General features: G+C 59.1%; 91 protein-coding genes. 37 read left to right on the top strand and 54 right to left on the bottom strand.

Annotation, left to right across the window (positions count from 1 at the left end; translation table 11 throughout):
• Nucleotides 1–323 (top strand): hypothetical protein (locus ACR0K1_RS19295; RefSeq protein WP_480851516.1); only part of this gene is annotated, 323 nt, incomplete at its 5' end.
• A 155-nt stretch (nucleotides 324–478) separates the two neighbouring features.
• On the opposite strand, the gene ACR0K1_RS19300 is transcribed toward ACR0K1_RS19295, so the two are convergent.
• The 3 genes from ACR0K1_RS19300 to ACR0K1_RS19310 form a co-directional block, all read right to left on the bottom strand.
• Nucleotides 479–688, bottom strand: coding sequence for a hypothetical protein (locus ACR0K1_RS19300; RefSeq protein ID WP_480851517.1), 210 nt, complete (start codon nucleotides 686–688; stop codon nucleotides 479–481).
• 274 nt (nucleotides 689–962) lie between these two features.
• Entirely contained in the window at nucleotides 963–2,456 is a 1,494-nt protein-coding gene (locus ACR0K1_RS19305) for a sulfotransferase (RefSeq protein ID WP_480851518.1), read from the bottom strand.
• On the bottom strand, nucleotides 2,453–2,716 hold the full coding sequence (locus ACR0K1_RS19310) for a hypothetical protein (protein WP_480851519.1): 264 nt from the start codon (nucleotides 2,714–2,716) through the stop codon (nucleotides 2,453–2,455). Before ACR0K1_RS19310 ends, ACR0K1_RS19305 begins: the two co-directional genes overlap by 4 nt.
• A 533-nt stretch (nucleotides 2,717–3,249) precedes the next feature.
• Between ACR0K1_RS19310 and ACR0K1_RS19315 the strand changes: the two genes are divergently transcribed.
• Together ACR0K1_RS19315 and ACR0K1_RS19320 are read left to right on the top strand one after the other, a co-directional pair.
• Nucleotides 3,250–4,518 (top strand): arylsulfotransferase family protein, encoded by a 1,269-nt coding sequence (locus ACR0K1_RS19315; protein ID WP_480851520.1) that lies wholly within the window; start codon nucleotides 3,250–3,252, stop codon nucleotides 4,516–4,518.
• A 131-nt stretch (nucleotides 4,519–4,649) separates the two neighbouring features.
• Nucleotides 4,650–5,975 carry a hypothetical protein gene (locus ACR0K1_RS19320; protein ID WP_480851521.1) on the top strand — a complete coding sequence of 442 codons (1,326 nt, stop codon included), beginning with the start codon at nucleotides 4,650–4,652 and terminating at the stop codon, nucleotides 5,973–5,975.
• A gap of 37 nt (nucleotides 5,976–6,012) precedes the next feature.
• Here ACR0K1_RS19320 and ACR0K1_RS19325 read toward each other — a convergent pair whose 3' ends face one another.
• Both ACR0K1_RS19325 and ACR0K1_RS19330 read right to left on the bottom strand, forming a co-directional pair.
• Nucleotides 6,013–7,035 (bottom strand): ParB/RepB/Spo0J family partition protein, encoded by a 1,023-nt coding sequence (locus ACR0K1_RS19325; RefSeq protein ID WP_480851522.1) that lies wholly within the window; start codon nucleotides 7,033–7,035, stop codon nucleotides 6,013–6,015.
• Between the two features lie 77 nt (nucleotides 7,036–7,112).
• A complete protein-coding gene (locus ACR0K1_RS19330; RefSeq protein ID WP_480851524.1) occupies nucleotides 7,113–8,540 on the bottom strand; it encodes an AAA family ATPase in 1,428 nt (475 codons plus the stop codon).
• Nucleotides 8,541–8,927: 387 nt separating this feature from the next.
• On the opposite strand from ACR0K1_RS19330, the gene ACR0K1_RS19335 reads away from it, so the two are divergent.
• Complete coding sequence (locus ACR0K1_RS19335; RefSeq protein WP_480851525.1) at nucleotides 8,928–9,935, top strand: replication initiator protein A; 1,008 nt, start codon at nucleotides 8,928–8,930, stop codon at nucleotides 9,933–9,935.
• Between the two features lie 4 nt (nucleotides 9,936–9,939).
• On the opposite strand, the gene ACR0K1_RS19340 is transcribed toward ACR0K1_RS19335, so the two are convergent.
• The 6 genes from ACR0K1_RS19340 to ACR0K1_RS19365 form a co-directional block, all read right to left on the bottom strand.
• Nucleotides 9,940–10,143, bottom strand: a complete 204-nt coding sequence (locus ACR0K1_RS19340; RefSeq protein ID WP_480851526.1) for a hypothetical protein — start codon at nucleotides 10,141–10,143, stop codon at nucleotides 9,940–9,942.
• Between the two features lie 314 nt (nucleotides 10,144–10,457).
• The gene (locus ACR0K1_RS19345) at nucleotides 10,458–10,814 is read right to left on the bottom strand and encodes a DMT family transporter (protein ID WP_480851528.1); all 357 of its coding nucleotides are present in this window, start codon (nucleotides 10,812–10,814) and stop codon (nucleotides 10,458–10,460) included.
• A gap of 43 nt (nucleotides 10,815–10,857) precedes the next feature.
• A complete protein-coding gene (locus tag ACR0K1_RS19350; protein ID WP_480851529.1) occupies nucleotides 10,858–12,294 on the bottom strand; it encodes a UbiA family prenyltransferase in 1,437 nt (478 codons plus the stop codon).
• Between the two features lie 104 nt (nucleotides 12,295–12,398).
• Complete coding sequence (locus ACR0K1_RS19355) at nucleotides 12,399–13,769, bottom strand: nucleotide sugar dehydrogenase (protein ID WP_480851531.1); 1,371 nt, start codon at nucleotides 13,767–13,769, stop codon at nucleotides 12,399–12,401.
• A 220-nt stretch (nucleotides 13,770–13,989) separates the two neighbouring features.
• The gene (locus ACR0K1_RS19360) at nucleotides 13,990–15,165 is read right to left on the bottom strand and encodes a glycosyltransferase family 4 protein (protein WP_480851533.1); all 1,176 of its coding nucleotides are present in this window, start codon (nucleotides 15,163–15,165) and stop codon (nucleotides 13,990–13,992) included.
• Between the two features lie 44 nt (nucleotides 15,166–15,209).
• Nucleotides 15,210–16,295 (bottom strand): NAD-dependent epimerase/dehydratase family protein, encoded by a 1,086-nt coding sequence (locus ACR0K1_RS19365; protein ID WP_480851535.1) that lies wholly within the window; start codon nucleotides 16,293–16,295, stop codon nucleotides 15,210–15,212.
• Nucleotides 16,296–16,455: 160 nt separating this feature from the next.
• Between ACR0K1_RS19365 and ACR0K1_RS19370 the strand changes: the two genes are divergently transcribed.
• Together ACR0K1_RS19370 and ACR0K1_RS19375 are read left to right on the top strand one after the other, a co-directional pair.
• The gene (locus ACR0K1_RS19370) at nucleotides 16,456–17,508 is read left to right on the top strand and encodes a Gfo/Idh/MocA family protein (protein ID WP_480851536.1); all 1,053 of its coding nucleotides are present in this window, start codon (nucleotides 16,456–16,458) and stop codon (nucleotides 17,506–17,508) included.
• A complete protein-coding gene (locus ACR0K1_RS19375) occupies nucleotides 17,508–18,428 on the top strand; it encodes a glycosyltransferase family 2 protein (RefSeq protein WP_480851538.1) in 921 nt (306 codons plus the stop codon). Before ACR0K1_RS19370 ends, ACR0K1_RS19375 begins: the two co-directional genes overlap by 1 nt.
• 7 nt (nucleotides 18,429–18,435) lie before the next feature.
• On the opposite strand, the gene ACR0K1_RS19380 is transcribed toward ACR0K1_RS19375, so the two are convergent.
• On the bottom strand, nucleotides 18,436–19,578 hold the full coding sequence (locus ACR0K1_RS19380) for a glycosyltransferase family 4 protein (RefSeq protein ID WP_480851540.1): 1,143 nt from the start codon (nucleotides 19,576–19,578) through the stop codon (nucleotides 18,436–18,438).
• A 240-nt stretch (nucleotides 19,579–19,818) separates the two neighbouring features.
• Between ACR0K1_RS19380 and ACR0K1_RS19385 the strand changes: the two genes are divergently transcribed.
• Nucleotides 19,819–21,099: a glycosyltransferase family 4 protein gene (locus tag ACR0K1_RS19385; RefSeq protein WP_480851541.1), complete on the top strand. Its 1,281-nt coding sequence runs from the start codon at nucleotides 19,819–19,821 to the stop codon at nucleotides 21,097–21,099.
• A complete protein-coding gene (locus ACR0K1_RS19390; protein WP_480851542.1) occupies nucleotides 21,096–22,193 on the top strand; it encodes a formylglycine-generating enzyme family protein in 1,098 nt (365 codons plus the stop codon). The genes ACR0K1_RS19385 and ACR0K1_RS19390 overlap by 4 nt, the downstream gene beginning before the upstream one ends.
• Here the strand turns inward: ACR0K1_RS19390 and ACR0K1_RS19395 are convergent.
• The 6 genes from ACR0K1_RS19395 to ACR0K1_RS19420 all read right to left on the bottom strand — a co-directional run bounded on the left by ACR0K1_RS19395 (nucleotide 22,190) and on the right by ACR0K1_RS19420 (nucleotide 28,861).
• The gene (locus tag ACR0K1_RS19395) at nucleotides 22,190–23,719 is read right to left on the bottom strand and encodes a GMC oxidoreductase (RefSeq protein ID WP_480851544.1); all 1,530 of its coding nucleotides are present in this window, start codon (nucleotides 23,717–23,719) and stop codon (nucleotides 22,190–22,192) included. The genes ACR0K1_RS19390 and ACR0K1_RS19395 overlap by 4 nt on opposite strands.
• 18 nt (nucleotides 23,720–23,737) lie before the next feature.
• On the bottom strand, nucleotides 23,738–24,709 hold the full coding sequence (locus ACR0K1_RS19400) for an NAD-dependent epimerase/dehydratase family protein (protein ID WP_480851546.1): 972 nt from the start codon (nucleotides 24,707–24,709) through the stop codon (nucleotides 23,738–23,740).
• 76 nt (nucleotides 24,710–24,785) lie between these two features.
• Complete coding sequence (locus ACR0K1_RS19405) at nucleotides 24,786–25,529, bottom strand: polysaccharide deacetylase family protein (RefSeq protein ID WP_480851547.1); 744 nt, start codon at nucleotides 25,527–25,529, stop codon at nucleotides 24,786–24,788.
• A gap of 2 nt (nucleotides 25,530–25,531) precedes the next feature.
• The gene (locus ACR0K1_RS19410) at nucleotides 25,532–26,971 is read right to left on the bottom strand and encodes a protoporphyrinogen/coproporphyrinogen oxidase (protein ID WP_480851548.1); all 1,440 of its coding nucleotides are present in this window, start codon (nucleotides 26,969–26,971) and stop codon (nucleotides 25,532–25,534) included.
• Nucleotides 26,968–27,930 carry a lysylphosphatidylglycerol synthase transmembrane domain-containing protein gene (locus tag ACR0K1_RS19415; protein WP_480851549.1) on the bottom strand — a complete coding sequence of 321 codons (963 nt, stop codon included), beginning with the start codon at nucleotides 27,928–27,930 and terminating at the stop codon, nucleotides 26,968–26,970. The genes ACR0K1_RS19410 and ACR0K1_RS19415 overlap by 4 nt, the downstream gene beginning before the upstream one ends.
• A 13-nt stretch (nucleotides 27,931–27,943) precedes the next feature.
• Nucleotides 27,944–28,861, bottom strand: a complete 918-nt coding sequence (locus ACR0K1_RS19420; RefSeq protein ID WP_480851550.1) for a glycosyltransferase family 2 protein — start codon at nucleotides 28,859–28,861, stop codon at nucleotides 27,944–27,946.
• 505 nt (nucleotides 28,862–29,366) lie between these two features.
• On the opposite strand from ACR0K1_RS19420, the gene ACR0K1_RS19425 reads away from it, so the two are divergent.
• Nucleotides 29,367–30,800, top strand: a complete 1,434-nt coding sequence (locus tag ACR0K1_RS19425) for a lipopolysaccharide biosynthesis protein (protein WP_480851552.1) — start codon at nucleotides 29,367–29,369, stop codon at nucleotides 30,798–30,800.
• 2 nt (nucleotides 30,801–30,802) lie between these two features.
• Here the strand turns inward: ACR0K1_RS19425 and ACR0K1_RS19430 are convergent, their stop codons facing one another.
• Entirely contained in the window at nucleotides 30,803–32,308 is a 1,506-nt protein-coding gene (locus ACR0K1_RS19430; protein WP_480851553.1) for a PepSY-associated TM helix domain-containing protein, read from the bottom strand.
• 257 nt (nucleotides 32,309–32,565) lie between these two features.
• Between ACR0K1_RS19430 and ACR0K1_RS19435 the strand changes: the two genes are divergently transcribed.
• Nucleotides 32,566–33,549, top strand: coding sequence for a glycosyltransferase (locus ACR0K1_RS19435; protein WP_480851555.1), 984 nt, complete (start codon nucleotides 32,566–32,568; stop codon nucleotides 33,547–33,549).
• Complete coding sequence (locus ACR0K1_RS19440) at nucleotides 33,546–35,597, top strand: hypothetical protein (protein ID WP_480851556.1); 2,052 nt, start codon at nucleotides 33,546–33,548, stop codon at nucleotides 35,595–35,597. Before ACR0K1_RS19435 ends, ACR0K1_RS19440 begins: the two co-directional genes overlap by 4 nt.
• A 9-nt stretch (nucleotides 35,598–35,606) precedes the next feature.
• Here ACR0K1_RS19440 and ACR0K1_RS19445 read toward each other — a convergent pair whose 3' ends face one another.
• The 6 genes from ACR0K1_RS19445 to rfbF form a co-directional block, all read right to left on the bottom strand.
• Nucleotides 35,607–37,643, bottom strand: coding sequence for a B12-binding domain-containing radical SAM protein (locus ACR0K1_RS19445; protein ID WP_480851558.1), 2,037 nt, complete (start codon nucleotides 37,641–37,643; stop codon nucleotides 35,607–35,609).
• A gap of 112 nt (nucleotides 37,644–37,755) precedes the next feature.
• Nucleotides 37,756–38,121 carry a GtrA family protein gene (locus ACR0K1_RS19450; protein WP_226689875.1) on the bottom strand — a complete coding sequence of 122 codons (366 nt, stop codon included), beginning with the start codon at nucleotides 38,119–38,121 and terminating at the stop codon, nucleotides 37,756–37,758.
• 32 nt (nucleotides 38,122–38,153) lie between these two features.
• Complete coding sequence (locus ACR0K1_RS19455) at nucleotides 38,154–39,032, bottom strand: NAD-dependent epimerase/dehydratase family protein (RefSeq protein ID WP_480851560.1); 879 nt, start codon at nucleotides 39,030–39,032, stop codon at nucleotides 38,154–38,156.
• Nucleotides 39,032–40,264 carry a methyltransferase domain-containing protein gene (locus tag ACR0K1_RS19460; RefSeq protein ID WP_480851562.1) on the bottom strand — a complete coding sequence of 411 codons (1,233 nt, stop codon included), beginning with the start codon at nucleotides 40,262–40,264 and terminating at the stop codon, nucleotides 39,032–39,034. Before ACR0K1_RS19460 ends, ACR0K1_RS19455 begins: the two co-directional genes overlap by 1 nt.
• The gene (locus ACR0K1_RS19465; protein ID WP_480851563.1) at nucleotides 40,261–41,346 is read right to left on the bottom strand and encodes an NAD-dependent epimerase/dehydratase family protein; all 1,086 of its coding nucleotides are present in this window, start codon (nucleotides 41,344–41,346) and stop codon (nucleotides 40,261–40,263) included. Before ACR0K1_RS19465 ends, ACR0K1_RS19460 begins: the two co-directional genes overlap by 4 nt.
• Nucleotides 41,328–42,101: a glucose-1-phosphate cytidylyltransferase gene (rfbF, locus tag ACR0K1_RS19470; protein ID WP_480631434.1), complete on the bottom strand. Its 774-nt coding sequence runs from the start codon at nucleotides 42,099–42,101 to the stop codon at nucleotides 41,328–41,330. The genes ACR0K1_RS19465 and rfbF overlap by 19 nt, the downstream gene beginning before the upstream one ends.
• A 150-nt stretch (nucleotides 42,102–42,251) precedes the next feature.
• Here rfbF and ACR0K1_RS19475 point away from each other — a divergent pair, with 150 nt between their 5' ends.
• The 3 genes from ACR0K1_RS19475 to ACR0K1_RS19485 all read left to right on the top strand — a co-directional run bounded on the left by ACR0K1_RS19475 (nucleotide 42,252) and on the right by ACR0K1_RS19485 (nucleotide 46,302).
• On the top strand, nucleotides 42,252–42,659 hold the full coding sequence (locus ACR0K1_RS19475; protein WP_480851565.1) for a hypothetical protein: 408 nt from the start codon (nucleotides 42,252–42,254) through the stop codon (nucleotides 42,657–42,659).
• A gap of 105 nt (nucleotides 42,660–42,764) precedes the next feature.
• Nucleotides 42,765–44,258, top strand: coding sequence for an NAD(P)/FAD-dependent oxidoreductase (locus tag ACR0K1_RS19480; RefSeq protein WP_480851566.1), 1,494 nt, complete (start codon nucleotides 42,765–42,767; stop codon nucleotides 44,256–44,258).
• 76 nt (nucleotides 44,259–44,334) lie between these two features.
• Entirely contained in the window at nucleotides 44,335–46,302 is a 1,968-nt protein-coding gene (locus tag ACR0K1_RS19485) for a hypothetical protein (RefSeq protein ID WP_480851568.1), read from the top strand.
• A 9-nt stretch (nucleotides 46,303–46,311) separates the two neighbouring features.
• Here the strand turns inward: ACR0K1_RS19485 and ACR0K1_RS19490 are convergent, their stop codons facing one another.
• The 6 genes from ACR0K1_RS19490 to ACR0K1_RS19515 form a co-directional block, all read right to left on the bottom strand.
• Nucleotides 46,312–48,417 (bottom strand): glycosyltransferase family 39 protein, encoded by a 2,106-nt coding sequence (locus ACR0K1_RS19490; RefSeq protein ID WP_480851569.1) that lies wholly within the window; start codon nucleotides 48,415–48,417, stop codon nucleotides 46,312–46,314.
• An 8-nt stretch (nucleotides 48,418–48,425) separates the two neighbouring features.
• Nucleotides 48,426–49,769 (bottom strand): glycosyltransferase 87 family protein, encoded by a 1,344-nt coding sequence (locus tag ACR0K1_RS19495; protein WP_480851570.1) that lies wholly within the window; start codon nucleotides 49,767–49,769, stop codon nucleotides 48,426–48,428.
• Between the two features lie 200 nt (nucleotides 49,770–49,969).
• Nucleotides 49,970–50,902, bottom strand: coding sequence for a sulfotransferase family protein (locus ACR0K1_RS19500; RefSeq protein WP_480851572.1), 933 nt, complete (start codon nucleotides 50,900–50,902; stop codon nucleotides 49,970–49,972).
• Nucleotides 50,886–51,908: a glycosyltransferase family 2 protein gene (locus ACR0K1_RS19505; protein WP_480851574.1), complete on the bottom strand. Its 1,023-nt coding sequence runs from the start codon at nucleotides 51,906–51,908 to the stop codon at nucleotides 50,886–50,888. The genes ACR0K1_RS19500 and ACR0K1_RS19505 overlap by 17 nt, the downstream gene beginning before the upstream one ends.
• On the bottom strand, nucleotides 51,908–53,305 hold the full coding sequence (locus tag ACR0K1_RS19510; RefSeq protein WP_480851575.1) for a hypothetical protein: 1,398 nt from the start codon (nucleotides 53,303–53,305) through the stop codon (nucleotides 51,908–51,910). Before ACR0K1_RS19510 ends, ACR0K1_RS19505 begins: the two co-directional genes overlap by 1 nt.
• Before the next feature lie 77 nt (nucleotides 53,306–53,382).
• Complete coding sequence (locus tag ACR0K1_RS19515; RefSeq protein WP_480851576.1) at nucleotides 53,383–54,387, bottom strand: UDP-glucuronic acid decarboxylase family protein; 1,005 nt, start codon at nucleotides 54,385–54,387, stop codon at nucleotides 53,383–53,385.
• Nucleotides 54,388–55,014: 627 nt separating this feature from the next.
• On the opposite strand from ACR0K1_RS19515, the gene ACR0K1_RS19520 reads away from it, so the two are divergent.
• Nucleotides 55,015–55,560, top strand: a complete 546-nt coding sequence (locus ACR0K1_RS19520; RefSeq protein WP_480851577.1) for a VPLPA-CTERM sorting domain-containing protein — start codon at nucleotides 55,015–55,017, stop codon at nucleotides 55,558–55,560.
• Nucleotides 55,561–55,625: 65 nt separating this feature from the next.
• On the opposite strand, the gene ACR0K1_RS19525 is transcribed toward ACR0K1_RS19520, so the two are convergent.
• From ACR0K1_RS19525 to ACR0K1_RS19540, 4 genes are all read right to left on the bottom strand, one after another.
• Nucleotides 55,626–56,510: a glycosyltransferase family 2 protein gene (locus ACR0K1_RS19525; protein ID WP_480851578.1), complete on the bottom strand. Its 885-nt coding sequence runs from the start codon at nucleotides 56,508–56,510 to the stop codon at nucleotides 55,626–55,628.
• Nucleotides 56,491–57,315, bottom strand: coding sequence for a CpsD/CapB family tyrosine-protein kinase (locus ACR0K1_RS19530; RefSeq protein ID WP_480851580.1), 825 nt, complete (start codon nucleotides 57,313–57,315; stop codon nucleotides 56,491–56,493). The genes ACR0K1_RS19525 and ACR0K1_RS19530 overlap by 20 nt, the downstream gene beginning before the upstream one ends.
• Nucleotides 57,316–57,346: 31 nt before the next feature.
• Nucleotides 57,347–58,828: a GumC family protein gene (locus ACR0K1_RS19535; RefSeq protein ID WP_480851582.1), complete on the bottom strand. Its 1,482-nt coding sequence runs from the start codon at nucleotides 58,826–58,828 to the stop codon at nucleotides 57,347–57,349.
• 61 nt (nucleotides 58,829–58,889) lie between these two features.
• Nucleotides 58,890–59,666 (bottom strand): ExeA family protein, encoded by a 777-nt coding sequence (locus tag ACR0K1_RS19540; RefSeq protein ID WP_480851584.1) that lies wholly within the window; start codon nucleotides 59,664–59,666, stop codon nucleotides 58,890–58,892.
• An 806-nt stretch (nucleotides 59,667–60,472) separates the two neighbouring features.
• Between ACR0K1_RS19540 and ACR0K1_RS19545 the strand changes: the two genes are divergently transcribed.
• From ACR0K1_RS19545 to ACR0K1_RS19575, 7 genes are all read left to right on the top strand, one after another.
• Nucleotides 60,473–61,102: a sugar transferase gene (locus ACR0K1_RS19545; protein WP_480851642.1), complete on the top strand. Its 630-nt coding sequence runs from the start codon at nucleotides 60,473–60,475 to the stop codon at nucleotides 61,100–61,102.
• An 82-nt stretch (nucleotides 61,103–61,184) separates the two neighbouring features.
• Entirely contained in the window at nucleotides 61,185–63,626 is a 2,442-nt protein-coding gene (locus tag ACR0K1_RS19550; protein WP_480851585.1) for a tetratricopeptide repeat protein, read from the top strand.
• 108 nt (nucleotides 63,627–63,734) lie between these two features.
• Nucleotides 63,735–64,349 carry a polysaccharide biosynthesis/export family protein gene (locus ACR0K1_RS19555; protein ID WP_480851587.1) on the top strand — a complete coding sequence of 205 codons (615 nt, stop codon included), beginning with the start codon at nucleotides 63,735–63,737 and terminating at the stop codon, nucleotides 64,347–64,349.
• A gap of 56 nt (nucleotides 64,350–64,405) precedes the next feature.
• The gene (locus ACR0K1_RS19560; RefSeq protein WP_480851588.1) at nucleotides 64,406–65,950 is read left to right on the top strand and encodes a hypothetical protein; all 1,545 of its coding nucleotides are present in this window, start codon (nucleotides 64,406–64,408) and stop codon (nucleotides 65,948–65,950) included.
• 188 nt (nucleotides 65,951–66,138) lie between these two features.
• Nucleotides 66,139–67,704, top strand: coding sequence for a VPLPA-CTERM-specific exosortase XrtD (xrtD, locus tag ACR0K1_RS19565; protein WP_480851590.1), 1,566 nt, complete (start codon nucleotides 66,139–66,141; stop codon nucleotides 67,702–67,704).
• Nucleotides 67,705–67,921: 217 nt separating this feature from the next.
• On the top strand, nucleotides 67,922–69,496 hold the full coding sequence (locus tag ACR0K1_RS19570) for a hypothetical protein (protein ID WP_480851591.1): 1,575 nt from the start codon (nucleotides 67,922–67,924) through the stop codon (nucleotides 69,494–69,496).
• A gap of 38 nt (nucleotides 69,497–69,534) precedes the next feature.
• Nucleotides 69,535–70,635: an acyltransferase family protein gene (locus tag ACR0K1_RS19575; RefSeq protein WP_480851593.1), complete on the top strand. Its 1,101-nt coding sequence runs from the start codon at nucleotides 69,535–69,537 to the stop codon at nucleotides 70,633–70,635.
• A gap of 7 nt (nucleotides 70,636–70,642) precedes the next feature.
• Here ACR0K1_RS19575 and ACR0K1_RS19580 read toward each other — a convergent pair whose 3' ends face one another.
• Together ACR0K1_RS19580 and ACR0K1_RS19585 are read right to left on the bottom strand one after the other, a co-directional pair.
• Nucleotides 70,643–71,893 carry a glycosyltransferase family 4 protein gene (locus ACR0K1_RS19580; RefSeq protein WP_480851594.1) on the bottom strand — a complete coding sequence of 417 codons (1,251 nt, stop codon included), beginning with the start codon at nucleotides 71,891–71,893 and terminating at the stop codon, nucleotides 70,643–70,645.
• Nucleotides 71,886–73,148: a nucleotide sugar dehydrogenase gene (locus ACR0K1_RS19585; RefSeq protein ID WP_480851596.1), complete on the bottom strand. Its 1,263-nt coding sequence runs from the start codon at nucleotides 73,146–73,148 to the stop codon at nucleotides 71,886–71,888. Before ACR0K1_RS19585 ends, ACR0K1_RS19580 begins: the two co-directional genes overlap by 8 nt.
• A 397-nt stretch (nucleotides 73,149–73,545) precedes the next feature.
• On the opposite strand from ACR0K1_RS19585, the gene ACR0K1_RS19590 reads away from it, so the two are divergent.
• Nucleotides 73,546–75,027: an oligosaccharide flippase family protein gene (locus tag ACR0K1_RS19590; protein ID WP_480851598.1), complete on the top strand. Its 1,482-nt coding sequence runs from the start codon at nucleotides 73,546–73,548 to the stop codon at nucleotides 75,025–75,027.
• A gap of 17 nt (nucleotides 75,028–75,044) precedes the next feature.
• Here the strand turns inward: ACR0K1_RS19590 and ACR0K1_RS19595 are convergent, their stop codons facing one another.
• Genes ACR0K1_RS19595 through ACR0K1_RS19605 form a run of 3 tightly spaced genes read right to left on the bottom strand, consistent with a single transcriptional unit; the run spans nucleotide 75,045 to nucleotide 77,903 of the window.
• Nucleotides 75,045–76,211: a DegT/DnrJ/EryC1/StrS family aminotransferase gene (locus tag ACR0K1_RS19595; protein ID WP_480851599.1), complete on the bottom strand. Its 1,167-nt coding sequence runs from the start codon at nucleotides 76,209–76,211 to the stop codon at nucleotides 75,045–75,047.
• Nucleotides 76,212–76,225: 14 nt separating this feature from the next.
• Nucleotides 76,226–76,846 carry a GNAT family N-acetyltransferase gene (locus ACR0K1_RS19600; RefSeq protein ID WP_480851601.1) on the bottom strand — a complete coding sequence of 207 codons (621 nt, stop codon included), beginning with the start codon at nucleotides 76,844–76,846 and terminating at the stop codon, nucleotides 76,226–76,228.
• Between the two features lie 37 nt (nucleotides 76,847–76,883).
• Nucleotides 76,884–77,903, bottom strand: a complete 1,020-nt coding sequence (locus tag ACR0K1_RS19605; protein WP_480851603.1) for a peptidoglycan bridge formation glycyltransferase FemA/FemB family protein — start codon at nucleotides 77,901–77,903, stop codon at nucleotides 76,884–76,886.
• A 234-nt stretch (nucleotides 77,904–78,137) separates the two neighbouring features.
• Between ACR0K1_RS19605 and ACR0K1_RS19610 the strand changes: the two genes are divergently transcribed.
• The 4 genes from ACR0K1_RS19610 to ACR0K1_RS19625 are packed head-to-tail and all read left to right on the top strand — an operon-like array spanning nucleotide 78,138 to nucleotide 82,023.
• Nucleotides 78,138–79,097, top strand: a complete 960-nt coding sequence (locus ACR0K1_RS19610) for a glycosyltransferase family 2 protein (RefSeq protein WP_480851605.1) — start codon at nucleotides 78,138–78,140, stop codon at nucleotides 79,095–79,097.
• Nucleotides 79,094–80,311, top strand: a complete 1,218-nt coding sequence (locus ACR0K1_RS19615; RefSeq protein WP_480851606.1) for a GNAT family N-acetyltransferase — start codon at nucleotides 79,094–79,096, stop codon at nucleotides 80,309–80,311. Before ACR0K1_RS19610 ends, ACR0K1_RS19615 begins: the two co-directional genes overlap by 4 nt.
• Before the next feature lie 7 nt (nucleotides 80,312–80,318).
• Nucleotides 80,319–81,341, top strand: coding sequence for a lipid II:glycine glycyltransferase FemX (locus ACR0K1_RS19620; protein ID WP_480851607.1), 1,023 nt, complete (start codon nucleotides 80,319–80,321; stop codon nucleotides 81,339–81,341).
• A 1-nt stretch (nucleotide 81,342) separates the two neighbouring features.
• The gene (locus ACR0K1_RS19625; protein WP_480851608.1) at nucleotides 81,343–82,023 is read left to right on the top strand and encodes a polysaccharide deacetylase family protein; all 681 of its coding nucleotides are present in this window, start codon (nucleotides 81,343–81,345) and stop codon (nucleotides 82,021–82,023) included.
• Nucleotides 82,024–82,028: 5 nt separating this feature from the next.
• Here ACR0K1_RS19625 and ACR0K1_RS19630 read toward each other — a convergent pair whose 3' ends face one another.
• The 4 genes from ACR0K1_RS19630 to ACR0K1_RS19645 all read right to left on the bottom strand — a co-directional run bounded on the left by ACR0K1_RS19630 (nucleotide 82,029) and on the right by ACR0K1_RS19645 (nucleotide 87,569).
• A complete protein-coding gene (locus ACR0K1_RS19630; RefSeq protein ID WP_480851609.1) occupies nucleotides 82,029–82,958 on the bottom strand; it encodes a sulfotransferase domain-containing protein in 930 nt (309 codons plus the stop codon).
• A 53-nt stretch (nucleotides 82,959–83,011) separates the two neighbouring features.
• Entirely contained in the window at nucleotides 83,012–84,343 is a 1,332-nt protein-coding gene (locus tag ACR0K1_RS19635) for an O-antigen ligase family protein (RefSeq protein ID WP_480851611.1), read from the bottom strand.
• Between the two features lie 154 nt (nucleotides 84,344–84,497).
• Entirely contained in the window at nucleotides 84,498–85,289 is a 792-nt protein-coding gene (locus ACR0K1_RS19640; protein WP_480851613.1) for a sulfotransferase family 2 domain-containing protein, read from the bottom strand.
• A gap of 150 nt (nucleotides 85,290–85,439) precedes the next feature.
• Nucleotides 85,440–87,569, bottom strand: a complete 2,130-nt coding sequence (locus ACR0K1_RS19645) for a right-handed parallel beta-helix repeat-containing protein (RefSeq protein WP_480851615.1) — start codon at nucleotides 87,567–87,569, stop codon at nucleotides 85,440–85,442.
• Nucleotides 87,570–88,376: 807 nt separating this feature from the next.
• Here ACR0K1_RS19645 and ACR0K1_RS19650 point away from each other — a divergent pair.
• The 7 genes from ACR0K1_RS19650 to ACR0K1_RS19680 all read left to right on the top strand — a co-directional run bounded on the left by ACR0K1_RS19650 (nucleotide 88,377) and on the right by ACR0K1_RS19680 (nucleotide 95,819).
• Nucleotides 88,377–88,781: an SxtJ family membrane protein gene (locus tag ACR0K1_RS19650; protein ID WP_480851616.1), complete on the top strand. Its 405-nt coding sequence runs from the start codon at nucleotides 88,377–88,379 to the stop codon at nucleotides 88,779–88,781.
• A 9-nt stretch (nucleotides 88,782–88,790) separates the two neighbouring features.
• Nucleotides 88,791–88,940, top strand: coding sequence for a DUF5989 family protein (locus ACR0K1_RS19655; RefSeq protein ID WP_377194769.1), 150 nt, complete (start codon nucleotides 88,791–88,793; stop codon nucleotides 88,938–88,940).
• A gap of 9 nt (nucleotides 88,941–88,949) precedes the next feature.
• Nucleotides 88,950–90,791 (top strand): carbamoyltransferase family protein, encoded by a 1,842-nt coding sequence (locus tag ACR0K1_RS19660; RefSeq protein WP_480851618.1) that lies wholly within the window; start codon nucleotides 88,950–88,952, stop codon nucleotides 90,789–90,791.
• A 59-nt stretch (nucleotides 90,792–90,850) separates the two neighbouring features.
• Entirely contained in the window at nucleotides 90,851–92,392 is a 1,542-nt protein-coding gene (locus ACR0K1_RS19665; RefSeq protein ID WP_480851620.1) for an alginate O-acetyltransferase AlgX-related protein, read from the top strand.
• A gap of 9 nt (nucleotides 92,393–92,401) precedes the next feature.
• A complete protein-coding gene (locus tag ACR0K1_RS19670) occupies nucleotides 92,402–93,964 on the top strand; it encodes a carbamoyltransferase C-terminal domain-containing protein (protein WP_480851622.1) in 1,563 nt (520 codons plus the stop codon).
• Between the two features lie 97 nt (nucleotides 93,965–94,061).
• Nucleotides 94,062–95,324: a right-handed parallel beta-helix repeat-containing protein gene (locus ACR0K1_RS19675; RefSeq protein WP_480851623.1), complete on the top strand. Its 1,263-nt coding sequence runs from the start codon at nucleotides 94,062–94,064 to the stop codon at nucleotides 95,322–95,324.
• Between the two features lie 90 nt (nucleotides 95,325–95,414).
• The gene (locus tag ACR0K1_RS19680; RefSeq protein ID WP_480851624.1) at nucleotides 95,415–95,819 is read left to right on the top strand and encodes a GtrA family protein; all 405 of its coding nucleotides are present in this window, start codon (nucleotides 95,415–95,417) and stop codon (nucleotides 95,817–95,819) included.
• Here ACR0K1_RS19680 and ACR0K1_RS19685 read toward each other — a convergent pair.
• Nucleotides 95,787–97,484: a hypothetical protein gene (locus ACR0K1_RS19685; protein ID WP_480851625.1), complete on the bottom strand. Its 1,698-nt coding sequence runs from the start codon at nucleotides 97,482–97,484 to the stop codon at nucleotides 95,787–95,789. The genes ACR0K1_RS19680 and ACR0K1_RS19685 overlap by 33 nt on opposite strands.
• A 207-nt stretch (nucleotides 97,485–97,691) precedes the next feature.
• Between ACR0K1_RS19685 and ACR0K1_RS19690 the strand changes: the two genes are divergently transcribed.
• Nucleotides 97,692–98,681 carry a glycosyltransferase family 2 protein gene (locus ACR0K1_RS19690; protein ID WP_480851626.1) on the top strand — a complete coding sequence of 330 codons (990 nt, stop codon included), beginning with the start codon at nucleotides 97,692–97,694 and terminating at the stop codon, nucleotides 98,679–98,681.
• A gap of 98 nt (nucleotides 98,682–98,779) precedes the next feature.
• Here the strand turns inward: ACR0K1_RS19690 and ACR0K1_RS19695 are convergent, their stop codons facing one another.
• From ACR0K1_RS19695 to ACR0K1_RS19735, 9 genes are all read right to left on the bottom strand, one after another.
• Nucleotides 98,780–100,243: a glycosyltransferase family 39 protein gene (locus ACR0K1_RS19695; protein ID WP_480851627.1), complete on the bottom strand. Its 1,464-nt coding sequence runs from the start codon at nucleotides 100,241–100,243 to the stop codon at nucleotides 98,780–98,782.
• A gap of 218 nt (nucleotides 100,244–100,461) precedes the next feature.
• Nucleotides 100,462–101,334 carry a glucose-1-phosphate thymidylyltransferase RfbA gene (gene rfbA / locus ACR0K1_RS19700; protein WP_480851628.1) on the bottom strand — a complete coding sequence of 291 codons (873 nt, stop codon included), beginning with the start codon at nucleotides 101,332–101,334 and terminating at the stop codon, nucleotides 100,462–100,464.
• On the bottom strand, nucleotides 101,331–102,182 hold the full coding sequence (gene rfbD / locus ACR0K1_RS19705) for a dTDP-4-dehydrorhamnose reductase (protein WP_480851630.1): 852 nt from the start codon (nucleotides 102,180–102,182) through the stop codon (nucleotides 101,331–101,333). Before rfbD ends, rfbA begins: the two co-directional genes overlap by 4 nt.
• Entirely contained in the window at nucleotides 102,179–103,219 is a 1,041-nt protein-coding gene (rfbB, locus tag ACR0K1_RS19710; protein ID WP_480851632.1) for a dTDP-glucose 4,6-dehydratase, read from the bottom strand. Before rfbB ends, rfbD begins: the two co-directional genes overlap by 4 nt.
• Nucleotides 103,216–103,776: a dTDP-4-dehydrorhamnose 3,5-epimerase gene (rfbC, locus tag ACR0K1_RS19715; RefSeq protein WP_480851633.1), complete on the bottom strand. Its 561-nt coding sequence runs from the start codon at nucleotides 103,774–103,776 to the stop codon at nucleotides 103,216–103,218. Before rfbC ends, rfbB begins: the two co-directional genes overlap by 4 nt.
• Before the next feature lie 178 nt (nucleotides 103,777–103,954).
• Nucleotides 103,955–104,203: an acyl carrier protein gene (locus ACR0K1_RS19720; RefSeq protein ID WP_480851634.1), complete on the bottom strand. Its 249-nt coding sequence runs from the start codon at nucleotides 104,201–104,203 to the stop codon at nucleotides 103,955–103,957.
• Nucleotides 104,200–106,068 (bottom strand): HAD-IIIC family phosphatase, encoded by a 1,869-nt coding sequence (locus ACR0K1_RS19725; protein WP_480851635.1) that lies wholly within the window; start codon nucleotides 106,066–106,068, stop codon nucleotides 104,200–104,202. The genes ACR0K1_RS19720 and ACR0K1_RS19725 overlap by 4 nt, the downstream gene beginning before the upstream one ends.
• An 85-nt stretch (nucleotides 106,069–106,153) precedes the next feature.
• Nucleotides 106,154–107,254 carry a hypothetical protein gene (locus ACR0K1_RS19730; RefSeq protein ID WP_480851636.1) on the bottom strand — a complete coding sequence of 367 codons (1,101 nt, stop codon included), beginning with the start codon at nucleotides 107,252–107,254 and terminating at the stop codon, nucleotides 106,154–106,156.
• Nucleotides 107,255–107,362: 108 nt separating this feature from the next.
• Nucleotides 107,363–108,565 (bottom strand): MBOAT family O-acyltransferase, encoded by a 1,203-nt coding sequence (locus tag ACR0K1_RS19735; RefSeq protein WP_480851637.1) that lies wholly within the window; start codon nucleotides 108,563–108,565, stop codon nucleotides 107,363–107,365.
• 392 nt (nucleotides 108,566–108,957) lie between these two features.
• Here ACR0K1_RS19735 and ACR0K1_RS19740 point away from each other — a divergent pair, with 392 nt between their 5' ends.
• Nucleotides 108,958–109,965, top strand: coding sequence for a hypothetical protein (locus tag ACR0K1_RS19740; protein WP_480851639.1), 1,008 nt, complete (start codon nucleotides 108,958–108,960; stop codon nucleotides 109,963–109,965).
• Nucleotides 109,966–110,097: 132 nt separating this feature from the next.
• Entirely contained in the window at nucleotides 110,098–112,002 is a 1,905-nt protein-coding gene (locus ACR0K1_RS19745; protein ID WP_480851640.1) for a hypothetical protein, read from the top strand.
• Nucleotides 112,003–112,466 lie beyond the last annotated feature (464 nt).

The following is a 112,466-nucleotide window of genomic DNA, read 5'->3' on the forward strand; positions in this document are numbered from 1 at the left end:
CGATCAACGATCAACGATCAACGATCAACGATCAACGATCAACGATCAACGATCAACGATCAACGATCAACGATCAACGATCAACGATCAATCTTTGGCTGAAAAAATTTGTAACACAACCACCTTATCCTGTCATACTCACCAAGAGGAAACCGGGGGTGATTTTAGAAATCCGTCATTTCTCAAATTGCCCTCGGAACAGTTTTGCTCTTGGAGGCAATCTCCACGCCGGGAAAAGGGTCCCGCCCCTTTTCCAGCAAGCAGGCGTGTGTGCCGGTGGACCGGCGCAGGGCAATCACGCGAAGCGTGGGCTGCCCGAATAGCGCCCGTCACATAACGGCACGTTCAAGTTAAGTATGGCATTTTTCGCGCGCCTCAGCGCGCTCAGTTTTCCGCCGCTTGCGCGGCGGATGTGACAATGCTGAGGCCCGCCGCATCGCGGAGTGTCGCCTCCCCTGCCCGGCCGTTAGGCCGCGCGTCACGTATGGCGCATATGTGGTCCGGGTTTTGGCCGGAGCACTGGAAAGGGCACCATCTCGACACCGGGGAACATGTTGTGCCGAACCTGGATTGAGGTGATGTTGCCGGCCTCATCGGTGTTGACGAATAGAACCCCGCACCGATCCCAGAAAGTCTTGCCTTCTTTTTCACCTGTCTTGACGTTCAGTTTCAGAGTTTGAGTTGCCATCGATTAATCTTCACCGGTGCGCGCAGAATATCTTAACAAATCAATTTAATGGTTGGCGGCAATATCACTTCGATCCGAAACAGGCGCAATGTTCAAATTCGCGAGCAGATGGTCTGTCTTAAGCGCGCCATTTCCAGGTAAAATCAATCATACGCAATAAGCGATACTTATCGCATATTATAGAACACTTTCCGGCGTTCAGATGGTTATTTGCAAAATACAGGGAAAGTGCGTGTAAGTCGGTAGATGCCTTGATTTACATACTTAATTTTCGTCAAACCACCTTTTGCAGCTGATCCCGATGGGCACACTCCACCAGCGCGCTATAGACGTCGTGCGCGTCCTGCAAGTGACCGGGATCAAACCTCTCAGTCTCGGCCAGGTCAGGCTTTGAGTGGAAATATTGCTCAAAACTCTGCCCGTCGGGTGACAGGCCAAGGGTGTCATACAGCCCCTCCATCGTCGCCCGAGGAGACGCGCGCAGATCGTCCTGCAGAAGAAAGATACACTTGTCTTTGTACGCAAGCAGGTCCTGAAAGGCGCAGGTCCAGTATTGCAGCCAGTAATCGGGCGTATGGGTGTCTTTCTGATCCGGCGCAAACCCGGAAAACAGAAAGGGTTTATGCAGATCACCGAACTCGAAATGGCCGATATCCGCCATGTAGCGGGTCACAAAGCTGTCCCGGGACTGCAGCTTGCTGAAGTTGTTGTGCTGCCGCAGCAGGGACTCTGCGTGGCTTTCAGGACGCCGCACCGGAACGACGATCCTGCAATCTGGGAAGGATTTGAGCAGATAGGGAATCCGGGCAATGTTGGCATTGTTTTTCGAGCAATAGCGCGTTTTCTGAACGCTCTGTGACCCGGCCTGCACATTTCGCGCCCGGATGATGCTGCTCATATGCCGGCGCAGGAAGTGGTCGGCCTGTTCATCGGTGTCCGCTGCCCCCCACAGAGCGATCGAGGCCCCTTTGTACCTGTCCGGCCAGAACATTTTCCAGATGACCTCCTCAAAGGCTTCCGCACTTTCGAGGTCGATCTCCATTCCGTCCCCGTGGGCCCGCTGCCGCCGCCGCACGCCGCGCCTCTGGCCGCCGGCCAGCTTGTTCCACAGCACCGGCGCCGTCACGAAAGGCATATCGCGATAGGTATGCGTCGCCACTTCGGGCGCATCATGCAAGGCGTTGAGAACCGCTGTGGTGCCGCCCCGCGCAAGGGAGGTCACGAAAATGGGTTGCAATACCTCTGGCATCGGAGGGCGCGGGATCAGGTGCGCCTCGACCCGCGCGGCCGCTTTCTGAACCGTCGGACCCGAGAAAGCCAGGTTGTGAACGAACTGGTCCACGGGCGAATACTGGGACCCGCCGTTATCCTGCGGTGTTTCGCTGCGACGCAGGCGACCGACGATCTTGACCGCGGCAAACGCCAGAACGGACACGATGACGATGTAATCCAGCCGCAGCATGACATCCAGCACCGCATTTGCGGGCACAAGCCCCGCAAGATCGGCCAGCAGGATGGGCAGACCCGCCGCAGCCAGCGCCAAGGCAATGCGCCATGTCAGGTTCAGGCCGCCCAGGATCAGTTGCACCCCTGCCCGCCGTGCCGCGGCTTCCTTGGCGTCGTCAGACAGTTGGTTGTCAAATAGCGCAGCCACGCCTGCCATGCTTGCACCAACGATCTTATGGGCAATTCCCGCAATATTCGTCCACCACAGGGCGATAATGAACCCCGCGACGGCCAGCAGCGAAACGGCTATCGCCTGTATCATTGCGCCGGGTCGGTTTCGTTACCCGCGCCTGCCGGACCCTTTTTGCCACGGAGCAACCGCTTGAGCGGAAACCAGACCAGCCCGACAATAAGAAAGAGGCCGCCCAGCACCACGGCAATCGTAACCGCGACCGCGCCCAATCCGGCACCGGGGCCGATATAGGCGTGCGCCGGGCTGGCCAGCATCAGAAACGGCACCCCTGCGATCAGCCACAGCGGCATCAGACGCCCCCCGGCCCGGATTTTCGTGATCCAACTCATTGCGTGCATTCCTTCTAATCGGTTCCAAAATAGCTCAATGGGTAAAGTTTTGCAGCGGTGATCTCAGCCGCCCCCCTGCGACGCCAGGGATTGATCGGCAGACACCGCCAGCCCGTGGTCCGAAAATAAGCCGATGGTGAATGACAGAAAAATATGACCCGAACAGTCCGGCAATTTTTTGACCAAGTGCTTCACTCTGTGCGCTTCAAACCCCCTGACACTGAACTTGTTACCCGGCAATACGCCTGCCCTGCGGCCCAAGACTAAACCGCCTGGCAAAAAAATAGGAACATCAAGGCCCCATATTGCAAGGCTCTAATGACTATGCAGCAAAATCAACTGCATTGTTTCCGGATCAGACATTTTTGAAGCCGCGCCCCAAAGCGGCAAACCCGTCTCAAATGCGTGGCAAAAAGCCCCGCAACCGGGCGGGGTTGCCCCCAAACACACGGTTTGAACGGATTTAGGCTTGATCGCCGCCAGTCAAAAATCCAACGTTGCCCCATAGATCTGTAGATTGGGGTTCTGTGGTTATGTCTGATCGCCTGCTTGCATTGCTGTCGCTGGCTTGTCTGTTGGCAATCACGTTCATCGCGGGGCTTGCGTCGGCCTATCTGTATCTGGCCCCGTACAGGATCGCGGTTCAGACCTGGGAAGAAATCAAAGCCTTCATGAAGGAACCGGACCGGCTGATGCCGGCGCGATATGATTTTGAGGGTGTCCGCATTCACAACGCCGACGCCATGGCACCCGGATCCACGCTTATCACCTCGTATTTTCCGGAATTCGACTGGCATGCGGGTGTCCGGCTGATCGACGCATCCGGCGATGTCCTGCATTCCTGGGCGCCCGACCCGGGTGAGATTTTCGGCGGGCGGCATAACTACCCGTACATTCACGGCTCGCATCTTTTTCCCAACGGCGACATCCTGTTCAACTTCGAATTCATCGGGATCGCCCGGATGTCGGCCTGTGGCGACGTGTTGTGGGCCCTGTCAGAGCCTCGGGCGCATCATTCAATCTCGGCAAATGCTGACGGATCGTTCTGGGTATCCGGCAATCAGGAGCTTCGCTCGCGCGATGGGCGCGATGAAAAGCTTATGGATATCCTGTCCTTCCCCGTCTACGAAGATTACTTCATGAAAGTCAGCGCCGATGGAGAGGTTCTGAAATCCATCAGCTCGATCGAAGTGTTCGAGAAAAACGGTCTGAGCGACGTGTATCTGCGAACGGGCCGGCGCTATCGCGGCGATATCTTTCACCTCAACGACATAGAAGAACTGTCAACGGAAATGGCCGATGAATACCCGCTGTTCGATGCGGGCGATATCGTCGCTTCCCTGCGCGACCTTCATATGGTCATGGTGCTTGACCCCGATACGCTTGAGGTGAAGTGGCACACCTATTCAGACACGCTGTTTCAGCACGATCCCGATTTCATCGGTGACGGTTGGATCGGCATCTTCGACAACAATTACGACAGAACCGAAGGGGGCAACCTGCAGGGCGGATCGCGCGTAGTGGCCATCCAGCCCCATACAGAGGAACGCGCCATCCTTTTCCCCAAACAGCCCGACCAGCCGTTCTACACCAAGTGGTCGGGAAAATGGCAAAAGCTGCCCAATGGCAATCTGCTGCTGACCGAATCCCGCGCCGGCCGCGCGCTGGAGGTGACCAGCACAGGTGAACCGGTCTGGGAATGGGTCATGGACCGGTATGACGCCAATCAGGTGCCCGAGGTTATGGAAGCAAGCAGATACCCGATAACCGCAGAAGACGTCGCCGCTTGGAGATGCCCATGACATCAGACAGTGTTTCGCGCGCGAAACATAAGCGCGCGCCTTTTGCCGACGGCATCTTAAAAGGTGGGATTTCAGGTCAATTGGTGTCTAACTAACACTGTTTTGCGTTATTTTCGGGTTTGAGGTCACGGATGCTGCGACGAATTCTGGGTGAAATTGTCAATGACATTCCCGATACGCGCCTGACGCTGTCCCACACCCTTGGACGTTTCAAAGCCTGGCTTGTCGCCAGCCGGGCCGATCTGGGCCTGGCTTTTGTGATCAGCCTTCTGGTCGGCGCGGGGTACTGGTTTCTGGCCAGCCAGATCCCCCTGGCTTTGATCGATCCGAACCGCGATGCATGGGTCTGGTTCGAGGCTGACCTGATCCGGGTGCATCCGGTGATGCTGGATCGCTATGCCAACAATTACCGAACCAATGTCCACCCGCTGCAGGCCATCATCATGTACACGCCGACCAAGGCGCTGATCGTGGCAGGCCTTTCTGAACGATTGGCCGTTCTCGGCGTGCTTTCCGCCACGGCGGGCCTATGGAGTGCGACCCTGTTCGGAGGATTCCGCGGGCTTGGCCTGCCCCGCTTTGACGCCGTTGTTTTCACGGCTCTGGGCGCGGTATCCAGCGCGGCCATCTTCTGGATGCCCATACCAGAGGTGCACGCCTTTGCCGGTCTGACGGTTACGATTGCCCTGGCCTTCGGGACATTGATGCAGCGCGGAACGATACCGCCGATATTGCAGTCGATTTCCAGCACGATTGCATTCTCGATGACGATCACCAACTGGATGGCCGGTATTCTGACCGTGCTTGCCTGCAACTCCTACAAACGCGCCTTCCGCATTCTGGTCGACGGCTTTGCCATCGCAACGGTCATCTTCACCCTGCAGCGGATCGCCTTTCCGCGCTCGGACTTCTTCATTCCGCGCCTCAAATCGGAATTCGCCTATGTCCTGCACGATCTGGCCGGGGGGCCGCTGGACAAGATCCGGGCCTTCTTCGCCTATACCATCGCCATCCCCGAAGTGCCGTTTCTGGACAATCCGGTCTTCCCCGAGTGGATGCGCCTGTCGGTGCAGTTTTCCCCTGTTCAGACACTGGCATGGGTTGGTCTTGCGGGGCTTATACTCTGGGCCATCGTGTTCATCACAGGTCTGGCCCGGGCCATCCTGACCCCCGGGCCGAATGCGCCGGTCGCGCAGGCTTTGCTTTTATATCTGCTGTTCGAAGGGGTGCTGCATTTCTTCTACGGCGATGAGACCTTCCTTTATTCCATGAGCTACGTCCCGGTGATGTTCCTGCTGGCCGGGTTTTCCGTGCTTGGAAAAGGCCGACTGCTCTTCCTGGCCTCGGCGATCATTGCCGTCCCGTTTCTGGCCTATAACAACATTTCCGAGTTTCTGCGTGTCACGTCGGATCTGCAGGCCCATGCAGATGCACTGCTGCAGGCCTCTGGCAATTAATCGGGCCACCCGCTTCCGTGGTTTGGCGATCCGAGCCTCATGCTGTCCGGGACTTTAGCCACTCACACAGGTCCAGATAGAATTCATCTGACATGCCACGGCCTGACAAGGTAAGCCGCGTAGCATCACGGCTGAGCTGCAGACGGATATCCCCAATCTCTTCGGACAGGGGCGCGTCGGGTTCCGGGCTGGATGTCTTTTCAGGCCTTGGCTGCGCCGCGCTGATCGCGTTGGTTAGAGCCGAAATTTCAACGTCCGGGGTCGGGGATGCCGCGGCGTCCAGCGCTGAGATCAGATACCCTGCCCGCTTCGGTTCCTCCTTGAGAACCTTCGCAATCGACAGCCCCAACCGCTCGGGAATAGCTGATGCAAAGCGCAGATGATCGTCCAGCGCATGATAGATCGCCACGAACGAGCCGATCTTGGACCGCTTGGCCCGGCTGGCCGAGGCGAACAGGCCGCGCAGGGCGGCGGCCTCGTCCGGGTAAACGCCCTGCTCTGCCGCGCGGGCCACGATCCGGGCGCGTTCGTAATAGCTCAGCCCGACGCGGATCTCGTTTTCCTCGACCATGGCCACATAGGCGTCGGATGCGCTCTGCGGCTGCCTGAGGAACGCGCGCACGGTTGCAAAGCGTGCCTCGCCGGTTTCCTGCACCAGCGCCCGCAGCGCGGTCATGCGCCGCCAGCCCGAGATCAGGCCGTATCGCCCGCCTTCCAGTTCCACGACCTCGATCGGGGTTTGCTGGCCGCGCGCCTTCAGGCTTTCCTTCAGCGCCTCCATATCGGCGTCATCGGCGACCAGACGGTCGCGCACCAGATAGGTTTCCTCGACAGCCTCAAGTGGCAAGTCCTGCACCAACCGGCCCTCGGCGCGGGCGGCGCGCAGTTCTCCGGACAGTTCTTCCAGCGCTGCCTGCGCCGCCGTGGCCCCGGCCACCTGCGCAACCGGGGGCGCGGATCGCGGCGTATCCGTGGGGAACATGGATTTCACCCCGGGGGCCTGGGCGCCATCCGCCAGATAATCCGGCCGGGCAGGGGTCAGTCGTTTGCGTTTTGCCATCACATTCTCCTTTTCCGGCGCGGATCAGACTCTGCTTCGGGACACAACAGATGTGTTTCGCGCGCGAAACATCGCGCTCAGAGCTTCAGTTCCGGCGTTCCCGCCTGTTCTTCCTGCTGGGCCAGTTCTTCGCCACGCCACACACCGATCAGCAGCTTCTTGAACGAGGCATAGGTGGCATCAAAGGTTTCCCGCCCGCGCACATAGGTCTCGCGGTTGAAATCGCGGTAATCGGCCTCGTAGATGCCGTTCACCTGCTCCCCGGCCTGTCCGATCAGCGCCGTATAGCCCTGCCAGTGCGGCGACAGCGTGCGGCCCAGATAGGCCTGCATCAGCCCGGCCAGTTCCGCCTGCTGGCTGCCGTCATAGCGGGTGATGACCGTGCGCACCGCATCCCACTGAAACGCCATCTCGGGCCGTCCCAGCGCGCGGGCGGCCATGTTCTCTCCGTCTTCGATGGACTGGAAGGTGGAATGCAGCATGTCGAAGAAGCGGCCGGTGGAATCAAACTCCAGGAACGAGGCCCCCATGGGCACCAGCAGAATGTCCGAGGCCGCCAGCCCGTTGATCGTCAGATAGCCAAGGGCAGGGGGGGTATCGATGAAGATGATGTCATAGTCATCCAGCACCCCATCCTCTTCCAGCGTCTCGGTCAGCGCATCCCACAGCTTCCAGCTGCGGCCCTGCATACGCCAGACCGGGATCTGGAACTCGGCCCAGTAAAGGTTCAGCTGCGCCCCGATCAGATCGATATTCGGCCAGTGCGTGTTCTGGATCAGATCACCGCTGCGCCGCTTCAGCGCCTCGGACAGGGTGTCATCGATCGGATGCGGCGCTTCACCCCGGTCTAGCCGCCCCTGATTGTCGCGGCGCAGATGGGTGGCGTAGTGGCGGGCCAGCAGGGGGAACACCGTCTGCCATTCATCGCTCACCTTGCCGCCGAAGATCGAGGTCATCGAGCCCTGGCTGTCCAGATCGATCACCAGCACCCTGTAGCCGTCCAGCGCCGCCGACATGGCCAGATGGGCGCAAGTGGATGTCTTACCGACACCGCCCTTGAAATTCGCCACCGAGACGATCTTGGCGGGCAGCCCCTTGGGGCGGTAGGGGCGGTACTCTTTCGCCTTGGACCCTTCCGAGGCGAAATGCAGGCGCAGGCGCAGCACCTCATCCAGCGTGAACCATTTGGCGCCGCCTTCGGTTTCCGACTGTCCCTGCGGCAGGTCCGGGTTGCTTTTCAGCACCCGGCGGAAATGAGCGGGCGCGACCGGGATCAGGTATTTGGTGATCTCCCAGGTCGAAAACAGCCGCAGCTTTTTCTGCCCGCCCTCTTCCAGCCCCCGGTTTGCCAGATCGGCCCGGCCCCGGGCACAGGCGTCTGCGATGTCCGAGAAATCCTGTGTGCCGGTGGACTCTCCAAGCTCTGCGTAAGCCAGATCGGGGTCGATGTTGAAATAGGGGGGAAGCCCCTCGGATGTGCCCGCGCGCATCGAAAACCTGCTCATGTTCTATGTTTTCCTCAATATACCACAAAAGATGGCATGTGGAAGCATTATGAGCATAAGACTGGATTTTCTAAGCAAAAAGAACGGGTAAAGACCTTCTGAACGGTGGCTTTGAAGCCTGTTGGAAAAAATTGTTCTGTTAGAATCTTGTTATCTTATTAGTTACAACATCATCTTTGTCTTTCTAAACATAAGAAAAAAAACAATTTTCTGTCATTTTTGATGTCTTCAGTGAATCTGATCCCACGATAGGATGACTCTGAACCCACGTTGCACTGACTCTGAACCCACGTTCCGGCGGCTTTACGCTCCCTGTGGATAACTCTACGGTGGGCGTCAATAAAACCACGAACAAAGATTCGGGCAGGAACATATGGGCAGGCTGATATGAGCGGGGCAGGGGCGCTGTTGCCCGACCGCCATCCAACAGGTGATTTTTTCGTATGCGATATCTTCGATGCGCTGCCCAAGACCGATATGGGGTCGATGGAGCATCCGATGTTTTCGCTCTCGACCCGGCCGGACCGGCGGATTCTGAATTACGAACATAACGGGGTCGAGATCACGGTGACGCCTTCGGTGCGCGGTCTGGCGACGATCCATGACAAGGACATCCTGATCTTTTGCATCAGCCAGCTGATGGCGGCGATCAATGCGGGCCGGACGGTCAGCCAGGTGTTGCACCTGAAGGCGCATGATCTGCTGGTGGCGACGAACCGCGAAACCAGCGGCGACGGCTACAAGCGCCTGCGCGAGGCATTCGAACGCCTCGCGGGCACCCGCATCACCACCAACATCGTCACCGGCGAAAAAGAGACCACCACCGGCTTCGGCTTGATCGAAAGCTGGGAGATCGTGCGCCACACCCGGGCGGGCCGGATGGTCAGCGTCAGCGTGAAACTGTCGGACTGGCTGTTCCGCGCGGTGCTGGCGAAATCGGTGCTGACCCTCAGCCGCGATTACTTTCGCCTGCGCAAACCGCTGGAGCGGCGGATCTATGAGCTGGCGCGCAAACATTGCGGCCGCCAGCCCGAGTGGCGGATCTCGGTCGAGGTGCTGCTGAAGAAATCCGGCTCGGCCTCGCCCCGCCGGGTGTTCCGCAAGATGATCCGCGACATGATCGCCGCCGATCATCTGCCCGATTACGAGATGACCGAAGAGCCGGGCGACCTGATCCGCTTTACCCGCCGCGGTCAGGTGGTCGAGGGGCCGGACAAGCCGACCCTGCCGCCGGAGGCGCTGGAAGAGGCCCGGGCGATGGCACCGGGTCGCGATGTCTATGCGTTGGAGGCGGACTGGCTGGCCTATTGGGCCGCATCAGGGCGTCCGCAGATCAGAAACCCGCATCGGGCGTTTCTGGGATATGTGGCCAAGCGGGTGGCGGGGCGGGACTGACGGGTCAGCCTGAATAGGCGTGGCTCTGTTTCTGCGTGCGCGACTTCAGCGACCGGGCGGTGCAGGCCACTAGGATGGCCGCTGCGATGATCATCCAGCCGGCCAGAGCGTAGAACCCCAATGCCATCAGGATGGAATAGCCGGAGAACAAGGCCATCCCACCAGCGCCGAGGCCGACAAGGACAGCTAATCCGATAATTCCCAGCATTCTTCCAAGCCCTCCAGGTTATGGCCTTGGCGCGATCCCAAGTGGGCGGCAGCCATGCCATGGGCAGATACCCACTTACAATTCCGGCACGGAATCATGGCAAAACTTTGAACCACCAGGGGTTAAAATTTGGTTATTGGATACCCGACGGGGCACTGCCCCAGTACTCGCTCGAAACTACGTATTATTGAGGCATCAGGATGCCTGCGCGAATTGTTTCGTAAAATCTTTACACAGGCAACGCGGGATCGAAAAGGCCGCTGAAACGTGCAAATCTCCGCCTGTATACGGTGACGTTGGGTAAACTTTATCGGTCAGACCTGCTTGACCTGAGACAGGACGAAGACACCGGCGATGACAAGCCCGATGCCCGCGACTTTCTGCAGGTTCAGGGTCTCGGAAAACAGAAAGTAACCGACGATCAGAATGCCCACCATCGCAAGGCCCGTGACCGCAGGGTAGGCGATGCTCAGCTCAAGGCCGCGGATGGCAACGATGAAGCTGCTCAGCAGCAGCAGGCCGCTGATCAGACCGGCCCAGGCCCAGGGCGAGGCGATAAGGGCGCGAATGTCGAAAGGTCCTGAAAGCTGTTGTACGGCCAGCTTGAACGAGACGTTGGTGCAAATGTTCGCGCAGACCGCAACCAGCAGGGCAGACCAGTATAGCGACATAGGTGTTCTCCTTCATGTTCAGATCTGCAGACCGGAGCCTTGATCAAAAGACCAGATATTTGGCAGCCAGAGTGACCAGCACAAAGGCCGCACCGACCATGAGGCTTATTCTGTCGCGCAGGGCGTACAGAACCGGGTCGTCGGCAACCCGTCCGCGCCGGGCGCCAACCCAGATGCGGTTGCCCCAATAGAGCAGCAGCAGGCACAGCAGCCACAGGATTTCCGGTGTCCGGTAAATCTCTTTCACCTCGGGGCTGTTGATATAAAGCGCCAGAATGACGACGGCTGCGGTGATATTGGCCACGCCCAGGCTGAACATGGTTTCGCTGTCGGCATAGGAATAATCCCGGCCATGGACATTGCCGTCTTCTTCCGGCGCTGCCGCCACCTCGATATAGCGCTTCAGATAGCCGAGGCTGACAAAGACGAACATCGAAAACGCCAGAAACCAGGATGACAGCACGATGCCGGTGGCCGCTGACCCGGCAATGACGCGCAGCGTGTAAAGTGATGCCAGCACCATCACATCCGCCGTTGCGATCTGCTTGAGCCAGAAGGAATAGGCCATGGTGATGATCAGATAGGCGATCAGCACAACCGCAAAGACAGGCGGCAGGAAGGCCAGCGTCAGGGCAAAGGCGGTCACGGGCAGGGCGATGGCCCCGACAACGCCCGCATGCAGGGACAGATCGCCGGACGGCAGCGGGCGGTGGCGCTTGCTTGTGTGCTGGCGATCGGCGGCCAGATCGACCAGGTCGTTTAGGAAATACACCCCCGACGCGCACAGGCTGAAGCAGATGAAGGCCAGCAAGGACGCAAGAACCGACGAGAAAGGCAGATACTGCTGCGAGGTGAAGATCGGCGCAAAGATCAGGGCGTTCTTGGCGTATTGATGCGGCCGCATGGATTTGACAAAGGCCCGCCACAGCGGCGGGCGCGATGTGATGACTTTCTCGGCTGTGCCCGCAGCCTGTGCCGCTGCCACGTCGGATTTCGGCGCATTGACGAAGATGCCCGTGGCCGAGGCCGCCCAGATCGGACTGTCGGCTGTGCTGTCCCCGGCATATGCAAAGGCCTCATCCCCGGCGGCATCGCGTATGGCGGCCAGTTTGTTGGACCCTTTCAGGTTGTTATCGGCATCCGTTGCCAGAACCGAGTCGAATATCCCCAGATGCGCGGCAACCTTGTCGGCGTATATCCGGTGCGAGGCCGTGGCCAGCACCAGCTGCCTGCCCTCGGCTTTCTGCTGTCTCAGATAGTCAAGAAGCGAGGGTTCGAACGGCAGCGCCTCGGCCTCGAGGGTGACCGCGCGCGCGATGCGCTCCTTGGCATAGGGAATACCTTTGAACAGCCACAGGAGGACGGTGAAGATATTCAGCGGGTTACTCTTGAGGAACTGGAGGATAGCCTCGACGAAAAGATCAGTTCTGATCAGCGTCCCGTCCAGATCAACAAAAATTTTCTCGGGCTTGTCACTCATTACCGGAAGTCTACTTCTGATGGTTACATCATTGAAAGTACGTAATTTTATTAACCTTGTATCTGTTCTGAAAATGCCGAACGTATTGCGCGGGTCTGACCTGTTCAGAGCTTGACGAGCCTGTCCCCCGCCACGGTAATCCCCGCTTTTTCAAAGACATTGCGCGTATCGAAGACCAGTGCCGCCTCGCGCGCGACCAGATCGTAATCCGGGGCGCTGTGATCGGTGATGACGGCCACCGCAGCATAGCGCTTCAGGGTCTCGGCTGTCAGCGGTTCAGAGGACCGGCCCGCAAGCTGGGGGAATTCGCCGCCTTCGGGCAGGCTTGGGAAGTACGGATCGTGATAATCGACTTCGGCCCCCAGCTTCTCCAACTCCTCCAGCAGCACCAGCGCGGGGCTGCGGCGGGTGTCCTCGACATCGCGCTTATAGGCGATACCCATCAGCAGGATGCGCTGCCCGGTCAGGGGTTGTCCGGTCTCCGCCAAAGCCGATCCGTTGCGCGCGGCCAGTTCCGCAGCCATGCGGGCGGCCAGAGTCGATGGTACGGCATCGTTGCTGGACCGGGCCAGATTGATGATCGGTGTGTCCGACCCTGCATCTGCCGCGCGCCAGGCCAGATAGGCGGGCGACACCGGAATGCAGGCCCCGCCAATGCCGGGGCCGGGATAAAAGGGCATGAAGCCAAAGGGCTTGGTGGCCGCAGCTTCGATCACTTCCCAGACGTCTACATCCATTGCTTCGAGCGCGGTCTTCAATTCGTTGACCAGCGCGATATTGACGGTGCGAAAGCTGTTTTCGACCAGTTTGACAGCCTCGGCCGTGGCGGCCGAGCTGACGGGTACGGCACTGGTGACGATGGCGCGGTAGAAATCCTCGACCAGTTGCAGCGACAGCGGATCGTCGGCACCGACCACTTTCGGGATGCTGTGCGTGTCGAACTTGTCATTGCCGGGGTCTTCGCGCTCTGGCGAAAACGCCAGAAAGAAATCACCGCCCGCGCGCAGACCGCCCTCTTCAAGGATGGGTTGCACCAAGGTTGTCGTGGCACCGGGCCAGACGCTGCTTTCCAGCACCACCATCTGACCCGGGCGCAGATGCTGCGCGATCGTCTGCGCAGCGGCGGTGACAAAGCGCATGTCCGGGTCTTGGGCCTCGGTCAGCGGGGTCGGCACGCAGATCAGGATGACATCGGCCTCGGCCAGTGCGGCGGCATCCTGCGTGGCGCGGAACCTGCCGCTGTCCACTGCCTGCGCGATCCGGTCGGATGCCAGATACGAGATGACCTGAGCACCCTGATTGATCCGCGCCACCCGGTCGGGGTTCAGATCAACGCCGGTGGTGTCGAACCCCTCATCATAAGCCGTCAGCGCCAGTGGCAGGCCGACATAGCCCAGCCCCACCACAGCCACCCGCGCGTCGCGCGCCGCGATAAGCTGTCTGAGGGTCTGATGGTGCGAGGTTTCGTAGTTCATAATCTATCCTGATCGTACAAAGTCAGACTGAAATCAATTCGCGGTATGGCCGCCGAAATTTCCGACCTCATCCACGGATAGGGCGGAACGGGTGCGAATCCAACATATTTGTCTGCCCGGTTCGAGACTGCAGTACCCTGTTTCCCAAAAGGGCTCAATTTTTGGGTCATGGCAGCATTGTTGAGGGGTTTCCGACAAACCGAAACCGGGCAAATTTTTATCATTTCGAGCGCAACGCCTGCCGGAACGACGCCTCGGCCAGTTCCGCGCCCTTGTCCCAGCTAAAGCCGGCGGCCTGTGCCAGCGCCTTTTGCGCCAGATCGCTTTGCAGGCCCGGCTCGCTCAGCAGGCGGATGGCCTGATCGGCAAGCGCCTGGCTGGACAGAGGGTCGAAATACAGCCCGCCATCGCCCACCACTTCCGGCAGGCTGCCGCGATCCGAGGACAGAACCGGCGTGCCGCAGGACATCGCCTCGAGCGCGGGCAGGCCGAACCCCTCCCAGAGCGAGGGGAAGACCAGCGCATCGGCAGCGTTGAGCAGGGCGGCCAGTTCCGGGTCATCAATCTCGCCGGTGAAGACGATGCTTTCAGACCGGGCCGCATCGGCGGCGGCGCTGGCTTTGAGGTCTTCGATATTGTCCCAGAACCGTGCGCCGGTGGTGCGCCCGACAATGGCCAGACGTGTGTCCGGCACCTTTGCCAGGATTTCAGGCATCGCCTCGATCAGCCGCAGCACGTTCTTGTGCCGGTTGAACCCGCCCAGATAGACCAGCAGCGGTGCGTCGGGCGGGATGCCATAGGCCTGTCTGGCCTGTATTAGAGCCGAATTGTCGTCATTCGACCGGAAAATGGCTTCAGCCCCTTCGGTGATTGTGTCGATCCGGTCGCGGGGAATGTGCAGGATACGCGTCAGGTCGTTGGCCGAGGCCTCTGAGATCGTCATCACCCGCGTTGCCTGCATCTTGGCCAGCCAGCATTTGGCCTGCCACAGACGGAAGTTCAGTTTTTTGGGAAAGATCAGATCGGGAAAGCGTTCCGGGATCGTGTCGTGATAGCACACCACCGTCGGGCGTCGGGCGGGCAGGGGGAAATAGGAATACACCGCCGGATAAAAGAAGACATCGCAGTCGATGCGCCGTGCCGCCTTGGCCATTGTCAGCAGATCGACCCCGGCCCGGGCCTTGGCCCCGGATGAGGCCTCGGACATCGACAATTCAGACCCTGCAATGCGGATTTCGACCCCATCGGGCACGGGCCGCGTTGGTTCCTGATCGAACAGAAGCGTATAGCGAAAGCCGGTATCGCGGGCGGCCAGAGCGGCGACCAGATTGCGGGTGAACCGGCCAAAGCCGCGTTCGTTGTCCCAGGGGGTGGCGTCAATGGCGATATGGGTCAAATGTCTTTATCCCTGATAACATGTGGTAACTGATTACAAACAAACTATTTTCTGTGTCGTGCGCGCAGATAGTCGCGGGTGGCGGCCAGCCCGGCCTCTAGGTCATATTCCGGGGCATAGCCCAGTCTGGCCCGCGCATGGTCGATCCGACACTGACCGGTGGTCGAAAACAGGTCCAGCATATAGCGATCCGGGTAAACCTCATCCTGCTGCGGCAGCCGTCGTTTGACCATTTGCACCAGAGTTTCGAACCGTTCCCGGCCAATCCAGCCCCGCGCGGCGGCGCTGATCCGGGCGGCCAGCGGCGGTGTGTCGGGGATCTCACCGGGTTCCTCCTGCGGCAGCTGGGCCGCAAGGTCGGCGATTGGCGCATGGCGAACCGTGCCCTTGCCGATGATGCCCGCATAGCCGGTCAGCAAATCCGACCAGGAAAAAGGGGTCGCACCCGAGATGATGAACCGCTCTTGCCCCAACCCCTGCAGCACGGCGGCGCTCAGCATGGCCTGAACCAGATCGTCGACGAAGACCGCGTTGCACTGCCCTTCGGGGTCCGGCAACACCACGCTGCCTGCCGCCATCCAATCGGCCAGCCGGTCGGTCCACAGCATGCTGCCGGGACCATAAACCAGCGTCGGTTGCAAGATCGCCACCGGGCAATTCCCCTGTATCAGAGCCTGTTCCATTGCCATTTTGGCTCGGCTGTACGGTGTGCCCCCGGTCTGGGACAGGGCGCTTTCCTCGGTCAGGTTCTCCTGTGGCCAGCCGTCATAGACAACGATGGAACTGATATGGATGATCCGCCCGACCCCTGCGGCCTCACCAGCTTGTCTGAGCGCATCGAATGCACCAAGGTTTTCGGCTGCAGGCGCGCGCATGTCATAGGCCAGATGAAACAGCACGTCCTGATTGCGCAGGGCGGCTTCCATCGCGCCCCTGTCGCCAAGCGCCCCCGTCATCACTTGCGCGCCCATCGCCTCAAGCGCGCGCGCGCCGTGGCGGCTGCGCAGCAGGGCGGTGACCTGGGCACCAGAGTCCAGCAGGGCGGGGACAAGCCGTTTGCCGATAAAGCCGGTCGCCCCGGTCACGAAGACGGACTTGCCCTTCAGGTGTTCCGATCCGGCGACATTCACGGTTTTGGGCCCCTCTTCGATTCCGCTGTTTTGGCAAGCGCTGTCTGTCAGAAACCTAGCGTGGAGGCAGAGCCTATGCTACTCCGCTTGCAGATGAATTGTTGTTAGAGATGCCGGGTGTAACCCAGTTGCGCACCCGTGATTGTTAAAGAGGAAATTTATGAAGATCGGTGTGATCGGGGCGGCCGGAAAGATCGGCCAGATGCGGGTTCAGAACATTCACGAGTCGCCTGACGCCGAATTGGCGGCGGCTCTGGATCTGGAATTTCACCGGGCTGTGGCCGTGGCAGACGGGGCCCCGGCCTTTACCGATCTCGACCGGTTCTTTGCCACGCCGATGGATGCGGTGGTGATCTCGACCCCCGCCCATGTGCGCGAACCGCTGTGCGTGCGCGCCTTTGACGAAGGGCTGCACGTGCTGACCGAAAAGCCGCTAGCCCCGACGGTCGAGGGCGCAAGGCGGATCGTTGATGCGGCAAAAAAGGCGGGCAAGGCTCTGGGGGCCGGGTTCAACATGCGCTACTACCCGTCCTTCGCGCATGTCAAAGAGGTCGCGGCATCCGGCGAGATCGGAGAGATCGATCATGTCCGCGTCTATGGCGGCCATGACGGGCTGGGCCATTTCACCCATGACTGGGAATATCAGGCTGAATTCTCAGGCGGTGGTGCCCTGTGGGATGTGGGTATTCACATGACCGACATGGCCCGTTTCATTCTGGGTGAGATCACCAGCGTTTACGGCGTGGCCACCAACAAAGTCTGGAACGTGCCGGGGTCCGAGGATAACGCGGTGGCGATTTTCAAGAACCCCGACGGCATTCCGGCGATCTATCAGGCCTGCTGGAACGACTGGAAAGGCTATCAAAGCGTGATCGAGGTCTACGGCGCGCGCGGCATGGTGCGCGGGGCTTATGCGCCGATGCAGAACCTTGTCATCACCATGGACAAGCCGGGTGGTGCGCCCAAGAAAGTGCGCAAGTTCTACCCGGAAATCATGGTGCGCGAGAAACTGAAATCCTGGAAATCGACGGCAATTCAGTCCTTTGGCGAAGAGCTGGCCGATTTCATCCGGCTGACCCGTGGTGAAACCGGCTTGAACTGCGCCGATGGCCATGCGGGCCTGCGCGCGGTCGAAATCGCCGCCGCCGTGCCGGAAAGCACGCGCAGCAGCCAGCCGGTCATTCTGGAAAATCTTGGGGACATGAAAATCTGATGAGCAGCGATCCGACCCTTTCCATCGTTCTGACCATCGTGCAAGGCGGCAGCTATGTGCGGGATTTTTTGGAAGCCGTGCGCAGTTTCGACGACCCGCCGCCGCTGGATGTGATCATTCCCTATGACGCCAGCGTCGCCGATGTTGCCCAATACGCCGAGGATTACCCCGAGGTGCGGTTTCTGGACCTTGGCGTGATCGAGCCGATCCGCCCGATCACGTCCGAGGCGGGCAAGCACGAACTTTACGACCGCCGCCGCTCGGCAGGTTTGGCTGCGGCCACCGGTGACATCATCGGTATTCTCGAAGACCGCGGCCTGCCGCAATCCGACTGGGCGCGCACCATCGTGCGGCTTTACGCAGAGACTGGCAAGAACGTGATCGGCGGTGCGATCGAATGCATGGAGCCGGTCAGCCCGCTGAACTGGGCCTTCTATGTCACCGATTTTGGCCGCTACGGGCGACCGTTCGACACCGGCCCCGCCGACTGGGTCTCGGACGTGAACCTGACCTATAGCCGCAAGGCGCTGGATGAAACGCAGCACCTGTGGAAGGACCGCTATCACGAGCCGATCGTGCACTGGTATCTGATCGAACAGGGGGAGCAGCTGTGGCTGTCGAACGAGGTGGTCGTGCATCATCACCGCCCCAAGGCAACCTTCCGCGAATTGCTGCCCGAACGGTTTGACTGGGGCCGCCTTTTCGGTGAAATCCGGGTGCGCAATCAAAGCAACGCGAAGCGCCTGATGCTGATCCTGGCCGGTCCGCTGATCCCGCCGCTGCTCTGGGTGCGTCACTACAAGCTGCAGGCCAGCAAGGGGCGGGGCATGCGCTATCTCAAGGCGCTTCCTTACGTCATGCTGCTATCGACGGCGTGGACCCTGGGCGAGGTCTGGGGCTACATCACCAAACGCCCCTGATCTGTTGTCACCTCTGGCGGCTCGCCAGATTGTAATAGGTTTTTTCGAACTGGCGATGCACCCAATCCGGGTCGAACCGATCCTCGCGGCTGCGTTGCAGCGCGTTATCAGCCAGTGTTTGCCGACGGCCTTCGTCTGACAGAACATCCGCCACAGCCGTGCAGATCGCATTGATATCGCCGATTGTGACCACCGCGCCGACACTGTCGTCGATCAGTTCGACCACGCCGGAACAGGCGGTGGCCACGGCTGGGGTTCCGGCCTGAAACGCCTCGGCAATGGTAAAGGGCAGCGCCTCCCACCGTGAGGTCAGCAGGAACAGGTCCGCCGCCCGCAACAGCCGGATCGGCTTGTCGGTGCGGCCAATGAATTGCAGGTGCTCGCCAAGCCCCTTGTCACGCGCCAGCGCGTGTAATTGCGCCTCGTCCGGCCCGTCTCCGGCAACGGCGAAGCGATAGCTGGGGTGGGTCTCTTTCATCCGCGCGACGCAGTCGATCAGGATGTCGATCCCCTTTTGCGGCAGCAGGCGGGCCAGCGTGACAATCAGCCGGTCGCCACTCCCAAGCAGTTCGGCCCGCAGCGCGGCAATCTCTTCCGCACTGTCGTCAGGTGGAGGCGAGACGCCCAGACCGATCACCTTCAGCTTGTCCCGCGGGACATTCCCGATGGTGGCCAGATCCTCGGCCGAGCGGTGGCTGGGCGTGATCACCAGATCGCATTTTGCGGCAATCCGGCCGAATGCGGCGATCCGCTCGGGCTCGGACCCATGATAGGTGACAGCCACCGGAATGCGCCGCCCGGTGCGGGCCAGGTTGGCGACCAGGGCGGGGGCGGATTCATGGCAATGGATCAGATCGGCGGGATTGTCCGCCAGCCAGCGCCGTAACCGCCAGGCGGCACTTGCCGTATGGCGCAGCCGGTTGACGATGCTGCCGCCATCGCCCGCGACATAGCGGGTGGGCAGGTCCAGGAAATCCGGCTGCTGATCAGGTCCGCCCCAGATATCGGCGGTGCCCGCCAGCGTGATGCGGTGGTTGCGCGCCTGCAGCCAATCGCTCAGCCCAAGGATATGCCGGGTGATGCCGCCCATCCCGAACTGGGTGCCCATTTCGACAACGTGAAGAGGGTCTGAGGGGGGATCGGTCTGCATCTGAAGCGGGTTCGGGCCAAATTTCTGAACTATGTCCTGATCATACCATGCGCGCCTTGTTTGCCCATGCCGTGATCACGGCCTGCCGCAACCCGCATCCGTTTGCAGCATGTCCGCAACACCGGGTGCCAACCGGCGGCCCGCATAGCTTGTGGCTTTCGATTGTCGCAGGGATCGTGTTTCATACCGGACAGTTATTAGTAGCCCGGTACAATTCGTATGCAGTCTTTGCGCATTTTGATGTTCACCACATTTTACCCGCCCTATTCCTTTGGTGGCGATGCCGTGGGCATTCAGCGCATGGCCCGCGCGTTGGTGGCACGGGGCCATGACGTAACGGTGGTGCATGACGAAGACAGCTATCTGATCCTCGGCGGCAAACCCCAGCCCGAGGGCGAGCCTGACGGCGTGCGGCGGATCGGTCTGCGCAGCCGCAACGGCATGATGTCGAACCTGCTGACCCAGCAGCTTGGCCGCCCGGTGGTGCATGCGGGCCGTATTCGTCAGATTCTGGACGAACGGCAACCGGATATCATCTGGCACAACAACACCTCGCTGATCGGCGGGCCGGGCCTGTTGCCGATGGGCGAGGGGCTGAAGGTTTATGAAGCGCATGAGCATTGGTTGGTCTGCCCCACCCATGTGCTGTGGCGGCACGGGCGCGAGCTGTGCGACGACCGCCAATGCCTGCGCTGTGTGCTGAACTATAAGCGCCCGCCGCAGCTGTGGCGCTATACCGGGGCGCTGGACCGGGCGCTGGATCACATGGATCTGATCATCGCCAAAAGCGAATTCAGCCGCGCCAAGCATCGCGAATTCGGCCTGCGTCAGGACATGCAGGTGCTACCCTATTTCCTGCCCGATCTGGACCAGAGCGCCCTGCCGGAACCGGCGGCGCATGAGCGCCCGTATTTCCTGTTTGTCGGGCGGCTGGAAAAGATCAAAGGACTGCAGGACGTGTTCCCGGCCTTTGACCGCTATCCCGATGCCGATCTGCTGATCCTCGGCGATGGCGACTATGCGGATGAGTTGAAACAACAGGCCGCAGGCAATGACCGGATCAAGTTCCTGGGCCGCAAAACGCTTGAGGAACTCAACGCCTATTACCGAGGTGCCATCGGTCTGATCGTACCGTCCGTGTGTTACGAGACTTTCGGCATCATCTTGATCGAAAGCTTCCGGCTGGGCACGCCCGTCATTGCCCGGCGGCTGGGACCCTTCCCTGAAATCGTCGAGCGCGCAGGTGGCGGGTCGCTGTTTGAAACCGAGGACGACCTGATCACCGCAATGCGCGACCTGCAGCATCAACCCGACCGGCGCGAAGGGCAGGGGACAGCTGCGCGCGACGCGTTTCTGGACATCTGGCACGAGTCCTCGGTGCTCGAAGCCTATGGGGCCGCGCTGGCCCGTGCGGCGCATGACAAGGGCGATCACGCGCTGGCCCGGGCGCTTGAGGCCGGAGCGTTTGAGCGCGGGGCCACGCATCAACCCCCCGCCAGATCAGGACGGGCGATCCAATGAGCTCTGACAAAAGGCCAAAAAGCTCATTTTCCGGGCGGGTTGCCCGATGGGTGTTGGGGTTGTTCCGGATCATGCTGTCCGGGGTGCTGGTGGTCTTTGTGATCCTGATCGGCTTCCTCTGGCTGGTCGTGACGGCGAATACGGCGCTGCGGGATCTCGAGTTCGCCATGCGCGCGACGGAAGATCACGAACGCCTGCCCGAACCCGATCTGTCACGTCTGCAGCAGGCCGCGCTTTTTGTAACGGCCCAGGTGCTGCCATTGCGCCAGCCCGGATATCATCTGATCACACCCGGCCGTGTTTTCCGGGATTGTGCAGACTGCCCCGAACTGGTCGAGGTTCCGGCAGGCTATTTCCTGCTTGGCTCTCCGATCTTTGAAAAGGGGCGTTATGTGCATCTGTTTATTTACCGCCCCCTTCGGAAACAGCTGAAACATGCCAACCGGGAAGGCCCGAGACGTCTGGCTCGTATCCCGCGCCCGTTGGCCTTTTCCCGCTATGAGATCACGTATGGGCAATGGAAACAGGCGCAGGAAGATCCCGACTGGTTCGCGATCACCGGGCGTGAGCCGTATTTTCCTGAAGTGGAGCCTGGCTATCGCGACGACCAGCCCATGACGCCGACCGAATGGAGCGATGCAAAAGCCTATGCCGCTTATCTGAGCGTCAAGACAGGGCACACCTATCGCCTGCCAACCGACGCGGAATGGGAATACGCCGCCCGGGCCGGATCCGTGACGCGGTTTCCATGGGGCAATGAGGTTGGGAAAGACAACGCCGTCTGCATCAATTGCTCTACCATCTGGCCCGAGCGCACGATGGCCCCGGTGGGCCTGCATCCGCCCAATGATTTCGGGCTTTATGACATGCATGGCAACGGCTTCGAATGGGTCGAGGATTGTTATGAATCCTATCATGACCCGGTGAGGATCGACGGCTCTGCCTATGTGCAGGACGAATGTGAATTCCGGGCCATGCGGGGTGGAGGATCGTATTCACAGGACTGGCAGAGCCGCTCCGGGTTTCGTGTCGGACCACATCATTACAATCGTGGCTATGGGCATGTCTTTCGTCTTGTCCGGGAACTGGACTAGGGTGCCAGCGTTCCAATCCGATGCGCGTTGGCCATGACCGAAAAGGTGATGGTTGTGGCCGGAATGCTGGGCAGGCTCGAGGCATCGACAAGATGTACCCGTGACAGACCATGCGGTCGCCCAAGGATGTCGGATTGCCCCGCACCGGGCGCCTTGGCCATGGGGACCGAGCCGCCGACGTGAAAGCTGGACCCCACACCGCCCGGACGGCGGGCGAAGCTTAGCGGTGTAAGCCCCGCCAGTTTCAGGACCTGCGCCATGCGTGCCGTGGCGCGGGCCATGACCTGTTCGGTTTCGTCATTACTCTGCACTGCCGGAACAAGCCGCCCATCCGCGGCCAGCGTCAGATCGATCCGGGCGGAATGGGCCGAGTGCATAAAGGCCTGCGCCACGATCAGCCGCCGTGCCAGCATTCGCCATAAAGGGGCCGATCCCGGCAGTTTCGCGCCGTAGCTGCTGATCAGGTCATGGGCGTAGAACTCGTTCCAGGTATAGACCTGCGCGTGCACCAGATGGGGTGAAATCTCGGGGTCGTCCAGCTCGATGAAAATCTGCGGCAGGGTGTGATAGGGCCTGCGATCCGGACGGCGCGGCGTGCGCCAGCGGTGCAGGCTGGGCAGAAAGAAATGCTGGCTGTCCTGCAATTGCAGACCGGCGGACGGGTCGGGTGAGGATGTCAGAAGCAGACGCGCCGTTTCCAGAACGCCTGCAGCCACAAAGATGCGTGTTGCTTGCAGGGTCTCGCCATCCTCCAGCGTCACCGTGACGTGGCCCGATTGTTCTTCGAACCGGCGGGCAAGGCCGGTGCGGTATTGAAAACCCGCGTGGTGGCGCAACGCGTCCAGCGTTTTCCGGGCGGAATAGATGTATCCCCATGGGCATCCATGCAGGCACTGACCGCAATACTGGCAGTCGGGTTCCACGGCCAGACGGGCCAGCCCGGCATGGGCGCCAAGCTCCGACAGGCCGGCTTTCTGCTGCTCCAGTCGCTGCAATATTTGCTGCGCCTGTGCCGACGGGATCAGCGGTACCCGGTCCTGCATCGACAGGGCGGGGAGCAGATCCTGCAAGGCATCCTGCCGCCCGCTGATCGGAAGAAACTGCGCGACAGCGCGGTAATGCGGGGCCAGATCCCCGGTCATCAGGGGCCAGTCGGTGATGTCCGCAGCGCGGTTGGGCAAAACCGCCGAGCCCCAAAGGTTGGACAACCCACCGGCGGCGTGCGAGGCGCGCAGCCCGATCCGATCCGGCGACACCAGCGTTTCGTCCCCCGGCACCATGGCGAAATCCGACCCGAAGCGGCGCACCTGCCCGGGTGGCGTTTCGAATTGCGGGGCCTGCCAGCCCTGCACATCACCAGCGGTCCAGATATCGGGGTCCGAAGCGGCCAGCTTTTCTCGGCGGTCCTGCGCCGGGGCCTCCAGCCTGCGGCCCCCGTCCAGCATCAGAACCTGACGGCCCCGGTTCAGAAGCGCCGTGGCCACGGATACGCCCGACGGGCCCGATCCGATTACCAGATCAGTCACGGGACAGGGCCCCGCCGGTCACGCGGAAACCGGCCGTTTCATCTCGGCGACAATGTCGTCGATGATCTGCTGCAGCGACCGCATCGGGCGGAACCCGGTGACGCGTTCCAGTTTCGAGACATCGGGCAACCGGCGCTGCATATCCTCGAACCCTTCAGGGTAAACTGTGTCATACGGCACGCATTGGATTTCCGAACTGGACCCGGTTGTGCGGATCACCTGTTCGGCCAGTTGCCGGATCGTGACCTCCTGATCGGTGCCGACATTGAACACGTCACCGAGTGCATCAGACAGGGTCATCAGGCGGCACATGGCCTCGACCACGTCGGCCACATGGCCGAAACAGCGCGATTGCTCACCCGTGCCGTGGACCATCAGCGGTGCGCCTTCCAGCGCGGATTTGACGAAATTCGGCAGCACCATGCCATAGCGCCCGGTCTGGCGCGGGCCGGTGGTGTTGAAGAAGCGCAGAACCGTGACCGGCAGGTTGGATTCGCGCGCATGGGCCAGCGCCAGAAACTCGTCCAGCGTCTTGGCGCAGGCATAGGACCAGCGCAGGTTGCGGGTGGCGCCAATGGTCAGGTCGCCCTCTTCCTGAAACGGGAAATTGGTGCTTTTGCCGTAAACCTCGGAACTTGAGGCGATGAAGGTATGCGTCTTGTTGACCAGCGCCGCATCCAGCACATTCTCGGTGCCTGCCACATTGGTCAGGATCGAGCGGCTGGGCTCGTCCATGATCAGCTTGACGCCCACAGCGGCGGCCAGATGAAACACCACATCCGCCGGGGCAACCAGATCAGCCACCAGTTGGCGATCCAGAATACTGCCTTTGACAAAGGTGAAGTCCGGGTGGTCCGCGACAGAGGCCAGATTGGACATCAGCCCGGTCGACAGATCGTCAAGGATCGTGACCCGATGCCCTTCACTGATCAGCCGTTCCGTCAGATGGGACCCTATGAACCCGGCTCCGCCGGTAATCAGAATATGCATGTGTTTGTACCAGTCACTTTCCAAGAACCAATTTCACAGACGCCCCGGCCACAGCCAAGGACAGAGTCCGATGTGCCTACCATGATTTTCCCCGCACCATCGCCCGCACTCCGCGCATCACTTTGCGCGCTGTCAGGTAAGGCCCGCCGCGCCCGGCCAGATGCGCCTGCCAGCGGGTGAGGTCGTTGAAATAGAACATCTCGAGCCGGGGCAGGTCGTAGATGTCATCCTGCGGACCGGCCACGCCCAGCCTTGTGCCGACCGAGGTATCGTAATACTGCGCAATCTGCCTGAGCACCCGGTGGTTTGACGCGCCATAGGGCGGGGCGAAATGCCGGACCGGCTGGCCCAGCCGGGCGGTGATGTCCTGGCCCGATCCGGTCACCTCTTCCTCCAGCGTCTCGAGGTCCAGCGAGGACAGGTCGGCATGGCTGATGCTGTGTGCGCCAAACTGAACACCTTCACCGGCCAGCGCCTCGACCCGGTCCCAGCCCATCAGCGGGCGGGCGGGGATGTTGCCCCCGGCCCAACTGTCGCTGCCGCCCATCAGGCCCGAGGGCAGATAGACGATCGGGCAGAAGCCATGATCGCGCAGGATGGGCCAGGCGGTGTCGGCGAAATCTTCAAACCCGTCATCGAAGCTGATGATGACCACGCGGGGCGCAGGCGGGCTGGCCAGCGCATCCGGTGTCACCACCGGCAGGTTTGACTCGGCCAGAGCCTGCATCTGCGCGGCGAAGATGTCGGGCGCAATCGAAGTCGGCCCCGGCGCATCCGAGATCGAATGATACATCAGGATATCGGCCTGCCAGGCGGGCATGGTCAGTCTTCCACCACATGGGTGGCAAAGACCTCGCGATACTTATTCCATTTCGCGCGGTCGACATGGCCCTTGCCGTCGATGCAATCCGCCGCGCCATAGGCCATCGCAAAGGCATGGTGGGTATTGTCATGGGCAAACAGCCCCTGCCGTCCAAATACGAGCAATCCGTCCAGATCTGAGAGCCACTGATCGACGGTATCGAACCGCTCTTCATAGCCCACATCGTAGACCGGATAGGCATGGCTCAGCCGCCGGGTTTCGCAGCGGCGCACCGGCACGGTTACGGGCAGGCCCAGTTGCCCCAGCCATTTGGTGAATTCCTGCCCCAGTTCCTCATCGGACATGGACCACCATTTTTCATCCGGATCGCAGGGCAGTTCGGCGCACAGCACGGTGACGCCCTCTGGCGCACCGCTGGCGTTATAGTTCTTGGGCTCCGACATGCGGCTGATCGGGATCGACAGTTCCGGGAAATAATGCGCATCGAACTCGGTGAACTGGTCGGTCTCCAGCACCAGATACAGCAGGATCATACCCCGGAACCGAATGGCGCGGGCGGCCTCGACCACTTCTGCCGGAGGGTCGCCGATCAGGCGCGTCAGCCCGGTTAACGGGATGGTCGACAGGATCAGGTCGCCGGTCAGGTGGCGCTCGCTGTCACAGTCGCGGATCGTCAGGCCGGTGATGCGGTTGCCGTCCCGCTCGATGGCGGTGATTTCGGTGTTGAACAGGAAGGTGGCCCCGTTGGCTTCTGCACTGTCCCGCATCGCGTCCGAGATTTGCCCGAACCCTTTGCGCGGATAAAAGAACCGCCCCGCGGTTTCGCTGCGCAGCCCCGGCAGCAGGCGCAGCATCTTCATCAGGATCTTGCCGACCGAGCCGCTGCCGACCCGACGCTCGGCCAGTTTCACCGCCAGCTTGTCCGGATCCAGACCCCAGAGCTTGCGCACATATGGGAAATAGAAGTTGTCCGAGATCGTCGGCCCTAGCCCGTCATAAAGCACGGTCGAGAATGTCTCGGGGCCAGCGCTTTTCTTGCGGAAGGGTTTCAGCGCCATGTCCCCGATCAGCGACGCGGCAAAGGGTTTGGGCAGGCGCATTAGCGCATCGGTCAGTTTCAGCGGGAAGTGAATCCACTTGCCGCCCAGCCGGATACGCCCGTGGCGCGGACGCAGCAGCAGATCGTCGCCCAGCAGCGTCTTCACATCGGCCAGCACCTCCGGTTCCGCCGCCGGGTGAAACCGATGCGAGCCATAATCGCAGATTACGCCCTCAACCGGGAACGAGGCCGAATTGCCCCCGGCAATGGGCGCGCGTTCAATCACGGTCACCTTGGCCTGCCCGGTCAGGGCATGGGCGGCGGCCAGACCGGCAGGGCCAGCCCCCAGTATGATGATTTCAGGCGTGTTACCGCCATTGGGTCGGGAAACATCCGTCACTTGCACTCTTCCTTTTGGGAACTAGCCGGGGCGCTGAACCGCATTCCGGACATGGTCAAAACCAGCGCGCCAAACCCGCCCGCTGTAAACAACACAACCTGCCAGACCAGCCCCGCGGCCACCACCGCGGGCGCGCTGGCGCCGAAAGGGGCCAGAAAGCCAGCCAGCGTCGCTTCGCGCAGGCCCAGCCCGTTCAGGGATACCGGCAACACCGCGATGATCTTGGCCAGCGGCCAGGCGAAAATCCACGGGCCTACTGCCACATCGACACCTGCCGCAATGGCCAGCCACCAGGCCAGCAGGACCAGCACCAGCTGGATCAGCACCGAGGCGATGAAGGCCACGGCCAGCGCACCGGGCTTGCGCCCCATCCCGGCCAGCGCATCGGCCAGACGATGGGCAAAGCCTTTGCCGGGCAGCGACGGGATATAGCGCCAGGGCAGGGGCAGCAGGCGCGGTAGCGCGACCATCCCCGCCAGCGCCGCCAGCAGGACCAGCGCTACCGGCCAGATTGCATGCCTGCCCTCGGCACTTTCCCATGTCAGGACCAGACCAAGGCAGGACAGGGTCAGCAGCGCCACCATATCGATCAGCCGGTCAACAGTTGCGCCCGCAACAACCTGCGCGCCGTCCTTCATCGCCGCCTGCGCCAGACCGGCGCGCACTGTATCGCCGCCGATGGCCCCCGGCAGGCACAGGTTGGCCGCCAGCCCGGCAAAATGCGCCCGGATGGCCAGCGGGGCGGCAAACCCGCGCCCCAGCAGCAGCCACCATTTCAGCGCCGCACCCACATGAGCCAACAGGAACAGGACCAGCACGCAGGCAAATACCCAGATCGGGATAGCCTTCAGCGCCGCCACGATGGCCTCGGCGGGCAGAATCCAGAACAGGACCGCCAGCACCAGAGCCGATCCGGCAACCCGGATCAGCCAGCGTCGTTGATTTGGGTCAGAGAGCATTCTGCCGCTCGCCTCACGGTCTGAGATGCAGCCGCGAGATCATGTCGGCGATCAGCCCCAACGACCAGATCATGATCGCCGCCAGAAACGAGAACACCGCCGTTTCGCTGAGGTTCCAGTAGAACATGTCGATAATGAATTTCACCGTGCCCAATGTGAAGAACGCCAGACCCAGCGGGATGAACACCCGCAGCGGATTGAACAGCGTGCTGATGCGCAGGATCAGGATGATGAAGTTCAGGAAATCGATCGGCCGGATTTTCGATTTGCCCACCCGCTTGCCGTATTCGATCGGCGTATAGATCATCCGCTTGCCGTTCGAGGTCATGCACAGCGTGATCGTGGTGGTGAACGAGAAATTCTGCGGCAGCAGCGGCAGGAACGGGATCAGCTCGGATTTGCGGAACACCCGCAGGCCCGAGTTCAGATCGTTGATCTTGCGCTCGGCCAGGAACGAGGCGAAGGCGAACAAAAACTTCTTGGCCGGTTTGCGCAGCAGCGGCACGTTCTTCATCGCCGCCCCCCGGTCGCCCACCACCATGTCCTGATCCCGGCACATGGCCAGCATGCCCGGCAGGTAACGCGCGGGATAGGTGCTGTCAGCGTCCAGAATAGCCACATATTCATGTTGCGCCATCCGCACCCCGCGCTTGAGGCTGGCCCCATAGCCGGAGTTGACATCGTTGAAGGTGACGGTTGCCCCGCTGGCCTCGGCCTCGGCGCGGGTGTTGTCCTGACTGGCATCGTCCACCACGATGATCTCGTAGGGAATGCCCAGCGGTTCCAGATGGGCGCGCACATCTTCGACCGTGCCCCGGACGGCGTTTTCTTCGTTATAGGCAGGAATGACCACGCTCAGGCTCATGCCCGATGTATCCGGCGCACCGGTTGTGGTGTTGTCCGGGGTGATCTGCTCGGCAACCTTGTTCATGAAAATGGAAACCCTTTACGTACTTAATATGTATTCTACCCGGCCTCATCCGCGTGGCATGTGTGATCGTTCCGGGCGCGACGGGCTCAATTCCCTCTGCCGCCCATAGTATTCAAACACAGACAGGCTGAATATAGACAATAATTTTGACCAAATTCGATCTTTCCGGCGTCTTGTTGTACACGCCGCCCACAAACTGTCATCCTGCCTTGTATTTCAATGCTTTCAACCGTCTCTGCGCCTGTGCGGCAGCGCAACACCGGGTTTTCCAGAATGTTCGGATGTCTGAGGCCCAGTACGCCGCAGAGTGAATGTTTCCAAATCGGCTCTTATCAGGGCTGAAGCGCCGGTTTGATCCCGAATTCACCGGGTTGCTCTGAGTTGCGGCACAGGCGCGTGACCGGGACATTGGCAGGCGTCTCGACAGTGTTGTCTCTAAACCGATACGCTACACCCCAGAATGCCGGCGGTTTCGTGTGGCAGTAGGGCAGTGGGAAGGATTTTGATGTCACGGGGGCGGCGTTTCACCAGCGGCGTTGCATGGATGTCCGTTGGCGTCTGGGCCGAGCAGGCATTCAATTTCATAATCATTGCCATCCTTGCGCGCTTGCTTGGGGCCGAGGCCTTTGGCCTGGTGGCAATGGCCGCCGCCTTTGTCCTGTTTTCCGAATTTCTGGTCCGCGAAACCATATCCGAGATTTTGCTGACCCATGACACGCTGACGCCCGAACGGCTGAACTCGGTCTTTTGGCTGCTGGCGCTTCTGGGGGCTGGCCTGACCGTGCTGATTATTCTGGGTTCTGGGCCGGTCTCGGGGTTTTATGACGAGCCGGTTGCCGGGCAATTGCTGATCGGGTTATCGCCAACGGTGCTGATGATCTCGCTCACGGCGGTGCCGGTGGCGCTGTTGCGGCGCGAGATGCGGTTTCGCGTTCTCGCCTTGCGCGCGGTGCTTGGTGCCATCGTTGGCGGGGCGGTCGGGATCGGAATGGCCCTTGCGGGCTACGGGGTCTGGAGCCTGGTCGGCCAGCGGGTGGCAATGACCGCCACCAATATCGTGATGGCCTGGGGGGCCGTCTCGTGGCGACCGAGTTTCCACGTCTCGGGGCATCAGATCCGGCAGGTTCTGCATTTCAGCCACCGCATCATCGGGCTGCGGGCGGCCGAACTAGTGGCGGTGCAATCGCCTGCGGTTCTCATCGGGGCGATGCTGGGTCCGGTCTCAGCCGGGTATTATGCGATTGCCTGGCGGGTTGTGGAAACGGCGTCGTTCCTGACCATCACGCCGTTGCGCATGGTCTCGCAGCCCGCTTTTGCGGCGGTGACGCGCGGGGGCGGCAAGGCGTCCGAGATGCTTTTGGATGTCATGCGCCTGACCGGGTTCGTGACCTTTCCGGCCTTTGCCGGATTGGCGGTTCTGTCGGAACCGGTGCTGGTTCTGTTGTTTGGCCAGAAATGGATTCCGGCAGCCCCGGTTCTGAGCCTGATGTCCGTATTCGGAATGTATCTCTGCACCGAAAGGGTGCAGCAGACATTCTGCCTGGCGTCAGGTCAGCCGGGCAGGCTGGCGGTGTTGTCGTGGATTGAGGTGGTGCTGGCCGCCATTGCGATCACGGTCGCCGCCCCCTACGGCGTGCCGGTTGTGACGGCGGCCTTTATCGCGGTCTTTCTGTTCATGTGGCCGTTCAAATTCGCCAATCTGGCAACGATCTCGGGGCAGCCTGCGCTCAGGCTGGCGTCGCTGCATGCCCTGCCCCTGATCTCGGCGGGGATCATGGCGGCGGGCGTTGCGGGATGCCTGGCGCTTTTGGGCAATCAGGCAAACATTATGCGTCTGACCGTAGGCATCCTGACGGGTGTGGTGATTTACACCTGCCTCGCCTTTGTGACGATGCGAGGCAGGTTCGCAGTGCTCAAGGCGCTGGCCGCCCGGGTATGATCTCACCAGATGGGGCTGCCCATTCGGAACGTGATTTTCTGTTCTTCGCCATCCTGCTTTTTCAGGTAAGCGATAACTTCGTTTCCCGCCTCCAGCGGATCAAATCCGAAACGGCCCAGAGCTTTGTCTCCGTTTCGGGTCAGATCAACCGGTTGGGCCGCAGCGCCGTTGACCTCGACCGAAGCCGCATCGACATCCGCTGCGCCGACCTGCAGTTCGATCTCGATCGGGGTATCGCGCCTTAACGGTTCATGCAGGATCAGCTGTGCCACCGCGCCTTTGGCATCAACCGGGTGCACGCGCGACGGTATATAGGCATCCGGATTCACACGCCAATATATGACGGAAAGCATGCCCAGCAGGAGCAGCGGATAGATCCAGCGCAGAACGCCCATCCCGCGCCAGATGCGCCTGACAGAACCCTGCGCCGGGGTCGCAGGGGCCAGACGGGCCGCATAGATAAGTGAGCCGGTAAAGGCCAAACCCGTGGCCACAAGCCCCAGAACAATCCAGAGCGCCATTGAAAACGCGCCGCCCCAAAGCCCGTAATGCAGCAGTTCCATCAACAGTTCCAATGTGCCCAGCCCCTTCAGGTCATCCGGCGTGTGGACACCAAGAACCTCAAGCGTCAGCGGATCCACGGCGACGGTGCTGCCTCCGCGCAGTTCGGAAAAATCCGGATGCGGGCCGCCGAATTTCAAAGCGCCCCCCTTGCCGCCGGGAATGACCAGGATGTTCGGCTCAAGGCCGGGCAGGGCGTCGCGCGCATTGGCTTCGGCCTGGTCGATAAGGGTCCCGCCAAACCCTTCGGGCAGGGCGGTTTCACGCGGGGCGGGGGGTGGAAATTTCAGTCTTTCCCCTTCGATCCCCAAACCGCCCAGCAGGAAGTAGAAACTGGTGATGGCAATCACAAGAACCAGCGGCAATGTCCACAAAGCCGTCAGCCGATGGGCCCCCCCGGCCCATGACCGGAGCCCGCCCGCGCTGCTGGGCCATCTGAAAAACCCTTTCCAGAACCGCCGGTAGGTGATCAGCCCGCTGACCATCTGAAACAGCAGCAGGATCGACGTTGCGCTGAAAAGAATGAACACAATTCTGCTGTCGGTCAGAAACGTATCGTGAAGACCCGCAAGAATGCTGGCGAACCCCGGATCGCCTGTCTCATAGACGACGGCACCTGTGGTGGGGTCCGTCCAGTAGCTTACGCGTTCTCCCCATCCCGAACGCCCGAACGTACGGTCCACAAACCACGGCGCGGGGCGTTTGAGGATCACGAAGGCATCGCCTTCGGGGTGGGCGGTTTTGATCCCCTCGTAGATGTCGCCGAAGCTTGCTGTACGCTCGTCTTCCGCGGCAGAGGTCCAGATCGCGGGCCGACCTATGGATTCAAGCTCGAACCCGGCCACAAGCAATGTGCCAGTCAGAAACATGAATGTGAAAAAGACGGAAAGATATAACCCTATCCAGGTGTGAAGCCGGAATAACTGGTTACGGATTTTACGAGTCATGGGAACACAATCGGCCAATGGATTCGGGTGATAGTAACGCAATTAATTGGGTCGAAAAGAAGGACGCAATAACGCAGGCTGCATCCGGTGTCATGCCCCGGGGATTTAGACCGGTTCTGTGGCGGCAAGCACACTGCATTCTAAAACATTTCTGCCGATTGACTGTTGCGCGAATCTGCAATGGCACAGGATGGTATAAGCGTGACCGAGCCGGCGGTGTGTAACCGGCATTCGTAGATGTTAAGCAAAGAAATGATATGAAAACGATTTCTATTGTCTCGCCGTGTTTCAATGAAGAAGACAATGTCGCGGATTGCTACGAAACCGTTAAAGCGATTTTCGACAAGGATCTGCCCGGTTACAGGCGCGAGCATATTTTCATCGACAATGCGTCGACCGACCGGACAGTCGAAATCCTTCGTGACATTGCGAATAACGACCCCGATGTGAAGGTGGTGGTGAATGCGCGGAATTTCGGCGTATTCCGGTCTGCCTTCAACGGGTTGCGTTATGCCGAGGGGGATGCGGTTATCGTCATTTTGCCGGTGGACCTGCAGGATCCACCCGAAATGATCCCGGAATTCGTCGAGCTTTGGGAAAGCGGATATGACGTCGTCGCCGGCGCGCGCAGCACCCGGGAAGAAGGGTTCATGATGCGCAGGGCTCGTGGCATTTTTTACTCTATTGTCAATGGGTTGTCGGATGTATGGCTGGAACCGTCGGTGGGAGAGTTTCAGCTGATCGATCGCAAGGTTCTGAAGGCTGTCCTGTCCCATAACGACCACTATCCGTACATCCGTGGCATCATCGCAAGCTGCGGGTTCCGCAGGATTATCGTGCCTTATGTCTGGCGGGCCCGGAAAAGAGGCTTATCGAAACACAGCTTGATGGCGCTGACCGATCAGGCGCTGAATGCCATTTTCTCATTCACGCGCGCACCGATGCGGTTCTGTACATTCAGCGGGTTGGCGATTGCCGCAAGCTGCATTCTGTTTTCCCTGTTTGCCGTGCTGATGTATTTCCTTGATCCGAACCAGGCTCCGCGCGGAACCACGACCATCATCGTGGCGCTGTTTTTCCTGTCGGGGATTCAGATGCTGTTCATCGGCATGTTGGGAGAATACATCACTTCGATCCACAATCAGGTCCGAGGCGGCCCGATTGTCACCGAACAGGAACGTATCAACATCGAAGGCCCCGCCCGGGATCCGGCGCTGATCAAAGACGAGCATTCGGCATGAGAGCATGTCTGGTTCCACTGCGGTGGTGCGGTGGTGCGGTGGCGCTGTGGGCCTGCGGCGGGCCGGTCTGGGCCGCGGATGCTGCGGTTACAAACGCCACGCTGGCCGAGATGCGTATCTGGTTTGCCGCGATGGCCGCGGCATCGGTGCTTTTGCTGGCTGTGTTCTGGTCTCGCGGGAAATTGCTGTTTGGTCTTTTGGGCGCGGTGGTGCTTTTGGGCAGCGCGGCCAGGTTGTGGCTGACACAGCCGCTTTGGTTTCCCAGACTCGAAATTTCGGCGGACCCGCCTGAAAACCTGATCATGCTGGCGGTACTGGCCGCGCAGGCGGGGCTGACGTTTTTTGTCCTGATGCGGCCTGCCGGTCGGGCGGCAATACGTGGCCTGTTCGCGCAGGCCGGGGGATTGCGACTGGCCCTGTTAGTGGTGCTGATCGCGGCTTTCGGCGTGTCAGCCACGCCCTACATCAACTATGGCTACTATACCGCCTTCGGGCTGCAGATCGGCGTCGGGGGCGTTTTGTCCCTTGTGCAGATCGCCACGCTGATTGCGGTTTTCACCGTCTCCGGCCCCGATCAGGCCCCGCGCCTGCCGGTGTCCGGTCTGGCCCTTTTTGCGACCCTTGCCAGCGCCGTACTCGCCTGGACGGCCTTTGACCGCGTGCCGCATGTAGAGGATGAGCTGTGCTATCTTTTCCAGGCCCGCATCTTTGCCAGCGGTGCCCTGTGGAGCCCGGCCCCGCCCGAGGCCGCCCAGCCTGCGCTGGAGTATTTCCTGCTCGATATTCGGGATGACCGCTGGCTTTCGGTCTTTGCGCCGGGCTGGTCTGCGATCCTGTCCATCGGCGTGCTCATTGGGGCACCCTGGCTGATCAACCCGCTGCTGACCGGGGCCTCGGTCTGGCTGACCCATGACATCCTGCGGCGCACCGTCAGTCAGGAGCGTGCCGATCTGGTGGCCCTGCTGATGGCGACCTCACCATGGGTTCTGGCGGTGGGCGCGTCTTTGATGGCGCATTCGGCGACAGTCTTCATGATTCTTGTCGGCCTGTGGTGCCTGCTGCGGGCGGGCCCGGGGTCGGCGCTGCGCAGTGTTGCATTGACGTTTGTTGCCGGGCTGGCTCTGGGCTGGGTTTTTGTGATCCGGCCGCTCGACGGAGTGATCGTGGGCGGTTTGGCGGGCCTGTGGCTGCTGCGCCGCCTTCCCACCGGGGTCGGGCAGGTTGCGACCTATGCCGTGGGCGGGGTGCTGTCCGGGTCAGCCTTCCTGCTGTTCAACTATGCCTTCACCGGCCAGATTTTGCTGACGCCGCAGGCGGATTACTTCGTCCGCATCTGGGGGGAAACCGGGAACGCCTTTGGGTTCGGCCCAACCGTCGGGCCGCCAGCGAAAAACTTTGGCGCGCTTGACACGTGGCCCGGTCACAGCCCTCTGGAAGGGCTGATCAACATGCTGCACGGGTTTGCGGCGCTCAATATGGAGCTTCTGGGCTGGGTTTTCGGCTCTCTCATACCGATCTGGGTGGCCTTGCTTTGGCGCAACAGCCTGACAAGGTTCGACTGGGCGATGCTTGCGGTTTTCGTCACCATCATCGGCGCGCTGTTCTTTTACTGGTTTATCGGCGGGTTCTATATCGGCCCGCGATACTGGTACACGGCGGCTCTGCCGGCGCTGGTTCTGGCCGGGGCCGGGATTGAAGAGGTCCGCCGCCGCCTGCCGGAAAAATACCACGGTCGTCTGGGTGGCATTGTCCTGTTGTTATGCGCGGTCTCGGTCGTCAGCTTCACCACATGGCGCGGTGTTTCGAAATATCAGGACTACGGCAACTATTCCGGCGATATCAGACGGATGGCGCAGGCCGAAGAGATTGGGAATGCGCTGGTGTTTGTGTCTTCGCAACGCAATATCGGGTCCGCGCTTTACCTCAACGACCCGTTCCTGCCGCCCGACAAGCCGATCTTCCTGCGCGATCTGGGGCCCGAGCAGAACGCAGCCGTGATCGCAGCCTTCCCCGGGCGCGAGGTTGTCTATCTGGGAGGCACCGACTAGGCGAAAGGATTATTCGGCGGCGTGCCGGGTATCACCATTCACGAAGTTGCGCCGGAAATCATTGGCAAACATTGTGCGTGTAAACCGCCCCAGCCCCGAGGCGTGTTCGCCAAAGGTTTCGATCCGGGACAACAGGGTGGTTTTCACTCTCGGATCGACCTGGGTCTGGAAATTGCGCGGCTCATCGAATTGATAATCATGCAATGCGCCTTCATACCCCGAATTCCGCCAGGCCTCGACATCGAAGGACGAACTCCAGACGGGTTCATGCTCCAGGCTCTCTGAGAACGGCACATGCAGCATCACGGCGCTGTAGTAATTGATGATCGTATCAAGCATCGTGTGCGCTTGGTGGTCATCCTTGTCCAGAAGGTCGCTGATGGCCTGTTTCAGGAAATCAAGCGCCTCGTCCAGCACGATGAACCGGCCAATCATCGAGTATTTGCTGAGCAGATTGCCCCCCAGTTCTCCGCTAATCAGGTCATCATAATTTTCCTGCGCCCAAGCGGCACAATCGTCCCGGGTTTCGAACAGTTCCTGCTGGTTCTCTTCCAGATATCCGGCCACCGCATCCCGGAAAGGCTCGGGGGCCTGAGCGAGAATGTCCTGCATATGTTTGACGATCAGGAAGGGCCGGATGCCGCGGGACCGCGCCAGCCGGAAGGCTTCTTCGAAATTGTCTTCGTAGTAGAAGATCGTCAGCAGCAGATGGAAAACACGGGTGTCCAGATAGTCCTGGAACGAGAAATTCTCGGACTGCACCACCATTTCTTCGGTCTCGACCACGGTTGGGCCGGTATATTTACCCAGGCAACGGGCGACGACCCGGTGCAGGGTCTTGAACCCGAATTTCTCGCGGCTGTCGGGATTGGCCAGCGGTGCGCCGTGCAGCAACATCAACTGGTGTGCAGCCACCCGGCTGACTCCGGTTTCGATCAGCTTGTCCACCGCATCCATGAAGGATTCCTTGGTTTCACCCGGCATGCACAGGATCAGTTCGCCATAGGACTGCATGCCTTTTGAATGCAGTTCCTGCTGGACCTCGGCATAGGTATCCAGACTGATATTGTCGCGTTTGATGTTCTTCAGAACTTCGGGGTTCAGAGACTGAACCGACGAGGTCATCGGCAACCGGCCCTTGGCCTTGCGCATCACCTTGATGATCCGGTCGCCCCGGTTCTTGCCGGTCGTTGTGCGGATGTATTTGGGCCAGTCGTACCGTTCCATCAGATGGCCCAGATAATCGGCCACCTCTTCATCCTGCACATACATGCCGAAATTGTCGTCGGCAAAACAGAGCGGGCTGGCGTGGTTGATGCGGGCCACGATGTAATCCAGATCAGCCTTGGTGCGTTCGAACGAATGGCGGAATACCTTCGAGTTCGATTTGACCGCCGAGTTGCAGAACGCACAGGTGAAGGGGCAGCCACGCGCCAACTGCATCAGTGCAAAAAGCCCGGTGTCGAAGAACTTGTCCATCAATCCGGCAAGATAGGGCGAGGGGATTTCGTCCAGATCACGGATACGGGGCGGTTCGCCCCCCCGCAGGATCTCGCCGCTTTGGGGGTGGACGTAAAGCGCGCCATCGACCGCTTCTTCCCACATGCCCTCGCGGCGGGCACCGACGTCGATGAATCGCTGCAGCGTACTGAGAAAGGCGCGTTCGCCTTCGTAGGTAGGACCGCGCACATGCATGTCGATCTGCGGCATGGTCCGGATCCAGCTGTCCTGTTCGTCTTCGGTCAGCGGAAAGTTGGGGCCACCCATCAGGGTCAGGGTGTCGGGGCTGACCGCTTTGATATAATCGGCGAAAGACAGGGCCAGATGGTGGTTCCAGGAATAACTGGAAAAGCCGATCACATCCGGGGCGGCGGTGTCGATCGCAGTTCTGAGCTCTTGCGGGTCGCGAAATATCTCGACCTCGATCGGCGTTGGACTTTTGGCATAGGCTTTGGCGAAAGTCGCAAGATTCCCAACACCCAGGGGATAGGTGTCCGATGTTGCGGTGACAAGGTTATGACCAAGATCGGCAAGATAAAGACGCATCGACGATTACCCTTCTGGTACTGATTAATAAATATGCTCCGATATGATGCCACGCCGGACAGACCGGCAGTGGATCGAAAGTGTTTCTATATGCGGTTTCAGGATCACTATATCAGACCTCTGCCTGCCACGGAAATCGCTCGGTGAGTGCCCTGGAAACAAGTATAAAGGCCAGAACGGCAGCCGGCAGGACCACCAGCCCCTGCGCGACGATTGGCTGTAGCCCGGCCATCAGCAACCCCTCCAGCGAGAGGGCGTTGAATATGTAAACCGCCCCGTAAGACAGCAGGTAAAGCGGTAGTTTTCCAAACCCCTTGGTGTCGAATACAAGCCGGGCGTGGGTCATGAAATTCCACATCATGCCGACAATGAAGGCCAGGATCAGGGCCACCTGCGGCGGCAGGCCCGCAAGATTCAGAACGCTGAAAAGCGCAAAGCCAAAGGCGGTATTCACCACGCCGACCAGGGCGAAAAGCATAAAGGACTGCTTGCGAAGAACAGGTGCGCGTTTCATGCCGGTTCCTTTTTGGCCCCAAGAATCCGGGTCACCCCCGAGACAATATCATGGTGCGGCGCAAATCCGGCCTCGTCCCGCAGCCGGGTCACGTCTGCCGCCAGCCGGTCCGGGTCGTCCGGTGCGCGGGTGATTGCGCCCAGCCGGATCAGATCGGGGCGGTGCATCTGGTTTGCGACCTCTGCGATCAGCTCCCGCACCGGGATTGCAGTGCCGCTGGCCACATTGACCGCGCCGGTCACGTCCGTTTCCAGCAGGCAGAGCAGCGCGCGGGCCAGATCGTCCACATGCAGGAAATCCCGCTCCTGCAGCCCGTCGGTACAGTCCACCGGCTGACCGGCCCGGAGGTTCGAGATCAGATCGCCAAGCAACCGCCCCGGTGGTTCCCCCGGCCCGTAAACAAAAAAGATGCGCGCCCAGACCAGCGACAGGCCAAGCGCATCCTGCGCTTTACACAGCGCCAGACCGGTCCCGGCCTTGGCCGCCCCGTACAGAGTGTGGGGCTGCAAGGGGCTGGTTTCGGTCAGCTTCGGCACAGACCAGTTATATTCGGCGCAGCTTCCGGCGCAGACCGCGCGCTGTCCGCCCGCGCGCGCGAAGCCCTGCACCAGATGCAGCGTGGCTGCCATCCAGTTCAGATTGGCCCCAGAGGTCCAGCGGTCGCGCGGCCCGTCATGCCAGGCCAGATGAACCAGGTGGCCGGCGCGGGCAGTTTCAAGCGCTTTGGTCGTCGCGTCGGGGTCCAGCAGATCGCAGGTGATGTCGCTGGCCGGGTTCCGGCCCAGCGTGATCACCTCATGCCCCGCCTTGGTCAGAGCCGAGGCCGTCGCGCGCCCGATCAGGCCGGTTGCGCCGGTCAGCAGAACCCGTGCCATCAGCTGATCCGCACTTCGGGCACGGCGGTGGCGAACCGGGTGCCATGGGCCTTGAGGTCGGCCAGCTGATCCGTGACCTCGTCCCGAATATTCCAGGGCAGGATCAACACGTAATTGGGCGGTGCCTCGCGCAGCGCCTCGACCCCGTGCACGGGGATATGGCTGCCGGGCAGCAGGGTGTTCTGCTTGGCCGGGTTGCGGTCGACGCAGTAGGAAATCAGATCGGGGCCGATCCCGGCATAGTTCAGCAATGTGTTGCCCTTGGCCGCGGCACCATAGGCGGCGATGGTATCCCCCCGGGCTTTGGCCTCGCGCAGGAAGGCGAGCAACCCATCACGCAGCGCTTCGACCTGACCGGTGAAATTCATATACCCTTCCGGACGGTCAAACTGCGCCGCTGCTTCGTCGGCGCGGACCTTGGCCAGACCGGGCCCTTCGGAATGGCTGGCCCCTTCAAGGCAGGCGAACACCCGCAGCGAGCCGCCATGGGTGGGCAGTTCTTCGACGTCAAACACGCGCAGGCCCGCTTTGGCAAAGATCTTCTCGACCGCCAACAGCGACAGATAGGAATAATGTTCGTGGTAGATCGTGTCGAACTGCACTTCGTTGATCAGGTTCAGAAGGTGCGGAAATTCGACCGTATAGACCGCATCACCCGTCAGCAGGGTGGCGATCCCGGCAACGAAATCGTTGATATCGGGCACATGCGCCAGAACATTGGCCGAGGCGATGAGCGACGGGGGTTTCTCGGCCGCTGCAACCTTTTGCGCCAGCGCCTCGCCAAAGTAATCGACCAGCGTGCGCACGCCCTTTTCTTCGGCTGCCCTTGCCACGCTGCCGGATGGCTCGATCCCCAGCACCGGAATGCCCTGTTCGACGAAATACTGCAGCAGATACCCGTCATTCGAGGCGATCTCGATCACCAGATCATCCGGTCCCAGATCAAGCCGGGCGACCATCTTCTGGACATAAGCCTTGGCATGGGCCAGCCAGCTGTCCGAATAACTGGAGAAATAGGCGTAATCCGCGTTGAATATCTCATCCGCCGGTACCGCATCTTCGACCTGAACCAGATAGCAGTCGTTGCAGACCCAGGCGTGCAGCGGATAGCGCGGACAGGCTGTATTCGCGCGTTCGGGCGGGACGTAGGAGTTGGCCAGCGGTGAAAGCCCCAGATCGACCAGTGTCTGGGTCAGGGTTGCGCCACAGCTCCGGCAGGCGGGGTGTGTCATTGCGGCATCCTCCAGCGCAGATCCTCGCTCAGCGTGCCATTGCGGATATGCTCTTCGAGCGCCTTCAGCCGCATCAGTGGCGAGGACCTGAAATCGGCATCGCCAAAACCGATATCGTTCAGCAATTGCAGCAGATCCCGAATGGTGCCTTCAAGCGTCTGAACCGGCTGATACGCGGGGGCCAGCTGGCTGTAGAGCGAAAAATCGACCTTGTACGACCGGTTGTCGGGCGAGGCATCGGGATTGATCGAATAGCTGGCACCCGGAACCGCATCGGCCACGGCCTGCGCCAGATCGCGGATCTGGTAATTCCAGACATCCGACCCGGCATTGACCGCCAGCCATTGGCCACCGGCCTCTTCGGTCCGGGTGATCGCCCAGTCGATGGCCCGCGCCATGTCGCGCACATCGATCAATGGCCGCCACGGGCTGCCATCGCTCAGCACGGTGATCTTGCCGGCGGTGACCGCGCAGGCGGCAAAGTCGTTCAGCACCAGATCCAGCCGCAGCCGGGGCGACGGCCCGCAGGCGGTGGCAAAACGCAGCGCGGTACGCAGCATCCCCGGCGTGTCCATGGCCGCCAGCGCGCGCTCGGTCCCGATCTTGCTGCGGGCATAGGCGGTCAGCGGGTTCAGGGGCGCATCCTCGGATCGGGCATCGCCCTCGGCGAAGCCATAGACCGAACAGCTGGAGGCGAACACAAAGCGCGACACCCCCGCCTCGGCGGCCAGATGCGCGGCGTGGACAATGGCGTCCTGATTGATCTCGGTGGTGACGGTTTCAAACCGCGCGCCCATCGGATCGTTCGAGATGGCGGCCAGCGCAACAACCGCATCGGCCCCCTGAAACAGCGAGGCGTCAATGTCACGAATATCAGCGATGATCTGTTGGTTCAGATACCGTTCGGGCCAGGCATCATGCGTGGTCAGCCGGTCCGAGAAGAACCCGGGATCAAGGCCGATCAGATTGGCGTTGGGATAGGATTTCCGCAAGGTCGCAGCCACGACCGGGCCAATATAGCCCAGATTGCCAAGCAGTATGATTTTCGGAGCGGAACCCAGCGTCATTCCCAGACCTTCCATGGAGCATTGCCTTCCTGCCAGCGTTCCTCGAGCTGACGACGATCGCGGAGCGTGTCCATCGGCTGCCAGAAGCCGTGATGGCGGAAAGCCATCAGGTCGCCTTCGGCGGCCAGTTTTTCCAGCGGATCGCGCTCCCAGATTTCCAGATCCCCATGCAGCAGTTCACCGACCGAGGGGTGCAGCACGAAGAAGCCGCCATTGATAAAGCCGCCGTCGCCGCCTGGCTTTTCGGCGAAACGCTCGATCTGGTCACCGGCCAGTTCCAGCGCGCCAAAACGCCCCGGCGGCACAACCGCAGTCAGCGTCGCACGTTTGCCGTGGTTCTTATGAAACGCGACTAGCGCCCGGATGTCGACATTGCCGACCCCGTCCCCGTAGGTCATGCAAAAGGCCTCTTCATCCTTGAGCAGATGCATGACCCGGCGCAGCCGCCCGCCGGTCTGGCTGTCTTCGCCGGTATCGACCAGCGTCACCCGCCACGGTTCCGATCTGCTGTTTGCGATCTCAAGCTTGCCATTGGCCAGATCGACCGTCACATCCGAATTGTGCAGAAAGAAATTCGCAAAATATTCTTTGATTACATAGCCTTTGTAACCTAGACAGACAATGAAATCTGTAATCCCATGCGCCGCATATATTTTCATGATGTGCCAGAGGATGGGCCGCTCGCCGATCTCGACCATGGGTTTTGGGATTCTAACGGTTTCTTCGCTGAGCCGGGTGCCCAAACCGCCGGCCAGAATAACGCACTTCATAAAATTGCTCCCTTTGCAATAAGGGGTCAGTCATCAATCGTAAACGACGAACCTTGGCCAGCCATGACCTTGTTCCCGGCAAACATCCAAGCGCAGTAGGCGGAAGCACCATGCCCATGTCAAGATTCACCGGGCAGCGAAGTTCGGGGGTTGGGAATTGCAGCCGAACTGATCCTGATGGGCGCACAATGCGGAGAAGTTGATCGCATTGTTGATGCGGATTTCCGACCGGTGGCGGGATGGATTTTTACCCCTGCCGCTGCCCGGGCGACCCTCTGGGTACCGCGGGGGGAACACGGCTTTGGGGATCGTTGCCGATATGCTTGCCGGGCGGTCGGAACGGTCGTTCCCGCCACCCTCGGTGTGGAAAAAATAAACCTTGCAACTCAAGCCGTTGAACGGTGCCGGTGGATGCCCTGCCAGTGGACCCGCTTATGGATCGGGCAACCCGCCGATATCCGTTTTGGCGGGAAAACAGGCACAGGTTATGCGGTGACTTTTTATGGGGCCATCGGCCCGGCCCGTGCGTCATTTTTTCAGCGCGCACTGGCCGCATGAAAATCCCGCGTTCAATATTTAGGCGGCCTGTGAGGATTTTGTTGTGAATCGATGTTATCCTCTTATAGCTTGATGTTAGTTTTTTTGAGTACGGGTGTTAGTCATTTGCAAAAAGATACCGTTCCTGTCGTAATTATCGGTGGCGGTCCTGCCGGGTTGACTGCAGCCCACGAGCTTCAGAAACTTAGTGAGACGCATGTTCCCAAGGTCTACGAGGCCTCGGATATGGTCGGCGGCATTTCCCGCACCGAAACCCATAAAGGCTATCGCTTCGATATCGGTGGCCACCGGTTTTTCACAAAAGTGCGCGAAGTCGAGGACATGTGGCATGAGGTGATGGGTGATGATTTCATCACCGTGCAACGCCTGAGCCGCATCTTCTACCGCAACAAATTCTACGATTACCCGCTGCGCATCTTTAATGCCCTTGGCAATATAGGCCCGTATGAGACCTATAAAATCATCGGCAGTTTCGTGAAATGGAAGCTGCGCCCCAAGCCGCAGGAAGACACTTTTGAAGAATGGGTGATCAACCGCTTTGGCGGACGGCTCTATATGCATTTCTTCCACAGCTACACCAAAAAGGTCTGGGGCATTCCGCCATCGGAAATCCGGGCCGACTGGGCCGCGCAGCGGATCAAGAACCTGTCCCTGCCCAAGGCGGTCTGGAACGCAATTTCCGGTGCCAATGACACCGCCAGCCTGATCGAGGAATTCCAATATCCCCGTCTGGGCCCCGGTATGATGTGGGAAAAAACCCGCGATCTGATCCGGGAAAGGGGCGGCAGCGTCAAGATGCGGTCCGAAGTGGTGCAGGTGAACCGTGATGGCAACCGTGTCACCTCGATCGATGTACGCCATTGGGACGAAAGCGGTAACAAAACAACCGAGCGGGTCGAGGGTGAGGAATTCATCAACTCGATGGCCGTGCGCGATCTGATCCATGCCTTTGATCCGCCCCCGCCGCCCGAGGTTGTCGAGGCCGCCGACCGTCTGAAATATCGCGATTTTCTGATCGTGACTCTGGTGCTCGATCACGCCGATCCGTTCCCGGACAACTGGATTTACATCCACAGTCCCAAGGTAAAGGTCGGGCGCATCCAGAATTTCCGCGCTTGGTCCAAGGAAATGCTGCCTGACGAAAATACTTCGTCCATCGGGATGGAGTATTTCTGTCAGAAGGGGGACGGGCTGTGGTCGTCTTCCGATGAGGAGCTCAGGGAACTTGCCAGCCACGAACTGGAACAGCTGGGCCTGGCCAAAGCGACGGATGTCATAGACTTTAGCGTGATCCGGCAGCCCAAGGCCTATCCGGTCTATGACGGCGAATACAAGGAAGCGCTGGATACCGTTAGTGATTGGCTGAAGACGCTTGAGAACTTCCAGACCGTCGGCCGCAACGGCCTGCATCGATACAACAACCAGGACCATTCCATGCTGTCCGCCATGTATGCGGCCCGCAACATCATGGGCGAGGAAAACGACGTCTGGGATGTCAATGTCGAACGATCCTACCACGAGGAATTCGAGGCTAAGTCGAAAAAGAAAACCTCTGATGCAGCGTTTGAGAAAGGAAGCCGTACTCGAATGAGCGGGTGAGCTTCAGGGCTCACCTGAGCAGGCTATTTTGGGCACGTAGCCTGCTGCGTTTCGAAAGGACGGATTGACCGGAACTGTGAAGCAATTTGGATATTTTGTCTTGCTGGCGTTTCTGGTCGGCATTGTCTGGAGTGGACAGGATATCGCAGGCCCGATAGCGGCAAAGGTCGCGTTTGCAGACGGGCCATCGCCCTATTTCATTGCCGGCGATGCGCTGTTTTTGTATGTTTGGGTGCCTCTGGTGGCGGTGTCGGCCTCGGCGCTTATTCTCGCCCCCGGTCTGCTGCTGGCGCTGGGAATTGCCCGGCCCGATGACCGTTTCGAACTTATCCTGCTAAAAGGATTTACGCTCTCGCTGTTCGGCGTATCCACGCTTGCGGCCATCGTCCAGGCCCTCAGCGGCATCCAGATGACGGGAACGGGTTTTATCCTGCTGACCGCTCTGCTTTGTCTGCCCGGGATTGCCTTAACCCGGGGAAAGACTGCGTCGGACATCTTTCGGGGCCGGGGGCTGGATGTGGCTGGCATGGTGCTGCTGCCCCTGCTGGTCTTGCTGTTGCTGACGCCCAAATTCTATTGGGAAGCGCTCAACGATGACGGGGCGCACAGCCTACTGAGCGCGGCCCTGTTCATCACCCGTGGCCTGCCGTTCTGGCCGCCGGATTCCGGGCCGCTGACCAGCTATCCGAACCCGAAAATGATGACCGAGGTTTTCCTGCAAACCAGCTTTATTCGGGTGTTTGGTTCGTCCGAAGCCGCCCTTCGGTTCGCGTATCTGCCCGGCGTGGCGGTTCTGTTCGGCGTGACGCTGGCCTTTATCCGGGAACCGGATAACCGCACGACCGTGTGGTCTGTTTGCGGGCTGGGTGCGGGCTTGCTGCTGTTTTCTTTTGCGATGGCGTTTAACCCATCCTACAACCCGTATTTTGCCGATATCGCCATGCCGATGACGCGTGAGCCGCTTATCCTGCTTGGGGTTCTGGGCTATATCCTGTTCTTCCGTGACGGGAAATTCGGCTGGATGGCAGGTGTTTCGATACTGGCCCTTTGCACGGCACCGAACGGCATTCTGCTGATCGGGTTCTTCCTGATGGCGCATCTGCTTTTGGGCCGGTTCCAGCCCATCAGGCAGGTGATCCTGGGCGGGCTGATTGCCCTGGCGGTTTTGATGCTGACCTCTTTGGCCATGGCCGTGCTTGAAAAAACGGGCCTGACAGGTGTTTCCGGTGAATTCAGCACAGGCGCCATTCTGCGGCGTCTGCGCTATGTGACGATATTCGATACACATCGGTTCTTGTTCTGGCTGTTGCCCTGCGGGATTTTACCCGGTCTGGCGCTGTTGGCGTGGCGCTGGCAGGACACGCTGTCCAGAACGCTGACGCTGATGACGGTGGCCTATGTTCTGTTCTTCTACGTGCAGGCCTATCGCATTCTGCCGCATCATTTCGCCCCGGTGATTGTGTTGCCGCTGATCGTGTTCTGGCGATTGCGCCCGGTTCAGGCTGCCCCGGCCCCGGCATTTGCCCTGGCGCTGGCGGGTCTTGCCTGCGGTGCCTGGCTCAGCTGGCCCGAGACACTGCGCCCTTTTACCGTGACCCGGGATCTGGGGCAGCGCATCGCGATTGAAATCGAAGCCGACCCGTTTTTTGACCTTGATGAGATCCGGGTCACGCCGACCCTGATCCGGAATGCTTTCCCCCCGGTCTGGTCCGACGCCGAGTTGCAGGACCAATACGTGGCGGGAAGCGTCTCGGTCTATATCTATGCGCGGGGGCCGGTTCCGGCTGGCGTCACGCCCAACTATTTCGTCCGCATGGAATCCGCGCCCTTGGCGGCGGGTGAAACAGTGCTGGGTGACGCTCTGGACGGCAGAGTTCTGGTGACAAATCATTTGCCCGCCTATGAGGCGGATATTCGCAATGCGGATGCCCCGGTCAGCATTGCGCCTGCGTATCAAGTGCCGCTGGAAACGATTTTTGGCCGCGGCGCCCAGAACGGTTCGCGCCAGGTCTGGGATGTCGCAAAGCTGTTGGGGGTCAGATAGCCGGACGGCCTATTCCTGACGAAATGTCTCTTCGCGCTCGTCGTAATACAGGACGGGACGGCCCGGAAAGGCTTGGATCACGGCCTCATTCGCGTCGCCCCCCAGATCCTTGGCGTAGACCGGTTTGTCCAGCGGGAACCACGGATCGTTGAAGAACAGCGCCGAGGCGAGCTGACTTCTGAGTTTAACAAGCACAAGCGGCTGGGCTGTGCCTTCGGTTTCGGGCAGCACGACAGAGCGGTAGTGATCGTCATAGGTACGATGATCATGATATCTTGTGACGCCCCGATAAGACAAAAAGACTGTCACGGAAAACAAACACAGAATAAGCAGCACGGCGTTCAGCTTGTCCGGTGCTGACGCAAGACCGGCGGCTTCCAACCGGGTGCCGGTTTCCAGAACCCCTTTGGCGCTCAGCAGCACCAGCGGCGCGATCATCATGAACCAGTACCGGGGGCCCACGTAGAAGCTGGCGACGAACCAATACAGGGCGTGCGCACCGGCGACGACGATAATGATCGCAAGCATCATCCGGTCTGTTGCATCGATGCGGCCATAGATCAGCAGAACCCAGACAAAGACCAGCGATCCGATCCCCCAGCCCATGAAATCGGTATGCAGCGCGCTGATATTTGTCAGCGTGTTAATCGCACCTTCGAACAGGGAATGCTCGTGCGGGCGCAGTTCCATATGGCCCCAGCCTTCCGGCGCGCCGATGTTCTGGCCGAAGCCAAAGGCGTTGGAGCCATCAATCCAGACCCGGTGATAATAGTCCGACAATGTTGTCAGCAGCGGATCGCCGGTGAAGTAGTAATTGTAGAAAAAGATCAGGCTTCCGGTTGCAATACATCCCGCGCTGTAGCTGATCACGGTCAATGGGTGGCGCAGAACACCGCCGCGCCACAGCAGGAACAGACCGGTCAGAATGCCAAGCAGCAGACCATCGAGATTGCGGGTCAGAAATAGCCATCCCAGCGCCAGCCCGGCAACAAAGACCGGCAAAACAGCCCGTTTCAGCTCACCTTCCTCGGCGCGCAGGATCAGAAACCACGCCAGCAAAAGCAGGAACAGCGCGAATGTATGCGCCATCAGAGAGGCCGACATCGCAATGAACCAGGGGGACGTTGCCAGGATCAGGGTGCTGATGCTGGCCGTGCGGTCATTCGTTAACCGTTGCACCACTCCTTGTGCCAGAAAGATGGACGCCGCGCCCAGGATCGGGTTCACCAGCCACGGCGCGCCCAAAAGAACCCCCAGCGCCAGGATCGCAGGCCAGCCGGGTGTGAAGACCGATATCCAACGCCCGTTATGATGGTCGAGCAGATAGTGTTCAAAAGCTGCCCGAGGGCCTTCCGGCAGGGCCGGTACATGCAGGGCACCGCCCGCATAGGTCTGGGCCTGAAACATATAGGCAAGCTCATCCTGAACATGGGGAACCCGTTCAAAGGCGAACCATTCCAGCACCAGCGTTGCAGTCAGAAAGACAGCTGCCATACAGCCTGCCCATCGCCAGCCCGTGGGCAGCTTTACCCCTTTGGGCAAGGTGGCGGCGAACGCGTTCAACGTCACCAGATTGATGAGCACAAGGATCAGCCCCGCCACAAGCTGAAGGACATATACGTCGATTTCGTTCAGGCGCAGATGGTTGAGGATCGGCACGGTGAACGCGCCGCTGAGCAAAAGGAATACAGCGGTGCGTTTTGGCCCCAAAGCGCCAATAACCTGCGAGATTTTGGTGCCACCTGAATGTCTGACCAGCACAAAGGCGGAAAGGACGGCCTGCCCGACAATTATGGCATACATCGCCATTTCGATGACCGATCTGGGCGGCAGGCGCAGGGCCGGGTACCAAAGCGGCTGCGTCACATAAAGCTGCGAGGCCCCGCCCACAAACAGAACCAGCAGCATCAGGCCCGGCAGTGTCAGATCCCTCAGCGCAAAAAGCGAAAAGACGGCCAGCGACAGCGCCATCATCAGCACCCACCAATGCGCAAGATCGCGGACACCGGACAGGGCCCCCTGTGCGGAACCGGCGAAGATCAGCACCGCCGCCAGTCCTGCAAAAGCGGCAAGCACAAACCTCAACCGTCGTGACGGCGCGGGCGATGAGTTCATGAAAACGGTCATGCGCGTGAAGGCTGATTTGATGCGCTGGCGTTTTTGCTGTTTAGGCGCAGAACCGTGTCAATGACCGCCACCAGAAACAGCAGCGCGCCGATGGTCGCCAGACGCGAGCTTGGAAAGATTTCGACCCCCTCCACATGGAAGGCCCAGACATCGACAAGATTCTCTGACCGCCAGATCAGCAAGGCCCCAAGCCCGGCGAACAGGGTGCTGACGATCCGCCCCCTGAACAGCAATGCAATCGGGGCGGCCAGCAGCACAAAGTCGTAAATATGCAGCGGGGCCAGCGCGACGATGGCGGCGCTCGCCAGTCCGAAAACCTGCCAGCTGTGTTCGTTGGCGTCGCTGGCCCGCGTCAGCCGGGTGGGGCCGTAACACAGCGCCAGAATGATTACGAGCGTGATGACCGTTGCCGCAGAGCTGCCGATATCAAGGCCCGTGAACTCCCATATGATCAGCCGCAGGCCGGTCATGGATTGCGGCAGGTTGGCGATTGTAAAGCCGTCATAGGCGGCCAGATTGCGGAAGAAATCCAGAATGGTGCCGGGGGCGGTGAAAAGCGACGGCAGCGTCAGAAGAACCGAAAGAAGAATGGCCATCAGAACCACTTTCCGGGACTGCGCATCGAACAACAGGTACAGCACCACGAAGGGCGCACCGATCTGCGGTTTCAGCAAAACCAGCGTCAGCCCCAAAGCATCGAAGAAGAAGCGCCCGCTGACGCGACCCCAGAGCATCAGGGTAATGCCAAGCCCTGCAACCAGCGTTGTCTGGCCAACGGAAAACAGGATCGCCGTTGCTTCGAGGATGGCCAGAAGAAAGAACAGCACGCTGAAGAGGGGGACATAAATCTGCCCTCCGATGAATTCGGCAAGCATATGGCTGCGCTCGGGAAAGGCGGTTGTGAAGGCGCTGGTCAGCAAGCCGCACATGGCGATGACAATGCCAAGGCCGAAGATATTCCAGACGACATTTGCCGTGTTCAGGTCCAGTGCGCCCAGGGGTGTGGCAAACACCCACCATGTCGGCGGATAGGGCCACAGAAACGGGACATGCCCGACATCGATATTGGCTTCCCCATGCGCCAGATAGGTTGGCCCATAGGGATTTATGCCTGCATGCCACATATCACCGGCCACCCAGATGAACCGGAAATCATACCCTGCGGGCAGGGCGGACAATTGTGTGATCTTCAGCAGCAGATAGGCCAGCGCCAAGGCACACATGAGCAGCGAAAGACAAAGGGTGACGCGCCGGGCAAGAACGGGGCTCATGAACAGGCGTCGCGGTGTGCTGTCCGGGGTCTTTCCGGGCGAGGCTGTTGCTCTGTCAATTTTGTCCATGAAAAACCGTCACCATTAAACCGCCCTTGTCCGGCGTAAATTACGATCAACCGTGTAACGGGCCTAAAAACACATGGCCTATCCTAAAGCATGCGGCTCAAAATCAAAGTATTGTCGGCTGCGCCGAGGCAGAAATGCAAAGCGCTGAGTGCTGCATGCACATTCTGTGGGTTTTCGGGAAATTGTTGCCATAGGCGCGATCAGGCCCGCCAGCTGCTCAGATCGTGGTCTAGCAGGTGTTCCAGATCCTCGATTTCAGGCAGCAGCCTTTCGCGCAGGATCGCGCGGGCCCGGTCCGGCATCTCGACCTCGCGTTTGAGGTTGAACTGCGACAGGCGGTCCCTGATTTTCCAGCGCAGCTCCTGCGACATGACACGGGCGATCATGCCGGTGATCGGGTTGGGTTTCATCAGAAAATCCTGAAACAGACGGCTGCGCGGCACACCGCCTGCATTGACCCGCGATGACAGATCGGGTCGGAAACTGGTGTCGGCCCCGATAAATGCGGTGATGTTGTCCAGGACATCTTCCGGGTCGTTCTGAAAGTCTTCATAGGTGCGGATCAGGAACTGGCTGCGGTCGAACAGGTTGAAATAACGCGACAATTGCTGTGCATAGAGCGGAAAGCGGGAATATCCGAACAGGGGCTGCCAGCCTGCGGCAAGGCGCTCGTCTTCGGCATCCAGCGCTGCGGAAAAATCCTCCAGCGGCTCGATCCGCTGCTTCACCGCATAGAGGTAATGGGACAGGGCCTGATCAATCGGATTGCGCAGAATGACCACCATGCGCACCTGCGGGATGCGGCGGTGAATACGCTCTGGCGCTTTGGGGGCATACAGATAAAGCGGTGACGCCTCACCGCAGACCGTGCCTGCCGAGGCATCGGCAAACAGGGCGTGATAATCCCCGATCTGTGTGACCGAGTTGTTGACGTAATCCGCGCCCGGGCCCGCGAAATTCAGCGGCTCCCCCTCGAACGCGAAGAAATTCGGCTCTTTCGCCGGGGGCATGAAGATGCTCGGGTTTTGCCGCAGATAGCTATACAGCGCCGTCGTCCCGGCCCGTGCGGCCCCGAGGATCAGGAAATCCGGCATCCGTGCCGCGTGACCTGTAGCTTCAGTTCCGAGTGACATGGAGTTTCTGCTTCTGCCCCAACACGTGATATTCGAACAAGCACCAGACATAGATGGTGGCCGAATAGACGTAGTAGACCTGATGATAGAGCAGGCATTTGAACGCGAACCACGGCCCGCCATGCCCCGCCATCGTACGCACCAGATCGAAATTGGCGACCAGAGCCGCCGCAAGCAGCAGCACGGGCAGGGGCCAGGCCCCCGGCCAAAACGGCAAAGCCAATATCGACAGCAGCAGCAAGCCCGCAATCGCCGCCCGCGCCCGTTCGGCCATCGAGGTGTTCAGATCATCCGTCAGCCCTTCGCGCGAAATCATCAGCCGGGCCCAGGGCAGGGCGCGGCAATAGATGTCGGTGCTCAGGCTGTTGCGCATGGTCCAGACTTTCAGGTGTTTGCCCTGCAACAGCGGTTCCACAAGGATGCGGTATCCGGCATTGGCGATCCGGTAGCCCAGTTCGATATCTTCGATCGAGGGAACTTCGTAGGTTTTTACATCGAAGCCGCCGACCTCGAGAAACACATCGCGCCGGATGGCCCCGCACCCGGCCCAGAAGGTCCGCGCCTCGCGCCGGGCACGCTGATGGTGATAGCGGTGCAGCAGGTTCTTGTAGCGTGAAAACCACGACTGCCCGTCCGGCGCATCGTCATACGAGCCAAACACCGCCGCGACATTGTCCCCGGACATGGCCCGGCGGATATGCTCCGGCCCGTCAGGCCAGGCGATGACGTCGGAATCGACGAACCACAGGATGTCCCCGGTGGCGTGCTGTGCCGCCAGATTGCGCGCCGCCCCCGGCCCGCCATTGACCGGCGTTGTCAGAACCGTCGCGCCCATTTCACGCGCCAGCGCTGCGGTGCCGTCGGGGGATTGATCGTCCACAACCAGCACCTGCTGCACCTGACTGGCGTTCAGCATTTCAATCAGGGGCGTCAGGACGCGCGGCAACAGATGCTCGGCCTTGTACGCGGGCATGACGACACTGATGGACAGAGACTGATCCGACATCACAAATCCTTTTTGGCGCCCTGCACCCTTACGACAAGAAGAAAGACTGCAGTAAACGGCAATAACCACATCACACGCGCGCCATAGCGGTCCGCCGGCTGTGACACGCCACCGCAAACCAGCGCGTTGACCGCAATTCCGATCAGGATGAACAGGGCAAACAGCTTGATGTCCCGTGGCACGCTGCGCGGTATCAGCAACAGAACCACGATGACCGCAAAGGATGCAGCATAGAGGGTGCCGTGCAGAATATCGGCCGCTGCAATCCACCCGCGATCCTTCGACAACAGGCCACCCTGAATCATATCCACCTGAGAGTCTTCCAGCCGGGCAAGGTGGCGGGCATTGTCCAGCGCCTGCTCGGTCGGGATCGTCATCCTGACGCTGTCACGCAGGATTTGGCGATAGCCGTTCTCGGCCAGTGCCAGAGACGTGGCGACGGGGCGCGAAAGAAACACCGACTTGGCGAATTTGCGCTGTGAAAGGGCAACGTTTTTCTGGTCTTCCGCTGACATAAGCCGGAATGACCCAAGCTGGGGGGAGCGTTCGAAAATGATATGCGAAGCTGTCAGCCGGTAGGGGTCATCGGACCACGAAAGCGCCTCGTGCAGGGCGCAGGTCGGAATGTTTTCATCCGGGCAAACCTCGTTCAGATAGTCCATGCCCGGTCCATCGACGATCAGCCGCGCGGTGATATGGGGGGTATAGACGACCTCTTTGTCCGTTCTGGTTTCCACGGTGATCTGAAAGGCTTTGCGTTCGGCGACGGCAAGCGCAAGAACCATCACAACCAGCGTCACGGCCCGCCCGCGCCCCGGACCTTTGACAGTCAGAGCGGCCAGAATGACAAACGGCACCATAAGCCCCGCAATGGCCAGATGCGACGGGTGTGAAACGACGGAAAACGCGGCCAGACCCGACATCAGCAGCAATTCCCAAACCCGCATCGTGCGGCCGAACGCTGTCAGCGCCGCTATGACGATCAGCAGAATGGGCGCGAATATGTCCGGCATCATATAGGCGATGTAAAAAGGCAATGAGGTGATGGCGGCGGCCAACAGCGGCACTGTAGCCAGCAGGCTTGTGTTCTGGCATTCCTCCAGCGCCCGGTTGGCCGCCCGTACCAACAGCCAAACGGCCAGCAAAACCCCCGCCAGATGAAAGAGCGGAATGGCCGTAAGGGCATTGGCGCGAAAGAACAGGGCCATGACCAGACCGTAGATCAGCGACCGGGAACCGGTTGCTGTACTGTCCTGATCCGCGCGCATCCCGCCAGCCGCGCCGCCGCCTTCGTTAACCGTCGGCAAAAGGGTGTTCAGCGCCACGTTGCCCTGCCGGATATAGCTGCCGGTGTCGTAATAATAGAGAGGACCGCCATTGATCAGCAGCGCTGACAAGCAGGCAAGCACGGCCAAGGCAAGCAGCAGGAATACCCCAACCCTCCAAGATGATTTATCAGAGGGAACCGATACGTTCATATCCGTTCTACAGCGCTCTCCGCTGCCACAGCTACGCGCTGGAAATAAGCAATGGTGGCCTTCAGCCCATCCTCCAACGCCACCTGCGGGGTCCAGCCCAGTTGTTCGCGGGCGCGGGTGATATCCGGCTGGCGCTGGATCGGGTCGTCCTGCGGCAGCGGGCGCATCACCAGTTCGGATTTCGATCCGGTCAGGCGGATCACGGCTTCGGCCAGTTCGCGGATGCTCATCTCGACCGGATTGCCCAGATTGATCGGCCCGGTGACGTCCTCGGGGGATTCCATCAGCTTGATCAGCCCACCGATCAGATCGGACACGAAACAGAAGGACCGGGTCTGGCTACCATCGCCGTAAATGGTGATCGGCTCACCGTTCAGGGCCTGCATGATGAAATTGGACACCACGCGCCCGTCATCGGGATGCATGTTCGGCCCGTAGGTGTTGAAGATCCGCGCCACTTTGATCGGCAGGTTGTGCTGGCGGTAATAGTCAAAGAACAAGGTCTCGGCGCAGCGCTTGCCTTCATCATAGCACGAGCGCGGCCCGATCGGATTGACGTGGCCGACGTAATCCTCGGTCTGCGGATGGATTTGCGGGTCGCCATACACTTCGGAGGTCGAGGCCTGCAGGATGCGCGCGCCAACCCGCTTGGCCAGTCCCAGCATGTTGATCGCCCCATGCACCGCCGTCTTGGTCGTCTGCACCGGATCGTGCTGGTAATGAAAGGGCGAGGCCGGGCAGGCCAGATTGTAAATCTGATCCACCTCGACATAGAGCGGAAAGGTCACATCGTGGCGCATGACCTCGAACCGGGGATTGTTCAGCAGATGGTACAGGTTCCCCCGCCGACCGGTGAAAAAGTTGTCGACACATATAACCTCGTGCCCCTGTTCCAGCAGGGCTTCACACAGGTGCGAACCCAGGAACCCGGCGCCTCCTGTTACCAGAATCCGCTTGGCGTTCAGATGCATGTCGTTGTGGTCAAAATCAGACGCGTTCATCAGCGTTCTCTGCAGTTAAGTCCCGACCGGCCTCAGCGCGTATCGGTTTTCTAAAAACGGCCAGACACTACAAACGAATAAAATACAGAATTCGGCTGCAAAATTGAGTGCCCGCACTCAGTATGTACATCTTGTCCGACGCTACACGAAGTTTTTGGGGTGACGAAGAATAAATATGAAAGCGTTGCGGATTTCATGATTTTTTCCCGCCGGATGCAGCCCTCGGAACCCGCCGCTGACAGGGAGTGCAACAATCCGGGAATCGCATCGATATTGTTCCGAACACGTCAAAAGACGCTGCGTTGAGCCCGCTGGATTCTCTGAAAGAGGGCGGGCAGGGCAAGGGCCGGGATTTGCAGGCATGAGTACATTCTATTGCTGCGGGAATCAGCCGGCGGGCCAAGCGCACATAGCGGAAGGTCGTTCGCAATCGAGAAACAGTGCTCGCCCTAATCGGTTATTGGGGGGCTGAAATCATCTAAGTAAACACAAAAAAACCATATTTTCGATAAAAGCACTCGCGTCCAAGTGACAAAATATGTAATTGTTAAATTGATCTTAACGGGTGCCGTTGAGGGCTGAACTTTTTGCGGTGCGCCACATTAATGAGTTACGAGGGTGGGAATAATGTTCAAAACCTTAAAGACAATGGCGTTCGCTTTGGCAGCCGCTGTATTGATGACCGGAACTGCCAGCGCCGTGACAACGGTGACAACCGGCGGCGGTCCTTACGACATCACGTCCGACAGCCTTTTCATCGGCACAGCGACAAGCCCGGGTGGCCCCGGCTCGTACTCGGTGGATTTCTTTTCGCCCGTTGATCCGCTGGGCGGAAAGGCAAACGCGTCGGTTACGATCAATGTGTTCGGCCTGTTCACCGGCCTGACCATGAGTTGGGTCGATACGGCCAACCCCGGCGGTGTGCCATTTGCCACGGCTACGATCCTGGGCAACGGCTTCCAGACGACGCTCAACACGATCTTCAGCAGCGCAAGCACCAGTCTGAACCAGACCCTGGTGTTCTCGTGGGCGTCTTCGGCCACTCCGACAAATGGCGGCAATATCGGCTTCGACTTTGACGTAGCTGCGGTTCCGCTGCCTGCCGGTGGTGTGCTGCTGCTGACCGCGCTTGGCGGGCTGGGCCTGATGCGCCGCCGCAAGATGGCGGCCTAAGAACAGCTTCATAAGCGATGTTATGGTAAAAGGGCCGGTAGACGGCCCTTTTTTCATGCCCGGGGTCAGATTTTGCCGCCGGTCGCCTGCCGCAGCATCCAGATCATGCGCGTGCATCTCAGCCGGATCAGCGTCACGACAGCCTTCAGGGTCTCGCCCGGTGACGCCAGCTTGCGGCTTGCCAGAACTTTGGGCGTATGCACCACCGCACTGGCGGGCATGGCCAGACCGCGCAGCGCCCATCGCAGGCGTGCGGCCAATCCGCCGCCGTTCAGCTGATAGGCTTCCTGCGTTGTCCGCCGCCATTTGGTCTTGAGCGCGGGCCAGTCCTGCCGCGACGGATGGCTGACCTTGAACCGGTCTTCATAGATCAGAGAATACCCGCGCGACACCGCCCGCATGGTCCATTCCCGATCTTCCGACACACCGTTGATAAACCCGCCAATCGCGTCGAACACATCGCGCCGGGTCAGCAGATTGCCCGCGCCGGAAAACCCCTGAACCTCGATATATCTGCGGAAGTTGAAGGCAAAAACCGCCTCGAACGCCTCGGCCCCGCTGCGCGGCGGCGGGGTTTCGTCAAAGACATCGACCCGCCCTCCGATCAGATCGGCCCGGTCTGCAATCTCACGGCCAACCGTCAGCCAGTCAGACGCGGGCACGCAATCGGCATCGATGAAAAACAGCCGCTGCGCCGTGGTTTCGGCCACGCCCCTGTTGCGGGCATGCGCGGCACCCTTCTGGGTTTCGGTTATGAACCGCACCTGGGGGAAGGTCTGACTTATCCCCTCAAGTGAGACCGGAGAGGCATTGTCCACTACCACGATCTCGGTGTTGGCGATGTCATTTTCCATCAACGCCCGCAGGCAGCGTTCCAGCCTGGGAAGATCGTTGTAATGGGGAATTATGACCGCATCTGCCGGGCCCGGATCAGTAAGAGCCGTACTCATAGCCGAAAGCCTCGCTGATATAGCGGCATTTGGTCAGCACGATACCCATGACCTTTGTCAGTTCCGCCAGCTGCTGTTCGGCCACATCGATATGGTCGATGCTGGTTTCCTCGGCCGCACCCAACAGCAGGGCGCAATCAACGTTCTTGAGAAACCCGTGGCTGTCGTCGCTTGCCATCAGCGGCGGGGTATCGAACAGCATGATGTCCGGCTGGTACTCTTCCTCGATTCGTTCCAGCGTTTCGATCATTGCCCGGCTTTGCAGAACCTCGGCCGGATTGCGTGTCGAGGAATAATTCAGCCCGAAGATGACATTCTGACCATGGCGCAGCGCATGCTGATGAAACGAGATGTCACCGTGAATGACATCGGCCATGCTGTAATTGCCCGTCTGCCGCAGGATCTCGGCCAGCCCCATGCGCCGCATGTCGAAATCAATGACGATCGTGCGCAGGTCCTTCTGCCGGCCCAGACTAAAGGCCAGATTGGCTGTGGCCGTGCTTTTGCCGCAGCCGCTATAGGGGGATGTCAAAGCCACCCGACGCCAACCGTTGGCCTGAATCTGCTGCAGCATCTTTGTCCGCAACATGTCATAGGGCGCGGCCTCGGCACCGCCGTGATAGGCAATCAGGCGATTGCGCGTAATCAGGCGCTGTTCAATCTGCAACTCGGGCAGAGCATCCCAGGCCCCGCCCCGGCTTTCCGGTGGAACTGGCTGCGGTGCTTCGGGCGGCACGGGCGGTTCTGGCTGGCGGTTTGCGCGCTCATCGCGGGCTTTGCGAATTGCCTCCTGAAGACGGTCCATTATGCCCTATCCAATCCTGTAGAAGCAAAAATCACCAATAAACCTCCAACTTGTCGATCACTTTTTCGGCGATTAGGTCCAGCGGTAAGTAATAGGTATGTACGGCCCAGACAGCTGCGGGCGTACCAATCAGAATGGCCAGAATCACTGCAATCCAGGCGACCCGGCGTCGGATCATCTCGCCACGGGAGGGCGCATAGGGAATGGTCGCGATCGGCCAGACATCCAGCTTGTTGATCAGGTCTTCGGGCCGGCGCACGGATCGGTTCAGAAGCTCCAGCAGCACAACCAGGGCCGTGCCGAGCAAGATCCCAAAGGCAATGCCCCCTGCGGCAATGAACATGCGGTTGGGTTTGGTCGGCGAACTTGGTGCCACGGGATATTCGATCACCGAAATGCGCTGACCCTGCGATGTCACTTCAATCCGCTCACCGGTCGATGCCGCAGCCAAACGGTCGACAGCGTTGTTGTACTGGGCCTGGATGTTGTCATGATCCCGCTGCAGTTCCGCCAGCGTGATCGCGTTGGCCGGAGTCTGGTCGATGGTCAGCGTCAGCTTGGCAAGGCGATCCGCAATCGCAACCCTCTGATCCTCCAGCGCCGAGATTTGGGAATCAAGCTGGGCCAGTTGCAGGTCCAGCGATGAGTTGCCTGTCTGAGGGTTGACTGGCACGGTATTGGTCGCCTGCTCGGCGGCCACCGTCTTTTCCAGCTGCGCGATTCTGGCCCGCAGGAGTTTGATCTGCGGATTGGCTTCCGAATAGATCGCAAGCTTCGCGTCAAGCTCGCGTCGCAACTGCTCCAACTCCAACTGCGCAGTTGTTTGGTTTTGTGGTGCTAAGTTACCGATCTGACCGGTCGAATTGTAGAACTCCAGCAGATTCTCCCGCTCAGTTTTTTTTGAGAAAATCTGCTGATCCGTTTGTTCGAGATTGGTCTGCAACGCCCCTTGCTGCGCCAGCCGGAACTGCAGGCTGCTGGGCAGGGCACCGGAGTTTTCTCTTTCGAATTCCAGAATGCGGGCGCTGCGTTTGTCCAACTCGTTGCCAAGGCGATCCACTTCCTGCTGGAAAAAGCTCAGCGTGTCCGATGCGCGCCCTTTGCGGTAAGACACGTCGAGTTTCTGGATTTCCGTCAGGTATTCATTGAGCACTCCAGCGGCAATCTGACCGGACCGGGCCTCGAAAGAAATGCTCATCAGGCTGGCCTGGTTCAGACCCGAGTTGATGCGGATTCGGGTGCTCGACCGCATCGTGTCAACGATCTGATCCGGGGTTGCTTCGTCCTGATTGGGCAATACGGAAATCTGGCGGGCGATATCCAGAAGGACCGGCCGTGTAAGCAGGCGCTGTTCAACGATCTGCAACTGTTCGCCGGCCGAGGTATTGACGGTGCTGGCCGCAAGGTTGCCCGGAATCTGCGGCGATTCAACGATAAGCCGCATCTGCGACACATATGTCGACGGCAAACTCATCGCGATGATGACGGACGTCACCGAAACAACCAGCGCCACAACAAGGAAATACGGGAGCCGCCTCAGAAAAATGGAAGAATAGTAACGAACCGGACCCATTTCAGTCTATCAGCTCCTTCTCAAGCGAGTTGCCACCAAAGAACACACCATCCTCGACCACCTGATTGACGACGCCTTCATCCACCTTGTCTGACTCACTTGTCCAGGCATAAAGCAGGGCGAAATCACAAAACTGGTTCACAAGACGCGGCACACCGCGTGTCTGCTGGAAAATCATCTTGCAGGCGTCTTCCGTGAACTCTTCGCCCGAGCCGCCGGCGATCTTCATTCTGTGCTTAATATAGCGTTCGACCGAGGCCTCATCCATCCGTTCCAGATGAAAACTTGCGGCCACCCTTTGCGTCAGCTGACGCATCTTGGGGTCCAGAACCATGTCACGCAGCTCGGGCTGGCCGACCAGAACAAGCTGAATCAGCTCATCCGTGTTTGCGTTGATGTTGGTCAGCATGCGGATTTCTTCCAGACCTTCGACGGTCAGATTCTGCGCTTCGTCAAAGATCAGAATCACCCGGCGTCCTGCGGCATATTCCGAGACCAGAAAATCCTGCAGTGCCCTAAACAGCTGCACATAGGTTGCATCTTTCTCGATCGGCAACCCCAGAGCGTGCAACACCCATTGCAACAGCTCTCCGCGCCCGCCCTGAGCGTTTGAGATCAGCCCGACTGTGATCGATTGCTCCATCTCGCTCAAAAGATGCTGAACCAGAGTTGTTTTTCCCGCCCCGATCTCACCCGTCAGCACGGTAATCGGTGCGCAGCTCATGACGCCGAATTGCAGGACCGAATAGCCCCGCTTGTGAAGCGGCGACCAATACATGAACCCAGGGTCCGGAAGCAGTGTGAAAGGCCGCCGGTCAAGCCCGAAGAAATCTAGATAAAACCCGTCGCTGGACGCCATTGCACCACGGTTGCCTTCCGCTTTGTCAAACCTGATCCTGGCCCCCCTGAGATCACTCGAAATCGCACCCTGAACCACCAGTAAACCCTTATACAACGCAGATTATCACATGAACTAATAAAGCACTTGGTAATTACTCTGCCATAAAATCAAGATAGCGAGCATCACTAAAATTCACAGCCTCCAAATTGACGCTTTGGCCCTCTCAATCCGATGAAATCCAAGCCATTGTTTCCTCGATGCCTTTACACAGGCTGCCTAAATGAGCGGCACCGAGTCTCTGAAGACGTCGCCCGCCAGAAATGCATCTGATTTCCGAAATTGGAACCAAAACTGCCAAGCTTTACCCATTATCCATCATTTCGAACAAATACCCCGCATGCGTTCCCCGGTTGGCATAAATTTTTTGCGTTGGCGGCCTTCGGCAGGTCCGGTATGTCACGAACTTGGGACAACCCCTTTTATGATTAATGTTTTGCAAGCGGGCAGGAATTTGTTAACACTTGGTAAAGGGGGTCTGCCTGTGATGTGAGCAGAGGCAGAACTTAAACAGACATAAAAATATAATACTTTTCGTATGTAAGTAAGTTTGAGGTTGAGCGTAGTAAGTTCCTGAGTTTGGTAAGTGGTTCTTTGGTATGAGTTGTGTGTTGGGGGTTTAAATAGTGACAAGTCATTCGGAAGAGGTGGCCAACGCTGGCGCGGGCTACCCTAACATCTCTGTTATGCGGGCCCCGACACAGTCTTCGGGGTTTTACAGAAGCACAGGGAAACGCGTTTTCGACGTGGCATTCGTGCTGCTTACGATACCGTTTGTCGTGCCGGTGGTTCTGGGCCTTGCTGTATTTCTGGCCTTTCAGGGCGTTACGCCGTTTTACCGGCAGGAGCGGGTCGGTAAGAACGGCCAAGTATTCAAACTGCTGAAACTGCGCACCATGGTGCATGACGCCGAGACGGTGCTGAAGGACCATCTGGCGGCCAATCCCGATGCGCGCGCGGAGTGGGACCGGAACCAGAAGCTGCGCAATGACCCGCGCATCATCAAGTTCGGCTCATTCCTGCGGAAATCCTCGATGGATGAGTTGCCGCAATTCTGGAACGTGCTTGTGGGTGATATGTCCATGATCGGTCCCCGCCCGATGATGGTGAACCAGCAAAGCATATATCCCAGCACAACCTACTATTCGATGCTTCCCGGCATCACCGGGGCATGGCAGGTTTCAAAGCGGAACAATTCCTCGTTCGCCGAACGTGCGCATCACGATACCGAATACTGGAAGAACATGTCTTTCACCTCGGATATTTCCATTCTGGTGCGGACGGTTTCCGTTGTGCTGCGCGGCACCGGCTGTTGACGACCTGACCCGCTGCCGGGTGTAATCAGGCCAACCCCCTTTCCTTCGGCACCGGGTAATGAGCATGTCAATCATAAGAAGAATGTCCCTTGTGGCCGGCAATCGTCTGGCGATTGTCTTTTTTGCCTTAGCTCTGGTTCTCAGCGCCTGCGACTCGGCCGAAGAACGGGCCGAAGCGCATTTCCAGGCCGGTCTGGCCCATCTGGAAAACGGTGATGTCGAACGCGCGCTGGTCGAATTCAGGAATGTCTTCAAGCTGAACGGCCAGCACAAAGAGGCCCGTCTGACCTTTGCCCGGATCGAGCGCGACCGCGGCAATATCTCGGTCGCATACCGGCAATATCTGCTGCTGGTCGAGCAATATCCGGACAACCTTGAAGGCCATCGCGCTTTGGCGGAGATGGCCCTGGGAATAGGGAACTGGGAAGACCTGCGCCGCTATGCCGGGGCGGCAAAGGACCTTGCGCCGGATGACATCGAAATCAAATCGCTCAACAACACGCTGGCCTACACCGATGCGGTCAAGGCCAACAACGATGCCGGGGCGGCCCGGACCATCGACACGGCCCACAAAATCTTGAATGACCGCCCCGACCTGATGACCGCGCGGCAGATTGTCATCGATGATCTGGTCCGGACCCAGGATTGGGCGGCTGTGCTGGAGGAAACCGATACGGCCCTTGGCTTTGCCCCGGAGCAAAGCAATTTATATGCCATTCGGCTGCGGGCATTGCAGGAGTTGCAGAAACCCGACGAGATCGAAAAGCAACTGATGCAGATGCTGCAGATCTTCCCCGAAGATACCAGCGTGCAGCAGATGCTGTTCGAACATTATGTCGACCAGAACAATCTGAATGCTGCCGAAGGTGTTCTGCGCGATCAGGCAGACCCGCAGGCACAGGATCCGCTTTCGACACAAAGGCTCATCACGTTTCTGTCAGAACATCGCGGCTCTGACGTGGCGATTGCCGAACTGGATGACATCATCGCGATCGGCGGGGCCAATGCGCCGCGCTTCAGGACCATGCGGGCGGCGTTGAAATTCCAGCTCGGTGACACGCAAACCGCGCTTGACGAGATGCGGGAATTGCTTGAAGGTGCCGAACGCACCACCCGGACCCGCGAAAGCGAAGTGGAACTTGCCCGGATGCTGTTGATTGTCGGCGAGCCCGACGAGGGGCGGGCCGTGATCGAAAGGGTTCTGGCCGAAGACCCGACACAGACCGAAGCGGTCAAACTCAAGGCCGCCTGGCTGATCGAGGAAGAACAAACCGGCGATGCGATCGTGCTGTTGCGCGAAGCGCTGCACCAAACCCCACGGGATTCGCGGTTGATGACCCTGATGGCCCGTGCGCATGAGCGCAACGGCAACCGGGAACTGATGGGGGAAATGCTGGCGCTTGCGACAGAGGTGTCCCAGAACGCGCCGGAAGAGACGCTGAACTATGCCCAGCATCTGGTTACAGGGGGCGATCTGGAAATCGCCGAACGTATTCTGATCGACGCCCTGCAGCAAAATCCCGAGAACCCGGATTTGTTTCTTGCACTCGGCAGCGTCTATCTGAACCTGCAGAACTGGGAACGGCTCGAGGTGGTGCTGAACACCGTCCGCGCCCTGGACAACCCCGATGCGCTGCGGCGGTCAAACGAACTCAGGGCACAGATGCTGGCGACCCAGGAACGCAAGGATGAACTGGAAGCCTTTCTGCAGGAATTGGCAAATGACCCTGAATTCGGGCTGTCCGCCGACATTGCCCTTATCCGGCTGATGCTGACGCAGGGCGACGTGGCCGGGGCCACCGAACGCCTGAATGAGTTGCTTGCCGAAGACCCGGACTCGCTGATCCTGCGGTTTGTGAAAGCCCACGTCCTGACTGGTGAAGGCAAGTTCGACGACGCCGAACTGCTCTACCGCGCGATCCTCAAGGATCACCCGGATGCGGCCCGCGCCTGGACCTCACTGTTTTCGCTGCAAATTCAGCGCGAACAGCCCGAGCAGGCCCGCGCCGTGCTGGATGAGGCACTGGCCGCCTTGCCCGAGAACCCGGACCTTCTGATGCTGCAGGCGGCAGAGCACGAACGCGCCGGCGAGCTGGATCAAGCGATTGCGGTCTATGAAACGCTGTACCCGCTCAGCAACCGATCTCTGGTCGTGGCCAACAATCTGGCAAGCCTTCTGACGACCCACCGCAGCGATGACGAAAGCCTTGAGCAGGCACAGAATCTGGTGCGGCGGCTGCGCGGCACAAGAATACCCGCCTATCAGGACACCTATGGCTGGGTCGCCTATCGGCTGGGCCGCTATGAAGAGGCGCTGATTTATCTGGAACCGGCGGCCAGAGCTTTCCCGGATCAGCCTCTGGTGCTTTACCATCTGGGCAAGGCCCTGGCCGCGGTTGATCGGACAGACGAAGCCATGCGCGCCTTCCAGGCCGCCCAAAAGACCGGGATTGCCCTGGATATTTCCCCGACGCTCGAGGAGGAAATCGAACAATTGAGCTCGGCAAGCGTCGCTGGGCAATAAAAAAGAGCGCTGTATTTCTGCCGCATCTTGCCCTCTTCAAACATCCTGTGGATTGTCTAGAAAGTTGCTGACAGGCATAAACGAAGAGAAAAAGTGAAAGATTTGAATATGCGTACAGTTATCGGATCATTGATCACTCTTGTCATTGCCATGGTCGTGGCAACGGGATCATGGGCGCAAGGCTCATATCAAATCCAGCCGGGCGATGCGCTTCAGGTCGAGGTTCTGGAAGATCCCACCCTCAACCGGACCGTTCTGGTTCTGCCCGATGGCTCTATCAACTTTCCCCTGGCCGGCTCATTGCGGGCCGCCGGGCAATCCACCAACGGGCTAAGCTCGTCTTTGTCTTCGGCGCTGGCCAGGAATTTCAACACACCGCCGACCGTATTCATCTCGATCGCATCGCTTGCACCGCCTCCGTTACTGGGCGGGCTGGCCCCCACCGGGCCGACGATCGAGGTCTTCATAATGGGCGAGGTCAACGTACCCGGAAAGCATCTTGCGACCGAGGGAACGACCATTCTTCAGGTTTTGGCGCAGGCCGGCGGCCTGACCAATTTCGCGGCCCGTAAGCGCATCGAATTGCGCCGGGCTGACACTAAAACAGGCGTGATGAACAGATATACCTACAATTACAACGGCTCGGGCGGCGGTATTCAGGGCAATACAGTACTTAAACCCGGAGACGTCGTTGTCGTGCCAGCACGCCGCTTGTTCGAATAGGGGCTATACAGGTGGGGAAATCCAGGAACAGGCTGTCCACCGCACTGGGGGGCGGGGTGGCTTTTGCAGTTTCGCTGACACCGGCAATCGGGCAACAGACCCAGATACCGCAGGCCCCCGTACAGCAAGCGACGGCGCAGCCAACAGCTTCAGCGCAAACAACTCTGCAACAGACAACCGTGCCGTCAACACTTGTCCAACAGACCCCCAGCCAGCAGTTGATCACGCAACAGGCCCTGCAGAACCCGGCCCGGCAGGTTGGTCTGCCCACAACCGGTTTGGCAACCGGCACGGGGTCCGGTCTGAGCGTCACGCTGGATTATCTGACATCGCTCCGGCATGACAACAACCTCAGACTGACCGATCCGTCGCTCGGATCAACGACATGGTGGGAAAATACGCTTGCCCTGAGCGTCCTGCGGCAAGCCTCGGACTCCACTCTGGCCCTTGATCTATCGGGCTTGTACCGGATCGCCAACGAGCCGATCATCGGGACGGAATCGTCGTTTTCAGATCCATCCGCACAACTTGCATATCAGCGCGTGCGCTCGAACAGCCAGCTTGGTCTGCTGCTTGACTATACCGAACAGGATCTGGCCTTCAACCGATCGCTGACAGACACCAATTTCGACGGGATCATCGACTCCGCCGACGTGATCGGCACCGTCGGAGATCAGGTCAACACTCGCGCAAACCTGGACTGGGCCGTGGGCCTGAACGCCCCTCTGGGGTTCCAGTTCAACTACAGCCACCGCGAACGCCGCTATAGCAATACCATCGATCCAAACCTGTTCGAGAACAGCTCAGACATTTACACCGCAACCACGCTGTTCCGGTTTTCACCCATTCTGCAGGGAAATCTGAGGGTCAATTACGAAGATTTCACGGCGGATGACAGCGTGCAGACCGACCGGCAGACAACGACCGTTACGGCGGGCGGGACCTATAATATCTCTGCCATAACCACTGTCACCGCCAATGCCGGATACACAAGGGTTGATGACACCGAACGCGCCAACAATACAAATGATGTTACCGAAGACTTCGTCTGGAATTTCGCCTGGAACAAAACGCTGGCCGACGGCAATGCCGATGTGCAGATTGACCAGATTTTTGGGGTAAACGGCTCCAGACTTAACGCAACCGCCGGACGCAGCTATCAGCGGGCCAGCGGATCATTGGGTTTCAATGTCGGGTTCACCCGGGGGCCGTTTGATGAGATCACCCCGATTGGTCAGATCGACTATTCCTACCAACTGCCCAGTTCCCGGATCGGGGCGACGATCCAGCGCCGGGTCGGCACCAGCACCGACAGTCTGGAAACCCGCCAGACGCTGGCCTTCCTGACATATGACTATTTCATCAACTCAGTGTCCGGCCTGTCCTTCAGCCTTGATTTCATTGACCAGGAAACCGAAGGATCAGGTCCGTCGAACCCGCGTCAACGCGGCACGTTCAACGCATCCTATAGCCGCGCGATCACACGGGACTGGGCGATGAACGTGGGATACCAATACGAAAGAGATGATCAGAACGGCTTTACCGCAAGTTCAAGCTCGGTCTTTTTGACCCTTGGGCGGCGGTTCATCCTGAAACCCTGACCTGTTTTCACCGCAGTCTGTAATTTCGAACAAAACCGTCCCAATGATCTGATTGTTTCGACGAGGGATCAAAAGCCCGCGACCCCGAACCGCCGGAATTCCAGATCACATCCGATTGTGCATGATGAAAAGCGATGCAGCATTTCGAATCGAACGATAGTCGCACCAAGGTGATTGAGGCGGCCAGAATGTCCCTGCCGGCCCTCAACGCCGCCGGGCTGTTCTGGTTTGTGCTGCTGCTGGTGGGCTCGGTCCCTGTTTTCTGGATCGGAATCGTCTCGCTGGGCGCGGCGTGGAGCACCCCCGAATACAGCCACGGACCGCTGATCCCCATCATCTCACTGTATCTGTTCCTGCGCGAGCTGCGCAATTATCCGCCCGCCACTCCAGCGGTTCATGACCGCTGGCCGGGCATCGCGGTCATCGCCGTGGCCCTGGCCATAGCTGTTCTCGGCAATCTGGCGCGTATTCCGGATATCGTCACCTATGCGATGATCATCTGGACCGGCGGCGTCATGCTGACCGTGTTCGGCTGGCAGCGCGGCAAATATCACCAACTGCCGGTGATCCATCTGGTCTTCATGCTGCCCTTGCCGCAGTTCGTCTACTGGAAGCTGACGATCTTTCTGCAATGGGTGTCGTCCGAGCTTGGGGTCTGGTTTGTACAGCTGGCCGGGGTTTCGGTCTTTATCGAAGGCAATGTCATCGATCTGGGGGTCTACAAACTGCAGGTGGCCGAGGCCTGTTCCGGGTTGCGCTACCTGTTCCCGATCCTCAGCTTCTCGTACCTGTTCGCCCTGCTCTATCGCGGCCCGGTCTGGCACAAGGCGGTTCTGATGCTCTCGGCCGCTCCGCTGACCGTCCTGATGAACTCAGTCCGCATCGGCGTGATCGGCGTTCTGGTCAACCATTATGGCATCGAACAGGCCGAAGGGTTCATGCATTTCTTCGAAGGCTGGATCATCTTCCTGATCTGCGTGGCCATTCTGTTTCTCATGGCGATCGGGTTGCAGCGCCTTGCCCCCGATCCCAAACCCTTTGCCGAAACCATCGATCTGGATACCGACGGGCTGGGGGCCATCGCGCTGCGCATTTTCAGCATTCGCGCCTCGGTCGCGCTGGCGGTGGCAGCGCTGTTGACACTTGCGGTATCAACCGCCTGGGCCCTGCGGCCGGCCTCGGACGTGCAGCCCATCGAGCGCGATCCGTTTGTCCTCTACCCCCGTCAGCTCGGGCCCTGGTCGGGTTCGACCACCAGCCTTGATGCCAAGGTCGAACAGACCCTTGGCGCGGACGATTATCTGAATGCCACCTATATCGACACCGGGTCCGGTGATTTCGTGAACATGTTCGTGGCCTTCTACAACAAGCAAACCGATGGCGATGGCATCCATTCCCCCGAGGTTTGTCTGCCGGTCGGAGGCTGGGAAATCTTCAGCCTGGAACCGTATGAGATCAATCCCGGCAATACCCCCTATGGCAGTTTCACCGTCAACCGCGCGGTGATCCAAAAAGAGCTGTCAAAACAGCTTGTCTATTACTGGTTCGAACAGCGCGGCAAACGCATGGTCAACGATTTCCGCGCCAAGATAAGCGTCATTCAGGACGGGTTCACCATGGGCCGGACCGATGGCGCATTGGTCCGGTTCGTAACCCCCATCCTGCCCGGCGAAACCGACGCCGACGCAGATGCAAGATTGCAGCGCTTCATGGAGCCCAGCCTGAGGCCGCTGCCCCGCTTTGTCCCGCAATGACAGCTGTTTCAGATATGAATGACCAACCCATTTCTTTACCCGGTTCAGCACGACGCGTGTGAAGAAGATGCATCCAGAGCACGATCAATTTATACGGCCGCCAAACCTTTGCCGCATGGCAGGTATATCTAAAATTTCAAACCACTTCTGAACATAATAACTGTATGGTGAGGTGGTTCCGATTATTCGCCGACAAAACGTTCTGATTATTGAGTATATGAAAAAGTATGAGTGTACGGCAGAGATGAATACGTCGATCCGAAGTGACGGCCAGCGCATGGTTCTGGTACTGACCGTATGCGTCAGTCTCATTCCGCTGTTCGTGACACCCGTCCTGCCTCTGACTGATTTCTACGCCCATATTGCGCGCTACTATGTTCTGGCAAACCTGCCGGATTCGAATGCGCTGCAACAGTATTACGAATCCGCCTGGCAACTGCTGCCCAATCTCGGTCTCGATATTGTGGGGGTGAGCATCATGAAGATGCTGCACCCGCTGCTTGGGGCAAAGCTGATTGCCGGGCTCATCATCGCCGCGCCCTTTGCCGGTGCCCTGTACCTGTCACATGTCCTGCATAGCCGGATCACGACACTGAACGTGCTGCTGGCCGGGCTGGTGGCCTACAACCATATCCTGATCTGGGGGTTTTCGAACTTTCTGCTTGGGCTGGGCGTTCTTTTGGGCGCAACCGGATACTGGATTGCGACACAGGACCGTCCGGCGCGCCAGTTGCTGATTACGGCCGCTCTGGGTCTACTGCTATTTTTCATCCACGGCTTCGCATTTGCGCTTTGGGGTCTGATCCTAGGCATGGTCGAGCTGTCTCTTGCGCTTCGGGCCGGGCATTTGGGGTTTGCCGCCCTTGCACGACGGGCCGGCAGACTGGCCTTGATCGCCGTCGCCCCGGTTTTGCTGTTCCTGCAGACGAAAACCGCGGATGGCGGCGCGACCTCACCGGTTTCGAACCTGCTGGCACATGCCGAAAAAGGAACCCTGTGGGACCGGCTGAGTACCGAGGTTTTCCTGCGCATCGACGGCTTTTTGCGGGTGGCGGATTCGACCTGGCGCTCGTTCGATTACGGGTTCGGCGTTGTTTTGTGGGGCGTGTTGATCTGCGGCCTGCTGGCCGGTGTCTGGCACATCGACAAGCGCATGAAGCTTGCCGTTGCGCTTTGCGCCGTGCTGGTTCTGATCATACCGCCCAACCTGTTTGGGGTCGGACATCTCAGCGAGCGCACCCCGCTTCTGTTGCTGACGCTTCTGGCGGCCAGCCTGTCTCTGAACCCGGACGCAAAACAGTCGTACCGGCAGGCAGCGATCGTAACGCTTGCCGGGCTGTTGCTGATCCGGAACCTGGTACTGACCACCGGGTGGTATCAGGATGGCAAAAACTACGCGGCCTTCCTCGAGGCGCTCAACACGCATGACACGCTCAGCCTGGGGGCCGGTGCTTATCTGGAAGATACCAGAAATCCCCATGTCTTCAGACCTAGCTGCATCCCCCTGTCGTTTCTCATGGTGTTCAACGGAACCGCTGTGCCGACATTTGCCAATCCTACACAACAGCCTATTCGACTGATCGGGCCGCTGAACGATATACAGATGGCGACTCGGCAGATCAGTGGGGATTCCGAATACACGGTGCCTTCTGCTCTGGCTGTCTTGTCACAGGCAAAGGCGGATACCGTCGTGGTTTGTGCGGTGGATTCCTTCCAGCAACAGGTCGATGGTTTCAGGATACTGGCCGCAGCCGAGCCGTGGACGCTGTATCAACGCGCAGCTGACCAATAGTCCGGGCTTAAGGATATGATCGACTCAGAGACCCGTAAATGAAAGCAAGCGCTGCGAGCATATCATCCTCCGAGACCGTCAGGTTCATCGCGGACCGTGCGGACGGTCGCGATAACAATTTCAACCTGATCCGCATTCTTGCGGCTAGTGGTGTTTTGGTGTCGCACGCTTACCCCATCAGCTGGGGCGGTGGGGCACCGCAGCCCCTTGAAAACCTGCTGCATGGCCTGACCTTGGGAACGGTCTGCGTATGGATTTTCTTTGCCATTTCCGGGTTCTTCATCACGCGCAGCTTTGACCGGCAATCTTCCGTGGTTTCGTTCCTGACCGCCCGGATCTTACGGCTGTTTCCCGCCCTTGCCACGGTCCTTATCGTGACCATCCTTGTCGCCGGCTTCATATTGACCGACGCTGATCCTTCCGTGTTCTGGGCCGCGACCGGCGAATATTTCATCCGCAACATGCTGTTGTTCGACTTGTTATACGGCCTGCCTGGTGTGTTCGAATCCAACCCCGGCGGTGCTGGGATCAACGGTTCTCTCTGGTCGCTGTCCTATGAGGTCACCTGTTACGCCGGTGTCTTCATTTGTGGCCTTCTTGGCCTGCTTAAAAATCGAAAGGTCTTTGCCGGGATAACGCTGCTGTTCCTGTGCATCTATGCCGCAACAATGGCTTTGCAGCTTAACCCGCGCATCGAACAACTTGCCGAGCTTGGGCTGACATTCCTTACAGGAATGGTGTTTTACATCTGGCGCGAAAAAATCCCCCTGTCATGGGGCGTGCTTGCCGGAGTGACAGCCGTGACCGTCGCGGCCTGGTTCACACCGCTGTTCACGCCCGTGTTCGCTGTCAGCCTGTCTTATGCGGTGTTCTTTGCCGGATATGCCAAAGTACCAGTGCTGCTGAACTATAACCGGCTAGGCGACTATTCCTATGGCGTTTACATTTACGCCTTTCCCATCCAGCAGCTTGTGGCGCAATCGGGGGTGACGACACCGGCCATCAACATGGCCATCGCCATGCCCTTCACGCTGATCTGCGCCATTCTGTCCTGGCATCTGGTTGAAGCCCCGGCCATGAAACTGCGGCACCGGATCAAAGCGCCGGGGCGCATCAAGGCCAAGCAAACCGCCAAATAGGCGGTCCCTAGCCTTTCCAGATCCGCTTATAGGCCGCAATCAATGCAGGCACCTGATGGGGCCAGGCCATTTCAGCCTCGACCCGGGCGCGGCCGTAGCGGCCCATGGCGGCGCGGCGGCCTTTATCCGCCAGCAATTCGGTGATCTTGTCCGCCATATCCACCGGATCGTTGGCCCTGGCGTAAAGCGAGGCCTCTTGCGCCGAGAACCGCCCTTCGGTCACGTCGAACTGAACGATGGGTTTCTCGAACGCCATGTATTCGAGGATCTTGTTCATGGTGGATTTGTCGTTCATCTCGTTCACCCGGTCCGGGTTCACGCAGACATCGGCGGTCGACAGGATTTCGAACAGATCGTGATCGGGCGCGCGGCCAGTGAAAGTGACGTAGTCCGACAGGCCCATTTCAATGGATTGTTCCCGCAGCTTGTCCAGGCTGGGGCCACCGCCCACAAGGCAGAACTGGATATCCTCGCGGCCCTGAACCTTGACCAGATGCGTCACGGATTCCAGCAACAGGTCGATGCCTTCCTGATCGCCCATGACGCCGACATAGCCCACCATGTATTTGCGCCCATTGCGCCAGTCCAGGTTCGGCGGCAGATGCTGCAACCGGCTCAGATCGGGGCCCGAGCGGACAACGAATACGTCCTCGGGCGCCATGCCGCCGCGTTCGATGGCGATCTTGCGATAGCTTTCATTGGTGGCAATCGACACACGGGCCGAGGCGAAGGTCAGCCGTTCGAACGTCTTCATCAGCTTCCAGAAAAAGCCGCGCTTGTCGAACTTGGCCTCGTAGAGCTCGGGGTTGATGTCGTGGTGATCGAACAGATAGCGCACGCCGAACAGCTTGAAGGGCAGCGCCACCAGAAAGATCAGATCGGGCGGGTTGCAGCCATGGATGACGTGAAAACCGCGGGTGAATTTGATCTTCAGCGCCAGCCAACTTTCCCAGAACAGCGCCGCGCCATATTCCAGCAGATATCCCAGCGCCCCGCTGGCATCCAAAGGCAGCGGATGGCGATAGACCTTGATGCCTTCATCTTCCCAGACGCGCTCTTCATGACCCTTGCCGGTGGGACAGATGACCGAGACCAACGCGCCTGCGGCGGCCAGCGTGCGCGCCTCCATCCACACACGGCGGTCGAAGGGCACAGGCAGGTTTTCCACTACGATCAGAACCTTCAGCCCCTTCAGAGGCTGGCTCTGGCGCAGCTCGTCGAACGAGATCGGTTGAACGGCGGATATGGGGCTAGTCATATTCATAGGTTCTTACCACTTCTGTATCGCCAAGGGTCAGCTCGTTCACGATCCGGTTCGATCCGATCACCAGATCCCACGGCCCGGCCTCGGCCGTGGCGCGATCCACCAGCAAGCTGCCCACATTGGGCAGATGGGTGAAGGCATAGCCCAGGTTTTGCCCGCGCAGATCAGCGGGTTTGATCGCCGGGTCATAAACCGACAGCTGATACCCCGCCTGCAGCAGCCGCCGGGCGATATCGACATTGGGGCTTTCGCGCAGATCGTCGGTTCCCGCCTTGAAGGCCAGCCCCGCCATCAGCACCCTGCCGCCCTCGGGCAGCCGGGCCATGATGTCCTGCGCCTGATAGGTCTTATGCGCCTGATTGGTCTGTAGCAGGCTGTCAATCAGATGCGTATGCGCGCCCACCTCACCGGCGATATGCTGCAGCGCACGCACATCCTTGGGCAGGCACGAGCCCCCGAACGCCCCACCCGGACGGGTGTAATAGGCCGAGATGTTCAGCTTGGTGTCCGAGACGAAAATCTCGTGCATGGTTTTGGCCGACACGCCCATGCTGTGGCAGATGCGGCCCACCTCATTGGCAAATGCCACCTTGGTCGCGTGCCAGGTGTTGTCGACGAATTTGGTGATCTCGGCCTCTTCGAAGGCGGTGTAAAACACCGGCGCGTCCAGCCCTTCGTGCATCTCGTCCATCACTGCGGATCGGTTGCCATCGGCTGTGCCCACAACAATCTTGGGCGGGTTGAAAAAATCCTCCACCGCCGAGGCCTCGCGCAGGAACTCAGGGTTATAGACGATCTCAATCGCCTGTGGCGTCCGGTCGCCCAGATAGCTTTGGAAGATCGGCTCGATCAGTTGCCGCACCGTGCCAGGCCGGAAGGTGGAACGATAGGCTACAGTCAATGGCCGCGCCCGGTCGGGCGAGACGGCCTTGGCGATCTGGCGCGTCACCTCGGCCACGAAATTCATGTTATGCGAGCCGTCGGTGGAACTGGGCGTGCCGACACAGACAATGGCCAGATCCACATCGGACAGGTCCGGGATTTCAACCGTGGCGCGGATCAGGTTCCTGGCCAACGCCTCGGTCAGCAGGTCGGCCACCTGCGGTTCCTTGATCGGGGGCTGCCCGGCGTTGATTTCGGAAACCTTGTCGGCGTTCACATCGACACCGATCACCTCGTGCCCTTCACGGGTCAGACAGCAGGCCGCCGTGAAGCCCACATAGCCCAAACCAAAAATCGCAATTTTCATACCGTAACACCGCTCTAAAACTCAGCACCCAAAGACATGCAAACCGTCACGCTTGGTTTCTTTCTGTATTTGATGTCCAATTCATGACACCAATTGAGAATACACTTTGAAACAGAATTCAATCTACTGATACGAGATACGAGTATCCTCTGATACATGAAACAAAACCGTTGCGAGGCACTTGCAAAATAGCACTATGCTGGCACCTATCAGTCGTCCGGTCAGAATACCAGAATCGCGATCCTACTCGTCTCAGGCCATCCCAAAGGGTCGCAAGTTTGGAAACACTAACGCAGCAATGCGTCGTTTGTTATGAGTTTGGAAAGTTAATAACTTGAAGCAGCCGTCCGATCCTGCTCCGGCTAAAAGCACATCTTCCCGCACGTCCGCTCTTGCGGTGGGGGCAACCACATTGTTTGCCTCCAGCTTGTTTCGGCAAGTGCTGGGGCTGCTCACCCTGATCGTAACCGCCCGGCTGCTGACACCCAAAGATTTCGGCATCGCCGCCTATTTCCTGGTTGCGACAGCCTTTCTTGAGATGATGCAGCGGCAGATCGCCGTTGTTCTCATACGGCTTGACGACGTCACCCAGGAACACCTGAGCACGGTATTCACCTTTCAGGTGATCCTTGGCGTTGCCGGGGCGCTGTTTTTCTACGCGACCCAGCCCCTGCTTGCCCTTCTCGACATACCCGAGCTGATCCAGCTTGCCCCGGTGCTGTGTGTCCTATCGCTGATCATCGCCCTGAAAAGCCCGCGCTTTGTCCTGTTCGAACGCAAGCTGCGCTTCAGTTTCGCGGCCGGAGAAGAAACCATCAGCCGGATCGTGTATTCGATCATTGCAATCAGCCTGGCCTGGCTGTGGGGTGATTTCTGGGCCATCATTGTCGCCAGTTTCTGCGCACTCGTGACCCGCAGTATCCTGACATTCAGCATGGCCCCTATGACCGTACGGCTCTCATTGGCCCGCTGGCGCGACTGTTTGTCCTTTTCGGTCTGGACCACAGGTGCTCAGGTTTCTCTGTTCTTTTCGAACAACATGCCGCAACTCATCATCGGCGCGACCCTCGGGCTGGCCGATGCCGGTATTTTCCGGCTGGGCAACAGGCTAAGCACGCTTGTCACCACCCAGCTGTTTGCCCCACTTCAACGTGTACTTTACCCCGGGCTGGCAGACATTTCGCGCAACACCGACCGGCAGGATGAGGCGTTTAACCGGCTCAACGAGTTGCTGCTGGCAATCGTGCTGCCAATTTCCCTTGGGATGGCGCTGGTCGCCAACCACATCGTCGTTGTGGTGATCGGCTGGCAATGGCTGGGCGTGGCACAGGTGATCTGGATTCTGGCACCGCTCAAAGCGCTTGAAACGCTGCAGGAAAACGTCCGGTCGGCCTCTTATATTGAAGGGTCAACCAAGATCCTGTTCATCCGGAACACGTTTCTTCTGGTTTTTGTCTGTCTGCTGATGCGCGAAGGCGTTCAGTTCGGCTTTACAGGCGCGCTGCTCGCAGCGGGGGCCGCCAGTCTGGTTACGATCTTTACGACCCTGATGATCGCGAAGCGCTATGGAACCCGCACGTTCTTTGGGCCACTCACCGTCGCCTGGCGGTCTTTTGCATCCACTCTGGCCATGATCGCGGCTGTGCTGTTCGTCAGCAGCGCCTATGGCAGTGGTGACGCGGTGGGCTGGGCCTATGAAACGGCGGATGACCTGCCGCTGCTGCGCTTCCGGTTTGCGGTCAAGGTTCTGGTCGGGGTGTTCGCCTATATCGGCACGCATCTGCTGCTCTGGCAACTGTCCGGGCGACCCAAGGGTGTTGAAAGCCTGGCACTGGAACTGGTGGCCAAGATCAGATCCAGATTCGTCGCAGCGCATTGAGGTTCCGCACTGCAGGCTCAGACCGACAGCGCGTCTTTCAGTTCGGATACGATGTGATCGACATGCGCGTCTGACAGATATTGGTGCAACGGCAGTGTCAAAGTGCGGTCCTTGATCGCCATCGCCTCCTCCTGACCCGTCCAGTCCAGATTGCGGTTGAACCCTGCCCACCAGGGCGTTGCCCCGATCCCGCGGTCCTGCAACCGCTGCACGATCCGGTCCCGGCCATCCACCATGACCGGCATATTGAGCGGGCAGGTCGAGGACGCAAGCGCGGGAACAAGCATCTGTATGCCCGGCATGCCGTCCAGCAGGTCCCGATAGCGTTCCCAGTTCGCCCGCCTGATCGCAATGGCCTGAGACACGGAAAAGGCCTTTAGCGGACGTGACGCAAAGAAGCTCATGCGCGCATTCCGCAGGGCCGGGTCGAAATAGTAATGCCACGGAATATCTTCGAGCTGCCCGTTGGCAGGGCCAGCCTGTGGTTCCGCCTGATCCGATCCGCGCAAGGCCTGTTTCAGCCCTTTGATACGCTGCGGACCCAGCACATTGACCAAACCGGTGCGGGCCAGCGTCTTTGCCACCCTTTTTTGCGGCGCGGGCCGCGAAAACGGATCTGCGGTGGTCAGGTCCGGGGCGTTTATCACAAGCGCCCCGCCCCCCAGAACGGGGAGGAATTTGTAGAAACAGAACACCGAAACATCACCGGTGCGACCTTCCGCCGGAGAGGTGCCGCTCAACAGGCTCAGAGCGCAATCCTCGATCAGGCGCAGACCGTGCCGGTCACACAATGTGCGTAACTCTTCCAGCGCGGGTTGGATCACCCCGAAGAAATGCGTCACGTAGATGGCCCGCGTCCGCCCTGTGATCAGCGGTTCGATCCGGTCCGGGTCGGCCAGAAGATCTTCGGCAACCGGATACTGCCGGACCGAAAGACCAGCGTCGATCAGCGGGTCAACCTCGGACCCACAATTATAGGCCGGGGCCAGAACCTCATCCCCGGGCTGCAGGTCAAGAAGATCGCAGGCCGCCCGGATCGCCACACGGGTGTTGAAGCTCCAGAAAACCGAGCGGTCCTGAAACAGGGCCGCATATCCACCTGCGGGGTCGCGGCGGAACAGATTGGTTAGCCGCATTGGCGGATCACCGCAATAAAGCGCGTTCTTCCCTGTGTCGGTGGTCATCTCACCCCTGCCCCTTAATAGCTGCGCCAGACGCGACGGCGTGTCAGGCGGCTTTCATCGCAATACCCAACGGGCACAAACCCCACTTTTTGAATATTGAGCTTGGAGGGCACATTGTAATCCCGGCAATTGGTGAAAAACCCCTGGACCCCATCGGCCACCCGGTCGGCGACGATCGCGTTCCAAAGCTGGCCCTGCAAATTCCTGCCCCGATACTGCGGCAGGACGTAGATATGCCAGAATAACTCCTCGTGCTCGTTCAGAGGGACAAAAAAATCGCGGCTATGCGCGGCATCCCGAACCCAGGCCAGCGCCTGAACGTGACCGTCTTTTTCCAGCACCCAAAGCCGCCATCCGGCCTCGAGCCACCCCATCGTCCCCCAATCATGCGAGGCTTCGGGATCTTTCAGCAAAGCCAACTCATCTTGAGGGAAATCGTCCGGCGACAGGATTTCACGCACCTGCCCGGCCTCAGGGCCGCCTTCATGGCTGTCCCCGTCCAGCCGAAAAACCAGATGGCGCTTGCGGACAAAGCTGTCCATCAAGGCCAGCCAGACCTGCCGGACCAAAGCCGCTGGCCCCCGCTGCGCAGCCCCCAGGATCAGCTGTGTCTTGCCTTTTTTTGCCAGCTTCATGTTTCGTTTCACCAACCATTCGTCCAGGGGTGCGGGGTCAACCCGTGACGGCCCGCTTGACCTTTTTCAGTTGTCCCCGGATCAGACTGCGCGCATTTCCTGTCAGATAAACATGTCTGTTCACAATCTTTTCCCGCGCGGAAATGCGCTGGACCACCTGCGGATTGAATTCCGATTTATACTTGTGGATGTTGAATTTCTTTTCGCCCGGAACCGGCGTCCGGTACCCTTCGACATCCAGAACACGGCAGCCCTTTTCCCTGGCCCAGATCATCGCCTCAAGCCACAAGGCCGGCGCGATCCGCAAGTTGCCTGCTGCGCGCAGATGGTCCGGTTCGGTGGTGAAATGCCGCCCGTGCACGGCATCCTTGCTGCGATACACCAAAAGCCCCGCCAAAAAGACCTCTTGCTGCCAAGCCAAAAGCACGGTGCCCAGATCGCCCGGCAACAGCACATCTTCAAACGTCGCCTCGTAAGCAGGCACATCCAGCTCTTGCAGCCCCCGCTGGTGCCGCAACCGGTTCATGCTTTCGATGAAGATGCGAAATTCATCGGGCGTGCGTGCCGCGCGGATCGAAACGCCTTGCCGCTCGGCGCGCCGGACCTCGCGCCGAGCGCTTTTTGAAAACGCCTTCATGATCTCGTCCGGCGTTCCGGTTATGTCGACCCATCCGGTTTGACGAAACTGTTCTTCTTCGGCGATGCGCCACCCTGCGCGTGCAAGAACCGCATCAAGCGTTTCCGCATCTTCTTCGGTCCAGAACGGCGTGACATTCAGACTGCCGACCCGGGCAAGCCCGGGCTGTCGGCACAAGGCCTCCAGAAAGCGTTCCATGTCTGCTGCATTGTCGCAAACCGGCCCGCTCAGGCAAAAGGCACGGGACCAGGCGCTGGGTAAAAACGGGTGCGGTTCAAGCGAAAGCAGGGCGACGCCTGCAAGCGCCTCACCACGACGCGCCAAGGCATAAATCACCTTGTTTCCCAGCTTTTGTTCCGAATTTGCAAACAGTGGCGATTGCCGGGGATGCTGGCGTTTGGCCGCATTCAGGAACGCCACCCACTCAGCACGTTGCTCTGCGCTCAGGGCCTCAGTGCATTCAATCTTAACGCTGTCTTGCCCCACAAATTGCTGCACTGCCAAACTAATACCTCAATGCGCTGATATATTTACTTTGAATTTCACAGCTACTTTTTAACAACAGTCATCGTTTGACCGAGTTCAGTGTATTCATAGATTCGAACAATGGCTAAACAATTTGAAGATGTATGCGGTTAAAGAGAACAGGGTTTCATGATTTCATCGTCGCACAGCACGCATGCCGAATGCACTGTTTCCATCGTAATCGTGAACTGGAACACTCGGGACATCCTGCGGGACTGCCTGATCTCGATCGCGCGCGAAACGCAGCACCCGCATGAGGTCATCGTTGTCGACAACGCGTCAAGCGACGGATCGGCCGATCTTGTCCGCGATGAGTTTCCCGATGTCCGGCTGATTGCCAACGACGCCAACCGGGGGTTTGCCGCCGCGAACAATCAGGGGCTGGAGATCGCGCACGGCGACAACCTGCTGCTACTCAACCCCGATACGATCATCCTGAACGGCGCCATCGACACCATGCTGGACTGGCTGGCACAGCATCCCGACGTGGGCTGTGTCGGATGTCAGGTTCTGGAAGATGAGGACACGATCCAGCGCACCTGTTTTGCCGATCCCGGACCGAGCAATCTGGCGCTGAGCGAGTTCGGGTTGCGCCGCCTGTCACCGCAGAACCGGTTCCTCAGCCATGCCGAATATGGCGACTGGGACCGGCGGTCCGAGCGCGAGGTCGATGTGGTTTCCGGCATGTTCATGCTGGTGCCCCGTCGCGTTTTTGAGGCTGTCGGCCTGCTGGACGAGGCGTTTTTTGTCTACTCTGAAGAGGCCGATTGGTGCCGCCGCATTCGCGACGCGGGCTGGCGTTGCATCTTTGCGCCCGAGGCGCAGATTCTGCATCTGGATGGCGGTGGAAAAAGCACCGTTCAGATCCGGTCGCGCATGTTCGTACAGATGCAGAAAAGCAAGATGATCTACCTGCGCAAGCATTATGGTCTGAGCGGCGCGCTGCTGGGCCGGATGATCTTTGTCGGCTCTTCCATATTGCGCTTCGCCCTGTCAGCCACGAACCAGCGGGACGAGGCTGCCGCAAGGCGGCGTCTGGCGCGGGCCTCGCTGCGGTATCACCTGACCCGGCAGGAGCCGGTAGAGTGAAGGACACGGGCACCCAGATGATGTTTCAATGGGTCGATGGGGCAAAGCCCCTTGAGGGCATCGCCGCGGAATGGGCCGCTCTGGCCCAGCGGACAGGGGCGGATATCTATGCCACACCGGTCTGGGTCCTGACCTGGTGGGCCCATTTCGGGCGCAGCAGGGCGCTCAGAACCCTTGTGGTGCACGATGCGCAGGGTCAGTTGATCGCCCTGCTGCCCTTCATGATCCATTCGGTCTGGGCAGGGCCGGTCAGAATTCGCATCGCCAAACTGGCCGCGACCGACCCCAACACGGTGCTTTTCCGGCTGGCGGCCGAAAACCACGTGCTGGCGCAGAGTCTGGCAGAAGCCCTCACCGGCCTGCTTGACGCGGGCCGCGCCCATCTGGTCAGCTTCAGCCCCGCGTCCGAGCGTGGAGACATACTCGCCGCTGTCCGAGATGTCGTGGCCCAGAACAACAGCACCCCGGCCCTGACCCTGTCCGATGCACCCTCGGGCACACATACCGTTTTCGAACTGCCCGATACGTTTGACGGCTATCTTGCAAACCTGTCCAAGAAGCGGCGCAGCCAGTATCGGCGGGACCTGAAACATCTGCAAAAAGATCACGGTCTGACCACAGCGCTGATTCATCCCGGCAGCGATCAGTTCCGGGACTTTGTCGGCTTTCACAACCGGCAATGGCAAGAGATCGGAAAGGGCGGTCATTTCGTGGACTGGTCCGGCAGCGCGGCGTTCTACAGCGATCTCGCAGATGCAACGTTGCAGAGCCATGAAACCTGGTTCGTCGAACAGCACGGTCGGGACAGACCCCTTGCCACCCAGTTTTGTCTGGTCACGGGGCAGGTCTGCCACTGGCGGCTGCCTGCCAGATCGACCGACCCGGAACTGGAACGCCTGAGTCTGGGCAAGATCGGCCTGATCCAGATGATCGAGCAACTGATCAGCGCGGGCGTAACCCGGATCGAGGCCGGGATCGGCGCATATGGCTATAAGCTGATCTATGGCGGTGAATCGGTGGCCACCCACCGTCTGATCGTCTCGCGGCAATCGGCGTGGTCATCTTTCCTGATCAAAATCAGCCTCGGCTGGGCGCGGTTTCTGCATCTGGCCTATTACAGGCTCTGGTTCGGTCGCATCGCCCCGCGCCTGCGATCGGTGATCCCGCTGGGGCACAAACCTTTATGGTCCGCCTGGATCAGAACACGGATATGACCCCGGTATGATCACAGAACAGCTGTCCGTAAAAGTTCTGTCTGAACAGGAATGGCCAGCGCTCAGCGCGCGGTTCCAGGACCTGACCTATGAACAGAGCCTGACCTACGCGCGCGCGGCAGCCAAACGGATCGGCGCAACCACGGAATTTGTTGCCCTGTATGATGCGCAGGGCAAATCGGTTGCCGCGGCCTGCCTGAGGATCAAAAAAATTCCGGTTCTGAACCGGGGCATTGCGTGGATCGCCGCAGGACCGCTGACCGTTCCCAACGGTTTGCCCGAACCCGGCCCGGACACCCTTTGTTCGATTTTATCGGGGCTGCGCGACCATGTGCATTCCGCAGGGCATATCCTGCGCCTGCGATTTCCGGTTCTTGCCTCCCCGGCAGAGGATGCGATTGCGCGCGCAGGCTCCACACCGACCGAACGGGCCACACCCTATCGCACCGTGCTGATCGACCCGGATCAACAGGACGACAGCTTGATGCGCGCCCTGCATGGCAAATGGCGCAACCCTCTGCGCAACGCGCTGAAAGCCGGGTTGGAGCTTGAAACCGGCCCGATCTCGGACCTGTCAGGCCGTTTCAGCCGCCTTTATGAACAGGTGCGGGATGCCAAAGGGTTTCAGCCCGATATCCCTCCGGAATTCTACTATGCGCTGTCGGGGCCGGATTTCGACCATGACGTTCTTATTGCCCGCAAGGATGGCGAGGATATCGGCGCGATGACGATCGGAGTGTCCGGCCCAAACGCCACCTATCTGTTTGGCGCCACGTCCGAGGCCGGGCGGCAGCTCAATGCCGGGCACTACCTGATGTGGCAGTCCATGCTGTATTGCCGCGAACGGGGGGTGAAATGTTTCGATCTGGGCGGGATCGATGCCGAGGCAAACCCAAGCGTCACCCGTTTCAAACTGCGCACGGGCGGCGCGGACATCACGGCGGCGGGGCCTTATGAGGCCCGGCCAAACGGGCTTGGGGCGGGTCTGATCGACCTGGCCGAAACCCTGCACAAAAGGCTGAGGTCCTGATATGGCCCGCCTGATCGGTTTGAACTTCCACGGAATAGGCACTCCGGCCCGCGACCTGGAAGACGGCGAAGCGCCGTATTGGCTGTCCGAGGCCCAGTTTAGCGGCGTTCTGGACCGGGTTGCGGCAAGCCCCGATCCGAAAGCCTTTGTTCTGACCTTCGATGACGGCAACCTGTCGGATTACGAGCTCGCACTGCCCGCCCTGACCCGGCGCGGGCTGACCGCGACGTTCTTTGTGCTGACAGGTCGGTTGGGCGAAACCGGCTCTCTGGCCCGCGACCACGTCACGGCATTACTGGCCGCCGGAATGGGTATTGGCAGCCACGGGATCGCCCATGTCGCCTGGAGCGCGCTTAGTGCCGAAGCGCTTGAACAGGAACTGACCCAATCCCGCGATGTGCTGCAGGAGCTGTGCGGCAGCCCTGTGACCGAGGCCGGCATACCGTTCGGCCGCTACAACGCCCGAGTCCTGCGCGCCCTGCGCCATCACGGGTATGAGACGGCGTTTTCCAGTGATACCGGGCCTATGAATGGCGATGCCTTTCTGCGCCCACGCACATCCCTGCGTGGGGATATGACACCGGCTGAGATTGACGCGATACTAGCGGGACAAATGCCCGTGACCCGGCGCATGCGCCGCGCGGTTGGTATGATCAGAAAGCAGCTTCTGCCGCTGCGATAAGGCTATCAGACGGCATCCTTCGATCCTGTGGCCGAGGACCGGGCATATCCGAATTTATCCAGAACATGTCCCAGCTCCTGTTCGATATAGGCCAGATGCTCGGGCTCTAGCTCGTCTTTCCACTGTCCACTGCGCCCGCTGCGGATATGCGCGCGTTCGTTGGTTTTCGTGGCCGAGACCTTGCTGCGCTTGCCAGCCTCGAACAGGCGCATCAGGCGGACGCCCAGCTCATGCTCCTGTCCGGTCAGCCCCAGGAAAGTGAACATCTCGGAATAGAGTTCATCTCGCTGATCACCCATGAGCGCATCATACGGGACCTCAAGGATATCCGGGTCATCTAGATCCCAGTTCTCAAGCGTTTCGCGGCTGAAAAAGATGAAGTGGCGGATTGTCATGAACAGGCCTTCGGTCTTGTCCACCGCCTGAAGCTTTTCCTGATAGGTCCGCCCGTTTTCATCCGGGACATGGGCCCAAAGCTCGTTCGTCCACAGGTGATAGTGATAGGAGGATACGATCATGTCGCGCGGGTCCCGCATGATATGTATCCCCCGGTAACGGCCAATTTCAGACCAGGGGGTCCGGCTATGGGTCGACAGGAAAACCCGGGTCTTCGGTTGCGGGGCCGCTTTTGAGATATCCTCGAACCGGGCGTTCAGCCCAAAGGCCAGAAGCTTGAGCACCGCCTTGAAATAGGTGGTCATGGCCTTGTGGTGCGTGCCCACAAAAATTTTCGGCTGCTCGTCTTCAGAGCCCTGCGCCCGCATCCGGCTGGCCATCAAAAGCGGAAGGATTTGCCAGAATTCAGGATTTTTCAGAAGCCCATAATTCTTGCGAAACGTAATGGGGACCTGAGTCAACTTTTTCTGCAGTTCCGACCGCTTCGGTTTGCGGCCAATCCCGGCATCTGTCGTAATCTTGCTTTGCTGAACTGACACCTATCGACTTCCTTATAAACTTATCACCAAACGCGCCGCCCCCTTTTGGCCGCTTATGTTCCCTCAGGCCCGAACCGCGTATACCGTATCCGCCGCGTGCGGCGCTGGTTCGCCTCGACCTGCGGCTGATCGCTGTCTTCTTTGGCATTGACCATCCAAAGGCCCGCACCCAGCAGGAACATCAAAAGGCACAATGTAGCGTCCCAGACATGCACCGTGATGGCTGAAACACAGAATCCGGTCAGGGCGAAAAGATACCCCAACCGGTAGCTTTCCAATCTGCTGGACAGCTTGGCGCGCCCCAAAATCACGTAAATCATCACGATGGCTGCCACGATGAAAATCAGCGCTGGCAACCCGTAGCGCAAAGCGACAACCAGCCAGAAATTATCAACGCTTCCCACAATCCAGCGCGGGCGCGTCCATTCACTGAACCCGATCCCAAAAATCGGACTGTTCAGGACATCGTCAGAGGCATAGGTGAAAATGAAAATCCGGTTCATCGCCGTCGATTTCTTGAGCGTCAGATAGGCCGCGAAAATCTGGGCCGGAGGCCGGTTGGCGAAAATCTCGAGGAACAGATACAGTCCTGCGAACATGTAAAGCAGCAGGTTCCACTTTCTCTGGAGGAAGGAGAATATATTCTTCCAGGCCATTAGGGCCATTTGCACCACGATCGACAGCCAGGCCCCCGACGACAGGGAGACAAACGTGGCAAGCACGACGCTGCCGGCCCGGGACGTTTTGAATGTGAACCCTTTGCCATATCCTAGGACATACCAGGCCAGAGAAAAGGCAACGCTGCAGAAGACGCCATACAGGATCGGGTGCGGCATCGACCCTTGCGCCCTGTAAAAGCCCAAACGCGGCTCCTCTTGCACGACAGTGTAAACGTTGCCGATTTTCCCGAATATCTCGAGGATCAATGACCTGTCCGCAATGAACTGATAGACGCTGAACGGCAGCATCAGCAGCACCGCAATAAAGATCCAGCGCACGAAAACCCGAAAGGCGTGTTCATCCCGTATCATCCAGCGGGCGATGAAATACGGGCCAGTCGTCTCGATGAACGAGATGCCGATATATTCCCACCTCCACAGGGCATGGTGGTAAAAGATCGCCAGCGCTCCCCAGAGCGCGTAGCCCAGGACAAGAAAGTCGGGCGCATAATACCCGCCCGAGCCGTCAAGCCAGCGGATCAGGGCCGGGAAAAAGAAAACCAGCAGAACAATGCGATACCCGCTGAGTTGCAGGCCCGCGACTTCGAAATAAAGCGGCAGCGTAAAGCCGATGAACAGCAAGGGTATGACAAACGGCCGGGATGTGCGCCCGGTGCTGTCACCCGCCGCCTGCAAATCCCGTCTTGTACCTGTCGATGCCACCAATGAAGTTCACCACCGCTTTGCGCATATGTTAGCAGATCTATGCCTTGCCTGAATGTTATCCCGAAAACAGATCATAGAAAAAAATCACTTTTGATGAATACTATGACGATAACGGGTTTTGTCCGGGGCATGCCCGGACCGGAATTGGGTGTGATTATGCGACAACATCCTCAAGCACTTTCTGGTGCAAAGCAATGTCTGCGGCATAGTAATCTTGCACAAATCCCCGGATTTCGGGCCGGTCAAACACGGAAGGCTCGGAAGAAGCGTTTGGTTTCATTAACAGTTTCCGGGCCGAGACGCGCAGCTTTTCATGTACCGGTCCGGGCAGAACCCGCCTGGCCACGGCACTTCCTGTATACATGACACGGCTCAGCCCCTGATAGCGAAACACCGTGGTCTGGTTGGCATGACCGATTTCCAGCGCATCGATGCCGATATGGCGGGCCAGATCAGAAACGAAACAATCCATCCGTTCGACGGGGTATAGGTTACGGACCATGCGCTTGCCGTCGACCTCGACAAAACCCGATTGCGGGGCGAAATGGATGTAATCCGGTGCGATCACCGTAGGATCGGATTGAAGATAAGAGATCACTTTGCCGATCTCATCACGGATATCGCCATCATCGAGTTGCGCGAATTCCTTGCCCAGATACATCTTGGCCCGTTGCGCCATGGCAGACCGGAACCTTTGAAACGGGTCGCGTAAAAGCGCGTAGCTTTCATAGATTTCAAGCTTTCCGAACGCTTCAGGGTCCAGTTCGCGTAGCAAGGATAGCGGCAAATGCCGAAAGTCGATATCACCCAGTTTCGGGTGATGCTCCACGGTTTTCAGGAACCGGCTGTCGGCATCGTGAAAGGGTAAAACGGCGGCGCGCACCGAGGTTCCCGCGCATTTGGGGACATGGATGAAAACAAAACGATGCCGGTCAGACAAAATCATAAATCGAAACCATAAACACGAAACAGAACTTACATAACGTTATGTGGAAAGAGCCCGCAAAAGACCAGATGCGGAAAGCAAAGACGGGGCGCAATTTCCTGCGCCCCGCCCCGATTTCATTCGTTTTGCCTGTGCTTGCACACACTGGCGTCAGGCGATCATGGTGTCGTCCAGAACCGTCGTATCGACAAACTGAACCTCATCATCGATCGCAAAGGCGCTGATCTCGCCATCCACGTCACGGCCCCACGGAGAGCCCAGCGACCAACCCCATTGGCCGCCACCGGTGAAGTCGAAGTCCACCCCGGTTTCGTCGATGACAACCTGATCATCAACGATCACCTGCAGCCGATCCGCATTCTGGTCAACCAGAACGGTGATCGTGTGCGTTTCGGTGTCGTTCAGGCCGAGATCATATGCCTTGAACCCCTTGTGGAACTTGGCATCGTTGTTGGCGACATTCACAACCAGCCCGTCGCCGACGACGGACAGGCCGAATTTCGTGTGGTTCCAGACAAGACGCTGCCCGCTGCCATCTGCTTCGTCCCGGGTATACTCGACCGTAAAGGCGATCTGCTCGGAATCTTCGAACTCTTCAAGGCGACCGAAGCTTACGTAATCGTCCTTGCCGTCGAATTGTATCACCGACCCGGAGCCGGTATTCGCGACGGTCGCATCCCCTTTCAGCTGAATCTCGTCGTTGCCGAGCAATGATGCGATATCCAGAACGAAATCATCAAAGACCATCCCTGCGGTTGCTCCACCGGCCGGCTGGGTTGTCCCACTGTCTGGCTGGGTTGTCCCACTGTCTGGCTGGGTTGTCCCACTGTCTGGCTGGGTTGTCCCGCTGTCCGGCTGGGTTGCCCCGCTGTCTGGCTGGGTTGCCCCGCTATCCGGCTGGGTTGCCCCGCTATCCGGCTGGGTCGTCCCACTGTCTGGCTGGGCTGTCCCGCTGTCTGGCTGGGTTGTCCCGCTGTCCGGCTGGGTTGCCCCGCTGTCTGGCTGGGTTGCCCCGCTATCCGGCTGGGTTGCCCCGCTATCCGGCTGGGTTGCCCCGCTATCAGGCTGGGTTGTCCCACCGCTCGGCTGGGTGTTCGAGTTGCTCCCTCCGGTAGAAACAGACCCTACCCATTGGTCGTAGGAGAACGGGAACTGCTGTGCCAAATCGGAACCCGCATTCAGGGTATCGATGATGCTGCCCGGTTTAACGCCAAACTGGTTGTACCCGTCTTTCGCACCAATCGCGTAATAGTTGAATACATCGTCATAGTTTTGGGGTTTGACCAGAGCATTATCTACTACGTTCCAGTCCGACTGCCCGCTATATCCGGATATGGCGGACACGACGTTCTGCTGGATCGTGACATCCTGCGAACCGGCGGACACGAAAATCTTTGGAACCGACACGCCACCGGTCAAAGCGCCGGGTACCGCCAGCACGGTGTTGTTCGCGATCGTCAGATCCTTTGCACCGGCCACCGAGATGCCATGCGTATGTGCATTGTAGATCATGTTATCTTCGATCAGCACATTCGTGTAGAACATAGCCGGATCACCGGGATCCGAATGGCCGCTTCCCATAAAGATCGACTGGGCCCAATCCCCGGATCCCATGTCGATGACGTTGTTGCGGATCGTGATGTCACTGCTGGGGCCCAACAGCTTGGAAAACTGAATGAAGTCGCCGTGGTCCCCGGAGTTCAGCGAACGCTCAAAATCATGGATGTAGTTACCTTCAATGACAACGCCCTGAACACCGTCAACATACATACCGTCCGAGCGGATCGAATGTATGTCATTGCCCGTGACTGCCACATTGCTGCTGGACCCGATATTCATCCCCTTGAGCCAGTCGAAAAACTCGTTGTTCGAAATGGTCACGTCAGAGCTGGTGCGGACCAGCAGGCCCATGCCCCATCCATAGCCATCATCCGTCGCCGAAACGCCCGAGGCCCAGTCGCCCGAGAACGTAGAGTTGTCGATGGTGATGTTCGAGCTGTTGTGAATCTGGAAGGGCTTGTAGCTTTTGGCCTCACCTCCAAAAGTATAGTCGAAGTTCATATCCTCGAACGTGATATTCGACGCGCCGTTCAGATACATCGACGAGATTGTGGCCGGCGCGTTCGCGTCCGCCGATTTGATCGTGACGGTTGACGCGTATTTGGCCCCGAGATTCAACGCGCCGTAATCGCCTGCTGCAAGGAGGATGGTTTCGCCCCCCGTTGCCTGCGACAGAGCCTGGTTCAGCTCGGCCGCGGAAGTTACTGTGATGGTCGTCATCTTACACCTGTGTTTCCAAACGCGCTTACCCAAAGCGCAGAAGATCCCGCTCACCCAGGACGGATGGAACAGCCGCACAAGGGCGACAGATTGGCCGGAATATGGCTATGTTTGGAAACTGTTGCCTGTATTGGGACAATTATGCCCCATTGCCTTCATTTCCGAGTGAACTCGATACTCGATACCGGGAATTGTTCCATTTCCCTTAGCGGTCGCCCGAGGGTTTGCCCAATTGATTCCCTCATCGCAACAATGGACACCAAATCGCCATAATTCAGGCGTGTCCTCGCGTATTTGCGTCAGGCATCGGCAATGAGTTGCTCGGTTCCGCTACGTCACCTTTTCGGAAGGCCCCGCTGCTTGCGCCATGTGGTCTCAGACCGATACAAATAAGGGGTTTCGACGGGATGAGGCAGGATCGCGGGATGCATATCGGGGATTCTCGCATCGCTCCTGCCGGATCGCCGGGCACCGGCAGGGCACAAGCTGTGGGCTGAAAATGGCTCCGCCTGGGGGGCAATCCCGCAGCGCTCTGCCAGAAAGCCCGGAAACCGCGGGATTCGACCAATCCCAGAACCCGGTCTCATTTGTTTCCCTGCCCACGACAGTAAGTGCGATTTTCCCGCTCATACAGACCACAAAACCGGCGCTTTAGTCCCGAAGTCGGCAAATCGGGTTCATTCACCAAAAAAATTGCAACAATGCCACAGTCCGGGTGTATAAATTACCAAAGTTGTTTCCCCTGACTGGTTGTACAGGGCCGCGTATGAGTTTTAGAGTTACCCGACCGAATGAGATAATCTAATCATGATCGATATTGAGGCACGCCACGAAGTCGAGGGTGGCAGCAATCGCAACTTTGGGTTTGTTTTCGCAGCCGTCTTCACCATCATTGGTCTCTGGCCGCTGATTCATGGCGGGGGGCTGCGGTATTGGGCGCTGGCGATCGCAGCCGCGTTTGTGCTGATCACCCTGCTGCGCCCATCTCTGCTGTCCGGACCAAACCGGCTGTGGACAAAGTTCGGCCTGCTTCTGGGCGCGATTGTTGCCCCCATCGTCATGGCTTTGGTCTATTTCCTGACCGTGACGCCAACCGGGCTGATCATGCGGGCTTTGGGCAAAGATCTTTTAAGGCAAAAGCTGAACAAAGATGCGAACACATATTGGATCGAGCGCACGGAAAATGTGGGCCCGATGAAAAATCAATTTTAGGAGTATCAGATGTCGTTTCTGGTAGAGATGTGGCAATTTCTCAAAATCCGAAAGAAATTCTGGCTGCTTCCGATCCTCATCATGATGGTGATTTTCGGCGGGCTGATCGTGCTCAGCCAGGGATCGGCCATCGCCCCGTTCATCTATACTCTGTTCTAGGTTCGAACCGTGACCGCAATTCTGGGAATCTCCGCGTTCTATCACGACAGCGCCGCGGCCATTGTTGTCGATGGCAACTTGGTTGCCGCCGCTCAGGAAGAACGTTTTACGCGCAAGAAGCATGATGCGGGCTATCCGTTTCATGCAATTGAATACGTTCTGGCCGAGGCCGGGCTTAAAATTGGCGATGTCGATCACATCGCCTTTTACGACAAGCCGTTCCTGAAGTTCGAGCGTCTGCTGGAAACATATGTCTCTTACGCTCCGCGCGGGCTGAAATCCTTTCGGATGGCGATGCCGGTCTGGCTGCGCGAGAAGCTATTTCAGAAAGACCTGCTGGCCCGCGAACTGCGCCGCCACGACCCCGAGTTCCGGCCCGGCGACCGGTTGATGTTCAGCGAGCATCATTTCAGCCACGCCGCCAGCGCGTTCTTTCCCTCGCCTTTTGAAGAGGCGGTAGTGCTGACGCTGGATGGTGTCGGCGAATGGGCGACGACGACCCTGGCCATCGGGCGCGGGCGAGAGCTGAAGATCGAAAAGGAAATCCATTTCCCGCATTCGATCGGCCTGCTCTATTCCGCGTTCACCTATTACACGGGCTTCAAGGTCAACAGCGGCGAATACAAGGTCATGGGGCTGGCTCCTTACGGTACGCCCCGCTTCAAGGATGTCATCCTCGAGAACCTGGTCGACCTGAAAGAAGACGGGTCCTTCAGGCTGGACATGCAGTATTTCAACTATGCCGTTGGTCTGACCATGACCAACCAAAAGTTCGCGGACCTGTTTGGCGAGCCTGTGCGCCAACCGGAAAAGGACCCGCTGACCCAGTTCCACATGGACATCGCGGCCTCGGTTCAGGCTGTCACCGAAGAGATCGTTCTGCGGCTGGCCCGCTCGGCCGCGCAGGAATATGGCATCGACAATCTGTGCATGGCCGGTGGAGTGGCGCTGAATTGTGTCGCCAACGGTCATATCCTGCGCGACGGCGCGTTCAAGGATATCTGGGTGCAGCCTGCCGCTGGGGATGCCGGCGGTGCGGTCGGGACCGCTTTGGCCGCCTGGCACACGGAGCTGCAAAACGAGCGTCAAAGCGACAGCGCCTCGGACAAGATGAAAGGATCCTATCTGGGTCCGGAGTTTGCGCAGGATGACATTGAACAGCGCCTGACCGCCATCGGTGCAAAATACGAGACATTCGAAACCGACGCCATGATCGCCGAGGCGGCAGCTGCGCTGGTCGACGGCAAGGCGCTTGGCTGGTTCCAGGGCCGGATGGAGTTCGGACCCCGTGCACTTGGGGGCCGGTCGATCATCGGCGATCCGCGGTCCCCGTCAATGCAAAAGACGCTGAACCTCAAGGTGAAATACCGCGAAAGCTTCCGCCCCTTCGCCCCGTCGGTTCTGCGCGAAGATGTAAACGACTGGTTCGAGTTGGATTATGACAGCCCATATATGCTGTTGGTCGCGGATGTGCAGGAAAAACTGCGCCGCGCGATGACGTCCGAGGAAACGCAGCTTTTCGGGATCGACAAGCTGAACGTTGTACGCTCGGACATTCCGGCGGTGACGCATGTCGACTATTCCGCCCGCGTGCAAACCGTGCATGCCGAAACCAACCCGCTGTATCACGCGCTGATTTCTGAATTCAAACAGCGCACCGGGTGCCCGGTTCTGGTCAACACCTCCTTCAACGTCCGGGGAGAGCCGATCGTGTGTACACCCGAAGACGCGTTCCGCTGTTTCATGGGCACGGATCTGGACATGCTGATTGTTGGCCGCTGCGTTCTGCGGAAGCCCGATCAGGATGAGGCGCTGAAACAGGACTACAAAGAAGCGTTTGAGCTTGACTAGCGCAGGCATCTCTCATCGCGTTTGTCCCGGCGCGTTCAACATGTGTCCACCTGATTTCGATGCATGAGACAGAAATGATGCTCGCCCGATCCAAATTCGACTACCGGAAACTGCTCGGGGTTCTCCTGGTGGCTGCGGGTGTGGGTGTCAACAAATGGTCGGTGCAGGCCTTGGTCGCCTCGGACGGGCAGATCGACTCCGAGTTGATCATCTACGCGATCATCGGGATTCAGATTCTGCTGGGAACTGCGGGGCTGTCTTTTCTGAACCTCGGGCGGCAGCGCCTGTGGCTGGGTCTGATCCTGCTTAGCTTTGTTCTTTACACTTGGGCGGCAACGCGCCAGCCCACCGAAAGCTTTGAGCATTTCTTTCTGGTCTATCTGCCCCAGAGCTTCTACCTCAACGTCCTGCTCAGCATAGCGGCGCTGCTGGTATATGTGTTCATAACCCGGACTAACCGACGCCGGGACATTGCCCAGAATGTTGCCCTGAGCGTTGCGACATTTGGATTTGTCGCCCTGCTAATCGAGCTGCCCGCCCTGACGGGCTTCATCGACTACCGGCAGGTCTTTATCCCCAAAGGGGTCGGTCTAACCGGCCCTCACAACCGGATCTATGAGCCGGGCGGTTTTTTCCACCGCCCCGCAAACGACCAGTACAGCGAAGTTCGACCGGGGGATTCCGTGCTGACGCTAGGGGCGCAGACGAACCGCCTGTACGAGGCGGATTACACCTATGATCAGAACGGTTTTCGCAACAGCACCCCAATCGCAAACCCCGATCTGCTGCTTGTCGGCGACAGCTTCATCGAAGGGTATAAAGTCGGCCAGGATGCAACCGTCACCGAGCAGATCATGGCTAGCTCGGATTATACGGCCATAAGCCTCGCTCAAAGCGACTACTCGCTTTATCACGGGCTGAGCGCGATGCTGCACTATCTGGAGGATTATTCGCCCAGGGTCGTGGTCTGGTTTCTGTTCGAAGGCAACGATCTGCCCTACTTCCCGATCAGCCATGACAAGTTTGTGTCCCGCAGTGCGGCCGCTGCCAAACCGGCCCGGTTCAGCGAGCGGTCGTTCTTTGGCAGCCTGTCGTCCAGTCTGGCCTCATGGAGCTCGCTGGCGGCCCGCAACCTGCAACAGGACAATTATGCGCGGACCCGGTCTGGCAATTTTCCGGATGCGGCGTGGTCTGATGAAACGGCGATGTATTTCGACTATGGCCCGCCTGAACGGGCCGAAGCGCGCCTGCCCTATCTGAAGGACCTGTTGGCGCAGGGGGATGCCCTGGTTCGGGAAAATGGCGGCACACTTCTGGTCGCGCATATTCCGATTAAAATAGATGTCTACCGCGACCTGCTGGCCTTTCCGGAGGACAGCATCGTGCAGGATTGGGTGCCTTTGGAACTGGCGACCACGCTTCAGACATGGGCAGATGAGAACGGCGTAAACTACATGGATTTGACGCCCGCCCTGCAGCAAGCCGCCGCAGACGGGACATTGGTCTACTTTCTGGACGATGAACATTGGACCCCCGAGGGGCATCAGGTCGTTGCGCGGACGGTCCTTGATCACCTGACGACGAAAGGCTGGTTGGATTAGAGTGCTGGTATGAAAATTCTTTCCTTCAAATCCGGGCATGATGGGGCGGTTGCAGGCGTCGACGCGCCAAATCAGCACCTGATGTTTTCCTATGAAGCCGAGAAAGACAGCCTGCCCCGAAACTCGCCCATCGACCCGAATACGCTGCTCGACGCCGGGCTATGGTTCAACGAACTGCCTGACGTTCTGGCACTGAGCGGCTGGTCGACACCGGGCGAAAGCCACACGGTCATATCCGGGGCCGGAAGTTTCGGTATCGACGAAAGCGCGGCCATCGTCGGGACAAAGAACTTCTTTGGCAAACGGCTGGATTATTATTCGTCCTCGCACGAACGCTCGCTTATCTGGGCGGCCTATGCGATGTCGCCCTTCGAACAGGGCGAGCCTTGTTATGTGCTGGTCTGGGAAGATGAGCTGGGCGATTTCTATGAAATCGACCGCGATCTGAAGATACATCACAAGGGGAGGGTACTGGCCGCGCCCGGACGCCGGTTTTCGTTTCTCTACGCGCTTGCGGACCCCACTTTTTCGGGGGGTCGTGAAACGCCGGGAAAGGACTTTTCCAGTAAGCTGCAATCCGCCAGCGCCCATGGGGATGCCAGCGCCAATGATGGCGACGCACAGGGCTTGATTGACGCGCTTTTAAACAACGGCGCGAATTCCGGCGTCCTGAACAAGGATACGTTCAGGGATTCTCCCTACCACAACATCGGCGTCACCTCTCCAAGGTTCCACAACCTTGCGGCCAGATATTCCGATGCGGTCTTTTCCCGCTTCCATGACTTCGCCAAGGCCAACCTGACCAAGCGCTACCCGCTGCTGATTTCCGGGGAATGCGGGCTGAACTATCGCTGGAACACGCGCTGGCGGGACAGCGGCCTGTTCCGCGATGTCTTCATCCCCCCGTGTACCAATGATTCAGGCTGTGCAATCGGCACGGCGGTTGATGCCATGCGCCATTTCACGGGGCGGGCCAAGCTGGACTGGACAGTATATGCCGGCCAGCCCTTCAACGACGACCGGGTCGAGATGGAAGGCGTCACCAGCCGCGAATTGAACTTAAGCGAGGTTGCCGCCGCGCTGCAGGACGGAATGGTCATCGGCTGGGTCATGGGGAATTGCGAAATCGGCCCGCGGGCGCTGGGGAACCGATCAATTCTCGCGGCGCCTTTTTCCACCGAGACACGCGACCGGGTGAACAGGATCAAAGGTCGCGCGGGCCTCGCGCCGGTGTCCCCCGTTTGCCTTGAGGACGATGTGTCGAAACATTTCGATTGGTCTGGCCCCTCGCCGCACATGCTGCATTTTCAACAGGTGACCGACCCGAGGCTCCAGGCCATAAGCCACGTGGACGGGTCAGCCCGGGTGCAGACCGTGACAAAAGACCAGAATGCGATGCTGTATGACCTGCTGACCGAGTTCAAGGCGGTCAGCGGCGTCGGCGTCCTGTGCAACACGTCGCTGAACTTCAAACGCTCGGGCTTCATCAACAAAACGAGTGATCTGTACAAATTCGCGCGCTCTGTCGGGCTTGACGGTTTCGTTGCCGGCAGGTCGTTCTATCGGTTTTAAAAGGCGCTCGCGGGCTGGTGAAGGTGCCGTCATAGACAAGGCTTTTGCATGTCCGTAGTGTTTTCCCTGCCGCCAATGTTATGAAGAGCAACCGCCCATGCGACGCACATACATCTCTGTTGGCATCCTGTTTTGCTCCATTCTTCTGTTGATGGCCCCGGCAACGTCAGTGCGTGCAGCCCCGGCCTGCAGCGGGGTGAAAGCCGCATCAGCACCCCAGGACGGTCAGACCATCCATGACGCGCAGGGGCTTTCACAGGCGCTCAGCACGGCCAGCGGCGGCGAAACCATCCTGCTGGCTGGCGGAAATTATGGCGCTTTGCGCATCCGAGACGCCTTCAAAACCCCTGTCGTGATCCGGTCCGCAGACCCCAGCTCACCCGCCTGCTTTACAGAGCTGCGCCTGAAAGGCGCTGGCAATCTTGCACTGGATGGGCTGGTGTTCGACTATGCCTACAAGTCTGGTGACAAACACCGCAGCAACTTCTTCAGCATTGGCAACAGCCACAACATCACCATCACCAATTCCACGTTCGATGGGGATCACAACGCGGGCATCGGGCATGGCCGCGGCCTGTTGATCACGGACAGTTCCAAAGTCACCATTTCAAACAGCACCTTTCGAAAGTGGTGGAAGGCGCTGACCGGAATTCACTCGACGTACCTGACGCTCAGCCGAAACCAGTTTTATGACATCCGGGCCGATGGAATGGCCTTTAGCGGAATGGATGACCTGGTGATCGAATATAACCGGTTCCACACGTTCCGCGGCGGCAACAGCCGCGACCACCGGGACATGATCCAGCTTATGCGGACCTCGAACCGGGGCAGTTCGAACATCGTGATCCGGGACAATATCTTCGACATAGGGGCAGGAGATTTCACTCAGACGATTTTCATGGGCAAAAGCGGGAAGGATACGAATGACCCTCTGTTGCGTCACAAGAATGTCCTGATCGAAAACAACGTGATCTACAACGCGCATCTGCATGGCATTTCGGTTCACGGGGCAGACAATCTTTCGATCCGCAAGAACTCGATCCTCCGGGTGCGTCAGCCGAATGACGGCAAGGTCACGATCCCCCGGATCAATGTCTCATCCTCGACCTATGTCGTGATCGAGCAAAACGTTGTCAGCGCGATCAACGGGTATCAGAACCAAAAAGACTGGGCGGTGCTCAACAACGCCATCGTTCAGGACCAGTCCCCGGCAAGACCCGGCTACTATGACCGAGAATTCATCTACTATGCGACCGGTGCCGCCAATGGCTTTCACGAATACGGGGTGCGCCCCGGCAGCGAGGTCGATCGTCTGAATGCCGGTTCCACACTTGTCAAAAACTACCCGACGCGGCGTTGAGATGTTCTGAGTGCCTATGATGACCTTTAGAAACCAAAGCTTTGAAAGCTTGCCCCGCCCTGTTCCCAATCACCAACCCGCAGCCTTGCCATGATCTCGGACCTTAAAGACAAAGGCCTGTTTTTCAGGTTCCTCGGCATCAGCGCCCTGGGCACCATCGCGGATTACCTGCTGGCGCTGCTGCTGGCTGTGGTTCTGCTTGCGCCGCCTGTCCTTGCATCGACCTGCGGCTTTGTCCTCGGCTCGGTCATCAATTATTGCGGGCACAATATCTTTAGCTACGAACATACCAGCCAAAACACGATCTCGGTCCGGGGATACGTGAAGTACTTTATGGCAGTGGTCTCCTCGCTGGTCGTGCGGCTCGCCGTGGTCGCGGGGCTGGGCTATGTCACCGCCCTGCCGTTTTGGTTCATCCTGCTGGTGGCGATTGGCGCGTCCTTTGCCGTCAACTATGTGATCTCAACCCTCTGGGTGTTCCGCAAGCCGGGCTAGGTCCGGCTCGGCCCTGCGCGCCCGGTAAAGAACAAAGACCGCTGCGATCAGGCCAAACCCGGCCAGAAGCGCGCCGACCCATTCGCTCCAATGCCGTGGAAGGGTGATCCTGACATCCGCGTCTGTCGGGGCGAATGTGACGAAGCCGGTTTCCGGGTCCGGGGAGAGTGTCAGCGGGCTTCCATCTGTGGTCTCGGCCTCCAGATGTGACCAATACATCAGCGCGACGCGCAGCGGCGTTTCCGGTTGCCAGGGGTCTGCAACGCGAACGATCCACTGGCGCGGGGCCTCGTGCACAGGCTGGATGAAACCGGACCCTGACGCTTCGATTTCTGCCGCAAGCTCCAGCATATGCCGCGACAATCGCCAGATCGGCTGCCCTTCGGCTTTGACGTTTTCGGCAAGCGGGTCGAACACCGGTGGCGGCAGATATTCCGGCGCGCCAATCATCGCAACCGGTTGCCCGCGCGCCGCAATGCCTTTGGTAATGCGGTCCGGCAGCAGCATCCCCACAGCAAGGAAGGAAATCACGAGCCCTCCAATCCCGACCCAGGCAATCCGGCGCGAGCGCCGGTCCTGGGCGAAGGCCGTGCTGAGCGCGCCAATCGAAAGGGCAAGCGCCAGATCGGAAATCACCGTCAGCCGGTAGGGGAACTGGACCTTGGCGATAATCCAGTTCTCCCACAGAACCTGCGAGAGTGAACTGTTGAGCATAAGGACAAGAATTGCAGGCACCAGCGCCCAGATGATCAGGTTTCTTCTGGTTTCTCCCTGCGTCATCACGACGACCAGCCCGGCCACGGCGGCGGCGGTCAACTGGCATATCAAAAGGGCAAGCTTGTACATGCTATTGGGCAGGACATCCGCCCCGATCAGGTACCAGCTTTCTGGAATGAGCTCCTTTGTATAAAGGCCTTCGGGCGACACGTCCCCAAGCAATATAATGGCGGGCAGCCAATAGAATGCAGACAAAGCGATCCCCATAATTCCCAGCCCGGCCAACAGGACAAGGGCCCGCACAAAGCGGGTGCGATGGATCAAAATCCACGTGGCCACAACAACGGCCATAACGTGAACGACCAGAAGCAGGGTCGGAAGATGGCTGAGGCCCAGCCCCGCAAGACCAACCGGCAAGGACCAGACCGGGCGGTGGTCACGCAGGGCCACAAGCACCCCATGCGCGACAAGGGGCACGAAAACATAGGCCGCAAACTCGCCCGCCGCCTGACGGACCATCCAGTCGATGCCCACATGATAGGGGGCCAGCGCCCACACGAAAGTCGCCACCAATGCAGGCTTTGGGGGCAGAAACTGCCGGCCAAAGATCCAGAACGTCACACCGGACAGCCAGCACAGGAAGCCGCCGGACAGCCCAAACAGCACCTGCGGGCTGCAATCTGGGCAGAGCCACTGGGCCGGGCCAGCCGCGACATAAAACGGAAGCGGCGCGTAAAAGAAAAAGTCGAACCCCCCGACCCCATCCCAAAGGGCGGGCAGAAACCGGGGGTAAACCGTGCCGCCGCTCAGCGCGTCTGCAAAGGCCACCGTCCAGCTCATGTTGAAGCCATAGGAATGCCCCATCGGCGTACCAATCACCGCGAAGACCAACAGGCTGACAGCCAAGGCCGCCAGCGCAGTGAGCCCGATCCAGACATTGCTGCGCACTGACTTGTTTCTCCCTGCTCGGCTGGAACTGAGCCTCAATTCTTCTCGGATCTCGGGCGTTACCGCGCCAGAACCGGTTGGGCTAAGAGTATCACTGAAATACAAAAAATTCCCGGCTCTTCGCCGAATTCTTTGAACCCGCCGCCAAACCATGATCATTTATTGCCAAAGATCTGAAGCAAGACATTTGCCATGGTGCAGCTGAACATGAACATACCCACCCCCCAGTCGCGGGCAGCCGCAGCCGCCAACCCGGCGACGCCGACGCTGAGCCTCGTCATTCCCATGTTCAACGAGGAAGATGCCCTGCCCGCCCTATTCCAGCGCCTTGGGGAGGCAATGGAGGAAATGGGCGAAAGCTATGAAATCATCTGCGTCAATGACGGCAGCACAGACGGCACCGCCCGAGTGCTGGCCGAGGCGCATGACCGCGACGGCCGGATCAAAGTGCTGAACTTCTCGCGCAATTTCGGGAAAGAGGTCGCGCTGACGGCCGGGCTGGATGCCACCTCGGGCGCGGCTGTTGTTCCGATTGACGCCGACCTGCAGGACCCGCCCGAACTGATCGCAGAGTTTCTGGAAAAGTGGCGCGAAGGGTATGACGTGGTTTATGGTGTCCGGCGCAATCGCGACACCGATACCGCTCTGAAACGTTGGTCAGCAGCGAAATTCTATCAGACAATCAACCGGTTATCTGGCGTGAGTATCCCCGCCAATACCGGGGATTTCCGCCTGATGGACAGGCGCGTCGTTGGCGAGGTCGGCCGGTTGCGGGAGCGTAACCGTTTCATGAAAGGGCTTTTCGCCTGGGTCGGGTTCAGTCACGCCGAGGTCTATTACGACCGGCCCGAGCGCATCGCCGGGAAAACCAAGTTCAACTACTGGCGGCTGTGGAACTTTGCGCTGGACGGGATCACGGGCTTCAGCACGGTGCCGCTGCGGATCGCCGGTTATATCGGAATGCTCACCGCCATCGGGGCGATCTTTTACGGCATCTTTCTGATCGTGCGGACATTGATCTATGGCATCGACGTTCCGGGCTATGCCTCGCTTATGGTCGCGGTTTTGCTGATCGGCGGCCTGCAACTCATCGTGTTGGGTGTGATCGGGGAATATCTTGGACGCCTTTATGAGGAGTCGCGAAAACGCCCGCTGTATATCGTGGAAAGCACCCTGGGCCTGACGCAGGACAAATAGGCCTTTTGAAGGATTCCCGGCAGAAGGCGCGGTTTTATTTCAATCGGTTGTTTTCAAGCACATTGTTCACGATCTGAACTCTACCCGCTCACCCCGATTCACTGGCGCCGATAGACGAGAACCCGTCCGTCCCCAAGCGTGCCGGCAAAGGCGCGTACGAATTCCAACTGCCCTTCGACATCTGTTTCGAGCCTTGGAATGACGCGGAACATCCGGTTTGGGAACAAAACCACCAGCGTCGCGGGGCCGGGTTGGGCCATTGCTTGGGCGTAAGCATCCGCATCACCGATGGTTGTCCAATCCGCATCGAAATGGCTTTCGAAAACCGGACCGCCGGGGTTGATGGCGTAAACCCGTTCGGACGGGCCACGCGTTTCTTCCACAAAAGCGAAGGCCCCGGCCAGATCCTGTTTCGGGGCATCATAGTTGCGCTGTACCAGAAACAGGGACACGACAATCATCGCCAGAACACCCACGGCAAACAGCACCCGCCCAAGCTGAGGCCGCCTGAACAACCGCGCCACCAGACCGGCCCCGTATCCGCAGCCGACAACGATCAGAACGATCACCGGGCCAATATCGACAAAGAAGAACCGCGGCCAGATCCGCATATCCAGCGACATGAGGATGGCCAGCGTCACAGCGATATGCATGGCAATGGCGACAGAAAACAACGGCTGCGCCGAATGCGTCCCTATTGCGCCAAAGACAAGGGTTGCCAGCCCGGCAATGGCCACGATCAGCGTCAGAGAACCAGTGTTTCCGATTGTGGTTCGCAGCCCCTCGACCATGGTCCAGACCGGGTTTTGGTACACCTGCATCTTGTCGACGGCGGATGTCGCTGAAATCTCGCCCATAGTGTCCAGAAGACTGGGCAAAATCGGCAGATAGACCAGGAAGGTCAGACCCAGCGCAATGGCAACGCCGATCAGCGGCTGCAACACCCAGTCGCGGCTCAAGGCATCCCGGCCAAACCCGGTCACCAGCGAGATCAGCCAGACAAGCCCCAACGCAACAAAGAAAAACGCGCCGGTCAGATGGGTGAAAACAGCAGCGGCGGCGGTCAGGCCAAAGGCTACCCAGGTTCCCATCGTCGGGCGGCGCATACCCCGCAGAAAAAGGATGAGGCCAAGCACGCTCCAGAAAGCAAGCTCGGTATATCCACGCGCGTTCTGCGAAAACCAGACCTGATGGTAGGACAGCGCCACAAGCAGGGCCGAGACATGCGCGATCCTGGTGCTGGCTACCTCTTTCGCCAGCCACCAGATCGCAGCGACAGTGCCGACGCCGAACAAGACCGCCGGAAAACGATAGGCCCAGGCTTCTTCCCCGAAAATCTGCGAGAACAGCTTGGCCTTCATGCTGAAGAAGTAATGATGGTTCATCGAGTATTCGCGCATCATGTCGCCCCAGGGCAGGCGAACATGTGTGTCGACGGTCCAGATCTCATCATACCAAAGCGGTGTGTTCAGCCCCGCAGTCCTCAGCACCGCAGCCAACAGCAGAATGAACAGAAGAATTGCCAGATCATTGCGGCCAATCGCGGGGGATGGCGGGGTCATGTCAGATTCTCCGATCACACTCGCATCTCCGGGCACCAAACCAATCCTGACCTTGCGCGGGCCGGACACAGCCGCTCGCTGAAACCTGCCCGATTATCCCAGTTCCCAGGCCCTGCGTCGAAACGAATGTACCGGCGCTGGCGCATTTTGATGTGAACTGTCTCTGGATTACAGACATTTTCAATACCGGACCCGGGTTGTTGAAGGGTGGGCCCTCTTTATTTCAGCAAACCATCCAGATAAGCCCCATATTCGTTCTTCGCGAACATCTCGGCCCGCTGGCGCAATTGTTGCTCGTTGATCCAGCCCAGTTGCCACGCGATCTCTTCCGGGCAGCCGGTTTGCAATCCCTGGCGCTCTTCCAGCGTCCGCACGAAATTGCCCGCATCCAGCAGGCTGGCATGGGTGCCGGTGTCCAACCAGGCATAGCCGCGCCCCATGGTTTCGACCCTAAGCTGGCCTTCTTCCAGATACATCTGCAGCAGATCGGTGATTTCCAACTCGCCCCGAGGGGATGGTTTGACTTGTCTGGCGCGCTCTGGCGCGGTGCCGTCCAGGAAATACAGGCCCGTCACCGCATAGTTCGAAGGTGGCTCAGCCGGTTTTTCGATGATCTCTTTCGCACGCCCATCCGCATCAAAGGCGACCACGCCATAGCGTTGGGGATCGGCCACGTGATAGCCGAACACTGTTCCGCCTTCGACATGCTTGTCCGCTGCGGCCAGCAGTTTTGGCAGACCGTGACCAAAAAAGATGTTGTCTCCCAGAACCAGCGCTGCGGGTGCACCCGCCAGAAACTCTTCGGCCAGAATAAAGGCCTGCGCCAGACCATCAGGGCTGGGCTGCACCACATAGGTCAAGCTGACCCCCCACTGGCTGCCATCCCCCAACGTGCGCTTGAACTGGTCCTGATCCTGCGGCGTGGTGATCACGCATATTTCGCGAATACCGGCCAGCATCAGCACCGACAGCGGGTAGTAGATCATCGGCTTGTCATAGAGCGGCAGTAGTTGCTTCGACACGGCCATCGTGATCGGATAGAGGCGGGTGCCCGATCCGCCCGCAAGTATGATGCCTTTGCGTGTCGTCATGATGCGCTTTCCAACTCTTTCAGAATATCACTTAAACCCTGCCGCCAGTCAGGACGGCTAATGCCAAAAGTTGTTTCCAGTGAGGAGCAATCAAGGCGGGAATTCAACGGTCGTAGCGCAGGGGTCGGATAATCGCTGGACGGGATATCCGTCACCTCGCATTCAGTCTCTAATTGGGAAAAAATCGCACGCGCAAACCAGGCCCAGCTAACATCCGGCGCGCCCGCAAAGTGGTAGATGCCGGTCTTATCCGCATCCTCGGCCAGTTGGCGGGCCATGGACAGGCAGGCCGCCGCGATATCCCGCGCGGGGGTCGGGCCGCCGATCTGATCCGCCACGATAGATAGCTGGTCCCGTTCGCCCCCCAGCCGCCGCATCGTCTTGACGAAGTTGTTGCCATGGGCGGACACCACCCACGAGGTCCGCAGGATGCTATAGGTGCCGCCCGCCTGCGCGATCCCCTGCTCTCCGACCAGTTTCGAGCGGCCATAGGCCCCCAGCGGTCCGGTCGGGTCGGTGGGTTGCCAAGGGGCCTCGCCCGATCCGTCAAACACGTAATCCGTCGAAATAGAGACGAAAGGGATGCCCAAGGCGGCGCATTCCCGAGCCATCGCGGCGGGTGCCTCCCCGTTGATGACGGTCGCCAGCGCCTCTTCTGCCTCGGCCCGGTCCACGGCGGTGTAGGCAGCGGCGTTGATCACGGCTTTTGGCGTTGCCGCGCGGATGGCTGCTGCGCAGGTGTCCGGTTGCCCCAGATCCGCCTGCGCCCGGTCCAGACAGGTCACATAGGCTAAAGCCGCCAGTTCCCGCGCCACCTGCCCGGTTTTGCCAAAGACGAGGACGGTCATGCCGTCACGCCCAACCGCTTGCCGACGCCCTCGCGATTTTGCAGCGCCCGCCACCAGCTTTCATTATCCAGATACCACTGAACGGTTTTCTCCAACCCTTCCTCGACCGTGACCGAGGGTCGCCAGCCCAGTTCGTCCCGGATGCGGGTCGGGTCGATGGCATAGCGCACATCATGGCCGGGGCGGTCGGTGACAAAGGTGATCAGATCGGCATAGGGCGTGGCCGCGGGGCGCAGGCGATCCAGAATACCGCACAACGTCTGCACCAATTGCAGGTTAGAGCGTTCATTCTCGCCCCCGATATTATAGCTGCGCCCAAGCTGGCCTTTTTGCACCACCAGCAGCAGCGCCTCGGCGTGATCTTCGACGTATAACCAGTCTCTAACATTGGAGCCATCGCCGTAAATCGGCAGTGGTTTGTCCGCCAGAGCATTCAGGATAATCACCGGGATCAGCTTTTCCGGGAAATGATAGGGCCCGTAATTGTTCGAACAATTCGTCAGCACCACCGGCAGGCCATAGGTTTCACCCCAGGCCCGCACCAGATGGTCGCTGGCCGCCTTGCTGGCCGAATAAGGTGAGCGGGGATCATAGGGCGTTTCTTCGGTGAACTGCCCGGTTGACCCCAGCGAGCCATAGACCTCATCGGTTGAAATATGATGGAACCGGAAACTATCGGGCCGACCCTGCCCTTCCCAATAAGAGCGCGCCGCCTCGAGCAGCGTATAGGTCCCGGTCACATTGGTTTCGATAAAGGCACCGGGCCCGTCGATTGACCGGTCCACATGGCTTTCCGCCGCCAGATGCATGATCGCGTCCGGACGATGATCGGCCAAGGCCCGATCCATGGCGGCGCGATCCCGAATATCAGCCTCTAAAAAGGCATAACTGGGGTGATCTGCCACCCCGGCCACGTTATCCAGGCAGGCCGCATAGGTCAGCGCATCCAGATTGACCACCTGATGCCCGTCCGCAATCGCCCGCCGCACTACGGCCGAGCCGATGAAACCGGCACCGCCTGTTACCAGAAGCTTCATGATGCATCCCCCCAGACAAACGGGCTGTCGAAATCGGCCAGTGCCGGTGCGATTTTATCCTTGTCGGACAATACAGGCTCGCCGGTCAGCCCCCAGTCAATGCCACAACTGTCCCAATGCACCGACCCGTCGCAATCGGGCGCGTAATAATCGGTGCATTTGTAGCAAATCTCGGTGTCGGGCACGCACGTGACAAAACCGTGCAGAAAGCCCTTGGGTACCAGAACCTGTTTTCCGTTCTCTGCGGTCAAATCGACGCCAACCCATTGCCCATACGTGGGAGAGCCCTTGCGGATATCGACCACCACATCGAACAACGCCCCCTGCCCGCAGCGCACCAGCTTGTCCTGCGCATGGGGCGGCGACTGGAAATGCATCCCGCGCAGGGTGCCAACACTGGCTGAAACCGAATGGTTATCCTGCACGAAATCCAGGGTAATCCCATGCGCGGCCAGAGTATTTCGGTTCCAGGATTCCGAGAAAAACCCGCGCTCATCACCGAACCGCTTTGGCGTCAGGATCAGGACGCCGGGTAAGGCGGTATCTTCAATCTGCATGTACTCAAAACCCGTGTTAACACAACATGTTCATAGCAACTGAATACCGGACTGTCATGAAGGGGATGCGAAGAGATGAGCCCCCTGTTGCTCCCAAAGATCAGCCCGCGCTTTGATCACGCAGGACAAGCGGAATGGCATCCGTTCCCGAATGTACATCGCCCCCTTTTCAGGTGCGTCAGGCTGTAACGCGCTTTGTGATCGCCGATACCAGATCACCCACATTCTGCAGGTTCGCGACTTCTCCGGTGCTGAACTCAAGCCCCGGGAACGCTTTCTCGATGGCGATCAGCAACTGGATGTTCGTCAGCGAATCCCAGTCCTCGATGTCTTCGGCGGTGGTTTCGGGGCTCAACGTGATCTCGTCATCCTCGAAAACGTCCTGAAAGACCGACGTTAAGCGCTGCCATACCTCAATCTCGGTCACGCAAAATCCTCCACTATATCTATGCTGACGGGAACCGGTTCGAACCCGGCAAGGGGGCGACCCCATGTTGTGGTGCCATCTTCCGCAACACCGTCCTTTTCAAAATTGAGATCGGCATAAAGGGTTTCGACCAAACCGTTCTTTGCCGTTGGCCGATAGATGCCCCTGACCTGCAAAACCCCGCGGCGGGCGGCTTCCTGCATCAGGTAATTCGCCATCGCAAATTCGGCGCCCCGTTTGAAGACGCGGCAGCTCATCAGCCAAAGGTCGAGCGTCAGCGTGTCACCGTCCACCGTTCCGGCGGCAACGCTGATAAGGCCATTGTCACCGAAGGTATCCTTCAACCTCATATAGGCGGTAAGGGCGGTGTCGCTGGAGGCGAGCGCCTCGACCTCGGACCGTGTCATCCGCTGGGTGGTCAGGTTGAACTGGTTGGTCTTGTTGATGAGCTGCGTAATCCGGTCCAGATGCTCGGGCTCGAACGGGCGGATCACGGCTTTCTGGTTCAGCGAACGCAGATAGCTGTCATAATCCACCGCGCTTTCCGCAAGCTCCGTGCGCGAGCGGTTGGCGGCATATTGTTCGGATTTCCTGCGGTCCTCGCTGGTGATCTCAATCGTCTCAAGCCAGCCTGACCGGCTGAGAAGATACGGGTATTCTGAAGGATCATCACCCAGTTCCAGCACGCGCACCTCGGGCAGGCTCTGCCGCACCAGGGCGCGTTCCGCCGGGTTGTCATCGACAAAGACGATCGCGTCGAGCCCGATGTTCAGCTCTTTCGCTATGGCGGCGATGCTGTCGGGCTTGGGCCCCCAGTTCGCCTTGAACGAAACGAAATCGGCGGATTTCAGCGCCATGTCATCCAGCGTGTCGAACGGCGCGCGCGCGTTGGCCTCTTCGTTTTTCGAGGCCACGGCAAGCAGGATGCCCCGCGCCTTGAGCTCCAGCAGGTAATTCTGAAACGCCAGGAATGCCTCGCCTTCGGCACTTCCTTGACCAACCTTTATGCCGTTCACCCCGTCATCCCCGACAACGCCGCCCCAAAGCGTATTGTCGAGATCAAGCACGATACATTTCGAGGTCTTACCGTAGATGGCCGCGATAATCCCAGCCGTGTCGCGCACCAGCGGGATCATGCAGTCGAACGAGACGGGCTGTTTGGCGTGATACCAGAAGCGGGGGTCGAACCAGTGCTGGACCCCATGGCGGGCAGACAGAAGTTCCACATCCAGTATATGGACAAATTTAGGGGCCTGTTCCGCCAAAAGCTGGTTGATCCGGCGCACGAAATTGGTGCGATCCCAGGGAAGGCGGCGGCTGAGATGGCCGGTCGAGGATGTCGGCGGCAGATGCAGGTTGCCGAGTATGATGTCAGCCCCGGTTTCCAGGTTGAACGTTGTACAGAGGCTGTTCAGCCACAGATCGACGAACCGGTTGGCCAGCATCGCCACATCCGCCTCGGTGTCGCCGACGGCAGGCCAGTCCGTGATATCGGACGGCCCAAGCAGCAGAACCGCGATCTGCGGCGCGAACCCGACCGTCGCACTTGCAGGGTCCAGAAGCTCGGCAACATGGGTGTTGAAATCCGGGCGGTGAATGCGGGTGCGCAGGCCAAAGCTGTCAAGCTCGGCGCGCAGAGGAAGTTCAAGGAAATCCGTCGTCGCGCCGCTCAGAAGCGCGACGCGCAATTCGTTGCGCCCGTCATCATCGGCGGCCCGGTCGATCTTGCGCCATTTGCGGCACAAAGAAAGGTAATCCTGGATGGATTCAGTTGCCCGCAGCGCGCCCAGAACCTGTGTCCGCGCCGTATCGCTGGCAACATCTGCGCCGGGATACGCATGCCCGGCCTTAACATCTAAAACCACTTACCCACCCCCAAATCAGGGCACCTGTTCACCCAATATAAGTAATCACAATAACATCGGTATCTTATTCTCTTACTTTTATACGTTATGTCAGCAGCGATTGCACCCAAACTATGACGCGTTCCGTCAGACGTTGCGATCCTTCCGGTATGGTATGTTCGGCGTCGTGGAACTCATCGTCCCGCGCGAACGTGCTCAGGTCGAGAAACGGGGCCGTCCCGATGCCGTCACGGATCGCGCTAAGGTAATCCTCGTAGTCAAAGGTAAACCGGTCGCGGGAGTATGACCGTTCCGGCATATTGACGACCGCCACGCCGATGCCATGCGCATCAAGGAAATCCAGAAGCTGGCGCAGGCGCATGGCCGCAGCCTCACCGTTCTTTTGCGCATCCCAGTCAAAGACAGTCTCCCACCAGCTGCCGGACATATAGCCCGCAAGATCCTCTTCTGGCAGGCCAGTGCTTCTGGAGAATTTATACGGCGACACCAGCCTGCGCTGTCTTTCGATCTGCGATCTCCACATATTCAGCACCCCGGCTTTACGTAAAAGGGCTTCGCCGGGGGGCCAGTCCTCGACCGAGTGCCCCAGATATGCCGCCCAGGCGCGCAGGGCTGATCTGAAACGCTCGGGCTGCTTACTGAGGAAATCAATTTTAGCCAAAGCGGCCCTAAACAGGGGCTTTTTGTGCATCTCAACCCCATCCGGGCCAGTTGTCACCGACCAGGGGCTGTAGGTTTCGACGATTGTCTCAAAGGGTCGCTCGGGTGGCAGGTTGGCAACGAACCGGGGGCCGAGGCCAAGGACGACATAATCCGGCAGCGCATCTTCGCCATAGGCTGCCTCGATCAGTTTCAGCGCAATCATCACGTCTTCAATTGTCCCCAGGCTGATGCCGCCCTGGTAGACATGATAGTCGGGAAACGCGGCCTGTATCTGCTCCCACCGCAGGTTCTCGCGCACGGTTGAGGGACCGGTCAGCATCAGGACGGGCTTGTCCCGGTCCATGAATTGCGATGGCAGAAGAAAGCGATACCAGCTTTCATGTTTATACGGGAACATGTAAAAACTGCGCTCGGCGCTGATGGCCAGCCATGTCAGCGCCGAGAAGACCAGCCCAACGACTGCCCCGATCGTGCCAAGAGCCGCGAGCGAAAGGCGCAGTTTCCTAGAAACCCGTGTAGACAAAATCGACCTCCGTCGCGGAGAAAACAAAAAGAACGCCGACAAGCCCAACGGCGACGAGAACCTTCAGGGTCATCCGCAAGGACCGGTTGGGAAAAAGGGTCGACCACATCACATAAGACCTTTCAAAAGCGCAACCACGCTTGGCGTGTCCAGTTGGAAGAACAGGAATGCAAAAGCGGCCGCGTGAAATGTAATCGCCATGCCGACGATCCGTCCGGGCCAGCTTGCCCTGATCTTGCGCAGCCGCTTCTTGCCAAGACGCGCCGTCAGGACATGATCCCATATCCGGTATATGGCGAGCCACGTCCCGTGCACGAGACCAAAGATCAAAAACCCGATTGTGGTGCCGTGCCATAGGCCCGAGACAAGCATGGTCAGCATCGCCGCGATGATACCGGCCGCCAGCGGCAAACTGGCGAAAGACCCGGAACTGAGCGCCTTTTTATACACCGGGTTGAAAACATAGTCGGTCAGCCACAATGTCAGGGACCGGTGCTGGCGCAGCCAGAAGTCCGCAATGTTCTGGGCGAAATACGGGTTGTTGAAATTCTCTGGAGGGCGAATGCCCATCAGGCTGCCGATGCCGATCACGACATCGCAGTAGCCCGAGAAATTCATGTAGAGAAAAAAGTAGAACGCCGCCAACTGAACCCAGAATTCACCCAGGCTCAGCGCCAGGACATCGGTGTTGGGTTGCAGCGCGAAGCGGAAGAAAAGCGTTCCGATGACGTAAACCTTGACCAGCCCCCAGAGTATCCTCAATCCGGCGTCAAGATGAGCTTCATACGTCATCTCGATGGCGCGGCTACGGTCTTCCCATTGGTCGCGAAAATCCTGATACCGCTGGATCGGACCCATCATGAACGTGGTGAATGCCAGTAGGTAGTTGGGGTAAATGGCGGGATCGATACGGTCGATGACACCCGACCGGGCATCGATCATCACATGCAGGATCCGGAACAACAGAAAGCTCAGACCGACTGTCTGCAGAAAGGACAGGCGCGCCGGGTCAGGCAGGAACAGCCCCAGAAACTCGTAATCCAGCATGTAAATGAAAACGAGGATCAGCAGGGTCGCCGACAGGATTGCCCCCCATCTGGACGCCGTCAGATGCACGCGGGTCATACCCCATCCCAGACCGGCAAAGAGCAGGGTCGAGGCCAGACCGATCGGACCGAGAAGCGCAAAAACGAATGCGATATTGGCGCTCAGAAAGCCAACTGTCCGCACAAGCCCGGTCGAAGACGCAACCAGGATGATGGTAAACGTCGAAAACAGCAGGAATTCCCAAGACAGCAGATCAATGAACATAACGCTTTGGAATCAAACCCAAAAAAGAAAACTCGTAACCCTTCCCCACGTGTCGGGTCCTGAACAAATGAAACCTTAAAACCGGACCGCGAACATGCACATTGCTTGCCAGTTTCGTCGCATTTTCGGGCAAGTCAAATGGAATCCCTGTGCCGTCGTCATTGTCCCTGTCGCGGACACAGTGATGAGAGACGCGCCGGTACGGGCCATCCCGGTACACAAGAACGCCACGCAGATGCCGCAGGGCGGACAACGCCATTCCCTTGAATCGGCGTTCCGTGTTATGGGCCTAACGTTACTTTGTTAAGGGATTTGCGGTGTTGCGGATTGAGGGTCAGGGCCAGTTGAAGGCCATGAACGATAAAACCGGCGACAGGTTGGGCTGAAACCGGATGTGGCGCGTCATCGGTATCAACATCCTGATCCTCGCGGTGCTTCTGGTGGGCCTGGAAGCCGCGCTTGCCTGGCTTGTGGCACGGGATTCTCCGACCGGTATCCGTGCGGCCGACCGGCTCGCCCGGAAAATTTACTGGGCGAATGTCTCGTATGTGCAATACCTGCCGGATTGCGCGCGTTACGACTCTGAACTGGGCTATACGTTGCGACCCGGAAGCTGCGTTTTCGAAAACACCGGCTTCTCAACTAAGATCGACGTGAATTCGGCAGGCTATCGCGACGACGAAACCTCTCTTGATGCGCCCGAGATCGTGGTGCTGGGCGATAGCCAGGCGATGGGCTGGGGCGTCGGGCAAGGCAAGGCCTTTGCCGACATTATCGAGGCCGAAACCGGGCGCAGGACGCTGAATACCGGCGTGTCGTCCTATGGCACCGCTCGAGAGCTTATGACGCTGGACCGGCTCGACCGCAGCAACCTCAAGACGGTGATCATCCAGTATAGCGACAATGACGCCCACGAAAACCGCCACTATCTTTCCGACGGCACATTGTCGGCCATGTCGGAAGAGACCTATATGCAACTCGTCGCCGGAAACGAAGAGGCGGGCGGAGGCTTCGGGCACTATCTGCCCGCTCTCTTTCAGGAGGTTCGCGGGCGTTTCGGTGGCGGCGAGGGCGAGGATGAAGACAGCGAACTGCCCATGGCAGAGCTGAAAGACCCCGAAGTTCTGATAGAAACTCTGACCAACTGGGATTGGGGGACCACCCCGCCGCAACTGATTTTTTTCGATGTAAACACAGGCGGCCGGGGCGGACGTTTCACAGAGGTTCTCTCGACCTCCCCTAAACTCGACCTTTTGCGCTCAAAGGTATCTGACTTACAGATCCTGCATACGCCGGACATACTCGGCGCGGGCGATTATCTTTTCCCGGATGGGCATTTGTCGGACGCGGGCCATCAGAAACTGGCCGGTGCAATTATCGACGTGCTTGCCCCGAACTGATCCCCCGACACAGCACATCGCGTTCCTTCAATCAGGCTTCGGCAGGTTTGAAATGCCCCTGAATTTCGCTAAAATCGGGTCCGGCTTTGCAGGAAGATATTGTTTGATGGTGTCGATTTATACGGTTGAAAGATGAACGGTGCTAAAGCCCCGTTCTGGGCCTGGTATCTTGCGGCGGCGGTTCTTGCAGCCCTCATGTTCCTGCCAACGGCCGGGATCGGTATCGCGCAATCAGGCTTCAACCCCGATGAATGGAGGTTTGCCGCCGGGCTCGAAACCGGGTTTGCCGAAGTGCATGGCCGCTGGGCAACGCACTGGGCGCATGAGGTCATCTTTACCTGGAACACGCCAATTGCGGTTCTGATCTTCATTCTTTTTGCAGCCTTGTTCGCCATCGCGGTTCTGATCGCACACATGGCTGTTGCCCCGGCGGGACCAAGGATGGCCGTAGCGTCTGTTTTGCTGGTCTTTCTGGCCGGGTTTTCGCATGTCTATTTGACCGCCGTTTTGCATTTTCAAACACAGGCTCCGTGGTTTTGCCTTGGTCTTTTAGCCTCTGTGGGTGCCATGATGCTGATTGCGCCAGCGCAGGGGACTTCACCCTGGGGTCTGGTCTTGCGGGTCATTGTGGCGGCCGAGCTTCTGGCCATCGCAATCGGCTTTTATCAAAGCTATGCGCTTTTGGGCTTTCTGATCCCCGCCATAGTTTTGATCCGCGTCGACCGATACGGCCACCGGGAAAGCCTGCTCTACCTCTGTCGTGTCCTTGTCGCCTCGGTAATTGCTCTGGTGCTGTATCAACTCCAGTTGCGGGCCACCATTTCCGCTCTGGATCTCATCCCCAATTTTCGCTTCTCGGGCGGCGTGGACCAAACTGTGATCCTCGAGAAACTGTCCGCCTTGCCCCGGATCGAAAGACGAATCCATAGCGGCGGGCTTGTGGGTCTGCCCCATCCCTATCGCGGTATTTTCCTGCTCACGGCTGCGGCGGCAGGCGCAATGGTTCTGTTGGCGGCGGCCAGAGCGCTTGTTGCACCCCGCGCCTTTTCAGGCGGGGGATGGTTCGGGGCATTCCGGGTGCTGCTTGCCGGTTTCGGCGCGCTTTGCGTCCTGCCGGTTCTGATCTGGTTTCTCTACCCGGAACCCTATCTGATCGGGCGAACCATCGGATTCATCGGCTTTGTCTTTGCCGGTGTTGTTCTGGCCTGCACCACGGTCTTTGCACATGGGATGGCGGGGCGGTCCGCATCCCGGCTGATCCCGGCAGGGGGGCTGGCCCTGGTGCTGGTCTTTGGCCTTGGTCAGGCGGTGGCCTCATCGCATATCTGGCCTTTGTTTCAGCGCGTGGCGGAACAGGATGTTGATCTGGCCGATGCGATTGTGAAACAGGCCCGGTCTATTGACGGGTTTGACATCAAGTCGACCCCGATCCGCTCTGTCGGTGGTCCCAGCGATCAGAATCCGAGGTTCGGCAGCTTTCAGACCCCCAGCACGTTTGGCCGCGACATCGACATGAATTCCATTTTCCAGATCCTCTATGGCGCAACCGATTACGCCGGATCGGTACTGGCGCCGCCGAAACCCTGCGGGGCCTTCCCGGAAGAAGGCTCTGTTTTCATGGCCGAAGGCACGCTTTTCGTCTGTCTTGAAGCATCCGCCCCGCTTTCGGCACCATCCAACTGCTTTTCGCTGGGCGCAGGCAGGAACGCTGCGCTGTGCTATTCAGACACTATCGCGGTTCTGATTGGCCAAACCTGCACCGACATAGACCCCGGCAACGGTCAGATCGTTGTCACCCAACTGGACGATACAGGCGCGCAGCTCAGGCGGCATCGCTATTACCCACAGGCGTTGCCCACCGAGATGAACGGTCTCTGCCACAGGTTTGTGGAAACGGCAGGTGAGCCATTTTCAGCAATACGCATTGAGCGCGCAGGCACCACCCCCGAAAAGCATTGGGGGATCGAACATAAAGCCGAGGATGCCCGCACACTGAAAGAGATTTTCCCGCATCCCGCGGACCGGAATGATCCGTAACGAAGCACCGGCTTTGACAACGGTGTGCCGCGTCTTTCCTTATTTGGTGAGAACAGCCTGTGCGAAGTTCCGGCTTTCCCCGAAAAAGCCAATCATACTGTTAAGGGCATGGACCACATCCCAGCCGGTCACCAGACCCGCCTAGGATTAGTCGATCCCTTTTTGCGCTCTCCGGAAAACAAGTTCAAAAAGGTCAGCCGCCGTTACCATGTGTCCACGTCCTTGGTCTCATCACTTCGATCATCACCCGTCCAGATGACGCTGCCGCGTTTGGCCGATTTTGCGAGTTAGTTGAGATTGGTGTAACCCCCTTGCACCTAGCGCAGGTGCTGTTGCCAGAGATCCACCAGGGCAGGGTCCTGCTCTCGATCAACGATCAACGATCAACGATCAACGATCAACGATCAACGATCAACGATCAACGATCAACGATCAACGATCAACGATCAACGATCAACGATCAA

This window comes from Ruegeria sp. F5, assembly GCF_056533845.1.

Coding starts and splice junctions, on each gene's coding strand:
- ACR0K1_RS19300 (WP_480851517.1), bottom strand. CDS start 688: ATGGCAACTCAAACTCTGAAACTGAACGTCAAGACAGGTGAAAAAGAA.
- ACR0K1_RS19305 (WP_480851518.1), bottom strand. CDS start 2,456: ATGATACAGGCGATAGCCGTTTCGCTGCTGGCCGTCGCGGGGTTCATT.
- ACR0K1_RS19310 (WP_480851519.1), bottom strand. CDS start 2,716: ATGAGTTGGATCACGAAAATCCGGGCCGGGGGGCGTCTGATGCCGCTG.
- ACR0K1_RS19315 (WP_480851520.1), top strand. CDS start 3,250: ATGTCTGATCGCCTGCTTGCATTGCTGTCGCTGGCTTGTCTGTTGGCA.
- ACR0K1_RS19320 (WP_480851521.1), top strand. CDS start 4,650: ATGCTGCGACGAATTCTGGGTGAAATTGTCAATGACATTCCCGATACG.
- ACR0K1_RS19325 (WP_480851522.1), bottom strand. CDS start 7,035: ATGGCAAAACGCAAACGACTGACCCCTGCCCGGCCGGATTATCTGGCG.
- ACR0K1_RS19330 (WP_480851524.1), bottom strand. CDS start 8,540: ATGAGCAGGTTTTCGATGCGCGCGGGCACATCCGAGGGGCTTCCCCCC.
- ACR0K1_RS19335 (WP_480851525.1), top strand. CDS start 8,928: ATGAGCGGGGCAGGGGCGCTGTTGCCCGACCGCCATCCAACAGGTGAT.
- ACR0K1_RS19340 (WP_480851526.1), bottom strand. CDS start 10,143: ATGCTGGGAATTATCGGATTAGCTGTCCTTGTCGGCCTCGGCGCTGGT.
- ACR0K1_RS19345 (WP_480851528.1), bottom strand. CDS start 10,814: ATGTCGCTATACTGGTCTGCCCTGCTGGTTGCGGTCTGCGCGAACATT.
- ACR0K1_RS19350 (WP_480851529.1), bottom strand. CDS start 12,294: ATGAGTGACAAGCCCGAGAAAATTTTTGTTGATCTGGACGGGACGCTG.
- ACR0K1_RS19355 (WP_480851531.1), bottom strand. CDS start 13,769: ATGAACTACGAAACCTCGCACCATCAGACCCTCAGACAGCTTATCGCG.
- ACR0K1_RS19370 (WP_480851536.1), top strand. CDS start 16,456: ATGAAGATCGGTGTGATCGGGGCGGCCGGAAAGATCGGCCAGATGCGG.
- ACR0K1_RS19375 (WP_480851538.1), top strand. CDS start 17,508: ATGAGCAGCGATCCGACCCTTTCCATCGTTCTGACCATCGTGCAAGGC.
- ACR0K1_RS19380 (WP_480851540.1), bottom strand. CDS start 19,578: ATGCAGACCGATCCCCCCTCAGACCCTCTTCACGTTGTCGAAATGGGC.
- ACR0K1_RS19385 (WP_480851541.1), top strand. CDS start 19,819: ATGTTCACCACATTTTACCCGCCCTATTCCTTTGGTGGCGATGCCGTG.
- ACR0K1_RS19390 (WP_480851542.1), top strand. CDS start 21,096: ATGAGCTCTGACAAAAGGCCAAAAAGCTCATTTTCCGGGCGGGTTGCC.
- ACR0K1_RS19400 (WP_480851546.1), bottom strand. CDS start 24,709: ATGCATATTCTGATTACCGGCGGAGCCGGGTTCATAGGGTCCCATCTG.
- ACR0K1_RS19405 (WP_480851547.1), bottom strand. CDS start 25,529: ATGCCCGCCTGGCAGGCCGATATCCTGATGTATCATTCGATCTCGGAT.
- ACR0K1_RS19415 (WP_480851549.1), bottom strand. CDS start 27,930: ATGCTCTCTGACCCAAATCAACGACGCTGGCTGATCCGGGTTGCCGGA.
- ACR0K1_RS19420 (WP_480851550.1), bottom strand. CDS start 28,861: ATGAACAAGGTTGCCGAGCAGATCACCCCGGACAACACCACAACCGGT.
- ACR0K1_RS19425 (WP_480851552.1), top strand. CDS start 29,367: ATGTCACGGGGGCGGCGTTTCACCAGCGGCGTTGCATGGATGTCCGTT.
- ACR0K1_RS19430 (WP_480851553.1), bottom strand. CDS start 32,308: ATGACTCGTAAAATCCGTAACCAGTTATTCCGGCTTCACACCTGGATA.
- ACR0K1_RS19435 (WP_480851555.1), top strand. CDS start 32,566: ATGAAAACGATTTCTATTGTCTCGCCGTGTTTCAATGAAGAAGACAAT.
- ACR0K1_RS19440 (WP_480851556.1), top strand. CDS start 33,546: ATGAGAGCATGTCTGGTTCCACTGCGGTGGTGCGGTGGTGCGGTGGCG.
- ACR0K1_RS19445 (WP_480851558.1), bottom strand. CDS start 37,643: ATGCGTCTTTATCTTGCCGATCTTGGTCATAACCTTGTCACCGCAACA.
- ACR0K1_RS19450 (WP_226689875.1), bottom strand. CDS start 38,121: ATGCTTTTCGCCCTGGTCGGCGTGGTGAATACCGCCTTTGGCTTTGCG.
- ACR0K1_RS19455 (WP_480851560.1), bottom strand. CDS start 39,032: ATGGCACGGGTTCTGCTGACCGGCGCAACCGGCCTGATCGGGCGCGCG.
- ACR0K1_RS19460 (WP_480851562.1), bottom strand. CDS start 40,264: ATGACACACCCCGCCTGCCGGAGCTGTGGCGCAACCCTGACCCAGACA.
- ACR0K1_RS19465 (WP_480851563.1), bottom strand. CDS start 41,346: ATGGAAGGTCTGGGAATGACGCTGGGTTCCGCTCCGAAAATCATACTG.
- rfbF (WP_480631434.1), bottom strand. CDS start 42,101: ATGAAGTGCGTTATTCTGGCCGGCGGTTTGGGCACCCGGCTCAGCGAA.
- ACR0K1_RS19490 (WP_480851569.1), bottom strand. CDS start 48,417: ATGAACTCATCGCCCGCGCCGTCACGACGGTTGAGGTTTGTGCTTGCC.
- ACR0K1_RS19495 (WP_480851570.1), bottom strand. CDS start 49,769: ATGGACAAAATTGACAGAGCAACAGCCTCGCCCGGAAAGACCCCGGAC.
- ACR0K1_RS19500 (WP_480851572.1), bottom strand. CDS start 50,902: ATGTCACTCGGAACTGAAGCTACAGGTCACGCGGCACGGATGCCGGAT.
- ACR0K1_RS19505 (WP_480851574.1), bottom strand. CDS start 51,908: ATGTCGGATCAGTCTCTGTCCATCAGTGTCGTCATGCCCGCGTACAAG.
- ACR0K1_RS19515 (WP_480851576.1), bottom strand. CDS start 54,387: ATGAACGCGTCTGATTTTGACCACAACGACATGCATCTGAACGCCAAG.
- ACR0K1_RS19520 (WP_480851577.1), top strand. CDS start 55,015: ATGTTCAAAACCTTAAAGACAATGGCGTTCGCTTTGGCAGCCGCTGTA.
- ACR0K1_RS19525 (WP_480851578.1), bottom strand. CDS start 56,510: ATGAGTACGGCTCTTACTGATCCGGGCCCGGCAGATGCGGTCATAATT.
- ACR0K1_RS19530 (WP_480851580.1), bottom strand. CDS start 57,315: ATGGACCGTCTTCAGGAGGCAATTCGCAAAGCCCGCGATGAGCGCGCA.
- ACR0K1_RS19540 (WP_480851584.1), bottom strand. CDS start 59,666: ATGTATTGGTCGCCGCTTCACAAGCGGGGCTATTCGGTCCTGCAATTC.
- ACR0K1_RS19545 (WP_480851642.1), top strand. CDS start 60,473: ATGCGGGCCCCGACACAGTCTTCGGGGTTTTACAGAAGCACAGGGAAA.
- ACR0K1_RS19550 (WP_480851585.1), top strand. CDS start 61,185: ATGTCCCTTGTGGCCGGCAATCGTCTGGCGATTGTCTTTTTTGCCTTA.
- ACR0K1_RS19555 (WP_480851587.1), top strand. CDS start 63,735: ATGCGTACAGTTATCGGATCATTGATCACTCTTGTCATTGCCATGGTC.
- xrtD (WP_480851590.1), top strand. CDS start 66,139: ATGTCCCTGCCGGCCCTCAACGCCGCCGGGCTGTTCTGGTTTGTGCTG.
- ACR0K1_RS19570 (WP_480851591.1), top strand. CDS start 67,922: ATGAAAAAGTATGAGTGTACGGCAGAGATGAATACGTCGATCCGAAGT.
- ACR0K1_RS19575 (WP_480851593.1), top strand. CDS start 69,535: ATGAAAGCAAGCGCTGCGAGCATATCATCCTCCGAGACCGTCAGGTTC.
- ACR0K1_RS19580 (WP_480851594.1), bottom strand. CDS start 71,893: ATGACTAGCCCCATATCCGCCGTTCAACCGATCTCGTTCGACGAGCTG.
- ACR0K1_RS19585 (WP_480851596.1), bottom strand. CDS start 73,148: ATGAAAATTGCGATTTTTGGTTTGGGCTATGTGGGCTTCACGGCGGCC.
- ACR0K1_RS19595 (WP_480851599.1), bottom strand. CDS start 76,211: ATGACCACCGACACAGGGAAGAACGCGCTTTATTGCGGTGATCCGCCA.
- ACR0K1_RS19600 (WP_480851601.1), bottom strand. CDS start 76,846: ATGAAGCTGGCAAAAAAAGGCAAGACACAGCTGATCCTGGGGGCTGCG.
- ACR0K1_RS19610 (WP_480851605.1), top strand. CDS start 78,138: ATGATTTCATCGTCGCACAGCACGCATGCCGAATGCACTGTTTCCATC.
- ACR0K1_RS19620 (WP_480851607.1), top strand. CDS start 80,319: ATGATCACAGAACAGCTGTCCGTAAAAGTTCTGTCTGAACAGGAATGG.
- ACR0K1_RS19625 (WP_480851608.1), top strand. CDS start 81,343: ATGGCCCGCCTGATCGGTTTGAACTTCCACGGAATAGGCACTCCGGCC.
- ACR0K1_RS19640 (WP_480851613.1), bottom strand. CDS start 85,289: ATGATTTTGTCTGACCGGCATCGTTTTGTTTTCATCCATGTCCCCAAA.
- ACR0K1_RS19645 (WP_480851615.1), bottom strand. CDS start 87,569: ATGACGACCATCACAGTAACTTCCGCGGCCGAGCTGAACCAGGCTCTG.
- ACR0K1_RS19650 (WP_480851616.1), top strand. CDS start 88,377: ATGATCGATATTGAGGCACGCCACGAAGTCGAGGGTGGCAGCAATCGC.
- ACR0K1_RS19655 (WP_377194769.1), top strand. CDS start 88,791: ATGTCGTTTCTGGTAGAGATGTGGCAATTTCTCAAAATCCGAAAGAAA.
- ACR0K1_RS19665 (WP_480851620.1), top strand. CDS start 90,851: ATGCATGAGACAGAAATGATGCTCGCCCGATCCAAATTCGACTACCGG.
- ACR0K1_RS19670 (WP_480851622.1), top strand. CDS start 92,402: ATGAAAATTCTTTCCTTCAAATCCGGGCATGATGGGGCGGTTGCAGGC.
- ACR0K1_RS19675 (WP_480851623.1), top strand. CDS start 94,062: ATGCGACGCACATACATCTCTGTTGGCATCCTGTTTTGCTCCATTCTT.
- ACR0K1_RS19680 (WP_480851624.1), top strand. CDS start 95,415: ATGATCTCGGACCTTAAAGACAAAGGCCTGTTTTTCAGGTTCCTCGGC.
- ACR0K1_RS19690 (WP_480851626.1), top strand. CDS start 97,692: ATGAACATACCCACCCCCCAGTCGCGGGCAGCCGCAGCCGCCAACCCG.
- ACR0K1_RS19695 (WP_480851627.1), bottom strand. CDS start 100,243: ATGACCCCGCCATCCCCCGCGATTGGCCGCAATGATCTGGCAATTCTT.
- rfbA (WP_480851628.1), bottom strand. CDS start 101,334: ATGACGACACGCAAAGGCATCATACTTGCGGGCGGATCGGGCACCCGC.
- rfbD (WP_480851630.1), bottom strand. CDS start 102,182: ATGACCGTCCTCGTCTTTGGCAAAACCGGGCAGGTGGCGCGGGAACTG.
- rfbB (WP_480851632.1), bottom strand. CDS start 103,219: ATGAAGCTTCTGGTAACAGGCGGTGCCGGTTTCATCGGCTCGGCCGTA.
- rfbC (WP_480851633.1), bottom strand. CDS start 103,776: ATGCAGATTGAAGATACCGCCTTACCCGGCGTCCTGATCCTGACGCCA.
- ACR0K1_RS19735 (WP_480851637.1), bottom strand. CDS start 108,565: ATGTTCATTGATCTGCTGTCTTGGGAATTCCTGCTGTTTTCGACGTTT.
- ACR0K1_RS19740 (WP_480851639.1), top strand. CDS start 108,958: ATGTGGCGCGTCATCGGTATCAACATCCTGATCCTCGCGGTGCTTCTG.
- ACR0K1_RS19745 (WP_480851640.1), top strand. CDS start 110,098: ATGAACGGTGCTAAAGCCCCGTTCTGGGCCTGGTATCTTGCGGCGGCG.